This window comes from Enterobacter sp. 22499 (genome assembly GCF_052044815.1).
GTDB lineage: Bacteria > Pseudomonadota > Gammaproteobacteria > Enterobacterales > Enterobacteriaceae > Enterobacter > Enterobacter bugandensis.
The window spans coordinates 1,248,448-1,361,286 of sequence record NZ_JBQENR010000001.1 but is presented as its reverse complement, the minus strand read 5'-3'; the positions used below and the strand labels follow the sequence as shown (position 1 = coordinate 1,361,286).

Sequence of the window (112,839 nt, the reverse complement as noted above, 5' to 3'; positions counted from 1 at the left end):
ATGCGAAGCAAACGTCGTTGGCGATCACCAACAGCAATAAACAAGAACGCTACTTAATTAACGCGTGGATCGAAAATGCCAGCGGGCAAAAGGAAAAAACCTTTGCCGTCACGCCGCCGCTGTTCGTTAGCGAGCCGGACAGCGAAAACACGCTGCGTATTATTTACGCCGGGCCCGCGCTGCCCGCCGATCGCGAATCGCTCTTTTACATGAACGTGAAGGCGATCCCGTCAGTGAACAAAGCGAAAACGGAAAACAATAACGTGCTGCAGCTGGCGATCCTTTCGCGCATCAAGCTGTTTGTGCGCCCGAATAACCTGGCGATGCAGCCGGATGAGGCGCTTTCCCAGCTGCGCTTTGAGCGCGTGGGGAACCATCTCAAAGTCAGCAACGCCTCACCCTATTACATCACTCTGGTCAACCTGAAGCTGGGCGGTCAGACGCTGGAAAACCTGATGGTCGCGCCGAAAAACTCGGCTCAGCAGGTGCTGCCCGCCGGGGCCGGCGGTACGCTCTCCTGGCAGAGCGTGAATGACTACGGCGCCATTACACCGGCGCGCAGCGTCAACCTGTGAGCAGAGTCAGGGCGATGAAAAACCACCAGGGACGTTACTGCCCGGTTGCACTGGCGCTGATGGCCGCGCTCTGGCCGCAGGCTGGCTGGAGCGAAAGCTACTTCAACCCGGCCTTCTTATCCGACGACACCGCCAGCGTGGCGGATTTGTCGCGTTTTGAACAGGGGCACCAGCAGGCACCCGGCATCTATCGCGTGGATATCTGGCGTAACGATGAGTTTATCGGTACCCAGGACGTGCGTTTTGAACAGGCCGAGAACACGCCGCCGGTGGCGGGCGGCCTGTCGCCGTGCATTACGCGCGCGATGCTCGATCGCTTTGGCGTCAACGTTGCCGCATTTCCCGAGCTGGCGAAGGTGCAGGGTGAAACGTGCGTTCCATTGACCACGGCCATTCCCGGCAGCGAAACGGTATTTAACTTTGCTTCACAGCGCCTGAACGTCAGCCTGCCGCAGGTGGCAATGCAAAACAGCGCGCGCGGCTATATTCCGCCTGAACAGTGGGATGAAGGCATTCCCGCCGCGCTGGTGAACTACAGCTTTACGGGCAACCGGGGAAGCGAAGACGACAGCTATTACCTGAACCTGCAGAGCGGGCTGAACTATGGTGCATGGCGTTTACGCAACAACGGCGCATGGCGCTACACGCAAAATAACGGGAAGCGGCGCAGCGAGTGGCAGAATATTGGCACCTGGGCGCAGCGCACCGTTATCCCACTGAAAAGTGAGCTGGTGCTGGGCGACAGCAACACCGGGAATGACGTTTTCGACAGCGTCGGTTTTCGCGGCGGGCGGCTCTATTCGTCTGACAGCATGTACCCCGACAGCCTGCAGGGTTATGCGCCGACCGTACGCGGTATTGCCCGTACGCCTGCCAAAGTGGTGGTTCGCCAGAACGGCTACGTTATCTATCAAAGCTACGTCCAGCCCGGCGCGTTCGCCATTACCGATCTTAACCCGACCTCCTCCAGCGGTGACCTTGACGTCACGGTGGAAGAGAAAGACGGCAGCCAGCAGCGCTACACCGTGCCGTACTCCACCGTGCCGCTCCTGCAGCGTGAAGGGCGCTGGAAATATGACCTCGTGGCGGGGGATTACCGCAGCGGTAACAGCGACCAGGATACACCGTTCTTTGCCCAGGGCACCCTGATTACCGGCCTTGCTAACGGCTTTACGCTCTATGGCGGCACCCAGCTGGCGTCACGCTATACCGCAGTGGCCGTCGGTGCCGGGAAAAACCTCGGTGACTGGGGCGCAGTCTCCGTCGATATCACCCACGCCCGCAGCCAGCTCGCGGACGACAGCAAACATGAAGGGCAATCGCTGCGTTTTCTCTATGCAAAATCGCTGAACGGGTTTGGCACCAACTTCCAGCTGCTGGGCTACCGCTACTCAACGAAGGGGTTTTACACCCTGGACGACGTGGCCTGGCGCTCAATGGAGGGCTACCAGTATGCCGATAGCCAGGACGATAACGATGTGCCGGACGTGCAGAGCTATCACAACCTGACGTGGAATAAAAAAGGCCGCTTCCAGCTCAATATTTCCCAGTCGCTGGGGGATTACGGATCGGTCTATATCTCCGGGAGCGAGCAAACCTACTGGGGGACGGACGAAACGAACCTCTGGTATCAGTTGGGCTACGCGGGGGGCGTGAAGGGGATCAATTACTCCCTGTCATGGTCGTGGAACAAATCCGTCGGGATCGACGGTACCGACCGGATCGCGTCGTTTAACGTCTCCGTACCGTTTAGCCTCTTTACCCGCCAGGGCTATCGCCGGGACAGTGCGATCGATCGCGCCTATGCTACCGCATCCGCCAGCCGAAACAGCGATGGCGACACGAGCTGGCAAACCGGCGTCAGCGGCACGCTGCTTGAGGACCGCAACCTGAACTACAGCGTGACCCAGGGACACGCCAGCACCAACGGCTCAAGCGGAAGCGCCAGCGCCAACTGGCAGGCAACCTACGGCACGCTGGGCGTGGGCTACAACTATTCCCGCGATCAGCACGATCTCAACTGGCAGCTCTCCGGCGGGGTGGTTGGCCATTCAGACGGCGTGACCTTCAGCCAGCCGCTGGGCGATACCAACGTGCTGATTAAGGCGCCGGGGGCATCAGGCGTCAGCGTGGAAAACCAGACCGGCGTGAAGACCGACTGGCGAGGCTACGCGGTCATGCCGTATGCCACCGTCTACCGCTATAACCGCGTGGCGCTGGATACCAATACCATGAGCAACAACACCGACATCGAAAACAACGTGAGCAGCGTGGTGCCGACCAAAGGCGCGCTGGTCCGCGCCAGCTTTGATACCCGCATTGGCGTGCGCGCCCTGCTGACGGTAACGCGCGGCAACCAGCCGGTGCCGTTCGGCGCCGTGGTGCGCGAAACCCAGAGCGGCGTGACCAGCATGGTGGGGGATGACGGGCAAATTTACCTGAGTGGGCTGCCGCTGGAAGGCGAACTGCTGGTCCAGTGGGGTAACGGGGCGCAGTCCCAGTGCCGTGCGCCTTACAGCTTGCCTGAAAAGAGCCTGCAACAGGCGATCACACTTAAGGGGATCCGCTGTGATTAAAATCCATATCTTTGCCTTGTCGCTTCTGGCAATCCTGCCCGCGACAAACGCGTTAGCCACCGTGTGCGTCAATGAAAAGGGCGTGCCGACGGAGGTGCATTACGACCTGACGGATAAATTCAACAGCTCGAATAACCAGGTTGGGCAGGTTGTCACCCTCAGCGAGAAATCGCAGTGGGTGGGGGTAAACGCCGTCTGCCCGAAGGGCACCGTCGGGAATACCACCAAGCGCAGCTACGTGACGGATTACCCGATCACCGGGACCAGCGATGGCTATCAGTATCTGAAGCTTAACGACTATCTGGACGGGGCGATGAAGATCACGGACAGCTATGCTGGCGCGTTTTATCCACCCAAAAGCTATATCCAGATGGGGAGCCATCCGAACGTTTCAAAAAACAAACCGTTTGGCGTGCAGGATTCCAGCCTTATTTTCCGTCTTAAGGTGACCCGACGCTTTATCAATATGGTGGTGATCCCGCGTGCCACCATGTTCCGCGTTTACGTCACTACCACCTCCTCCGATCCGTTGACCACGCCGGTCTACACCATCAGCTACAGCGGAACCATTCAGGTGCCGCAGAGCTGCGCCATCAACGCCGGCAATGTGGTTGAATTTGATTTCGGCGACATTGGCGCCTCCCTGTTCAGCAAGGCGGGCGTGGGTAACAAGCCGGAGGGCGTCTCATCGCAAAGCAAAACCATCGCGATTAAATGCACCAACGTGGAGGCAAACGCTATGCTGACGATGCGCGTCGAGGCTGAAAAGGTCTCCAATAATGTGGTGGTGTCGGATAACCCGGATGTGGGGTTTATCATTGCCAACGAGAGCGGTGCGCCGCTCACGCCTAACAACCTGACGAGTAAAATTCCGTTCCGCCTGGACGACAGCGCGCAGGCGCAGGTGGGGATCCGGGTCTGGCCGGTGAGCGTGACGGGCAACAAGCCAGCGGAAGGGCGCTTTACCTCGCGCGGATATTTGCGTGTGGATTACGACTAAGGAGCAGACATGCGAAACGGGATCCGTTTTATCACCGTGGCGCTCTTTGCGCTTTGCACCCAGGCTCAGGCGGAAACCGCATTGGGCGAAATTAATATTCGGCTCTACGGCAATATTGTCGATTTCACCTGCGTGGCAGAGGGTAACGATAGCGACAAAACGGTCACGCTGGGCACCTGGCCCACGAAGCAGCTCAACACCACGGGGAGCCGCACGCAGCCTATGCCCTTCACGCTGAAGCTGACCGGCTGTCCGCCCGGGGCGGCGTCCATTACGTTCTCGGGCAAGGCCGACGGGAGCAATAGCGGGTTGCTGGCGCTGAATGATGCCAGTACAGCGAGCCACGTCGCCGTCGAGATCAGGGATGCGGATAAAACGCGTCTGGCGCTTCAGCAGGCCAGCCAGCCGGTCACGGTTGATGCACAGGGGAATGCGACCCTGTCATTTTATGCCAATTATATTGCTACGGCCGATAACCCTCAGCCCGGACGGGCTGATGCGGATGCTACCTTCATGATTAATTATAATTAGCACTGACCGCACTCCCTGCAGCTCGGATAAACTGCAGGGAGTGAATTCAGGTTATAGCAGCTCGTGCGCTTTGGCGTAATCTATTAATTCCACGATGCTTTGTACGCCAAGCTTGGAATAAATATTGGATTTGTGCGCACTGATGGTCTTATTGCTCAACAGTAACTGTTCAGCAATCTCCTTATTGGATAATCCATTCGCCAGATAACGTAATACCGTGACCTCGCGATTCGATAATGGCATATCCGCTGCCATCCCTTTTCCCGAACCCATATGGTTTATAAAATTCAGCGTTTCCGACGGGAAAAAAGAATAGCCCATCAAAATCATCTCTACGGCGTTGTAGATCTCACCCAAATCTTTTCGTTTACTGACGAAGCCGTTGGCCCCGGCGCGAATCGCACGACCCGCGTAAAATAACTCTGATTTAGAGGAGAGGAACAGAATCTTGATGTCTTTGTTTAAGTTTCTGATTCTCTTCAGTAAAGTGAAGGCGTCTGTGCCCGTAAGTTCGATGTCAAGGATCACCAAATCGATAGGATGATTACGAATACAGTCAAGAACTTCATGGCTATCGCCAGACTTAAGCTTGACTGTGATATTTTTATTTTTCTGTAGCAGGACCTCTATCGACATTCTGACGATAGGATGTTCGTCCATAATGATAACGGATGCCGGTTTCATTTTTAATGCCTCAGATTGTTAAAAGCGTTATGCAGAGTTTTGTAAAACTCTCGAAATGCCGGAAGGATATAAAGTGCAGATCCCTATACCGTAGTATTTCCCTGGAAAGAGCGAAAGCATCCTTGTTTACGTAATGAAAAGAACAGTGCCTCAGCGCGGTCATCTCATTTGGCTGGTGTTGGCAAAAAGATTTTTCTTATTCAGATTTGGTACGCATCTTATTATACAGAGTAAGTTTTTTCCGAAAACCCTGTAAATTAGTCTCCGCTTATTGGTTTGTATTATCTTCTGGATCTTAATGGCTATGTTTTTAAATTTAGCGGAAATATCCTGTTATCCCATTTACCGCATCTTTTCATCTTTATGTAATAACAAAAAATAACAGATGTCTCTTTATGTTGCGTAATTGTTAATAAAAAAGGCCGTCGATTCGGCGGGCGACCCAGGGTCAAAGAGGCGAAAAAGTGCCCTCGCAAGGTGTCAAACCTTCATCTGAAAGTGCTTAAGGCGCATCAACGTCACGCCATCATCGCGCAGGAGAACATGCTATCCACTTTGCTTTCAGCTCCTGGAGAGTTAAGCGAAGCTGCTTGTTTTTACATCATTATCATCTTATTAACGCCTTCTGCATTCACTTAACGGATGGAGGAAAGTGCTGCCTTTGGTTCATTCTGTGACATTTCACATGGTTCCGAACCATAAATTAGGAATAGTTATAAAATCGAATACATTGTTAAAATTTAACCATTTCATAACATGCGTGGTAAGTAAATTCCTAAAGCGCTTTAGGAAATAAGAAGTTAGTGCGTAAGTTAAAACGTGCAGTCAGAGAGGTTATTAAGAAGGTGTAACAATTCCTGGCGATGGCTCAGCCCCAGCTTAAGCAGGATGCAGCTGAGACGATAGATAATGCGGCTATAGGGGCGATTCTGCAGAAGGGCAATCTGACGCAGCGTCTTACCGCGGGCAAGCTCCTGCAAAATGGGCCATTCATTGCGGGAAAACCAGTCTTTATCGGACCCCTGCGGCGGGCGGGCATCCATCAGGCTGTGTTGAAGCCCTGCCGCGTTCATCTGACGTTCCAGCACGTGAAAAGGCCCCGCCGCTTTGCAGAAGAGACGGGTATCATAATTATCTGCCCGGACCAGTAGCCACGGCGTCAGGAAGGGGGGATACAGGCTATGCCTTCTTAACTGATCCAGCTGATCAATCAGCCCGGTGGAACGGCTTTCTACATCCACCACCAGACGCGCTGAAGGCCATTGTGCCTGAGCGCCGAGCGCATCATCCAGTGAGATATAGTCGCAACAGCTGCTCAGGGGAAACTGCCCATTGAGAAAACCGGTGCGCAGAAAATGATCCTCCGTGACCAGAATGATAAACGGAGCGTCGGTTTTTCGGGGCTGGCTGATGGACTGGCTCAAAAACTCGAGCCGGTCGAAAAAGGGGGGAGCAAAAGGTGAGCGCGTAAATCCCAGTGCATCACTTCCTGTACGCCGCCGCCGGTAACGGCGCACTGTCATTCGCATGGTCTCCCTCCTGGAAATGGCTCTTTAATCCTCCGGCCATGTCCAGGACGGCCAGTAATATCCCTGGCCGAGATCTGCGCCTGCCTGCAGTGCCCAGGTGCGATCGCGTTCAGTCTCAATACCTTCGATGAGCACGCTCCCGGCCAGATGAAAGCAACGTAAAACCAGCTGCCTCAGCGCGGGTGTGGCGCGTAAACGCCAGAATGCGCCCTTATCAATTTTGATGCCGTTCAACGGTAATCGACAAAATAAAAACGGCTGAATGACCGTTTCGTCGATGTCATCCAGCCATATACTGTGCCCCTGTTCCCGGAGTTTCGACAGGTTTTGAATGACGCGCTGCTTCTGTGCGGCAGAGAACGCCATAAAGGCAGAGAGGTCAACAATCTCGATATTCAGCGGCGTGTTTTTCAGATTGATGAGCCGCTGAAAAGACGCTGGCTCTGTCAGAACGGTTATCGGCAGATTAATAAAAAGGTTATTACCATGCGGCGTCTTTTTTAGTGCGGCAAGCTGCGCTTCAAGCAGCGTCATTGACCAGCCTGCCGACTGATGGCGAAAAAAATCCTCGCTGTGCTGCGTTTCGGACAGAATGCTAAGCACCTCCACGCCAACCTGACGCTGAGAGGTGAGGGCGACGACAGGCTCCAGTTTGATGCCGACGATGTCCTGAGAAATAAACTGTAATCGGGGGGGCGTATCGAACGGGTTGTGCGCTGTCACTCCATTGTCCTGTTGTCTGTCAGCCTCCAGGCGGCCGGGAAACCTTGCTCTAGTGTGACGAGCCGACGAGCAGGAAAACAGCAGGCGTTACTTAAATACAACTAAGCCTTTTCGCAGCGCTAAATTTTACGGTGAAACAGTGAGAAATGTTGAGAAAATAGCCGTATTTACAATCGGCTAGCGGTAATTGCCCCCGAAAACGGAAAAGGCATTGACTCACCTGCCATTGACCGTATAATTCTTCGCGTTTCACCACCGCGAAGTTCACTCTTCTCAGTGCGCCCTTAGCTCAGTTGGATAGAGCAACGGCCTTCTAAGCCGTAGGTCGTAGGTTCGAATCCTACAGGGCGTGCCATTTAGAAACAGGCACTTACGCCAGTTTCAAACCAGCCTGATTTTCTCCTTGTGTCGTATTTGCGTCATGGTTGCCAAAATGGCATCAATTTTCCGTGCGTGTTCACTTAAATGGTTCAGCGCAAGGTGAGCATCCCCTTTTATCACGCATTAATTTGAGCAGGATCCTGAAGAGATTTGCGCTTGCCAAAGCATAGATAATGCGTATAGTTCTCATTTGCATTGCAACCAATATATTCTAAGGCCCGTCCACGGGCTATTTTTGCGCGCACTTTCAAACGAGTTAACGATGAACAACACCAAAATGCACAAAACGCTGCTGGCGCTCGCCATTGGCGCGGTTACACATTCCGCCTGGGCGGCAGAGGATAAAAAAGAAGACACCATCGTTGTGCAGTCTGCACCTGCCGGTGACTTTAAACCCGGTGGCGACCAGCTGGTGCCGGCCTTCCTTGACGGGCAGGTGGCGAACGGCGGGCGAATGGGGATGCTCGGCCAGCAGAACGCCATGGACGTGCCGTTCAACATCATCAGCTACACCTCCAAGCTGGTGGAAGATCAGCAGGCAAAAACCATTGCTGACGTAGTCGCCAACGACGCGGGCGTGCAGTTTGTGCAGGGTTACGGCAACAGCGCAGAAACCTTCCGCATTCGCGGCCTGAAGTTTGACGGCGACGACATGACCTTCGGTGGCCTCTCCGGCGTGCTGCCGCGTCAGGTGGTGGATGCCCAGATGGTTGACCGCATTGAGATCTTCAAAGGGGCCAACTCCCTGATGAACGGCGCGGCAAGCTCGGGCGTGGGCGGGATGATTAACCTTGAGCCAAAGCATGCCGGGGAAACGCCGCAGGCGAAAGTGGGCTTGGACTACACCTCGGATTCCCAGATTGGCACCACGCTGGATGCGGGGCGTCGCTTTGGCGATAACGACCAGTTCGGCGCGCGCGTGAACCTCGTGCATCGTGAAGGGGAAACCGGCGTACCGAACGACCGCCGCCGCACCACGCTGCTCTCCACCGGCCTGGACTACAAAGGCGACCGCTTCCGCACCTCGCTGGATCTGGGCTATCAGAAAAAAACCTTCCACGGCAGCCCGACCAGCGTCAACATCTCGGCGGTGGATTTTGTGCCTGAACCGCCGAAAAACGATCGTAACTTCTCGCAGAAGTGGGCCTACAGCGATATCGAAAACGAGTTCGGGATGTGGCGCAGCGAGTATGACATCACTGACAGCTGGACCGCCTATACCGGCCTCGGCGCGCAGCACGCTCATGAAGAGGGGATCTACAGCGCGCCGAAGCTGATGGATAAAAGCGGTAATGCGGTAGTCAGTCGTCTTGATACCAACCGCATCAGCGATTCCGTCAGCGGGATGGCGGGCATTCGCGGTAACTTCACTACCGGCTTCGTATCGCACAAGGTCAACGTTGGCTATTCCGCGATGACCAAAAACGAAAAAATCGCGTGGAAAATGTCGGCGGCGAAGGATAACCCGACCACCAACATCTACCACAACACCGGCGTGGATATGCCGGACAGCACCAACTTAAACGGCTCCGGTGGTAAATACAGCGATCCGCTGACCAGCGGGCGCACCCGCACCCAGGGCTGGCTGCTGAGCGATACCCTGGGCGTGTTTGATGACAAGCTGCTGTTCACCGCAGGCGCGCGCCATCAGAAAGTGGTCGTTCGCGGGTATAACAAAATTACCGGCGCAGAGAACGACGCGGACGGTTTCGACGGCAGCCGTTGGATGCCAACCTACGGCGTGGTTTACAAACCGTGGGAAGAAATTTCCCTCTACGCCAACCACACCGAAGCGCTGCAGCCGGGCAAAACCGCACCTAACACCGCCACCAACTACGGCCAGAGCACTGGCATCGTTCACTCTAAGCAGAGCGAAGTGGGCGTGAAGGCGGACTTCGGGCGCGTGGGCGGCTCTCTGGCGCTGTTTGAGATTAAAATGCCCTCGGCGATCCTCGATGCTAACAATCACTACGGCCTGGACGCTGAACAGCGCAACCGTGGCGTGGAGCTGAACGTCTTCGGCGAGCCGATGCTCGGGATGCGTCTGAACGCCAGCGCCACCTGGCTGCAGGCGGAGCTAACCAAAACCAAAAACGGCGTGAACCAGGGCAACGATGCAATTGGTATTCCGAACTTCTACGCCGTGCTGGGCGCGGAGTACGACATCAAGCCGGTTGACGGCCTGACAGCGACCGCGCGCGTGAACCACTCCGGCACGCAGTATGCCGACCTCGCGAACACCAAAAAGCTCGACAGCTACACCACGCTGGATCTGGGCATGCGCTATCGCTTCGCGGTGAACCACAACGCAAACCAGATGACCGTGCGCGCGGGCATCGACAACGTGACCAATGAGAACTACTGGGCCAGCGTGGACGATTCCGGTACCTACATCACTCAGGGCGAACCGCGTACCTTTAAGGTCTCGGTTGGCTACGAGTTCTAAGCGTTCCACCTCGTTATCCGGGGCACGGATGCCCCCATCCTTCCGTCATCGTGTTATAAAATTGTAATAAAAGCTTCTTACACTGGTCGCCAACTCTTTTACCTCTTGGCCAATGACAGGAAGCCGCTATGGGCAGACCCCTCAAATCCGTTTTTAAAAAAGAACATCGCGACGACATCGCTAACCGCAGCGCAAACCCGGTATTCTCCGAGGTGGCAGAGGTGTTCCTCTCCCGCCGCCGTTTTCTCCAGATGGGGGCCGTTGCGGGGGCCGCCGTATCCTTCCCGTTTCTGATCAAGCCTGAGAACGCCATTGCCGCGGTATCGAAGCCTTCCGCGCTGGCAAAAGCGGTTTCCCTGGGCTTTACTAGCATCGACGTCTCCACCGAAGATACGGTCAGGGTGCCGGAAGGCTATATTGCCCGCCCGTTCTATCGTTGGGGTGACCCGACGGGGATCAAAAACAACATGCCGGCCTTTAAGCCGGACGCCAGCAACACCACGGACGAACAGGCTGTGCAGGCGGGTATGCACCACGACGGCATGGCGTGGTTTAGCCTGCCGCAGGGGGAGCAAAACCCGGAGCATGGCCTGCTGGCGATGAACCATGAATACATCGACAACGGGATGCTGTTTACCGACGGTACGGCGAACTGGAGCCTCGACAAGGCCCGCAAGGGGCAGAACGCGATGGGCGTCTCGGTGGTGGAAGTGAAAAAAGCGGGCAGCGACTGGCAGGTGGTACGTCCGTCTTCATATGCCCGCCGCATCACCGTCAATACGCCGATGCAGCTTACCGGCCCGGCGCGGCATCAGGACTTAATGAAAACCGCCGCCGACCCGCAGGGGGAGCGCGTGCTGGGCACCATGCAAAACTGCGCCAACGGCCACACGCCGTGGGGCACCTATCTCACCTGCGAGGAAAACTGGTCGGATATTTTTGTCAAAAAAGCCGATCTCAATCCGCTGGAAAAACGCTACGGCATCAGCGACAGCGATGAATCCTACCGCTGGAACGAGGTGGACGAGCGGTTCAGCGTCGATAAAACTCCTAACGAACCCAACCGTTTCGGCTGGGTCGTGGAGATCGATCCCTACAACCCCACCTCCACACCGCGCAAGCACACCGCCCTGGGCCGCTTCAAGCATGAGGGGGCAGCCGTCACGCTCGCCGCCGATAACCGCGTGGTGGTCTACATGGGGGACGATCAGAAGTTTGAGTACATCTATAAGTTTGTCTCGGACAAAAAATACGATCCCGCGAACCGTGAAGCCAATATGCAGCTGCTGACCTCCGGCACGCTGTACGTCGCCAGGTTCAACGAGGACGGGAGCGGCGACTGGATGCCGCTAATCTTCGGGCATAATGGCCTGGATAAGAGTAAAGGGTTTGAAAACCAGGGCGATCTGCTGATTAAAACCCGCCTGGCGGCCGACGCGGTGGGGGCGACCAAAATGGATCGCCCCGAATGGATAGCCGTCGATCCGCACGCCAGCGGCAGCGTCTACTGTACGCTCACCAACAACAGCGATCGCGGGAAAGAGGGGAAAGCGCCGGTGGATGCCGCCAACCCGCGCGCCAACAACGTGTTTGGGCATATCATGCACTGGCACGAAGACGGCGCGGACCCTGCTGCCGCGCGCTTTAAGTGGGATATTCTGGTCATGGCCGGACGCACCGACGGCGACGATCCGAAGGCCAAAGGCTCCATGCAGGGCGCGGCATTCGGCAGTCCGGACGGACTCTCTTTCGATCATCAGGGCATCCTGTGGATCCAGACCGACGTCTCCTCCAGCACCATCAATAAGAAAGCGTACGAGGGGATGGGCAATAACCAGATGGTGGCGACCATTCCGGGCACCAACGAGTATCGCCGTTTCCTGACCGGGCCGCGCGGGTGTGAGATCACCGGCATTGCGTTTACGCCGGACAACCGCACGCTGTTTATCAACATTCAGCACCCAGGGGAGGGCGGGGATGATATTACCGACCCGGCCAATCCTCGCGCCGTCTCTAACTGGCCGGACGCCAGCCCGAACGGACGCCCGCGATCGTCGACGGTGGTGATCGTTAAAGCGGACGGCGGAATTATCGGGTCGTGACGTTTATCCGCCGGGCGCACGCGCTGGCCCGGCGTTAAGCTTGCTACCACCAGCATGAAGTGTTAAAACGTGCCCCTTCTAAAAAAGAGACAGGGGTAGGGCGTGAAAGACGCGTCATCCGCTTCAGGCCATGGTCGCGCTGAAGCCTCGTCGGATCAGAATCCGACGCTGCAACGTGGTTTGCAAAATCGACATATTCAGTTAATTGCCCTCGGCGGCGCAATCGGTACCGGGCTGTTTCTCGGCATCGGCCCCGCCATTCAGATGGCCGGCCCGGCGGTTCTGCTGGGTTACGCTATCGCCGGGATTATCGCCTTCCTGATCATGCGCCAGCTCGGCGAGATGGTCGTTGAAGAGCCGGTGTCAGGCTCCTTCGCGCACTTTGCCTATAAATACTGGGGTCCGTTCGCAGGCTTCCTCTCCGGCTGGAACTACTGGGTGATGTTCGTGCTGGTGGGGATGGCGGAGCTGACCGCCGCAGGCATCTACATGCAGTATTGGCTGCCGGACGTGCCCACGTGGATCTGGGCGGCGGCCTTCTTCATCATCATTAACGCCGTTAACCTCGTCAACGTGCGCCTGTATGGTGAAACCGAGTTCTGGTTTGCGCTGATTAAGGTGCTGGCGATTATCGGCATGATCGGCTTTGGCCTGTGGCTGCTGTTCTCCGGCCACGGCGGCGAGCGTGCCACTATCGACAACCTGTGGCAGCACGGCGGCTTTCTGGCGACCGGCTGGAAAGGGCTCATCCTCTCGCTGGCGGTGATTATGTTCTCCTTCGGCGGTCTGGAGCTGATTGGCATTACCGCGGCCGAAGCGCGCGACCCGCACAAAAGCATTCCGAAAGCGGTCAACCAGGTGGTGTACCGTATTCTGCTGTTCTATATCGGCTCGCTGGTGGTGCTGCTGGCGCTCTATCCGTGGGTGGAAGTGAAGTCCGACAGCAGCCCGTTCGTGATGATTTTCCACGATCTCAACAGCAACGTTGTCGCTTCGGCACTGAACTTTGTCATTCTGGTGGCCTCTTTGTCGGTGTACAACAGCGGGGTCTACTCCAACAGCCGTATGCTGTTTGGCCTCTCCGTACAGGGCAACGCACCGAAGTTCCTTACCCGCGTCAGCCGCCGCGGCGTGCCGGTGAATTCGCTATTCCTTTCCGGCGCGATTACGTCTCTGGTAGTGCTAATTAACTACCTGCTGCCGAAACAGGCCTTCGGCCTGTTGATGGCGCTGGTTGTCGCCACGCTGCTGCTGAACTGGATCATGATCTGCCTGGCGCACCTGCGTTTCCGCGCGGCGATGCGCCGTAAGGGACGTGAGACGCAGTTCAAAGCGCTGCTTTATCCGGCGGGGAACTACCTCTGTATCGCGTTCCTGGCGTTGATTCTGGTGCTGATGTGCACCATGGATGAGATGCGACTTTCAGCAATGCTGCTGCCGGTATGGGTGGTGTTCCTGTTTATCGCGTTTAAGCTCTCACGCAAAAAGTAGCCCGTTTTTCTCCCTCTCCCTGTGGGAGAGGGCCGGGGTGAGGGCAACAGACCGCACCAAACCAGTCCGCACCTGCCTTCACGCCCGGTGGCGCTGCGCTTACCGGGCCTACAAAACACTGCTTCATCTTTATCGTGACCCCCCTCCCAAATCTTCTACGATCCACAGGATCTTTATTTTGTAATCGATTACTTTTCATTTAAGTTGTTTTGTAATCGATTACTTTTTCCGGGTGAGGCTTATCATGGTGTCAACTGAAAGTAGTGAAAAGGCGATAACACAGCACCGGCTACTGGTGCCGCGGCTGTCGCTGATGATGTTTCTGCAATTTTTTATCTGGGGTAGCTGGTCGGTCACGCTTGGCCTGGTGATGACCCAGCACAACATGTCTCTGCTGATTGGCGATGCCTTCTCCGCCGGGCCCATCGCCTCGATTCTTTCGCCGTTCGTGCTCGGGATGCTGGTGGACCGCTTCTTCGCCTCGCAGAAGGTGATGGCGGTGATGCACCTCGCGGGCGCGGCGATCCTCTGGTTCGTGCCGGGGGCGCTGATTGCCGAGAACGGCGCGCTGCTGATTGGCCTGCTGTTTGGATACACGCTCTGCTACATGCCGACGCTGGCGCTGACCAACAACATCGCGTTCCATAGCCTGGCGAACGTGGATAAAACCTTCCCGGTGGTGCGCGTGTTCGGCACCATCGGCTGGATCGTGGCAGGCATTTTCATTGGCGTCACCGGCGTGGCGTCCAGCGTTACCATCTTTCAGGTAGCGGCGGCCAGCTCCGTGCTGCTGGCGCTTTACAGCCTGACGCTGCCGCACACGCCTGCGCCCGCGAAAGGCCTGCCGGTGAAGGTGCGGGATCTCTTCTGCGCGGATGCGTTCGCGCTGCTCAAAACCCGCCACTTTTTCGTCTTCTCCGTCTGCGCGATGCTGATCTCCGTCCCGCTCGGCACCTATTACGCCTACACCGCCTCGTATCTGGCGGATGCAGGAATTGCCGACGTCAGCACCGCCATGTCCTTCGGGCAGATGTCCGAGATCTTCTTCATGCTGGTCATTCCGCTGCTGTTCCGCCGTCTGGGCGTGAAGGTCATGCTGCTGATCGGCATGCTGGCGTGGTTCGTGCGCTACGCCATGTTCGCGCTGGGCGTCAGCGAGGAAGGGCGCATTCTGCTGTATCTCGGCATTCTGCTCCACGGCGTCTGCTACGATTTCTTCTTTGTCGTCGGCTTTATCTACACCGACCGGGTGGCAGGCGAAAAGGTGAAAGGCCAGGCGCAGAGCATGATCGTGATGTTCACCTACGGCATCGGCATGCTCCTCGGCTCGCAGATTTCCGGCGCGCTCTATAACCGCCTGGTGGCAGGGCAGGCCGTGCCGCAGGCGTGGGTGACATTCTGGTGGATCCCGGCGGTAGCGGCCGCGGCGATCGCGCTGATTTTCCTTCTCACGTTTAAGTATGACGATGACAAGGCGTAACGTTCAGGAGGTGGTATGAGGACGATGAAAGGACCCGGCATTTTTCTGTCTCAGTTTATTGGCGCAGAAGCGCCGTTTAATTCGCTCGACGGGCTGGCTGAATGGGCGGCAGGTAAAGGTTATAAGGCGGTGCAGATCCCCTGCAACCATCCGCACATCTTTGACGTCGAGAAAGCCGCAGAGAGCCAGGCCTACTGCGATGACATCGCCGCTACGCTGGCCGCGCACGGGCTGGTTATCAGCGAGCTGTCGACCCATCTGGAAGGGCAGCTTGTGGCGGTGAACCCCGCTTACAGCGACGCGTTTGACCACTTCGCGCCCGCGTCCGTGCGCGGTAACGATGCTGCGCGTCGGGCGTGGGCCACGGAGAAGCTGAAGCAGGCGGCGGTAGCCTCGGCAAGATTAGGTCTGAAAGCGCACGCCACCTTCTCCGGCTCGCTGGCGTGGCCGTTTTTCTATCCGTGGCCGCCGCATAACGAGCAGCGTTTTCAGGAAGCGTTCGAGGAGCTGGCAACCCGCTGGCGGCCAATACTGGATACCTTTGGCGAGCAGGGGGTGGACGTCTGCTTTGAGCTGCATCCCGGGGAAGATCTGCACGACGGCGTGACCTTCGAGCGTTTTCTGGCGCTGGTGGATAACCATCCGCGCTGCAACATCCTCTTTGATCCGAGCCATATGCTGCTCCAGCAGATGGACTATCTGGCCTTTATCGACATCTTCCATGCGCGCATCAAGGCGTTCCACGTGAAGGATGCCGAGTTCCGCCCCAGCGGGCGCAGTGGCGTGTACGGCGGCTACCAGCCGTGGATCAACCGCGCCGGTCGCTTCCGTTCGCCCGGCGACGGGCAGATCGACTTTAAGGGCATTTTCAGCAAGCTGACCCAGTACGACTACGACGGCTGGGCAGTGCTGGAGTGGGAGTGCTGCCTGAAGGATGGCGATACCGGGGCGAGTGAAGGCAGCGAATTTATCCGCCGCCATATCATTCCCGTTTCCGGACGGGCGTTTGACGATTTCGCCGCAGGGGGCAGTCATGATTAACGTCGGGATCGTCGGCAGCGGGTTTATTGGCCCGGCACATATCGAGGCGCTCAGGCGCCTCGGGTTTGTTCAGGTGGTCGCGCTGTGCGACGGCTCGCTCGTTAAGGCGCAGGAAAAGGCGCGCCTGCTAAACGTACCGCACGCGTACGGCAGCGTTGAGGAGCTGCTCGCGCACCCTGATTTGCACGTGGTGCACAACTGCACGCCGAACCACCTGCATGCACAGATTAACCGCCAGATCCTGCGCGCGGGCAAGCACGTGTTTTCCGAAAAGCCGTTGTGCATGACGCCTGAGGAGGCGCGCGAGCTGGTGGCGCTGGCGGAGCAGGTGGGCGTGGTGCATGGCGTGAGCTTCGTCTATCGCCAGTTTGCGATGGTGCGTCAGGCGGCGAGCATGCTGCGCGCAAGCAGCCTCGGGCGGATTTTTGCCTCACACGGCAGCTACCTACAGGACTGGATGCTGCTGGAAACCGACTACAACTGGCGGGTGGATGCCGCGCTCGGCGGCGCATCGCGGGCGGTGGCGGATATCGGCTCCCACTGGTGCGACACGGTGCAGTTCGTCACCGGGCGGCGCATTACCGAGGTGATGGCTGATTTATCCATCGTCTGGCCGACGCGCAGGGCCAGCAAGGGCGGGAATCAAACCTTCTCCCATGACGAACAGGCGGAGTATGAAGACAAACCGGTCACGACCGAAGATTTCGGCTCGGTGCTGTTCCGCTTTGACGACGGCAGCAAGGGCTGCTTTAGCGTCTCGCAGGTGAGCGCCGGGCGTAAAAACCGCCTGACCTTTGAGATCAACGGCAGCGAGCTCTCGCTGGCGTGGGACCAGGAGGTGCCGCAGCAGCTGTGGATCGGCCATCGCGCGCAGGCCAACCAGACGCTCACCGACGATCCGGGGCTGATGAACCCTGACGTTGCCGACAGCGCCCATTTCCCTGGCGGGCATATTGAAGGCTGGCCGGATGCCTTCAAAAATATGATGGCGCAGTTCTACCGCGCCGTGCAGGCCGGTGTAATGCCTGAGGCGGCACAGTTTGCCACCTTCCACGATGGCGCAAACGTGATGTATATCATTGATGCCATAGTGAAAAGTCATCAGCAGCAGCGCTGGGTGCGCGTGGAATGCTGACGCATTGCCCGGTTCGCCGGGCAACAAATTTATGGTAGCCTGCACAAAACGCTAACCGCAGGATGTATCGTCGCTATGTCAATTCAGAAAATCGCTCAGCTGGCCGGGGTTTCCGTGGCAACGGTCTCTCGCGTGCTGAATAACAGCGACACCGTGAAGGCGAAAAACCGCGAGCGCGTTCTGCAGGCGATTCAGGAAAGCAACTACCAGCCAAACCTGCTCGCCCGTCAGCTGCGCACCGCCCGCAGCTATATGATCCTGGTGATGGTGTCCAACATCGCCAACCCGTTCTGCGCCGAAGTGGTGAAGGGCATCGAAGCCGAGGCGGAGAAAAACGGCTACCGCATTCTGCTATGCAACTCCGGCTCGGACATCGAGCGCTCCCGCTCGGGCTTGAGCCTGCTCTCCGGCAAAATCGTCGACGGCATTATCACCATGGACGCCTTCTCGAAGCTGCCGGAACTTGCCGCGCTGATTGGTTCTGCACCGTGGGTGCAGTGCGCCGAATACGCCGATGCGGGCGCGGTCTCCTGCGTCGGCATCAATGATGTGGACGCTTCACAGCATGCCGTCAGCCAGCTGGCCGACGGCGGCCGCAAGCGTATCGCGATGATCAACCACGATCTCAGCTACAAATATGCCCGCCTGCGCGAACGCGGCTACAAGAGTGTGCTCCACCTGCGGGATCTGGACTATCAGGCAGTGGAGTATGCCAGCGATCTCAGCTCCGGGGCGGGCATGGCGGCGATGCAAAACCTGTTAAAAGATAATCCGCCGGATGCGGTATTTGCCGTTTCCGATACGCTGGCGGCGGGCGCGCTGCGCGCCATTCAGCAGGCAGGTCTGCGGGTGCCAGAGGATATTGCCGTGGTCGGCTTTGACGGTACGGAGCTGGCGGACATGATTTCACTTACCACCATCGAACAGCCGTCGCGGGATATCGGGCGCAAGGCGGTCAATCTTCTCTTAAACAAAATCGACAACCCGGATGCGCCCACGGAAAGGGTGATGATGGACTGGCGCTTTATTTCCCGCGCCAGCACCTGATTATCTGGCAATAACGCCTGCCAGGGAGCGAATATCGTTCCCGGTCGGCGACTGGTGAATACGCAGGCCAAACTCATCCACTACCGCGAAAATATGGTCGAAGATATCGGCCTGAATATCTTCGTATTCCGCCCAGATTACCGTATTGGTAAAGGCATATATTTCAATCGGCAGCCCGTTGGCATCCGGCGCCAGCTGGCGCACCATCAGCGTCATATCTTTACGAATACGCGGATGGTTACGCAGATATTCATTCAGGTAAGCGCGGAAGGTGCCGATATTGGTCATCTTGCGCAGGTTTAATACCGATTCCCCTTCGCCGTTCTGCTGATTCCACAGGCTAATTTCCTCATGGCGCGCGGCCAGATAAGGCTTCAGCAGTTTCGCCTGAATCAGCTTCTGCTGCTCCTGCTCGTCGAGAAAATGAATGCTGGTGGTATCGATATTCAGGCTGCGCTTGATGCGTCGCCCGCCGGAGGCGGACATCCCACTCCAGTTGATAAAAGCGTCGGAGACCAGCGCCCACGTCGGAATGGTGGTGATGGTGTTATCGAAGTTGCGTACTTTAACGGTCGTCAGGCCGATGTCCGTCACCGTACCATTAGCGCCGTACTTCGGCATCTCCAGCCAGTCGCCGAGCTTGAGCATGTCGTTGGCGGAAAGCTGAATACCCGCCACAAGGCCGAGTATCGGGTCTTTAAACACCAGCATCAGGACGGCGGCCATCGCACCCAGACCGCTGATCAGAATCGCCGGGGACTGGCCGATCAGCAGGGAGATAATCAATATCCCCACCAGGATAGCGCTCACCAGCTTGATGCCCTGGAAGATCCCCTTCAGCGGCAGCTGCGAGGCGGTCGCCATCTTTTGCGACAGATTAAATATCACGTCCAGCAGCGAGAAGAAGGAGAGCAGGGCATACACCATCACCCACAGCTTCGCGCAGGTGGTGAGTATTTCCGCCGCTTCGCTGCCTTTTTGCAACCACAGTACCGCCTGAACGTTGACGATTATCCCCTGCAGGGTAAAGGCCAGACGGTGAAATAATTTATTCTGGGTAATGATTTGCAGCCATAAATGGCTACTGGCCTGCGCGCGTTTCTCGAATGCGCGCAGCACCAGTTTGTGCAAAATAAAATGAACAATGATGGCGGTGAGAAAAATAATACCAAAGATAATCACTAAAGAGGTGGTGTGATTAATTTCAATCCCTAACTCTTCAACCTGAGCAATTAATTCCTGCATAACGTCTCCTGTATTGTTGCAGCCCCATAATGGCGGCTGCGGATCTATTATGCAAATTCACAGGGTTATTTGGCGGCCTCACAGACCTTCACTACCGGCAGGCAGAGACGATGACGCATGCGCAGCGTCGCCAGCGCCAGGATAATCATCAGGCAGGTTTCCACCGCCAGGAAAAGGGTAATCGCCTGCGCGTAATCCCCGTGGTAATGCTGCAGCCCGTGCAGCAAAATCGCCCCGAAAATGGCCGGTCCCAGACCCAGCGCGGCCTGCTGCAGCGTGCTGAGAATGGCGCTTGCGGCCCCTGCGTCGTCAGGCTGGATATCGCGCATCCCGATGCGGTAGAAGCTGTTTACAATCAGCGCCTGACCGTAGCCCACCAGCCCGGTGGCAGGGGCCAGCGTCAGCGCGGTGTTGTTTACGCCCCAAATCCGGAACGTCGCGATGAGCGCCAGCAGGCCGATTATCTGAATTGCCAGACCCGTCAGCAGAATCGTGCTGGTACTGTAGCGGGCAATCAACCGTGGCGCGAACCAGGCAGAGATAAAATAGGTCACGCCCAGGGCGATAAAGCTGTTCCCGGACTGCCACGGCGCCATCCCCAGACCGGTCTGCATGGTCAGCGCCATACAGAACATAAACCCGGACCAGACGCTGAAAAAGAGCAGCGCAATCACGATGCCAAAGCGAACGCTGCGAAGCTGAAGCAGGCGTGGCGGGATCAGCGGATGGGCATTCTCTCGCTCCTTTTTGCGCGCGTTCCGCGCCATCAGCCAGGCCAGCGGAATAATGGCAAGAAGCATAACCTTCAGCGACCACGGCCAGTGCCACTGGGGACCGAGCGCCATCGGGAACAGCAGGCAGCAAAGAATGAGGGCCAGCAGCACGGTGCCTGTCCAGTCAATGCGCGACGGCGTTTCACGGCGGGTTTCCGGCACGTAGCGGCGGCTTAACGCCAGCACCACCAGACAAATCGGCACGTTGATAAAGAAGGCGTTACGCCAGCCCAGCCCGGCGATATCCGCCGACACCAGCCAGCCGCCGCCCATCTGCCCGACGATAAACGCAATCCCGCCAATGCCGCCAAACAGGCTAATGGCTTTCGCGTGGGCGCTACCTTTTAGCGTGACGTGCAGCGTGGCGAGGATCTGCGGCATGATGAGCGCTGCCCCCGCGCCCTGAACGATGCGTGCGGCCAGCAGTTGTTCAATATTTCCCGCCATCCCGCACAGCAGCGAGGCCAGCCCAAAAACTGCCACGCCCCACATAAACAGGCGACGGCGGCCACGGTTATCCCCCAGCTTGCTGCCGAGCGCAAGGCAGACGGCAAAGGCCACGCCGTAGAGAGCGACAATGAGTTCCAGCTCGGTGGCGGTGGCGTGCAGCGAGTGGGTGATGGCGTCCAGCGCCACGTTGGTGATTGAGGTATCAATCATCGGCAGCATCTGGCCGGTTAACAGCAATATCAGGCCTGCGCGACCCGGTGAAACAACTGACGTATTCATGGTAACTCCATTGCGTCATTCATCAGATGGTCGTAGCATCAACCATCTGATAAACGGGTACCAGTTCTTGCTTATACTGGTACTGGCACTACCATGCAGGGGGATTTATGGCCTTGATGTCTGAACCCGTCACCTCACTTCAGGATGACACCCGAAAACAGCTGGGGGCATTTTTACGTGCCCGGCGGGAAAGCCTCGATCCCCAGCGTCTCGGCCTGCCGCGCAGCGGTCGACGGCGCACGCCGGGCCTGCGCCGGGAGGAGGTGGCGATGCTCGCTGACGTGGGCGTGACCTGGTACACCTGGCTTGAGCAGGGCAGGGACGTCAACCCCTCCAGCGCAGTGATGGCCACCATCGCAAAAGCGCTGCAGTGCACCCCGACCGAGGCCCGGCATCTTTTCGTGCTCGCCGGCTTGCCGCCGGGTGAAGCCCCGCAGGCGGTCTGCTGCGAGGGCATCAGCGAAGGCACGCGCCGCCTGCTTGATACCCTGATGCCTAAACCCGCCAGCATTCAGAAGCCCAACTTCGACATCGTCGCGTGGAATGACAGCTTCGGGCACCTGATGGGCGTTGATTTCAATGATATCCCGCCGGAAGACCGCAACTGTATTTACCTGTTCCTTACCCATCCGGCGTGGCGCGCGCGTCTCGGCAGACGCGACGACGTGCTGCCGATTTTCGTCTCCTATTTCCGCGCGGCGATGGCCGAGCACCGGGGCGACCCGCTGTGGGAAGCCAAACTGGCGCGCTTCTTCGCGGTGTCCGAAGAGTTCAAAACCCTGTGGCACCAGCGCAACGACGTGCGCGGCGTAGAGAACCAGCTCAAGCTGTTTACCCATCCAGAACTGGGAGATTTTACGCTGCAGCAGATGTACTGGTACTCCGCGCCACGAAACGGATCGCGGCTGCTGGTGTATCTCCCGGTGGATGAGGCGGGGGAAAGGGCGATGGAATGGCTGGCCGGGCAGGGGAAATAAGTATTTTGCGAGGGGCTTTCAGGGAATCAAAGCGGGTCCGGTTCTTCCTGTTAAAAATGGGTAAGGTGGGACACGAAAAGCTAAATTAGCCTTTAATGCAAATTGCCTTATATGCTAATATCATCAGGGATGAAAGATCGTGTTCAGACTTATCGTTCATGAGGCGGTAAGGGAAGAGATTCTCTTACTGCCTGCTGGGGTGAAGGCGAAGCTGATTCGCCAGCTTGATAAATTGCGTTTAAACCCGACGGCTCTTCGGGAACCTGACAGCAAACCATTGCCGCATGGCCTGTTTGAAATAAGGACCGTTGGGCTGATCCATACCCGAGGTATCTATGTTTACCCGCGGGAAAAGACGATTTTTCTTTTGCGCGTGTTTGTTAAGAAGACGCAAAAAACGCCCTCTGCTGAACTTCGTCTGGCACTGAAGCGACAACAGGAGATGTTGGATGAGCAAGAAGATTATTGACTGGAATGAACTCAGGGCTGAACTGTTAAGCGATTCAGAGGTTCAGGCTTCCTTTGATGCAGAAGAGCGCAAGGAGCGTTTGCGGGAGATGCTGGCGCAATGGCGCAATCATGCTGGCCTGACGCGCGCCCAGGTGGCGGAGCGGATGGGCGTCAGCGCACCAACGGTATCAAGAATGGAAGCGAATATTACCCGGGCAAGTCTCGATACATTAACGCGTTATGCGCTGGTGTGCGGGATCAAGCATCCGCAGATTACGCTCTATTGACGCTTAATCAACTTGCTGAATTTACGCGATTTCTATTGGAAGTTAAGTTGACTATACTTATGCGATGAGAAACAACTAATGTCGCCACTAATGATTGATTCCGCAGAGTTCAGCCAAAAACTTGGGCTTATCTCCCGAAACGTCGAACATACCGAAGCATTTCTGGCGCGGGGTACTGCGGATTTTCATCTGCCGGGGTTCTTGCTGCCTGTCGGATACCGGCTTTTAAAATCGCGTTATGGTGATGAATATCGTCTCGTGACTACCGATGACGGTAAGCCTTATACGGCGTATGCCGTGAAGCTTACATTTCATAAAGAAATTACCTTTCCCCACGGTGCCGCCACGCAGGTGATGGTATGGCGCACCCCGCGCGCCGTCCACCAGCGCGTAATAAGCGGATTACCGCAATTATTTTTCCAGTGGGTGCTCAGCGAATACGACATCGTAGTCTCCGACAGCGAGCAAACGGGGGACGGGCAACGGTTCTGGCTGTGCATGATCGACTGGGCGTTCACAATGAACTATCGCATTAGCGTGGCAGACGGTACAGTGGGAGAAGAATGGACGTTAACGCCCGTAAACTCTTACGCCGAGCTGGAAGAGCGCTGGATTGCCTTTGCCTGGGGAAGCGATCGCGATGTACATCCACACCGCAGGCTGGTTATCAGTAAAACGTAACGGGCCGCGTGCAGCGGCCCGTTTGAATCAGCACTCGGTCACAATCGTGCTCAGCGGCAGACGAGACTTCGGCAGCGTGGCGTTAAAATCTTCCACGCTGTGGTGCCCGACCGGGACCACCACCAGGCTGGTGAAGCCTTTCTCTTTCAGGCCAAACTCTTCATCCAGAATCGCCGCGTCAAAGCCTTCAATCGGCACCGCGTCCAGACCCATCGCGCCCACGCCCAGCAGGAAGTTACCGACGTTCAGGTAAACCTGTTTCGCCATCCACTGGTCGTCATCTTTCAGATCCACACGGTGCATGTCGGCGAAGTAGGTGCGGCCCTTATGGTTCGCGGCTTTGGCTTCCGGCGTGTTGAAACGGCCATCGGCCTCTTCCTGGTCGACAACGCGTTCCAGCCAGGCGTCGTCCATCGCGGTTTTCGCGCAGAACACCACCACGTGAGAGGCGTCCAGCATTTTGCGTTCGTTGAACACGTAAGTGCCCGCGGCGGATTTCGCCACGCGGGCTTTTCCTTCCTCGGTGCTGGCCACAATGAAGTGCCACGGCTGGGAGTTGGTGCTGGACGGGCTGTACTGCAGCAGGGTTTTGATTTTCTCTGCTTCTTCAGCGGTCAGTTTTTTGGTTGGGTCGAACGCCTTGGTAGAGTGGCGTTTCAGGGCGACAGAAATGATATCCATGACTACTCCTGGTAATGAAATTCGCCCGTGCGCGGGCGCGAAAGGAGAGCAGATTACCGCGCGAAGCGGCAAAAGATAAGTGCGATTCGAGCGGTTATACTGTTCGGCACAGACGAACAATCAGGCAGGGCGTATCCATTTCTGGTCTTTTTTCGGCAGCTTATCGACGACCAGGTTCCACGAATCCTCGATCAGGTCGGCGACCAGTTCTGGCGTGATGTCCTCGGTGCCGTAGAGCGAAATCCAGTGTTTTTTATTGAGGTGGTAGCCCGGCTCAACGCCACGGTAAATCTGCTGATTTAACAGGGATTTTTCCGGGTCGGATTTCAGGCTAACGTGGGGGCGTCCGTGCGCGGTGGCCATCAGCATAAAAATTTTCCCGCCCACCTTAAACACGTCGTACTCGGGGCCAAACGGCCAGCAGTGTTCGGTGAAAGGCATCTCCAGCGCGACGCGTTTTGCGTGCGCCTGCAGGGATTTACTGTCCATCGTTATCCTCCTGAGCCAGCCCGCGCCACATGGCTTCGAAACCCAGCGCTTTAAAATCGGTGGCGCGGGACGGATCGCGGGTGGCAAACTCCATGGTGGTTTCCGCCAGCGATAAGAAAAGCGCATCGCCAAACGTTTTGAATTCATCGGACATAAACACCGGGCGCACCGAACGGCGGCATAGCTCGTGAAGTTCCGGAAACATCTCTTTCACCGCCTGTTCCGTTTCAGCGCTTAGCTTTTCACTCACGCCAATCTGGCGGATCGCCGCATGCGCCACGGGGTTACGAATCCCCCAGTCCACGTAGCTGTTCCAGATATTGCGGGTATGCTCTTTAGGAAGCGTGAGGGTGCGATCGAGGTTCGCCAGCATGGTCTGGCAGAGATCCTGCTTGAGGTGCAGGTAAAGGGCATTCAGCAGATCGTCTTTAGTAGCAAAGTAGCGAAACAGCGTGCCTTCAGCGACGCCCGCATTACGGGCAATTAACGCCGTTGAGGCGGCAATACCTGACTGTGCAAATGCCACCGTCGCGGCTTCCAGTAAGGCCTGTTTTTTATCTTCACTCTTCGGACGTGCCACTAAATTTTTCCCCCTTTCAATTATAAAAACCCTGATTGAAACACGTGCTTTGACACGCTGCAACGCGGAATGTCAAAGATCGAAAACGTCTTGACGACTTTATCATCATATCTATAATGAGTGCTTACTCACTCATAATCAAGTTTCCCTCGCGTAAACCATCGGATGGCGCGCGTTTTCGGGTCAGGATATGAAAAAGCCTCTCTTCATCTGCGTGGTGTTCCTCATGATTATTGCTTCAGCTGCGAGTTTACCGTTTGTTCTGAATGCCGGATTTGGCCAGCCGCCGCAGGGTGCGCAGCTCACGGAAGTGGAGGCTTCTCCGCACTATCGCGACGGGAAGTTTCACAACGCGCTCCCGACGCCTGGCTTTACCGGGCAGCAAAACATGCTGGTGGCGTGGTGGCAGTTCCTGACCCGTAAAACCGAAAACGCTCGTCCGGCGCAGCCGCTGCCGCTGGTGAAAACCGATCTGGCGAGCCTGCCTCTGGAGCAGGATACGCTGGTGTGGCTCGGCCACTCCTCGTGGTATATGCAGCTGGCGGGAAAACGCATTCTGATCGACCCGGTCCTCGGCAACTACGCCGCGCCGTTCTCGTTCCTCAATAAAGCGTTTGCGGGAGAGTATCCGTGGCGCGCGGAGAGCATGCCGGAAATCGACCTGCTGATTATCTCGCACGATCACTACGACCATCTGGACTACGCCACCATCCGGGCGCTGCTGCCGAAGGTGAAGCGCGTCGTCACGCCGCTCGGCGTGGGATCCCACCTGCGCTACTGGGGAATGAAGCCTGAAATTATCGACGAACGGGACTGGAACCAGTCGGTGCACATCAGCGATGCGCTGACGGTTCATGTCCTGCCCGCGCGCCACTTCTCGGGGCGCGGCATTAAGCGTGACCAGACCCTGTGGGGCAGCTTCATGTTTGTCACGCGAGAGCAGAAGGTCTACTACAGCGGCGATTCCGGTTATGGCCCGCACTTTAAGGCCATCGGCGAGCAGTTTGGCGAAGTGGATTTAGCCATCATGGAAAATGGCCAGTACGACCAGGACTGGAAGTACATCCACATGCTGCCGGATGAAACGGCGCAGGCCTCGGCGGACCTCAATGCGAAAGCGGTGGTGCCGGGGCATAACGGACGCTTCGTGCTGGCGAAACACACCTGGAACGATCCGCTGATCCAGCTGGCGCGGGCCAGCAAGGACAAAAATTATCGGCTGCTGACGCCGGAGCTGGGTGAGCCGGTCCGGGTGAGCGATAGCACGCAACAATTTCGTGAGTGGTGGGAATAATGTTGAACCAAGAAACAGAGGGGGAGAGCAGCATGACGATTTCCGCTCAGGTCATTGATACGATTGTCGAATGGATCGATGACAACCTACACCAGCCGCTACGCATCGAAGAGATCGCCCGCCACGCGGGTTACTCCAAGTGGCATTTACAGCGGCTGTTTATGCAGTACAAAGGCGAAAGCCTGGGGCGCTACATCCGCGAGCGCAAGCTGCTGCTGGCGGCGCGGGATCTGCGTGAATCTGACGAGCGCGTGTACGAAATCTGCCTGCGCTACGGCTTTGAATCGCAGCAGACCTTTACGCGCATCTTTACCCGCACCTTCCATCAGCCGCCCGGGGCTTACCGAAAAGAGAACCATAGTCGGGCGCATTGAAATTGACGAAACAAAGGCCGGGTAAGGCATCGCTGCTACCCGGCTTTTTTATTGGCCTACGACGCCAGTGAAAACCAGCGGCGCCAGACGAAACGCAGGATGAAGAATTCGATAGCGCCGAGCAGTAAAAACCACACGCAGAACAAAATGGTGTAAAGCTGGTTCAGATCGACCATATGAAAGGTTTGAACCAGCTTCTGCGCCAGCACCAGACCCAGTGATGGCGCGGGTAGCAGTAAGCAAGAGATCAGGGCCATCAATAAAATGCCCCCCGCAGTCAGCAGCGATTCCAACGGGTGTTTCATCGTAATGTTAATCGTCAGTTAAAAATGTCATTGTCCGGCATCCTTTAACGTAAAGCAATATCAACCCGTCGGCCCTTTTTTAATTAAATAATTCCTTCCCCCGAAGAATAATGCGCGGAAGGAGAATAATTTAATCCTGATGATTAAATTAATATCGCGCTATGTAAATAAATGTCTACATCACGAAAATAATTTTACAAACATATAGGTGCTATATCCAATTAACGTCGCAATAACAATGGCTGCGACAATGTATAACGCCAGGCGCCGTCCGCGATAAATACCAAACATGGTTCCCCCTCGTTTAGGATTGGTTTAGAAATATTTTGTAAAAATCAGCTCGTCGAAATAATTTTAATCAATTTTGAATAACCCAGTGGTAAATATATTGCGGTAGATCAATTTTACCCGCAAGACTTTAAAATCAATTTATTTAAGCCAGAAAGGAATTCAGGCTTCTGTTCACCGGATATTGAAGGAAAAATATGATGACCGAAAAAAAATACTCCCCAAACGTGCCGCCTTCCGGCGGGCTGGCATACCAGCAGACCGCAGAGCAGGTGCTTACCCACGTGCAGAGCCAGGCCAGCGGTCTGGATCGTGCAGAGGCGCAGGCGCGTCTGCAAAAAACAGGGCCGAACGCGCTGCCGGAGAAAAAAGGCAAACCCGCCTGGCTGCGTTTTTTGGCCCATTTTAACGATGTGCTGATTTATGTCCTGCTGGCCGCCGCGGTATTAACGGCGGTAATGGGCCACTGGGTTGATACGCTGGTAATTTTGGGCGTGGCGGTCATCAATGCGCTAATTGGCCACATTCAGGAAAGCAACGCGGAAAAATCGCTGAAGAGTATTCGCAATATGCTTTCCAGCGAGGCGCGCGTTATTCGTAACGGCAACCATGAAACCATACCGACGACGGAAATAGTTCCGGGCGATATTATTGTATTGCGCGCGGGGGATCGTATTCCGGCGGATATGCGTTTAATCGAGGCGCATAATTTACGCGTGGAGGAGGCGATTCTGACCGGTGAGTCCACCGTGGTGGATAAACACACGAATCCGCTGAGCGGCGAATTACCGCTGGGCGACCGCACCAATATGGTCTTTTCCGGGACGACCGTGAGCGCAGGCGGCGGCGTCGGCGTGGTCACCGCGACCGGTAAGGATACGGAACTCGGCCACATCAACCAGATGATGGCAGGCATTGAAAAACACCGCACCCCGCTGCTGGTACAGATGGACAAGCTCGGTAAAGCCATCTTCGTCATTATTCTGGCGATGATGGCCGCGCTGTTCGTCTTCAGCCTGATGTTCCGCGAGATCCCGATGGGCGAGCTGCTGCTCTCCCTGATCAGCCTGGCGGTTGCCTCCGTACCGGAAGGTCTGCCGGCGATTATCTCCATCATCCTCTCCCTGGGCGTGCAGGCGATGGCGCGCAAGCGGGCGATTATCCGCAAGCTGCCGACGGTTGAAACCCTGGGCGCGATGACCGTGGTCTGCTCGGATAAAACCGGGACCCTGACCATGAACGAGATGACGGTCAAAGCCGTCATCACCGCCGATGCCTGCTACCGCGTAGACGGCAACAGCTACGAGCCGGTAGGCAATATCTACCTGGAAGGCAGCGACGAGCCGGTCCACATCCAGCCGGGCACCGTCCTGGAGCAGTACCTGCGCACCGTTGACCTGTGCAACGACAGCCAGCTGATTCAGGACGAGCGCGGCCTGTGGGGCATCACCGGCGGGCCAACCGAGGGCGCGCTGAAGGTGCTGGCGGCCAAGGCCCACCTCGAGCCGGTCGTGACCACGCTGGTTAACAAGATCCCGTTCGATTCTCAGTACAAGTACATGAGCACCCACTACCAGATTGGCGGTGAGGAGCAGATTTTGATTACCGGCGCGCCGGACGTCATTTTCGCCCTGTGCAACCAGCAGCAGACGCGTAACGGTGCGCAAGCGTTCAACCGTGCGTACTGGGAAACGGAGATGGAGCGCTATGCGCGTCAGGGGCTGCGCATGGTTGCCGCGGCGTTCAAACCGGCGAACGGCGAGCAGGAGCTGACGCACGACGACTTGAGCCACGGCCTGATCTTCCTCGGCATCGCCGGAATGATGGATCCGCCGCGCCCGGAAGCGATTGATGCGATTAACGCCTGCCAGCAGGCGGGGATCCGCGTCAAGATGATCACCGGCGATCACCCGCAGACGGCGATGAGCATCGGCCAGATGCTGGGGATCACCAACAGCGAGCAGGCGGTTACCGGCTATCAGCTGGAGAAAATGGACGACGCCGAGCTGGCGGAAGCGGCAGTGAAATATGACATCTTCGCCCGTACCAGCCCGGAGCATAAGCTGCGCCTGGTAAAAGCGTTGCAGGATAAAGGTGAAATCGTCGGCATGACCGGTGACGGCGTAAACGATGCCCCGGCGCTGCGCCAGGCGGACGTCGGCATCGCGATGGGCATTAAGGGCACGGAAGTCACCAAAGAGGCGGCGGACATGGTCCTGACGGACGATAACTTCGCCACCATCGCCAGCGCGGTGAAAGAGGGGCGTCGCGTTTACGACAACCTGAAGAAAACCATCCTGTTCATCATGCCGACCAACCTGGCGCAGGGGCTGCTGATCGTGATTGCGCTGCTGGCGGGGAACATCATTCCGCTAACGCCGGTGCTGATTCTGTGGATGAACATGGCGACCTCCGCCACGCTCTCCTTCGGCCTGGCCTTTGAGGCCGCCGAGCGCAACATCATGCGCCGCCCGCCGCGCCAGACCGGGCAGCACGTGATGGATGCCTACGCCGTATGGCGCGTGGCCTTCGTCGGCACCATGATTGCCATCGCCGCCTTTGCGCTTGAAGCCTGGCTGGCCCCGCGCGGGCACAGCGCGGAGTTCATCCGCACCGTGCTGCTGCAGATGCTGGTCTGCGCCCAGTGGGTGTACATGATTAACTGCCGCAACACCGAAGGGTTCTCCCTCAACCGCGGCCTGCTGGCGAACAAAGGGATCTGGCTGGTGACGGGCGTACTGTTCCTGCTCCAGGCGGCGATTATCTACCTGCCGTTTATGCAGATGCTGTTCGGCACCGAAGCGCTGCCGCTGCGCTACTGGTTCGTGACGCTGGCGGTGGCTGGGGGGATGTTCTTCGTCGTCGAAATCGAGAAGCGACTGACCCGCAGGTTCCGTAAGGCTGCATAACGAAAATCTTACCCCTCACCCTAACCCTCGCCCCTTTGGGGAGAGGGCCGGGGTGAGGGGAGAAACAACGCTGAGGTACTCCCATGAAACTTCCACTCCTGTTCGCCCTTCTTGTCAGTACCCTGCAACCCGTCTTCGCCGCCGCGGTCCCCGTTCGCGTCGCCACCGTGGAGCAGACCGCCCACGCCGCCGAGCGCCAGATCCCGGGCCGCATCGAAGCCATTCACACCGTCGAACTGCGCGCACGCACGGAAGGCGTGATAACGAAAATCAACTTCCGCGACGGGCAGTACGTGAAAAAAGGCGACGTGCTGTTCGAGCTGGACGACGCCGAGCCGCGCGCTGCCCTGCGTCTGGCGCAGGCCGAAGTGAGAAGCGCTGAAGCCACGCTGCGTCAGGCGCAGCAGCAGCTTTCCCGCTTCGAAAGCCTGGGCAGCAGCAACGCCATCAGCCGTCACGACGTGGACAACGCCCGCATGCAGCGCGACGTGGCGAGCGCCGCGCTGGAGCAGGCGAAAGCCCGGCTCGACACCCGCAGCGTCACCCTGAATTACACCCGCATCACCTCGCCGATTGACGGTCGCGTGGGCCACAGCCAGTTCCACGTGGGCAGCCTGGTGAATCCTGCCAGCGGCGTGCTGGTGGAGGTGGTGCAGCTCGATCCCATCCGCATCGCCTTTGCGCTGGAAGAGGGAGCGTTTGCCACCAAAGCCGGACAGCACGCGGATATCAGCGCCATGAAGCAGGCCTGGCAGGCGCTGATCGACAGCAACGGCCAGCGCGTCGGCGGGGAACTTACCTCCGTGGACAACCGGATCGACCCGCGCACCGCCAGCGTGATGCTGCGCGCCGAGTTTGCTAACCCGCGCCACCAGCTGCTGCCCGGCGGCAACGTGAACGTCTACCTGCGTCCGGCGAGCGAGCAGCCGGTGCTGACGCTGCCTGCCGCCGCGGTCCAGCAGAACGGCGACGGGTTCTTCGCCTGGGTGGTTAACGCCGACGGCAACGCCGAAAGGCGCCCGCTGAACGTGGCCGGCCAGATCGGCCAGCAGTTTCAGATTGCCTCCGGCGTGAAGCCCGGTGAGCGAGCGATTACCGACGGCGCGCAGCGCGTGCAGCCCGGCGCTGCCGTCCAGATACTCAATTAAGGAGCCATCATGCTGACGTTTTTCATCAAACGCCCGCGCTTCGCGATGGTGATTGCGCTGGTCATCACCCTGCTGGGGGCCATCGCGCTGAGGATTATTCCGGTAGAGCAGTATCCGCAGATCACCCCGCCGGTGGTGAATGTCTCTGCCAGCTGGCCGGGCGCCAGCTCGGCTGACGTGGCGGAGGCCATCGCCACGCCGCTGGAGACGCAGCTTAACGGGGTGGATCATATGCTCTATATGGAGTCCACCAGCTCGGATGAAGGCACCTACAGCCTGAACATCACCTTTGCGGCGGGGACCGATCCGGACCTCGCCGCCATCGACGTGCAAAACCGCGTGGCGCAGGCCGTGGCGCAGCTGCCGACCGAGGCACAGCAAAACGGCGTGCAGGTGCGCAAGCGCGCCACCAACCTGATGATGGGTGTAAGCCTTTACTCACCGAACAACACCCACACGCCGCTGTTCGTTAGTAACTACGCCAGCACCCAGGTGCGCGAGGCGCTGTCGCGTCTGCCGGGCGTGGGGCAGGTGCAGATGTTTGGCGCGCGGGACTACAGCATGCGCATCTGGCTGCGTCCGGACCGCATGAACGCCCTGAACGTGACCACCGATGACGTGGCGCAGGCGCTGCGCGAGCAGAACGTACAGGGGGCGGCGGGCCAGATCGGTACGCCACCGGTATTCAACGGCCAGCAGCAGACGCTGACCATCAACGGGCTGGGGCGCTTAAGCCAGGCCGAAGACTTTGCCGACATCATTATTCGCGCCGGGGAGATGGGCCAGCTGGTGCGCCTGAAGGACGTCGCCACCATCGAGCTCGGCTCGCGCAGCTACAGCTCGGGCGCACAGCTGAACGGGCATGACTCTGCTTACCTTGGCATCTACCCGACGCCGTCCGCCAACGCCCTGCGCGTGGCCGACGCGGTGCGCGCGGAGCTGGAGCGTCTCTCGACGCGCTTCCCGGACGACCTGGTCTACGAGGTAAAATTCGACACCACCACCTTCGTTGCCGCCACCATTAAAGAGATTGGCGTCTCGCTGGCGCTGACCATGCTGGCGGTTGTGGTGGTCGTTTCCCTGTTCCTGCAAAGCTGGCGCGCGACGCTGATTGTCGCCCTCGCCATTCCGGTGTCGCTGGTGGGCACCTTTGCGGTGCTCTACGCGCTCGGCTACTCCGCCAACACGCTGAGCCTGTTCGCCATTATTCTGGCGCTGACCATGGTGGTGGATGATGCCATCGTGGTGGTTGAGAGCGTCGAAACCCTGATGGCGGAAGGGCAGAGCCGCACGGCGGCGACCGCGCTGGCGCTGCGCCAGATCGCCGGGCCGGTGATTGCTACCACGCTGGTGCTGCTGGCGGTGTTTGTGCCGGTGGCGCTCCTGCCGGGAATTGTGGGCGAGCTGTACCGCCAGTTCGCGGTGACGCTCTCCACCGCCGTCACGCTCTCAAGCCTGGTGGCGCTGACCCTGACGCCCGCGCTCTGTGCCATGCTACTGCGCCCGCGTCCGGCGAAGCCTGCCGCCATTTTCCGTGGGTTCAACCGTGGGCTGGACGCCACGCGCACGCTTTACACCCGGATAGTGAGCGTATTCAACCGGCGTCCGTGGCTGGCGCTGCTGGCCACCGCAGGCGCGGCGGCGGTGGTGGCGTTCAGCTTTATGTCGATGCCAAAGGGCTTCCTGCCCCAGGAAGATCAGGGCTACTTCTTCGCCAGCGTCCAGCTGCCGGAGGCGGCCTCGCTGGAGCGCACCGAAGCGGTGATGGCTACCGCGCGCGCGCTGATCGCTAAAAACCCGGCGGTGGAAGACGTCATTCAGGTCTCCGGGTTTAACATCCTCAACGGCACCAGCGCCTCCAACGGCGGGTTTATCTCCATCATGCTGAAGGACTGGAGCGAGCGCCCGCCGCTGGACGAGGTGATGGGCACCCTTCAGCGCCAGCTGCTGGCCCTGCCGGAAGCGACCATCATGACCTTCGCGCCGCCGACGCTGCCGGGGCTGGGCAACGCCTCTGGCTTCGACCTGCGCATTCAGGCGCAGGCGGGGCAGAGCCCGGCGGAGCTGGAGCGCGTCACGCGTGAGGTGCTGGCGAAAGCCAACCAGCATCCGCAGCTGAGCCGCGTGTTCACCACCTGGAGCAGCAACGTGCCGCAGCTGACGCTGACCGTTGACCGCGAGCGTGCGGCCCGCCTCGACGTGCCGGTGTCGCGCATCTTCAGCAGCCTGCAAACCGCCTTCGGCGGTACGCGCGCCGGGGATTTCAGCGTCAACAACCGCGTCTACCACGTGGTGATGCAGAACGAGATGCAGTGGCGCGAGCGCGCGGAGCAAATCAGCGAGCTGTTCGTGCGCAGCAACAGCGGCGAGCGGGTGCGTCTGAGCAACCTCGTCACCATCACGCCGACCGTCGGCGCGCCATTTATTCAGCAGTACAACCAGTTCCCGTCGGTATCGGTAAGCGGTTCGGCAGCGGAAGGGGTAAGCAGCAGCACCGCGATGGCGGCGATGGGCGAAATTCTGGCGCAGAGCCTGCCTGCCGGGTACGACTACGCCTGGAGCGGCATGTCGTATCAGGAGCAGCAGACCGGCAACCAGGCGGTATGGATTGTGCTGGCGGCGGTGGTGATGGCGTGGCTGTTCCTCGTCGCCCAGTACGAGAGCTGGACGCTCCCGGCGAGCGTGATGCTCTCGGTGCTGTTCGCCATCGGCGGGGCGCTGGTCTGGCTGTGGCTGGCGGGCTACGCCAACGACGTGTACGTGCAGATCGGTCTGGTCTTGCTGATCACGTTAGCGGCGAAAAACGCGATTCTTATCGTGGAGTTCGCCCGCGCGCGGCGGATGGACGGGATGGCGATTGTCGATGCCGCGCGGGAAGGGGCATCGCGCCGCTTCCGCGCGGTGATGATGACCGCCGTGTCGTTCATCATCGGCGTCCTGCCGATGATGCTGGCGACCGGGGCGGGTGCCCAGAGCCGCCGCATCATTGGCACCACGGTGTTCAGCGGCATGCTGGTGGCAACCGTGGTAGGGATTGTGTTTATCCCCGCGCTGTTCGTGCTGTTCCAGCGCCTGCGCGAGTGGGGCCACGGCCTTACGGACTCGTCGCCCACAGCTCGCAGTGCTTCTGAACCAGAGAAATAAGCGAGCCGCCGTCGGCGATGAAGTCCCGCATGCGCTGCGCCTCGCTCTTGCCCTGCTTTAACAGCAGGGCAATTTCATTAATTGCGCTCGTTGCGCCGAGCTTCTCGGCCGACGACGCAACCTGCTCCAGCAGCCAGGCGATATCCTCCGCCACGGTTTTGTGCTCGCCGGTATGCACGTCCGTCAGAACCCCCTCCAGCCCGTAGCGACACGCCTGAAAACGGTTAAAGCGGTACAGCAGAAAATCCCGCTCCTGATGCTTATACGGCCGCGTGGTCAGCAGCCAGTGAGACGTGGCCTGGATCAGCCCGGCGATATTAATCGCGTGGCCGAGCGTCAGCGGGGTATCCATCACCCGTACCTCAACGGTGCCAAAGTGCGGGCTGGGGCGAATATCCCAGTGCAGATCTTTAATGCTGTCGATCATGCTGGTAGCGCTCAGGCGGCGGAACAGCCCCTCGAACTCCTGCCAGCTGTTAACCCACGGCATCTGGCCGTTATCCGGGAACCCGGAGAAGATGTTGAGCCGCGACGAGGAGAACTTCGTGTCGGTGCCCTGCATGTACGGCGAGGCGGCCGCCAGGGCGATAAAGTGCGGCACAAAGCGCGACAGGCCGTGCAGGAGGTAAATGGCGTCATCCCCGGTCCGGCAGCCGACGTGCACGTGCTGGCCGAACACCGTTGCCTGCAAAATCAGGTAGCCAAAGCGCTCCAGCGTGACGTTATAGCGCTCGTCGTCGCACACCTCCTGACGCTGCCACTTCTGGAACGGATGCGTCCCGCCGCCGCAGATCTGAATATGCTGCTCCGCCGCCGCGCGCAGGATGCTCTGCTGCATCACCGAGAACTGCGCCGCCGCCTGGTCAATGTTCTGGCACACGCCGGTGGCGATTTCGAGCATGCTTTCGGTGATATCGTGTTTGACTTCACCGCCTTTGATGTCGTCTTTGACGGCGGCGATAAGCGCGGAGGAGTCCTGGCTCAGATCGTAGCCCGGCGGGTTAACCACCTGCAGTTCGAGTTCGATGCCGAGGGTGAACGGTTCAGAGGATTTGAAATCAGGTAAAGGCATGGCGCACTCCGTTGTCTGTTGTGTGTTGAGTATAGACAACGACGTGGCGCTCACTTTTCAGGGTGGTATAACTGTTAGCAGGCTTAGCGAAAAGAGGGGTTAACCATGTCTGAGAATCCAGTGATTGCGCTGATTGGTCCCGGTGCGATTGGCACCACCATTGCCGCGGTGTTGCATGACGCTGGCCGCACGCCGCTACTCTGCGGACGCACCGCGCATCCGGAATTACGCCTGCGTTACGACGAGGGGGAAATTGTGGTGCCCGGTCCGGTATTCACCGATCCGACCGTCATTACTCGCCCCGCAGATCTTGTTTTTGTGGCGGTAAAAACGACGCAAAACGCCGACAGCGCCGGGTGGCTGCGCGCGCTGTGCGATGAAAATACCGTGGTCTGCGCCCTGCAAAACGGCGTAGAGCAGAAGGCGCAGCTTGAGCCTTTGGTCAGTGGCGCAACGGTGCTGCCGTCGGTGGTCTGGTTCCCGGCGCAGCGCGAGCCGGATGCCTCCGTCTGGCTGCGCGCCAAACCGCGCCTGACGCTGCCGGACGTGCACCAGGCGCAGCGGGTGGTCGAAGCGCTTCGTGATACGCGCTGCGCGGTTGAGCTCTCGGAAGATTTCCCCACCGTCGCCTGGCGCAAGCTGCTGCAAAACGCGGTCGCCGGGCTGATGGTGCTGGCCAACCGCCGCGCCGGGATGTTCAGGCGCGAGGATATCAGCGAGCTGGCGCTGGCCTACCTGCGCGAAGGGCTGACCGTCGCCCGCGCTGAAGGGGCGAAGCTGAACGATGACGTGGCGCAGGAGATCCTGGCGAAATTCCAACGCGCGCCCGTGGATTTGGGTACGTCGATTCTCGCCGACCGTCAGGCGGATCGCCCGATGGAGTGGGATATCCGCAACGGCGTCATCCAGCGCTACGGCCGCAGGCACGGCATTGCGGTGCCCATCAGTGATGTGGTGGTGCCGCTGCTGGCGGCGGGGAGCGAGGGGCCGGGGTGAGCCTGGGTCTGGAGTGAGTGAAGGAAAGACCCGGCCGTTGTGCGCCGGGTAGCGTCTCTACTTAGCCTGACGGGCTTTCTCTGCTTTCAACTCTTCCATGGTTGCCTCCAGAATCCAGAGGCACTGAGCACCCTCAACCGTCTCCAGCAGCGCCCGGCGGGTACGCTGATAGAACGCGTCGATTTCTTCGGGGGATTTCTCTAAAGGCGGCGTGCAGACAATATCGCTGCCTACCATGTGCGGCCACTTTCCGGCGTCAATGGCGCGGAGCGCTTTCAACGTTGCGTTCGTGTTTGTTATGAGCGCTGCGGCTAAGGAGTCCTCCAGCTGTTGCGCCTGCTTGACGTCTGCCGTGGCAGCCAGCGTTGGGGCTTGCGCTATCCAGTTTGCATCACCAGAGGCGATTCCATTAAGTGCTGAGGGCCAGTCAGTGCTGGCTGCAATGGCTGGGACGGCGAGCGCACATAGCAGGAGTACGGTAGGGTATTTCATCGCACGACCTCAAGGTCACCGCCGTCACGAAGGATTTTACGTCGCGTTGACAGTGAGAGAATGATGCACCCCTCTGATGCAAACCCGGCTGGACCATACTTGTGGTCACCATGAATGCGGAATTCTGAGCGACCAAAACTCTCTCCGGAGGTTTGCTCAAGGATGATTGTAATTGGTCCTTTTGAATTCGAATGACCCGCGATTTTATATGTCCCGCGAGGCAGTGGCCCCAGTCCCTTTACATGCTGACGGTCCGGGTTGTTTTTATTCGTAAGAGCTCCGGAATATCCGGTTTCAATTAATTTGCCGTCTTTATACATCTTGCCGGTAGACTGCTCATACTTCCATACCATAACGTTCTCCTTATGTCGTTTTGCGATCATTCCAGCTATCAGAATGCATGATGTTACCGTCGACATAGCGCCAGGTAATTTTTTCATACAGCAGTTCTACCAGCTCAAGATGGTTATGTTTCTCATAGTCAGGATCTTTGACGTCAAGCATCATTGGACAGACGCTGAGGATCGTCACTCCCTCCATAATTGTGGAAAAATATTCCACTTCCTGGCCGGCATCGTTGATACGGTAAAACTTTACCTCTGCGGATTTTAGCTTCTGGCCTGTACTGACTGCCTTGTACAAATAGGGGCTGGAGGCGTCGATCTCTTTATCGAAAGAATAAGGGGAATGGACGCGAAGACTTGTTGCTTTGCCGTTATGCTTGTCCGTGGGTTGCATTACGCCGTGGTTCAGTGCGATTAACTCAATACTTCCTTCACGACCATGTATATCGACAGAGCCTTTGATGTCGGCACCACCGTCGTCTTTGAGCCATAAATAAGCGGGAATAGCCATTTGTATAAAACTCCATTTAAGAAAATCCTGAAAAAGCCTTTTGGTTAAGTTGGTTAGGTAACCATGGTGACGCTAGCGCTTATAAAGTGGGTCGTCAATTTTTGTACGATTTGGATATGAAATGATCTGCATTTTCGTTGATATAAATTAAGAAAATGTGGGATCTTACGGTTAGAAACTCGAAAATTTATTAATGTTTAATGCCGTGGTTTTACTTAAGTATTAATTAAGTAAATATTGATTGAAAGTCTAATAAATATTTGGGTTGTTATTAGGTTTATATCTATTTAACGATTTATTGATTGGTTAAAAGCTCATAACGGTTCGTCAGAATACCCGCAAATCCCTAGCGACATGCCTGAAACAGTTAAAGAGGTTAAGCAGAAAATCCTACTTCCGATGCTTATATAGCCGTCTGGTTAGCTGCCAGTGCAGATCTTTTATGCTGTCATTCCTGGCCGACCGTCAGGCGGATCGCCCGATGGAGTGGGATATCCGCAACGGCGTCATCCAGCGCTACGGCCGCAAACACGGCATTGCGGTGCCCATCAGCGACGTGGTGGTGCTGCTGCTGGCGGCGGGGAGCGAGGGGCCGGGCTAACGGCCGCTGTTTTTCCATTCGGCAAAGTAATGGGCGGCCGTGCTGCCCATCGCTTTTCTAAACAAAATGATAAACGCATTCATACCTGAGAGTGGAGGCGGGCCGATAGAGAGGAAGGGAGATGAATATGAATGTCCGCTCTGTGCCAGCAGCAGACGTTGAGGAGAATATTATTTTGATGTGAAATATTTGCGTAATATTTTTTCTAATAGCGAGAAAACGACCGTCACCCTTTTGGGAGTAATCAGCTGGTAAGGTCGATATAAATAAAATTGCCATTTCTCCTGTCGGAGCTCTGGCAGTGGGGGAACAAGTTGGCCGCTTGCTAAGTACTCCCTACAGATAAAATCGCTGGATTGTACAACCGTTTTTCCGGCCAATGCAGCCTGAATTTCGGCGTATGGGTCTGTAGTATAAAACTCAATATGACGAGGGACAAAAGTATTCACTGCGTCACTCATAAACTCAAATGATTTTCCTGTCTCAGGATTAATTAAACCACTAAATGGATAACGCTGTCGAAGATCTTCTAAATCAGTAGGTGCTCCCAGACGCTCAATAAGTTCAGGGGATGCAACCAAAATATGTTCAACTTGTCCGATGTTTTTAATGATAAAGTTTGGATTAGGTTCTCGCCCTACGCGTATACCTATATCGATACGATGCTCAATAGTATCAAGTTTCATCATATCTAAACGCCAGTCAATAAATAAATCAGGATAGGGGCGTAGTGCAGTCAAGAGTTCATACAAGATTTGTTCATGATTTGGAAATCGAAGTAATGTGATGCGAACAATACCTTTCATTTCATTATCATCTTTCGCCATCTGAAATAATTTTTCAGAATCTTCCAGCAGTCGCTTCGCTTGGGGTAAAAATAGTTCGCCGAAACTGGTGAGAAAGATCGAACGAGTATTGCGTTTGAATAAAGGTTCACCAAGTTGTTTCTCCAACTCAGCGACTGTTCGGGTTACTACTGATGGTGAAACCGACAGTTTGATGGCTGCTTCGCGGAAGTTCAAGGTCTCAGAGGCGATGATGAAAAATTTTAGTGCATCAAGTTTGTTCATGATTATTGTGAAATTTGCAATAATGTATTTTGATAATAGCAATTAATTTGCAACTATTCCAGCCATATAATCGAACAATCAAATAAGTAACCTGTCTTACTTTTTATCAGAACTCAAAAGAGTAAATTATGTCAATTCAACCAGTAGAGTTAAACAAAGCCTATCGTTTATTACAGGTCGGGCCAACCACGATGATATCGGCTAAAAATGATGGCATTGAAAATGTCATGGCAGCGGCCTGGGTGGGATTAGTAGGCAATAACAAAGTGATGGCTTTTATAGGTCCACAGGCATTTACTCGCGGGCTTGTAGAAAAAAGCGGATATTACGCTGTCCAGATCCCAGTAGTAAATCAGATGGAAATGGTTTTATATGCTGGAGGCCACAGTTATTCCGACACACCAGATAAAAATAGTAAAATCCCACTATTTTATCAGAAAGAGTTTGATCTGCCTTTAGTTGAAGGTTGCGCTGGCTGGTTAGTATGTAAGGTCATACCCAATGAAGAAAATGAAAAGCAGCACAACTTGTTCTTGGGGGAAATTGTCGGAGCATGGAGTGATGACCGCGTTTTCAGAAATGGGCACTGGATTTTTGATGATGCGCCTGATGAATTACGTACTGTCCATTACGTAGCTGGTGGACAGTTTTATGCCATTGGCAAAGGTACAAAATTTAATTATGGTCCGGGAAAAGACTAATCCTTACTTCTGTATAAATGTAGCCATATAACATGTCTACATAGAGGTAGTAGCAAAAAAAAACAATTAAGATGTCCGCTTTTCGCTCAGAGCGGACTAAACGCACATGCTTCAAGGCAAAGTAAACGAGCCTTCCATGACAATAACGCTTTTCCCTCCCACCCTGACGGATGGTGTTTCTGACGTGCCATCGTAGCCTGAAAACAATATGCTGGCCCGTCCCATATCTACGCCCTGGCTTACACAGAGCGAAAGTTCTTTTTCATTGCGAAGCTGTGCCAACAGGGCAGTAACTGCCGCTGTCGCACTACCTGTTGCTGGATCTTCGGTCATTCGTGGCGTAAACATACGGGCCTGCAAATCACACTGGTTTTCAGGATCAGTTTCCAGCGTATAGGCATAAACAGAAACCGCACCGTCTAGTGGCAGAATGGCCCGGAAACCCTGCAAATTCGGGACACAACTGCGAAGCGCGTTCCGCGTTGCGAGCTCTACAATCAAAAATGGTAAGCCAACTGAGGCAACGAGAGGCATATGTATTTCTGTACGTATATCACTAGTTTCCAGAGACAGGCAGGTGGCCACTTTTTCTGGATTGACCTCGGAGTAGCAGGATAATGCTTCTGGCACCAGAAGCTCTGCTCCTGTGACCATTTTATTTTCTCTAATAATTCTGACTGGCACCAGCCCGGCACCCTCTTCAAAAAGTAACGTTTCAGGCAGCGATATGCCATTGAGTTCAGCCTGGTTTGCCAGGACAAAAGCCGTCCCCACATTGGGATGACCGGCGAAAGGTATTTCACGCGATGGGGTAAAAATCCGTACCCGGGCTGTATTTGATAAATCTTCGGGTGGTAAGACGAAGGTCGTTTCACTGTAGCCAAATTCTAAGGCGAGCAGTTGCATTTGCTCAGTAGTCAGTCCCTTGGCATCCAGAACGACTGCAACCGGGTTGCCGCAAAAAGGTTTATCAGTAAACACATCTGCAATCACATAACGTCTTCTCACCACGACCTCTAATTCCATGTTTTAAAATGAATTCATATTCACGCTTTTAGTTGTTTTCAACATACGTTCACAGGAATGCATAAGCCAATGGTATTTTCCAGAATGAAAAACTTTCATCAAAGGTGAAACACCACAACTTTGGCAGCCATCTTTAAGATTAATAGAATAAGCGCTAACTTCCGCATTTCGCTCATAAGAGACAACCATACTCAAATCTCCCACATTGCAGGAGATTTGAGTATGAACACGTCACCGTGGAATAAAGACCGTATCATAGGCCAAAAAAGACCACTTCAGATATCTCATATCTGGGGGATCCGAATCCGGCTTGAACTGGAAGGTAAAACGCGTGATTTAGCTCTGTTCAATATGGCCTTAGACAGTAAGCTACGAGGCTGCGATCTGGTGAACCTCAAAGTATCTGATGTTGCATATGGTAGCTCGGTTTCAAGCAGAGCAACGGTGCTGCAACAGAAAACCGGTAGCCCTGTGCAATTTGAGATAACCAAAGGGACAAGAGAAGCTGTTGCTGCATTGATAAAGCTTGGCAATTTGCACAGTAAAGACTTCTTGTTTCGGTCTCGGATCGGAACTAACCGGCACATATCAACCCGACAATACAGCCGAATTTTTTATGGGTGGGTAGAAAAGCTTGGTCTCGAAGCTTCGCTTTACAGCACACATTCCATGAGAAGAACAAAACCTTACCTGATATACAAGAAAACCAAGAATCTCCGGGTGATCCAACTTCTGTTGGGCCATATGAAACTGGAAAGCACTGTCCGTTATCTAGGCATCGAAGTCGATGATGCGTTAGAGATCTCTGAATCGATTGAAGTCTAAGGTTGTCAGGGCTGCAACAGCAGCCCTGTGCCAAAAGCAGACGTTGAAAACATTGTAGAATCGAATATTGCTATAAAAGCTAGAAGAATTAATAAGCCGCCAGCAGACGGCTTATGTGTAGAAAGGTAGATTCAGCTGTATTCAACGATATTAAACCCTTCATCAGCAGTTGGTTCTGAGAAATAATGCGTTATGATTTCAAATTGTTGATCTGAGGTCGAAAATTCATGTTCTCCTTCTGCATTACGCACGCGTAAGCGGGATTTACATACGTCATCAGAAACTTTCAGATAGTGCAGCTGATTACTGGCACCTGACTCCATAATAATGCTCATCATCCATTCACGATTTGTTTGTGTGTTTGCCGGAAAATCAAGAACTACTGATAAACCAGCTTTTAGTAGTGACACCAGATGAGGCTTCATGGCATTTCTTAGTCTTAATGAATACTGCACATAATCAGATATGGATTGCATTTCATTAGCAAAGAGGGTAGCCAGCCAGTGATCCTCGCTGACAATTACAGTCCCAGGTGATGATCCTAATTTTGCTGACAACGTGGATTTTCCTGATGCAATTTTTCCACATAACAAGTGCAGGACAGGTTTTTCAGGCGTCGTGACTGCATTTATGTCCATTGTTTACCTCACTGGATTGTTACCGGTAAGGCCCGCCTTACCGGCGGGAAAATGGCGAACGTTATCCCACCTGAATTCGACAGGTGATAATAATGATTGATTCGAATAGCACAAAGTGTGTTTTCATCGACATTCAAGTTAACAGGGTTTGGATGAAAAACCAGCATTTTTTCACTTATACGCTTAATGTCCGCTGTTCGCTCTCAGCGGACCTTCAGCTCAGTTAGATCGTCCGCTCTGTGCCAGAAGCGGACGTTTACGAAAGAGGTCTTTGCTCAAACGCAGCGAATTTTCTCTAATCTAATATCGGATTCGCTAACATTTCCTTTCTCAATCCAGCCCAGCCGCCTATAAAATTCTGCCGCACGACTGTTTTTGTCGGTTTCAAGCCAGGCAACCTCATGATGTTTGAATAATTCCTGCTCTGCGAGTCCAACAAGTCTGCGGCCTAAACCTCGGCCTTCATATTTAGGTAGAACAAATGCCGCAAAAAGGCATGCTTCATCGGGCAAAATCATTGAAAAACCAGTCACTTTTTCATCATCTTCAGCAACCCATGCGCAACGACTTTTTTCAATCATATCGGTGACAACGCTCTCGGTAATTCCCATCCGCTCCATTTCTTCTCGACTGAGATGATTTTCTTTAACCGAAGTCCTGACGTCAAAAATACCCTCTATATCAGAGGGTAGAGCTAATCTTGTCCTTATATTCATCGTATTATTCCATTCATGATACAGTGTAATTTTGATGATTAACCCGCTCATAGCAGATCCACATCGCCGCATTTCACATTAGATCTGTGCCGGGGACGGACGTTGCATTCCTCCGATTATCACCTTAAGAGTTAATGTTCGATTGTGATGAGGGAAAAATACTATGCTACTGGATACGTTAAAAAGACTCGAATGTTTACTTCATGGCAGCAGGCGGAAAGATCGGAAATGGCTTGAACAGATACTCCATGAAAGATTTAGCGAAATAACGCGCTCAGGAGTATTAGTTGATCGTGCACAGACTATTGAAGCCCTTTCGAGGGAAGACTGCGTTCCAGCTATTCTTAGTAGTGATTTCCGGCTTATCATCATTAGAGATAATTTCGCAATATTGCATTACAGAACTGTCCATCCAGATGGTAGTCGTGCATCCCTTCGTTCTTCATGCTGGGAAATCTCTGAGAACGGGCAATGGAAATTGGTATTCCATCAGGGAACACCTGAGGCAGAGAGCATGTAGTCGTCAAATGCAACGTCCGCTCCTCGCTCTTAACGGACATTCAACAAACTACTCTGTACTTTGAGTAAGGCCAAAGTCCTGCTTTTTACCCCAGCAGAACCCCGGCCACCCATCACCCGCCTCAGTGCGCCGTTATATAAGGCTCCTTCACAAACTCCGCCAGCAGCCAGACCATATCATGCAACAGCCCGGTGAGCTCTTTCGCCACGCTCGCAGGTAATGTCCCGCCCATTACTGTCAGCGTTAACGCCACGGCATAATCCACCTGTAGCGCCGTTTCTTGCCAGCATTCTGGCACGCAGGAGGTTATCTTTTCCCCCGCAATGAGCCGTTCCACCAGATACGGTGGAAGTTCTGAGTCACAGCACTCGCGCAGCCGTTTCAGCGCAGCCAGTAGTCGCTCGCATAGCGTGGCAAATGTCACTGCGTCGTAAGTTTCCACCAGTACGCTTACGTAAGCGGCGCAGGCATCGGCCAGTTCGAAGAGATCCGCAGAATCGGAAATTGGGTGGTTGATGAGCTGGTGAACAACGCTTTCCTCAGAAAGCGCGTAGGAAAATTCAGGGGTAGTCGCCATTTAGCATCCTCTTTGTCTAAAAAATGTCATGTTATGCTAACGGGTTCCTACGCCCGGTTACGGTTGTGCCGCAACGCAGGCACTTTACGACCGCGGAGAAGGGATGAAAAGGGATAACCCTGAATTACATAAGGTTGCTTGCAGGTTTGCGAGGCGGCTTCCAGAACGGCATTTCCGGGCACCGCCGCACCATTAATCCTCGCTCAGCATCGCCAGAAACCGCTTCACCGTCCGCGAACGTTCGAAGCGCCGCCAGCAGAGCGCGATATCGGTATAAAGCTCCGGCGAGCGCAGCGCGTGGTAGGTGACATTCGGCGGTGAAATGGCCGCCATGGATTTCGGCACCAGCGCGAACCCGCCGCCGGCGGAGACCATGCTCAGGGAAGAGGAAAGCTGCGACGACTGCAGCGCGCGCTGCACGTTTATTCCGGCCCGCTCGCAGCAGCCGTAAACCCGGTCATACAGACCCGGCGCGACTTCCTGCGGGAACAGCACCACCGGCGTATCCCGCAGTTCCTCCAGCGCCAGATCGTCGCACGTCGCCAGGGGATGATCGCGATGCAGCGCCACCACCATTGGCTCCCGGTCGAGGATTTTTAATTCGAATACCTTGCTGCTTTCGCACGGCAGGCGCACAAAGGCGATATCCAGCTCACCCTCCGCCAGCATCGTGGTCAGCGACGACATGTTGGCTTCCACCTGGTGAACCTGCACTGCCATGTTCTGCACCTGAAACTGGCGGATCAGGGCGAAGATTTTGGGATGAAAGGCATCCGAACTGGTAATGCCAATCGACAGGCTGCCGTTCAGCCCGCGCGCGATGCCCCGGGCTTTCTCCAGCGCGGCGTCGCTCAGTGCCAGGATCTTACAGGCGTCCTCATAGAAGGCTTCTCCCGCCTCGGTCAGCTCCACGCCCCGCGTCAGGCGTCTGAACAGCGGCGTGCCCACTTCCTCCTCAAGCCGTTTGATCTGCTGGCTCAGAGGAGGTTGTGAAATACCCAGCGCGTTGGCCGCCCTGGTGAAGTGTCGCTCGCGTGCTACCGCGACAAAATAGCGCAGATAACGAAGTTCCATATCAAAAACGTCTCAAACCAGCATGGATTCTATATTGGAACTCTCTGCTGAATCGGGTCAACATTTATTTAACCTTTATAAATAAAGTTGAAGAGGACGAGCATGATGATGCATTCATCTGCATGCGACTGTGAGGCGAGTTTATGCGAGACCCTGCGCGGGTTCTCGGCTCAACATCCTGACAGCGTGATCTATCAGACATCGCTAATGAGCGCCCTGCTAAGCGGCGTCTACGAAGGGGAGACCACCATCGCCGACCTGCTGGCACACGGCGATTTTGGCCTCGGCACCTTTAACGAGCTGGACGGCGAAATGATTGCCTTCAGCAGCCAGGTCTACCAGCTGCGCGCCGACGGCAGCGCCCGCGCCGCGAAGCCGGAGCAAAAGACGCCGTTCGCGGTGATGACCTGGTTCCAGCCGCAGTACCGCAAAACCTTCGACGGGCCGGTCAGCCGTCAGCAGATCCACGACGTGATCGACCAGCAGATCCCCTCCGATAACCTGTTCTGCGCGCTGCGCATCGACGGCAACTTCCGTCACGCGCACACCCGCACCGTACCGCGCCAGACGCCACCGTACCGGGCGATGACCGACGTGCTGGACGACCAGCCGGTGTTCCGCTTTAACCAGCGCGAGGGCGTGCTGGTGGGGTTCCGTACCCCGCAGCATATGCAGGGGATAAACGTGGCGGGCTATCACGAACACTTCATCACCGACGACCGACAGGGCGGCGGCCATCTGCTCGACTACCAGCTGGAGAGCGGCGTGCTCACCTTCGGTGAAATTCACAAGCTGATGATCGACCTGCCCGCCGATAGCGCGTTTTTACAGGCCAACCTGCACCCCAGCAACCTTGATGCGGCTATCCGCGCCGTCGAAAACTAACAGGAGAACTACCGTGAACAGTGAGAAACAGTCACGTCAGTGGGCGCACGGCGCCGATATGGTTGTCGGCCAGCTGGAAGCGCAGGGCGTGAAGCAGGTGTTCGGGATCCCGGGGGCAAAAATCGACAAGGTCTTTGATTCCCTGCTGGACTCCTCCATTGAGATCATTCCCGTACGCCACGAGGCCAACGCGGCGTTTATGGCGGCGGCAGTGGGGCGGTTGACCGGCAAAGCCGGGGTGGCGCTGGTCACCTCCGGACCGGGCTGTTCGAACCTGATCACCGGTATTGCCACCGCCAACAGCGAAGGCGACCCGGTGGTAGCGCTGGGCGGGGCGGTGAAGCGGGCAGATAAAGCGAAGCTGGTGCATCAGAGCATGGACACCGTCGCGATGTTCAGCCCGGTGACGAAATACGCCGTAGAAGTGAACTCCCCGGACGCGATTGCCGAGGTGGTGTCCAACGCGTTTCGCGCCGCCGAGCACGGCAGGCCGGGCGGGGCGTTTGTCAGCCTGCCGCAGGATATTGTCGACCAGCCCACCACGGGGGCGATTTTGCCCGCCAGCGGTCCCGCGCTGATGGGGCCGGCACCGGAATCCGCCATTAACGACGTGGCGAAGCTTATTGAAAAGGCTAAAAACCCGGTCATCTTACTCGGCCTGATGGCCAGCCAGCCCGCGAACAGCGCCGCGCTGCGCAAGCTGCTGGAAAAAAGCCGCATTCCGGTCACCAGCACCTATCAGGCCGCCGGGGCGGTGAATCAGGAGCACTTCACCCGCTTTGCCGGACGCGTCGGCCTGTTTAACAACCAGGCGGGCGACCGGCTGCTGCATCTGGCGGATCTGATTATCTGCATCGGCTACAGCCCGGTGGAGTACGAGCCTTCTATGTGGAACAGCGGCGACGCCACGCTGGTGCACATTGACGTGCTGCCCGCCTATGAGGAGCGCAAGTATGTTCCCGATCTGGAGCTGGTGGGGGATATCGCCGCCACGCTGAACCTGCTCGCCAGCCGCATTGAGCACAAGCTTGAACTGAGCCAGCGCGCCTCGGAAATTCTGGTCGATCGCCAGCATCAGCGGGACCTCCTCGACCGCCGCGGCGCATCGCTTAACCAGTTTGCCCTGCATCCGCTTCGCATCGTGCGCGCCATGCAGGACATCGTGAACAACGACGTGACGCTTACCGTCGATATGGGCAGCTTCCACATCTGGATTGCCCGCTACCTCTATAGCTTCCGCGCGCGTCAGGTGATGATCTCCAACGGTCAGCAGACCATGGGCGTGGCGCTGCCGTGGGCGATTGGCGCGTGGCTGGTCAACCCGGGGCGCAAAGTGGTGTCGGTCTCCGGCGACGGCGGCTTTTTGCAGTCGAGCATGGAGCTGGAAACCGCCGTACGCCTCAACGCCAACGTGCTGCACATCATCTGGGTGGATAACGCCTACAACATGGTTGCCATTCAGGAAGAGAAAAAATACCAGCGTCTTTCCGGCGTCGAGTTCGGCCCGGTCGACTTCAAAGCCTATGCCGACGCGTTCGGCGCGAAAGGCTTTGCCGTGGAGAGCGCCGACGCGCTCGAACCGACGCTGCGTGCCGCAATGGATGTCGATGGCCCGGCCGTGGTGGCCCTTCCCGTCGACTACAGCGATAACCCGCTGCTGATGGGCCAGCTCCATCTCAGCCAGATTTTGTGAATCAACATAAGGACAGAGAAATGCAAAAAGTGGCTCTCGTAACCGGCTCAGGCCAGGGGATTGGCAAAGCGATCGCGCTTCGTCTGGTGAAGGATGGTTTTGCCGTCGCTATCGCCGATTACAACGAAGAGACGGCGAAAGCGGTAGCCGATGAAATCACCCGCAGCGGCGGGAAGGCTGTCGCCGTGAAGGTCGACGTCTCTGACCGCGAGCAGGTGTTTGCGGCCGTGGAGAAAGCCCGCACCGAACTGGGCGGCTTCAACGTTATCGTCAACAACGCCGGGGTGGCGCCGTCCACGCCGATCGAATCCATCACGCCGGAGATTGTCGACAAGGTCTACAACATTAACGTGAAAGGGGTGATCTGGGGCATTCAGGCCGCGATTGACGCGTTCCGCAAAGAGGGACACGGCGGCAAAATCATCAACGCCTGCTCACAGGCGGGGCATACCGGCAACCCGGAGCTGGCCGTCTACAGTTCCAGTAAATTTGCGGTGCGCGGCTTAACCCAGACCGCCGCACGGGATCTTGCTCCGCTGGGGATCACCGTTAACGCCTACTGCCCGGGCATCGTTAAAACGCCGATGTGGGCGGAGATCGACCGTCAGGTCTCCGAGGCGGCGGGTAAACCGCTCGGCTACGGGACCGAGACCTTTGCCAAACGCATTACGCTTGGCCGCCTGTCCGAACCGGAAGATGTTGCCGCCTGCGTTTCATATCTTGCCGGGCCAGACTCTGACTATATGACCGGCCAGTCTCTGCTCATCGATGGTGGGATGGTGTTCAACTAAATTCTAATAAGCTCTGACATGAGTTTTCCCCTGCCTCCGTGCAGGGGCTTTTTTTTGTCTCCTCCGCCATTGTGCATTACACTGCGCGCTGCAAAACTTTAGTCATTACGATCTGACAGGCGGTAACAGCGATGAACGGTACAATCACAACGTGGTTTAAAGATAAAGGCTTCGGATTTATCAAAGATGAAAACGGCGACAACCGCTATTTTCATGTGATTAAGGTCGCGAACCCCGATCTGATTAAAAAAGACGCTGCGGTGACCTTCGAGCCAACCACCAACACCAAAGGCCTTTCCGCGTATGCGGTGAAGGTGATCCCCGAAAGTAAGCACCTCTATATTGCAGGCGAGCGCGTGAAGCTCACCTCGATCAAATCCTTCGTGGTATTCAGCGAAGAAGAGCCCGTTGAGACCAAAATCGACAAAGAGAACGCGGTGCTGTCGGTGGGGCTGCTGATGAACAGCATCAAACCAAAATCCGACAAGAAGCCGGGTGAAATGCGCACGGTGAAGAAGCTGGCGATCACCACCTTCCAGAACACGACGATGATCTTTACCGAAGATGAAATCGACATCGACGCGACGGTTAAGCTGCTGAAGTAATTTTATGCCGGGTGGCGGCGATGCCTTGCCCGGCCTGCAAAACTTAACCCATTCTGTGCTCGCCCCGTAACATCGCCTCACGGTCAAACACCTTCTGGATCGCCCCGTGCGCCATAAACGCTGCCCGGTCGGACATATGGGCAATCACGTCCGCGTCGTGGCTCACCAGCAGATAGGTCATCTCATGCTCGGCCTTCAGGCGGTTAAGCAGGTTCAGGATTTCCGCCTGCACCGACATATCCAGCGCCGAGGTCGGTTCATCCAGCAGCAGAAGCTGCGGGCGCAGCAGCAGCGCCCGGGCAATGGCAACGCGCTGGCGCTGGCCGCCGGAAAGCTGGTGCGGGTAGCGCCTGCCCGCGTCGGCGGAAAGTCCCACCTGCTGCAGCGCATCCGCCACCTTTTCCGCAACCTGCGTTTCGCCGTGTAGGCTTAACGGCTCCGACAGGGTGCGCGCAATGGTGTGGTTTGGATGCAGCGAGGCCCACGGATCCTGAAACACCATCTGCACGTTGCGGCGAAGCTTGCCTTCAAAGCGGCGCCCTGGCGTTAACGTTTCCCCCAGCAGGGCAATACCGCCGCGCCACTCGCGCTGTAGCCCTGCCAGCACGCGCAGAAGGGTCGATTTGCCGCAGCCGGATTCGCCAATCAGGCTGAACGTCTCGCCTCTCTCTATGCTAAAGCTGGCGGCAGAGACCGCCGTTTTTTCCCCGAAGGTGACCTGCACCTGGTTAACCTCAACGAGCGCCATCGCTGGCCTCCTTCCACGGCTGCGAACGATCGAGCGTCGGCAGCATCTGTCCATAAGTATGGGCGTCTGGACGACAGGTCCACAGGGTGCGGGTGTACGGATGCGTCGCCTGCGGGAGCCGGCTTGCCGCCATCTCATCGACCTTTTCACCCTGATACATCACCAGCACGCGGTCGCAGTGCTCCGCCACCAGCGGCAGATCGTGGCTGATTAACAGCATCGCCATCTGGCGTTCTTCGCACTGCTGCACCAGCAGCTCGAGGATCTGATTGCGCAGGCGGGCGTCCAGCGCGGAGGTCGGTTCGTCGGCAATCAGCACCTGCGGGTTGTTGATCAGCGCAATCGCAATCATCACCCGCTGGCCCATGCCCCCGGAAAGCTCGCCGGGATAGCGTGACAGCACGTTCTCGTTCAGCCCGACGGCGCGGATGATGTCGTGAATGCGCGCCGCACGCTCCGGGCGCGTCAGGCGCTGATGCAGCGTGAGCGCCTCATCAAGCTGGGCGGCGACGCTTTTCACGGGGTTTAGGGCGTAGCGCGGGTCCTGCAGGACCATCGCAATCCCGTTGCCGCGCAGCGCCTGCCAGCGGCGGGCGTTCAGGGTCAGCAGATCGTTGCCAAGCACGTTAAGCCGGTTCGCGCTCACGATACCGGGTTTACGCACCAGACCCATCAGGGCGCGGGCGGACATCGACTTACCGGAGCCGGATTCTCCCACCAGCGCCAGCCGCTCGTTGCCAAGCCGAAAGCTCAGGTTGTTGACCACGCGCGCGGCGGGGTAGTCGATATTCAGCGCATCGACGATAACGCGGTGTTCAGTCATGCTGTGGCTCCAGTACGTCGCGCAGGCCATCGCCCAGCAGGTTAAACGCCAGGCTGGCAAACAGGATGGCGCCGCCCGGAATGGCGGCAATCCACCACTGGTCGAAAATCACCTGCATGCCGTCGGCAATCATCGCCCCCCATTCGGCCATGGGCGGACGCGCGCCAAGGCCGAGGAAGCCGAGACCGGCGGCGGCCAGAATAATCCCCGCCAGATCCAGCGCCAGCCGCACAATCGCGGACGGCAGGCACAGGGGCAGAATATGGCCGACCAGCAGGCGCAGGCCGCGGATCCCCATCATCTCCGCGGCGGCCAGATAATCGCTGTGGCGCAGACGCTGAATCTCGCTCCGCGCCTGACGCGCGTAGGCGGGCCAGGTGGTTAAGGCCAGCGCCAGCGCGCCGTTGACCAGCCCCGGGCCAAGCATCGCCACAAACGCGAAGGCGAGGATCAGGCGCGGCATCGACATCACCACGTCGGTAAAGCGCATCAGGATACGCTCCACCCAGCCGCCGTAGTAGCCGGACAATATGCCCACCAGCAGCCCGGCGGGCAGGGTAATGACCGTCACCAGGGCCACCAGCCCGAGCGCCGGACGGGTGCCGTAAATCAGGCGCGAGAGCAGATCGCGCCCGTAGCTGTCGGTGCCCAGCCAGTGCTGGGCGCCAGGTGCCTCCAGGCGCGCGGCAGCGTCCTGCCAGTTCGGATCAACCGGCGCCAGCCAGGGCGCGAACAGGGCAATAAACACCAGCAGCGCGAGGCCAGTCAGTCCGCAAACGGCGGCAGGGGAACGGCGCAGGCGGCGTAAGAAGAGATAAAACGGCATCAGCGCACCCTGGGATCGGTCGCCCGCACAAGCAGGTCGGTAAGGTTATTGATCAGCACAAAGCAGACGCCAATCAGCAGCGTACCGCCCATAACCGCGGTCGTGTCTCCGGCGAACAGGGCGGTGGTGAGATAGCGTCCAATGCCCGGCCACGAGAAGACGGTTTCGGTTAATACCGCACCTTCCAGCATGCTGGTATAGGCCAGGGCGATCACCGTCAGCAGGGTGCTGCGAATGTTCGGCAGCACGTGGCGCAGCAGAATGGCCATCTCCCCGGCACCCTTGGCGCGGGCAAGCAGGATGTACTCCTTGTTCATTTCGCTGAGGCAGGCCGAGCGGGTCAGGCGGGTAATGCTTGCCAGCGAGTAATAGGCCAGCATCAGCACCGGCAGCACCAGGTGGCTGATGGCGTTGCGGAATGCCTCGCGATCGCCGGAAAGCCAGGTGTCTATCAGCGCAAAGCCGGTGCGCGGCTCGACGGTGAACTGCCAGATATCGTCCAGCCTGCCGGGGCCTACGCTCCACTGCAGCTTCGCGTAGAACAGGGCCAGCATCAGCAGGCCAAGCCAGAAAATCGGCACCGAGTTGCCGAGAAGGGTGAGCGTTCTGATCGCGACATCGAGCGGCGAACCGGCGTAGCGGGCGCACAGCACTCCCGCCGTCACGCCGAGCACGGACCCAATCATTAACGCCAACGTCGCCAGCTCCAGCGTAGCGGGGAAGGCGTGCAGCAGATCCTGCAGCACCGGCTGCCCGGTGGCGCTGGCGGTGCCTAAATCACCGTGGGCGAGATTTTGCAGATAGTGCCAGAACTGCACGGGTAGGGGACGATCCAGCCCGAGCTGGTGGCGAACCTGATCGTACGTTGACTGGCTGGCGTGATCCCCGACGATCTGCAGCACGCGATCGACCGGGGAAAACGCCGAAAGCGCAAACGTGATGAGCAGCAGCCCGAAGAGCGTCAGCAGCAGGGTCAGCAGACCCTGAAGCACGCGGGTGGAAAGATGCGGCATGGGAAATCGTTATCCAGAAAATATGCACGGACGACCCCCTCTCCCACGGGAGAGGGAGAGGGAGAAGGACAAGGGCTACTTCGTGACGCGATCGTACCAGACCATATCCGCGTTCAGCCCCTGCTGATATCCCTTCACGTTATCGCGCACCGCGATCTGGGTTTTGCCCTGATCGACGAACACGTACGGCGAGCTCTGCTGCAGCTGTTCCTGCATCTTCTTGTACAGATCCAGACGCTTCGCCGGATCCGGTTCGGCAACCGCCGCCAGCGTGGCCTTGTTCAGCTCCGGGATTTTCCAGCCGTTCAGACCGGCCACGGTGCTGGACTTCCCGTCGTTCCACGCGAAGGCGCTGGCGTTTGAGTGCGCATCGAAGTAGTCCGGGATCCACAGACGAATCGCCGCCTGATGCTGCTTAGCGCGCACGCGGGCATAGACCTGGCTCCCGGCGGCAGGCAGCAGATCCACCTTCACGCCACCCTGAGCAAAGCTCGCCTGCATCGACTGGGCAATAGTGATAAACGGCGGCTTGTTCTCCACGTCCAGCGTGAAGTGCGCGTCCTTAATGCCCGCTTTGGCGAGGATTGCCTTCGCTTTTGCCGGATCAAATTTAAACGGATTGTCTTCCAGCGCGCCCGGCAGGCCGACCGGCAGGAAGCTCTGGTGAACAAAATACTGGCCTTTCAGCAGGTTTTTAGTGATGCCGTCATAGTCGACCAGCCAGCGCGACGCTTCCCAGAACGCCGGGTTGTTCAGCAGCGGATTGGCGCTGTTGCCGGTGTTAAACACCAGGTAATTCTGCTCGGCGGACGGAATGCTCAGCACCTTCACGCCCGGCTTGCCGTCCAGAGCGCTAATCTGGTCTGCACCCAGATCGCGCGCGACATCCGCATCCCCCTGCTGGATCAGCAGGCGGCGTGAAGCCGGATCGGGAACGTTTTTAATGATGATGCTTTTGAGCTTCGGCGCGCCGCCGGGAGCGGAATCGTTGGCTTCCAGCACGATGGCCTGATGCGGCTGATAGACGCGCATTTTGAACGCACCGCTGCCCGCCGAGTGCATTTTCAGCCAGGCGTTGCCGAAGTCGTTATCCTTGACGTTTGCGGCGACCTGCTTTTCATCGACGATAGAGGCTATCGGCGTGGAGAGGATATTCAGCGCCACCGAGGGGCTAACGTCCGCCGTCCAGTGAAGCTGGAGGGTATGATCGTCCACCTTTTTCAGCTGGCTGGCGATGTTGCTCGCCTCCCAGCCCAGCACGTTGAGGATAAAGGCCGGGGATTTGTTCAGCATCACGGCGCGGGTATAAGAGAAAATCACGTCTTCCGGGCGCAGCGGGTTGCCGGAGGCGAATTTTGCATCGGGTTTAAGCTTGATGGTCAGGGTTTTTGCTGCCGCATCCGCGTCCCAGCTTTCTGCCAGAACCGGCGTGATTTTTTCCGGATTATCGCGGTCCGGCTGCACCAGACGCTGGTACAGGCTCGGCACGGTCTGGATGCTGGAGAGCTCGTTGGCTTCGGCCGGGTCGAGGCTCACGATGTCATCAAGACCCTGAGCAACTACCAGCGTCGTCGGCGGCGTAGCGGCGTGGGTAGCGCCTGAGAGCGCAGCCAGCATCAGTAACGGCAACAGTTTTTTTGTCATAGCGATCCCTGAGAAGAATATATTGTGATTGTTTTATGCTCCGCTACGTTAGGTCGACTCCACATTTCTTCAAAGTCGAAATTCTGCTTTGCTTATGCCATGCGGATATATCGCATGCGGCCTGGTTATTAACGCCTCTCTTTTCGCCGCCCTTTTAACCTGCTATAACAAAATTCTTACCTTTCAGGGAGTCACCCCCGTGCCCGAAATCAATCAATATGGTCAAACCGTTAACGATCTCGTCCCGGACTGGAAGTGCGCGCAGGTATTAACCCGCACGCCGCTGACCGGGCAGTATTGCCGTCTTGAGCCGCTGGACGCCGGGCGTCACGCGGCGGATCTCTTTGAGGCCTACGCGCTGGGCGACGACAGCGACTGGACGTGGCTTGCCAGCACCCGGCCTGAAAGCGTGGAAGCCACCGCACACTGGGTGTCCGGAAAGGTGATGGATGATGACCTAGTGCCCTTTGCCGTGATGGATTTACGCACTGAAAAGGCGGTCGGACTGGTGAGCTATATGGCGATAGAGCGCTTTCAGGGCTCGGTGGAGATCGGCCACGTCACCTGGTCGCGCAGGATGAAAGGCACCCGCATCGGCACCGAGGCGGTGTGGCTGCTGCTGAAAAACGCCTTTGACCACAAATACCGACGGCTGGAGTGGAAGTGCGATTCGATGAATACCGCATCGCGCAGCGCCGCGGAGCGGCTTGGGTTCGTCTGGGAAGGGCGCTTACGCCAGCGGCTGGTGCGGAAAGGCCGCAACCGCGACAGCGATATGCTTTCTATTATTGATGGCGAATGGCCGCAAAGAGACGCGGAGCTGCGCGCCTGGCTGGCGGCGGCGAATTTTGACGAGGAAGGACGGCAGATAAAGCGGCTTGAGGCGTTTCGGTTATAAGTTTTTATGTAGGGTACAGCACAACCACGCGGCTAATCCGCGGAAATCGCGATTTCAATCAGGTTGGTTTTTCCGGACTGCAGGCCGCGCGTTACCGCTTCGGCGATATCCGCCGCCTCGGTCACCCGGCAGCAGTGGACGCCCATGGCGGTGGCCAGCGACTGAAAATCAATATGCGGGTTCACGAGATCCATCCCGATAAAACGGCCCAGCTGCGTGGAGCTGTAGTCGGCCTGGCTCTTCATAAAGTTTTTCAGGATGTTGTACTCCCTGTTATTCATGACGATAAAGGTGACCGGCAGATTTTCGTGTGCTGCCGTCCATAGTGCCTGCGGCGAGTACAGGGAGGCCCCGTCGCCGATCAGGCAGACCACCGGCTCCCGTCCGCGTCCCAGCGAATGCCCCACGGAGGCAGGCATCCCCCAGCCCAGTCCGCCGCCGCGCATAAAGTAGTAGCGCTGATGCTGCTGGTCAGTGATGAACCGGCGGACATGCCTGGCGGTCGCTATCGCTTCATCAACGATGGTGGTACCCGCCGGAATGGAGCGGATGACCTCCCAGGCTGCGACCATCGGCGAAAGGGCCGGGCGAAGCCGCTCGGCGGCCAGACGTTCTTCCTGCAACTGCCACTCCTTCTCACGTTCGTCGCGGGCCGCCACCAGCAGCTGCTGGTGGGCCAGCGTATTGGCGATCAGGCGCTGCTCAAGCTTCGGCAGCAGTTCGTGCAGGGACAGTTTGATATCCCCCATCAGCGAAAGGCGAGTGGCATAGGTGCGGCCAAGCTCGTGCATATCCGCCGAGAGCTGATACACCGCGCAGGTTGCCGGAATGGCCTCGCCCTCGCTGTACAAAATGGTGATCAGGCTTCTGCCGCCGATGATAAACACGGCGTCATAGGCATTGACGATGCTGGCGATTTCGCTGGCGGTGGTGGGCATATTGCCCCGCCAGAGCGCGTGCTGGGTGGGAAATGGCAAATTCAGCGGCCAGGAGGAGCCGTAGACGTGGGCGCCGAGCGCTTCCGCCAGCTGGACAATTTCCTGCGTCGAGCCGCTGGAGTGCACCTCGTCGCCCGCCACAATCATGATCCTGCCCGGCGCGATCTCGCTGAGCGCCTCCGCCAGCTCGTCCAGCGAGCCCGCAACGGTGTGGTAGTTTACTCTCGACGCCGTCTGTATCCCGGCGTCGCTCAGCTCTTCCATCACGTTCATCGGCAGGGAGAGCAGCACCGGGCCGCCAGGAGGATAGCTGGCAGCGTGAAACGCGCGGCGCACCAGCACCGGGAGCTGGTCGGCGCTGGTGACCTCCTGCGCCCACTTCATGACTGGAGAGCCGATGGAAACAATATCATCATACAGAAGCGGGTCGCGGACGTAGTGTCGCGTATCCTGCTGTCCAACGGTCACCACCAGCGGGGTTTTCATAATCCGCGAATTAATGAGATTCCCCATGCCGTGCCCCAGGCCGCTGGCGGTATGCAAATTGATAAAGCCCGTTTTGCCGGAGGCTTTCGCATAGCCGTCGGCAATCGCCACCACGGTGCTCTCCTGAAGCGCCAGAATATAGTGAATATTTTCATGGCGAAGCAGGGCATCAATGAGCGGAAGTTCGGTGGTGCCGGGGTTGCCAAAAATATATTCCACGCCTTCACTCTCCAGCACTTCAAGAAGAATATCGGCACCCGTTCGCATATTGAGATCTGATAAGGACGTTAATGATTTAATCATAATGACACCTCATTCAGCATTATTTAACGCAGGCTAAAATTCTTCCTGCGTTGGACGCACAACAATTTCATTAATATCAACGTCGCCAGGCTGTTCTATGGCAAATAAAACCGCGCGGGCAACTGCGTCAGCCGGAATAGCCTGCTTATAAAACTCATGGAGAAATTTTTTGCTGTCTTCGTCAGAGCTGCCGAATTGCAGTTCGCTTTCGACGGCGCCGGGCGAAATTAGCGTCGTGCGGATAGTTTTACCTGCCTCCTGACGTAAGCCTTCGCTCAGCGCGCGGACGGCGAATTTCGTGGCGCTATACACCACGCCGCCAGGGGCCAGCACCTTGATGCCCGCAACGGAGGCAACGTTAATAAAATGCCCGCTGCCCTGACGCTGGAACACCGGGAGCGCGGCAGCGATGCCGTACAGCACGCCCTTCAGATTGGTATCAATCATCTTGTCCCATTCGTCGGTTTTCAGCTCGCTGAGGGGGGCGATAGCCATAAAGCCCGCGTTATTGATCACCACATCCACGCGCTGGTATGCGGCAACGGCAGCGTCAATGGCGCGCTGCACCTCTTCCTGACGGGTCACGTCGGCCTTTACGGCAATCGCCTTGCCGCCCTGCTGAATAATCTGATCCACCAGGGCATTAATTCTGTCCAGACGGCGCGCCACCAGCACCAGCGAAAACGCGTTATTCGCTAAATGGAGGGCAATGGCCTGACCAATACCGCTGCTGGCACCGGTGATGACAACAACTTTATTTGCACTAATATTCATGATCTTATCTCGCTATTGAGTGATGCAAAAAATAAAAGGCAGAGAAGAATTAATGAATAATGATAAATTCATTAATGCGATTTTTGATATATTGTGTATCGGGAATAAAATGATGTTCGTTTAAAACTTAATGGAGTACGCAAGCGTCTGTCAATGTCGTTTTTTAATAATTAAATTAATTGCAGGCCTAATATTTAATTCTTATAGGTAACCGAGAATATTATATAAATAAAAGGGGGGAACGATAGCGGCCCTGCAAACAGGGCCTGAGGATTACAGTTTGCCACTGTAAAGCACCGGACCTGTGGGGAGGCCGGTAGGCGATCCGCCCTCTGGTTCAAGGCTTATGGCTATCGTGGCGTCAGCAGGGAGTGTTGCGTTCCTGAGGGTGACGCGTGTGGGGATGTCGTTATGCAGCAGCCCCATGGATACCGGCGCCTGCCCGCCTGGGATCAGCCAAAGCTGCAGGCTGTGTTGCGCGGCGACAGCTGTCGGTCGAAGCGGGGCAATGCTCAGGTGCTGGCGGCTGGCGTCCGCGCTGACGACCCACTGCCCGTGCTGTTGGGCATCGTTGAGTACCATCAGCGGAGCGAGTTCCGGGGCTCGGGTGGCATACCAGGCAACGACCGTCAGGGCGGCGAGTGAGGCCGCAACCATCCAGCCGAGATAAGGCCGACTTTGGCGTAAAGGCTTTTTGGGCGGCAGGTCGAGGGCGATTCTTTTCCACACCGTCTCGGGTGGAGGGACGGGCACAAGATGACTATCCAGCGTGCTGAACATGTCCTGCCAGTACGCCACGCGGGCGGCCAGAGCCGGTTCACGGAGGACCCTTTTCTGGAACTGAAGCCGCGCTCCTCCCCGCAGCGTGCCGAGGGCATACTCTGCTGCCAGCATGTCGTCGCGTTTTTCTGCGTCATTCATAACCCCACGCACTCCCGAAGATGATCCATTGCCCGACGTATCCAGCTTTTCACCGAGCCTACAGGCTGCTGGAGCCAGTCGGCAATGTCGCTGTGAGACATTCCCTGATAGTAGGCGAGCGTAATGCTCTGGCGCTGCTCGCTGCTCAAATGTTCGAGACAATGCCTGAGCCGCTCTGCCTGCGCATCGTCGTGCCAGTTATTCTGCTCATCGTTTTCGCCGGGCAAAAGCGCTTCGTTATACGGCGACTCGCGGTCGGCAGCGCGGGTTTGCCCGCTGCGCAGCCAGTCAATACAGCGATTGCGAACAATATGCGTAAGCCAGGTCATTGGGGAGCTCAGTGCAGCGTTGTAGGTTTCGGCTTTACTCCAGACGGTGATAAAACAGTCGTGAAGGATCTCTTCTGCCCACGCGCGGTCGCGCAGCATGCGCAGCGCGACGGCAAACAGGTGTGGCGATGTGAGTCGATAGAGTTGTTCAAATGCGCGGCGATCGCCGTTTGCGACCGCCTGCATTAATTTCTGCTGCTGTTCTGCCAGCGCGTTATCCATGTTTTTCCCGGAAGGTAACGTCACACTTCCGAAGTATAGACAACTACTTAGGCATCAGGACGGTATCAATCACATCGATCACGCCATTTTTTTGATGAACGTCATAGGTGCTAATGTTCGCCACATTGCCTTTACCGTCCTTAAGCTGAATGTTGTGCGGGCCGTTGCTCATGATCCACAGCGGCTGACCGTTAACGGTCTTCAGCTCCGCGTGTCCGCCGCCCTGTTTAATTTTCTGCTCCAGCGCCTTCATATCGTAATTACCGGCGACCACGTGATAGGTGAGGATGCTGGTGAGCGTGGCTTTGTTTTCGGGTTTGACCAGGTTCTCGACCGTGCCGGCAGGCAATTTCGCAAACGCCGCATTGGTCGGCGCAAATACGGTGAAGGGCCCTTTGCTCTGAAGCGTATCCACCAGTCCAGCCGCTTTGACGGCGGCCACCAGCGTGGTGTGATCTTTCGAGTTCACGGCGTTTTCAACGATATTTTTGCTCGGGAACATTTCGGCTCCGCCTACCATCACGGAGCCTGACGTCATGGCGGCTGATGTGCCTGCACAGAAGAGTAAAGCGCTGGTGACGAGTGCAACACGGGTTAGCTTTTTCATCATCTTTCCTCGGTTTAGGGAGCAAAGGGATTGCTCACATATGCATATACGAGGGGAGGGGGTGAACTGGATGCAGGAAAATAAAAATAAATTTTGGGTGGGAAGCCCTCTCCCGTATGGAAGAGGGCCAGGGGGAGGGGAAATATCCTCAGCGTCTGACCGGCGCCCCGTTGGCCACGTAATACGCCGCCGTGCTCTTCGCCAGCGGCTCGCGCCCGCGAATCGCATCAGCAATTTTCTCACCGATCATAATCGTGGTGGCGTTCAGGTTGCCGGTAATAATCTGCGGCATGATCGACGCATCCACCACGCGTAATCCTTCCAGCCCGTGAACGCGGCCTTCACCGTCAACCACCGCCATCTCGTCATAGCCCATCTTGCAGGTGCCGCACGGGTGGAAGGCGGTTTCGGCATGGTTACGCACAAACTCGTCCAGCTGTTCGTCGGTCTGGCATTCGACGCCCGGGCTGATTTCACGACCGCGGTATTTGTCCAGCGCCGGCTGGTGCATGATCTCGCGGGTGATGCGGATCGCGTCGCGGAACTCCTGCCAGTCCTGCTCGTGGGACATATAGTTGAACAGGATCGCCGGATGCTGGTGCGGATCGCGCGACTGAATGCGCACGTGTCCACGGCTCGGGGAGCGCATGGAGCCGACGTGGCACTGGAAGCCGTGTTCCTTCACCGCGTTTGAGCCGTTGTAGTTAATCGCTACCGGCAGGAAGTGGTACTGAATGTTCGGCCACTCAAACTCCTCGCGGCTGCGGATAAATCCGCCTGCTTCGAAGTGGTTGCTCGCACCCACGCCGGTGCCGCCAAACAGCCACTCCGCGCCAATCTTCGGCTGGTTCCACCACTGCAGGGCAGGGTAGAGGGAAACCGGCTCCTTACATTCATACTGGAGGTACATCTCCAGATGATCCTGCAAGTTTTCTCCCACGCCGGGCAGATCGTGCACCAGCGGGATATCGAACTGCTTCAGCAATTCAGCATTGCCCACGCCGGAACGCTGGAGGATCTGCGGTGACGCAATGGCGCCTGCGCACAGGAGGACTTCTTTATTCGCCGTCGCTTTTGACGGAATGGTGCTCTCGCCTTCCAGCCACTCAACGCCCACCGCGCGCTTGCCCTCAAAGAGGATGCGATCGGTCATGGCGTGGGTGCGGATGGTCAGGTTAGGACGTGGTTTTGCCTGGTCCAGATAGCCGCGCGCGGTGCTGGCGCGTCGGCCCTGCGGCGTGACCGTGCGGTCCATCGGGCCGAAACCTTCCTGCTGGTAGCCGTTGAGATCGTCGGTGCGCGGATAGCCCGCCTGCACGCCTGCTTCCACCATTGCTTCAAACAGCGGGTTTACGCCCGGCTTAGAGGTGGTGACGCTCACCGGACCGTCGCCGCCGTGGTAGTCGTTCGGCCCCACGTCGCGGGTCTCTGCCTTGCGGTAGTAGGGCAGGCAGTTGAGGTAGCTCCAGTGCTCCAGGCCCGGCTCTTTCGCCCAGTTGTCCAGATCCATCGCGTTACCGCGGATGTAGCACATGCCGTTGATCAGCGACGAGCCGCCCAGCCCTTTACCCCGTCCGCACTCCATGCGGCGGTTGTTCATGAAAGGCTCTGGCTCGGTTTCATACGCCCAGTTGTAGCGCTTGCCCTGCAGCGGGAAGGCCAGCGCGGCAGGCATCTGGGTGCGGAAATCAAAGCGGTAGTCCGGCCCGCCCGCCTCAAGCAGCAGGACGGTGGTGTTCGGATCTTCAGTCAGTCGTGTAGCCAGTACGTTGCCGGCAGAGCCGGCCCCGATAATGATGTAGTCAAATTGCAAATAAACCTCCCGGTTAAAATATGGACTGGAATTTACCCATCTCAACCTGGATGGACTTCACCTGGGTGTAGCTCTGAAGCGTCATCACGCCGTTCTCGCGGCCAATGCCGGAGTGCTTGTAGCCGCCAACCGGCATCTCCGCGGCGGATTCACCCCAGGTGTTGATCCAGCAGATGCCCGCTTCGAGCTGATGAATGGCGCCGTGCGCGCGGTTCAGGTCGGCGGTGACGATGCCCGCCGCCAGACCGTAGTCGGTGTCGTTGGCGCGGCGAATGGCTTCTTCATCGCTTTCATAGGTAAGGATGGACATCACCGGGCCGAAGATCTCTTCGCGCACGATGGTCATCTCGTCGGTGCAGTCGGTGAACACGGTCGGGGCCACCCACGCGCCGTTATCAAAGCCGTCGCCCTTCAGCACGTCGCCGCCGCACAGCACGCGCGCGCCTTCTTCTTTGCCTTTGGCGATGTAGCGCATCACGCTGTCGCGGTGCGGGAAGCTGACCATCGGGCCAAAGTTGGTGCTTTCATCGAACAGATCGCCTGCGCGGATGCGGCCCACGCGCTCAACGATTTTCTGCTCAAACGCGGCCTTAGATTTTGCAGGCACGAACACGCGGGTGCCGTTGGTGCACACCTGGCCGGAGCTGAAGAAGTTGGCCATCATGGCGATGTCTGCGGCGAGATCCAGATCCGCATCGTCAAACACAATCAGCGGGGATTTGCCGCCCAGTTCCATCGTCACCTCCTTCAGGGACGAGGCCGCGGCGTTCGCCATCACCTTTTTGCCGCTGGCGACGCCGCCGGTGAAGGAGACTTTGGCAATGCCCGGATGCTCGGTCAGGTACTGGCCGGTTTCCGCGCCCACGCCCGGCAGGACGTTAAACACGCCGTCCGGCAGGCCCGCCTCGGTGTAGATTTCCGCCAGCTTCAGGGCGGTGAGCGGGGTGACCTCGCTCGGCTTGAAGATCATCGCGTTGCCCGCCGCCAGCGCCGGGGCGGATTTCCACAGGGCGATCTGGATCGGGTAGTTCCACGCGCCGATGCCCGCCACCACGCCCAGCGGTTCGCGGCGGGTGTAGACGAATGAGGTGTCGCGCAGCGGGATCTGGCTGCCTTCCAGCGCCGGGATCAGCCCCGCGTAGTACTCCAGCACGTCCGCGCCGGTGACGATGTCGACGGTCGAGGTTTCAGAAAACGCTTTACCGGTGTCGAGGGTCTCCAGCTTCGCCAGCGCGTCGTTGCGCTCGCGCAGGATATCGACGGCGCGACGCAGGATGCGCGAGCGCTCCATGGCGGTCATCGCCGCCCAGATTTTTTGCCCGCGCTTTGCGCTCTCTACGGCGCGGTCCACGTCTTCGCGCCCGGCGGTTTGCACGCTCGCCAGAACTTCACCGTTTGCCGGGTTGATGGTCTCGAAGGTGCGACCGCTGGTGGCGGATGTATAACCACCATTGATATAAAGCTGCTGTTCTGCCATTCGGGACATGCTTCCTCCTCGGTTATTCGGTCGGTAAATGCTGGCTGATAAAGTGGCTGGTGAGCGATTGTGCGAGGGTTTTGTCCAGCGGTTTGCCGCTTAGCGCGGCGCGCAGCCACAGCCCGTCAATCAGCGCGGCGAGCCCGTAGCCCGCCTCTTCAGCCTGTTCACGCGGCAGCTCGCGGCGGAACTCGTACACCAGGTTTGAGAGCAACCGGCGGCTGCTGACCTGCTGCAAACGGTAGAGCATCGGTTGATGCATGCTGCTCGCCCAGAAGGCCAGCCAGGCCTTCATCGCCGCGCCGCTGACCTGGGTTTCATCAAAATTGCCGCCGACAATCGCCTGCAAACGCTGCTCCGCGCTGCCGTTCGGCAGGGCGCGTAAGCGGCTTAATACCGCATCGCGCAGCTGGCCGGTGATGTCGCGCATGGTCGCTTCCAGCAGGCCGTTTTTATCTTTGAAATAGTGGCTGATGATCCCCGTGGACACGCCCGCCCGACGGGCGATCTGCGCGATGGTTGCGTCATGCATTCCCACTTCATTAATTGCTTCCAGCGTGGCGTCGATAAGCTGCCTGCGCCGGATCGGCTGCATCCCCACTTTGGGCATTTTTGCCACTCCATTCATCAGCGTTGGTAATCTATTAAAGCGGTTTTTGATTGGACGTTCAATATAAAATGTGTCTTAATTGTTGCGATTTTGGATTTCAATAGTTACAAAAACAGTGGGGATACTGGATGACAGACCTTTCACAAGACAGAGAAAAAGACAAAATCAACCCGGTCGTTTTTTATACTTCCGCCGGGCTGATTTTGTTGTTTTCCCTGACGACCATTTTCTTTAACGATTTTTCTGCCGAGTGGATTGGCCGCACCCTGAACTGGGTGTCGAAGACCTTCGGCTGGTACTACCTGCTGGCGGCGACGCTCTATATCGTCTTCGTGGTCTGCATTGCCTGCTCGCGCTTCGGCTCGGTGAAGCTCGGGCCAGAGCAGTCCAAGCCCGAGTTCAGCCTGCTGAGCTGGGCGGCGATGCTGTTTGCCGCGGGCATCGGCATCGATCTGATGTTCTTCTCGGTAGCCGAGCCGGTCACGCAGTATATGCAGCCCCCGGAAGGGGCAGGGCAGACGATGGAGGCCGCACGCCAGGCGATGGTCTGGACGCTGTTCCACTACGGCCTGACGGGCTGGTCGATGTACGCCCTGATGGGGATGGCGCTCGGATACTTTAGCTATCGTTATAATTTGCCTCTCACCATCCGCTCCGCACTGTACCCGATTTTCGGGAAAAGAATTAACGGCCCGATTGGCCACAGCGTCGATATTGCGGCGGTAATTGGCACCATCTTCGGCATCGCGACGACGCTCGGCATTGGCGTGGTGCAGCTCAACTACGGGCTGAGCGTGCTGTTTGATATCCCGGATTCGATGGCGGCGAAAGCGGCGCTGATTGCGCTCTCGGTGATTATCGCCACCATTTCGGTGACCTCCGGCGTGGATAAGGGGATCCGCGTGCTCTCTGAGCTGAACGTGGCGCTGGCCCTGGGCCTGATACTGTTCGTGCTGTTTATGGGCGACACGTCGTTCTTGCTCAACGCCCTGGTGCTGAACGTGGGCGACTACGTGAACCGCTTCATGGGCATGACGCTGAACAGCTTCGCCTTTGACCGCCCGGTGGAGTGGATGAACAACTGGACCCTGTTCTTCTGGGCGTGGTGGGTCGCATGGTCGCCATTTGTTGGCCTTTTCCTGGCGCGTATTTCGCGCGGGCGCACCATTCGTCAGTTTGTGATGGGCACCCTGATCATCCCGTTCACCTTTACCCTGCTGTGGCTGTCGATTTTCGGCAACAGCGCGCTGCACGAGATCATCCACGGCAACGCAACCTTTGCCCAGGAAGCGATGGCGCACCCGGAGCGCGGATTCTACAGCCTGCTGGCGCAGTATCCGGCGTTTACCTTTAGCGCCTCCGTGGCGACCATCACCGGCCTGCTGTTTTACGTCACCTCGGCGGATTCCGGCGCGCTGGTGCTGGGGAACTTCACCTCGAAGCTGAAGGACATCAACAGCGATGCGCCGAACTGGCTGCGCATCTTCTGGTCGGTCGCCATCGGCCTGCTGACGCTCGGCATGCTGATGACCAACGGCATTTCGGCGTTGCAGAACACCACGGTGATTATGGGGCTGCCGTTCAGCTTTGTGATCTTCTTCGTGATGGCCGGGCTGTATAAATCGCTCAAGGTGGAAGACTATCGACGCGTCAGCGCCAGCCGCGACACCGCGCCGCGGCCAATGGGCGCTCAGGACAGGCTGAGCTGGAAGAAACGCCTGTCGCGCCTGATGAACTACCCGGGCACGCGCTACACCAAACAGATGATGGAGACGATCTGCTTCCCGGCGATGGAAGAGGTGGCGCAGGAGCTGAGGCTGCGCGGCGCCTACGTGGAGCTGAAAAACCTGCCGCCGGAAGAGGGCGAAACCCTGGGGCATCTGGATCTGCTGGTGCACATGGGCGACGAGCAGAACTTTGTCTATCAGATCTGGCCGCAGCAGTACTCGGTACCTGGCTTTACCTACCGGGCGCGCAGCGGGAAATCAACCTACTACCGGCTGGAGACGTTCCTGCTGGAAGGTAGCCAGGGGAATGACCTGATGGATTACAGCAAGGAGCAGGTGATTACGGACATTCTGGACCAGTATGAACGGCACCTGAACTTTATCCACCTGCACCGGGAAGCGCCGGGGAATAGCGTGATGTTCCCGGATGTCTAAACGGATTCTTAAAATACCTTTAGGCTGTATATAAATACAGTTATTTGGCGCAGCATTACTCAAGGAAGAGTAACCATGCAGCATGAGCCTGGTGTTGAAGTATTCGGGCTTTTGCTGCGTTTAGGGAAGGAACTATGGATGAGTCATGCGATAGAGTTTATCGAAACATCACTCTTTACCTGACAGATTAAAAGCATTGCTACGGATGATGAATTAAAGGATCTGCAAAAGGAACTTATTGCGTGGCCTGATAAAGGTGACCTGATCCAGCAGACGGGTGGTTTACGTAAAATAAGGATGGCGGCAGCCTCAAAGGGAAAGAGAGGGAGTATCAGAGTGATTTACTTTCTGGCCACGGAGGAGGTGATCTATTTCATTATGGCCTATCCAAAATGCATAAAGGACAGCCTGACAGAGGCAGAGAAAGCAGAACTTAAAAAGCTGACTTCCATTCTGAAAAATACTGCTTCCAGTGCCGTAAATGAGAGGTGTACTATGTACCCTAATCAGGCAGGTGGAGGCTAATAATGAGTATTTTTAATGAATTAAAATCTTCGCTTGAAGAGGCCGTTGAGATCCATAACGGAAGAAAAGCCGCTTCCCGAGTAACCCGCTATGAAGTTGCTGATGTGCGTGCCATCAGAGAGCAGCTCAATATCACGCAAAGCGAAATGGCGAAGGCGCTTGGCACGAGCGTCGATACGATAAAGAGCTGGGAGTCCAAACGCCGCAATCCAACCGGGCTGGCGGCGAAGGTACTTAATGTGATTCGGGAGAATCCTGCATTTTACAAGGCACTTGCCGGGCTGTGAGTCGCCCTTATGCCGGGTGGCGCTGCGCTTACCCGGCCTTCACAACTGCTTTTCCGTAGACCTGATAAGCGAAGCGCCGTCAGGCCCGCCCTTCATTGACATAACTTTAATGATAACTATTTTCATTTAAATATAGCCTGTGCTATACCTTATAGCACAGGCTAATTTTGCTTTGAATTTCACCACCTCAGGAGACTTCTGCGATGCACCCACGGCAAGGATTAAAGCGTCTGTTGCTCGGCGCGCTGCTCACGGCTACGACCAGCACGGGCGCGCTGGCGGCTGAAAAGTTCCAGGTCATCACCACCTTTACCGTCATCGCGGATATGGCGAAAAACGTGGCGGGGGATGCCGCGGAAGTCACCTCCATCACAAAACCGGGCGCTGAAATCCACGAGTACCAGCCGACGCCGGGGGATATCAAGCGCGCGCAAAAGGCGCAGCTGATCCTTGCGAACGGCATGAACCTGGAGCTGTGGTTCCAGCGTTTTTATCAGCATCTGAACGGCGTGCCGGAGGTGATTGTCACCCAGGGCATCACCCCGATGGGCATCAGCGAGGGGCCGTACGACGGCAAGCCTAACCCGCACGCGTGGATGTCGCCGGACAACGCGCTGATTTACGTTGATAACATCCGCGACGCGCTGGTGAAGTACGACCCGGTGAATGCGCAGGTCTACCAACGTAACGCTGAAGCCTACAAGCAGAAGATCGTCGCGACACTTGAACCGCTGCGCAAGCAGGTGGCGGAGATCCCGGAAGACAAACGCTGGATGGTGACCAGCGAGGGCGCCTTCTCCTATCTTGCGCAGGATCTGGGCATGAAGGAACTTTACCTGTGGCCGATCAACGCCGATCGGCAGGGGACGCCGCAGCAGGTGCGCAAGGTGATCGATCTGGTGAAGAAACACCGCATCCCGGCGGTATTCAGCGAAAGCACGGTCTCCGATAAGCCGGCGCGTCAGGTGGCGCGGGAAACCGGCGCCCACTACGGCGGCGTGCTGTACGTTGACTCCCTGAGTGCGGAAAACGGCCCGGTGCCGACCTATATCGATCTGCTGAACGTCACCACCCGCACGCTGGTGCAGGGCATTCGCGACGGCATGAAGGAGTGACCATGCAGAAGGGGATTGTCGTCACGGACGTGACCGTGACCTACCGCAACGGCCACACGGCGCTGCGCAATGCGTCGTTCAGCGTGCCCGGCGGATCGATTGCCGCGCTGGTGGGGGTGAACGGCTCCGGCAAGTCCACGCTGTTTAAGGCGGTGATGGGCTTTGTGCGGGCGGCGAGCGGCACTATCACCCTCCATGGGCTGCCGCCTCACCGGGCGCTGCGCCAGAACCTGGTCGCCTACGTGCCGCAGTCGGAAGAGGTCGACTGGTCGTTTCCGGTTCTGGTCGAGGACGTGGTGATGATGGGGCGCTACGGGCATATGGGGTTTCTGCGGCGGCCTAAAGCGCAGGATCGGCAGATCGTGACCGACGCCCTGAAGCGCGTGGATATGCTCGAGCTGCGCCATCGACAGATTGGCGAGCTCTCCGGCGGGCAAAAGAAGCGCGTCTTCCTGGCGCGGGCGATTGCCCAGCAGGGCGAGGTGATCCTGCTCGACGAGCCGTTTACCGGCGTGGACGTTAAAACCGAAGCCAGAATCATCAGCCTGCTGCGCGAGTTGCGCGACGAGGGCAAAACCATGCTGGTCTCGACCCACAATTTGGGCTCGGTCACGGAGTTTTGCGATTACACGGTGATGGTCAAAGGCACCGTGCTGGCGAGCGGTCCGACGGAAACCACCTTCACCGCCGAAAACCTTGAGCGCGCCTTCAGCGGCGTGCTGCGCCACGTGGTACTCAGCGGCTCGGAAGATCGCATCATTACCGACGATGAGCGACCCTTCGTGACGCACCGGCAGGAGGCTAAATGAACGCGCTTCTCGAACCCTTCAGCTATGAGTACATGCTCAACGCGATGTGGGTCTCGGCGATGGTGGGTGGGCTGTGTGCGTTTCTCTCCTGCTACCTGATGCTCAAAGGCTGGTCGCTAATCGGCGATGCGCTCTCGCACTCCATCGTGCCGGGCGTAGCGGGGGCTTACATGCTCGGACTGCCGTTCTCGCTGGGGGCGTTTTTATCGGGCGGGCTGGCGGCGGGCAGCATGCTGTTTCTCAACCAGCGCAGCCGCCTGAAGGAGGACGCCATTATCGGGCTGATCTTCTCCTCTTTTTTCGGGCTGGGGCTGTTTATGGTCTCGCTCAACCCAACCTCGGTGAATATTCAGACCATCGTGCTCGGCAATATTCTGGCTATCGCTCCGGAGGATATCGTCCAGTTGGCGATTATCGGCGTGGTGTCGATGGTTATCCTGCTGTTCAAATGGAAAGATCTGATGGTGACCTTTTTTGATGAGAACCACGCCCGCGCGATCGGCCTGCGCCCGGAGCGCCTGAAGATCCTGTTCTTCACGCTGCTGGCGGTCTCTACCGTGGCGGCGCTGCAAACCGTCGGCGCGTTTCTGGTGATCTGTCTGGTGGTCACACCCGGCGCGACCGCGTGGCTGCTGACCGACCGCTTCCCGCGTCTGCTGATGATTGCCGTCGCCATTGGCAGCCTCACCAGCTTCCTCGGCGCGTGGGCCAGCTATTATCTGGACGGCGCCACCGGCGGCATTATTGTGGTCGCCCAGACGCTGCTGTTCCTGCTGGCGTTTGTCTTTGCGCCGAAGCACGGGCTGCTCGCCAGCCGTCGTCGCGCGAAGGAGGCACACCCATGATGGCGCTGCTCCTTGAACCCTTCCAGTTTGCGTTCATGAACAACGCGCTGCTGATTTCACTTCTGGTAGCCGTGCCCTGCGCGCTGCTGTCGGTTTTTCTGGTGCTGAAAGGCTGGGCGCTGATGGGCGACGCCATGAGCCACGCGGTGTTTCCCGGCGTGGTGCTGGCGTGGGTGATGGGCCTGCCGCTGGCGCTGGGCGCGTTCGTTGCCGGTCTGTTTTGCGCGGTTGCCACCGGCTACCTCAAGGACAATAGCCGGATCAAGCAGGATACGGTGATGGGGATCGTCTTTTCCGGGATGTTTGGCGCGGGGCTGATCCTCTATATCGCCGTTAAACCTGAGGTGCATCTCGACCACATTCTGTTCGGCGATATGCTGGGCATTAACGGGATGGACATTCTGCAAAGCGGTCTCGTCGCGGGGCTGATTGCGCTGGTGATTGGCCTGAAATGGCGCGATTTCCTGCTGTTCTGCTTTGACTATCAGCAGGCGCAGGCGAGCGGCCTGCGCGCCCGCTGGCTGCACTATGGCTTACTGTGCATGGTGTCGCTGACCATCGTGGCGACGCTGAAGGCGGTGGGGATTATTCTGTCGATTTCGCTGCTGATTGCCCCCGGCGCGGTGGCGGTGCTGATCGCCCGACGCTTTCACATGGCGCTGCTGGTGGCAGTGGCGGTATCAATACTGGTGTCGGTCAGCGGCGTGTATGCCTCGTTTTATCTCGACAGTGCGCCCGCGCCGACCATAGTGGTCCTGTTCGCGGTGGTGTTTATCGTGACGTTTGTGATGACCAGCGTGAAGGCGCGTCGGCAGGAACGTGTGACAGCAGGGTGATCGCCTGCTCGCCGCGCAGTTGCCAGTGCAGGGTGAAGGCGGTGCCTTCGTTAAAGCCTGACAGTTGACGGGTCAATGCCAGCGTGAGCGTGTTATCGTCGAGCAGGGTGACGCGCGCGCTGTCAAACCCCATGTAAGCCTGCACCTGCGGAAAGAGGGCCTTAAACAGGCTCTCTTTGGCGCTGAAAACCAGCGTCAGGGCGAGGGCGAACGGGTAACCCGAGCGGGAAAGCACACGCTCTTCCTTGGCATCTATAATGCCATCTTTGATTTCCCTTGCTTCATTTTCGGCGAGGATCGCTTCACTATCGATACCGATAAGCGCAGGGTATGGCGCGACGACAGCCATCGCCTCCGTGCCGCTGTGGGTGATGCTGCCGGAAATTCCGTCCGGCCAGAGCGGTTCCCCGCTGGGGCCGATGGCGGGAACGGTGTGGTCAGGCAAGGCGTGCGCGGCGGCGATGCGTCCTGCCAGATGGTCAGCCTTGCGTTTACGTCCGGCGTCAGCGAGCTGGGCGCGATGGGGGAGCCAGAGGAGATCGGCGTCGGTGAAGGTGGCGGGGTCGAAGGTGATGCGGTGGAGGGTGAGGCCGGCGAGAGAAAATGTGCTGTGGGCGGTGTGCATGGTTTTTCCCTCTGAATTGTGCGGACTGATGCCCTCACCCCAACCCTCTCCCACAGGGAGAGGGGGAGGTCACTGCCTGTATCAGAATCTTGTGTTTACGCTCATGTACCAGGTGCGACCCGGTTCATTATACGTATACGCACCCGCACCGTACATATACGCGCCGGTTGTCGCGTTCCCCGTGGTCTGGGCATTACCCGCGCGCCACTGGCGCTTGTCGAAGACGTTGTCCACGCCGCCGGTCAGGCTGACGTTTTTCGTCACGTCCCAGGTGGCGCTCAGGCCAACGATGCTGTACGGGCTGACCTCGTCTTTCTCAGACCCGGTCACCGGCTGGCCTTTATAGTTATACTTCTTCGGCTGCTGCTTGCCGTACCAGGTGAAGGTCGACTGCAATGACACATCCTGGTGCACCTGCCAGCTCAGGGTTGAGTTCAGCGTGTACTCCGGAATGATCGACAGACGGTCGCCGGTCTCCTTGTTCTTGCTCTGCAGCATATAGGTAATGTTGTTGGTCCAGTTGATGGTGTCGCTGACCGGCACGTTCAGGGAGCCTTCCAGACCTTCTACCACCGCCTTCGGCACGTTTTCCCACTGGTAGATATCGGTGGTGACTTTACCGGTGGAGGTCTGGCCAATCGGCGCGTAGCCGGCTTCAATCTTGTTGCGGTAGTCGTTGCGGAACCAGGTCACGCCCGCCAGCCAGCCGTCGCGTTTCCACTCCAGGCCAATCTCTTTGTTGATGCTGGTTTCCGCTTTCAGATCGTCGTTACCCATCATGTAGCAGCCCACGCCGTCGGAACTGGCGTAGCAGCCCTGGCCTTTACTGTACAACAGGTAGTTCGGGTTGGTCTGGTACAGGCTTGGCGCTTTGTAGGCGCGCGCGATCCCCATCTTCAGGGTGAAGTCATCCCCCAGACCCTGCGACAGGTTCAGGGACGGGCTCCAGTTATTGCCCACGATGGTGTGGTGATCGAAGCGCAGGGCAGGGGTCAGCATGGTGCTGTCGGTCAGCTCCATGTTGTTCTCAGCGAACAGAGAGAAGATCTCCGCTGACGTGTACGGGCTACGGTCTTCGCTCATGCCCGGGATGGTGCCACCCTGCTGGGTTTGCGAGAAGGAGGTCGAATCCTTCATGCGCTGCTGGTTCCACTCGGTGCCGAGCGTCAGGTTCTGGTTCACAATGAAATCAATCGGCAGGTTGATTTCGCTGTGCAGCATCACGTCGGCCAGGTCGGTATCGGTGAATTTATTGCTGTTGAACAGGCCTTCCGTACCGCCCGCCAGCCCTTCGCCCAGGCGGGAGTTGCGGGTGTGTTCGTACTGCGCCCAGTTGCTGGTGCTAATACCGTTGTCCCAGCCGCCGTTCCAGGTCACGGCGAAGTTCTGGCGATAAATACGGTTCGTCTCTTTGCCGTAGTTCTTCTTCACCAGCGCGTTGTCGTTGTTGGTGTTTTGCGTGTCACCCGCATAGAGGTTGTTCTGGCGGCTGTAGCCCGCTTCAAACTCCAGCGACTGCATCGGCGCGAAGTCCCAGCGCACCACGCCGTTGATGTCTTTGTTCTCTACACCCTCGCGGCCCGCGGGCAGGGTGTTGGCGTAGGCTCCGGTACGCTCAGACTGGTGGCCCTGGTTGATGTCCCACGCGTCGGCCTGGGTCTTATCCAGGTTACCGAACATGCGGAAGCTGAAGTCGCCGCCCAGCGGGCCGCTCAGGCTGAAGTTGGTGCGTTTGGTGGAACCTTCATCCTTGTGTTCAGGCGCATTCAGGTAGGTGTTCCAGGAGCCGTGCCACTGGTCGTCGAACTTTTTGGTGATGATGTTCACCACGCCGCCCGCCGCGCCGTTGCCGTAGCGTGCAGCGGCCGGGCCTCGAATGACCTCGATGCGCTCGATCATCTCCGGCGGTACCCAGCCGGTATCGCCGCGGGTGTCACGCTCGCCGCGCCAGCCCAGGCGGATGGAGTTGCGGCTGGTGACGGGCTTGCCGTCGATCAGGATCAGGGTGTTTTCCGGGCCCATGCCGCGAATATCGATCTGACGGTTGTTCCCGCGCTGGCCGCTGGTGGAGTTCCCGGTCAGGTTAACGCCCGGCATGGTGCGGATGATTTCCGCCACGTCCCGCGCGGGCGGGTTTTTGCGGATCTCATCGGCGGTGATGGTCGACACGCCAGGCGCCTGCAAATTCTGCTCGGCGGCGGTGATCACCATCGTGTCTTCGTGCTGCGCAGAGGCGGCGTTGTCGTCTGCCATGGCGGGCAGCGCGACGCCATAAATCCCTAAATTGACCAGCAAGGCCAGAGAGTGAATCTTCTTATTCATTGTACGTCCCGCTTTTATGGTTATTTATGAACGCGCTTCCCACAGCGCGGGCAATACGCTATTGCAAATGCAAATAGTTATCAATAATATTATCAATAAAATTTGCTCTGAAACAAAAAATATTGCTAAACATGGGGTTATAAGGGTGACGGCGTTAACAACCGGAAGTGAAGCGTGGTGGCAGTCGAAAAACGGGCCGGAATGGCAACGTCATGAGGAAAACTATCGCGTCACATTCTGGTGGCGGGACCCGGCAGGAACCCAGCAGACCTCAACGGTTAAACGCGTCTGGCTCTACGTTACCGGCGTGACCGACCACCATCAGAATGCCCGCCCGCAATCGCTTGAACGCATTCCCGATACCGACGTTTGGCAGTGGCAGGGGGAGTTCAGCCCCGAATGGCGCGGCAGCTACTGTTTTATCCCCTCCGATAACGAAAACGATTTTGCCGATGCAGTATTTGAAGGCGAGCAGCCGGACCGCATGGCGCTGCGCGAAGGCTGGCGCAAGCTGCTGCCTCACGCGGTTTCAGACCCGCTGAATCCGCAGAGCTGGCGCGGCGGGCGCGGGCACGCCGTCTCGGCGCTGGAAATGCCGGAGGCGCCCGTACAGCCGGGCTGGAACCATCATGATACGCCTTACAAAAAGCCTGTCTGCATTGAGTGGCACAGCGCGCGCCTGAAGAACCGTCGCCGCGTGTGGATTTTTACCACCGGGGATGAAAGCCCCGAGCGCCCGCTGGCGGTGCTGCTCGACGGGCAGTTCTGGGCCGAAAGCATGCCGGTCTGGCCTGCGCTGGCGTCGCTCACCGCCGAGCGCAACCTGCCGCCTGCGGTCTATGTCTTAATCGATGTTATTAATATGGAGCACCGTAACCGCGAGCTACCGTGCAATCCCGACTTCTGGCTGGCGGTGCAGGAAGAACTTCTCCCCCTTGTCCAACAACGCTCGCCGTTTAGCGACCGCGCCGACCGTACGGTGGTCGCAGGGCAAAGCTTTGGCGGTCTCTCCTCCCTTTATGCCGCACTGCACTGGCCGCAGCGTTTTGGCTGCGTGCTCAGCCAGTCCGGCTCCTACTGGTGGCCGCACCGCGGCGGGCAGCAGGACGGGCTGGTCATTGAACAACTCAAAGCGGGTGAAAAAACCGCTCGCGGGCTGCGCATCGTCCTTGAGGCCGGGCGCAACGAGCCGCTTATCTTGCGCGCAAACCAGGCGATCCTCGCCGAACTACACACTCAGCAACCGGTTATCTGGCGTCAGGTTGACGGCGGACACGATGCGCTTTGCTGGCGCGGTGGGCTGACGCAGGGGCTGATGACCCTCTGGCAGCCGCTCATTCAATAACGGAGTCTGTATGGAATTCAGCAATCCTTTCGATAATCCGCAGGGACAGTTCGCCATTTTGCAAAATGACCAGGGGCAGTACAGCCTGTGGCCGCAGCAGTGCGAATTGCCCGCGGGCTGGCGCGTGGTCTGCGAGCCGCACTCTCAGGAGGCGTGCCAGCAGTGGCTGGCGCAACGCTGGCAGATGCTTGAGCCGTCCTCTTTTGCGGGGGAGCGCGCATGAACCGTCTCCCTCTCGTCGCCGCCCAGCCGGGTATCTGGATGGCAGAGCAGCTTTCCTCGCTGCCAAACGCCTGGAGCGTGGCCCACTACACCGAGCTGAAAGGGAATATCGACGCGCCGCTGTTGGCTAACGCCATCGCCGAGGGCATGATGCAGGCCGATACCCTGCGCACGCGTTTCGCTGAAGATAACGGCGAGGTCTGGCAGTGGGTCGATGAGACCCTGATCCTGCCGGAGCCGTCCATCGTTCGCGTTGATTCTCACGACGCCGCCGTGGCGCTGATGGAGGCCGATCTCAGCCAGGATCTGCGCGTGGACAGTGGTCAGCCGCTCGCTTTCCATCAGCTGATTCAGGTCGGTGACCACCGCTGGTACTGGTATCAGCGCTATCACCATCTGGTGGTGGATGGCTTCAGTTTCCCGGCGATTACCCGCCAGATCGCCGGGATTTACGCTGCCTGGAAGAAAGGGGAACCCACCCCAGCCTCACCGTTTACTCCGTTCGCCGAGGTCGTTGACGAGTATCAGCGCTATCGCGACAGCGAGGCCTGGCAGCGCGACGGTGCTTTCTGGGCCGGGCAGCGCAAACAGCTTCCTCCTCCGGTCTCGCTCTCCTCCGCGCCGCTGCCGGGACGCGCCGCCACTACCGACATCCTGCGCCTGAAAATTGCAATGGACGCTCGCGCCTTTAGCCAGCTGGCGCAGGCAGCCGGGCAGGCACAGCGCACCGATCTGGCGCTTGCGCTGGTGGCGCTGTGGCTGGGCCGCCTCACCGGACGGCTGGACTACGCCGCCGGGTTTATCTTTATGCGCCGCATGGGATCCGCCGCGCTGACCGCAACCGGCCCGGTGCTTAACGTCCTGCCGCTGGCGGTGAATATTAATCCGCTTGAGAGCCTGCCGGAACTGGCGCTGCGCCTGGCGAACCAGCTGAAAAAGATGCGCCGACATCAGCGCTACGACGCCGAGCAGATCGTGCGCGACAGCGGGCGGGCCGCAGGGGACGAACCCTTGTTTGGGCCGGTGCTGAACGTGAAGGTATTTGATTATCAGCTGGATATCGACGGCGTGGAGGCCATCACCCACACGCTGGCGACCGGCCCGGTGAACGATCTCGAGCTGGCGCTGTTCCCGGACGAGCAGGGCGGATTAAGCATTGAGATCCTCGCCAACAGGCAGCGTTACGACGACGCGACGCTGAAGCGCCACGTTTCGCGCCTGAACGCGATGCTGGCGCAGTTTGCCGCGAACCCGGACCTGCGCTGTGGCGACGTGGAAACCGTATCCGAGCAGGAATACGCCCGGCTGGCGCGCATCAACGATACCGGCCTGGCGCTGCCCTCCACCACGCTGGCGGATCTGGTGGCGGAGCAGGCGAGCAAAACGCCGGACGCTCCCGCGCTGGCGGATGCCCATATTGAGCTGAACTACCGCCAGATGCGCGAGCAGGTGGTCGCGCTGGCAAACCTGCTGCGCGTGCGCGGCGTGAAGCCGGGCGACAGCGTGGCGGTGGCGCTTCCGCGCTCGGTGTTCCTGACCCTGGCGCTGCACGGGATTGTTGAAGCCGGCGCCGCCTGGCTGCCGCTGGATACCGGCTACCCGGACGATCGTCTGCGGATGATGCTGGAGGACGCGAAACCGTCGCTTCTCATTACCACCGACGCGCAGCTTCCGCGCTTTAACGATCTGCCGATACCTTCAATTAGTTACAACATGCTATTGCCAACCACAGGCGCTGAACCTCTGCGTCTGGCGAAGCCGGAGCAGACCGCGTACATCATCTTTACCTCAGGTTCAACGGGACGCCCGAAAGGGGTGATGGTGGGGCATACCGCCATCGTTAACCGCCTGAAGTGGATGCAGGATCATTATCCACTTGCGGCGCATGACGTCGTGGCGCAGAAAACGCCGTGCAGCTTTGACGTGTCGGTGTGGGAGTTCTGGTGGCCGTTTATCGCCGGGGCAAAGCTGGTGATGGCCGAGCCGGACGCGCACCGCGATCCGCAGGCGATGCAGAGCTTCTTCGCAGAATATGGCGTAACCACCACCCACTTCGTGCCCTCGATGCTGGCGGCATTTGTTGCCTCGCTGACGCCGGAAAACGTCGACTGTTGCAGGACGCTGAAGCAGGTGTTCTGTAGCGGCGAGGCGCTGCCAACGGCGCTGTGCCGCGAGTGGGAGCAGCTCACTCATGTACCGCTGCACAACCTCTACGGCCCAACCGAAGCGGCGGTGGACGTGAGCTGGTATCCGGCGTACGGCCCGGAGCTGGCGGCGGTGGAGGGCAACAGCGTGCCGATCGGCTTCCCGGTGTGGAATACGGGGCTGCGCATTCTGGACGCGATGATGCGCCCGGTGCCGTTCGGCGTGGCGGGCGATCTGTATCTCACCGGCATTCAGCTGGCACAGGGGTATCTGGGACGGCCCGACCTCACCGCCAGCCGCTTTATTGCCGATCCGTTTGCCCCAGGCGAGCGGATGTATCGCACCGGAGACGTCGCCCGCTGGCTGGACAACGGGGCGGTGGAATATCTGGGCCGCAGCGATGACCAGCTGAAAATCCGCGGTCAGCGCATTGAGCTGGGAGAAATCGACCGGGCGATGCTGTCATTGCCTGACGTGGCCCAGGCCGTGGCGCATGCGTGCGTGTTTAATCAGGCTGCGGCAACGGGCGGCGATGCCCGCCAGCTGGTGGGGTACGTGGTTTCTGAATCCGGTTTACCGCTGGATCGCGACGCGCTGCTGGACTCGCTCAGGGCACAGCTGCCGCCGCATATGGTGCCAGTGGTGCTGCTGCAAATCAGCGCGCTGCCGCTAAGCGCCAACGGCAAGCTGGATCGTAAGGCGCTGCCGCTGCCGGAGCTGACCGGCAAAACCTCCGGTCGCGCACCCGAGACGCAAACCGAAGCCGCCGTGGCGCAGGCGTTTTCTGCGCTGCTGGGCTGCGAAGTGAACGATATCGATGCCGACTTCTTTGCCCTTGGCGGCCACTCGCTGCTGGCGATGCGCCTCGCGGCTCAGCTCGGCCGTGCGTTCAGCCGCAAGGTCACGCCGGGGCAGATTATGGTCGCCTCGACGGTCGGCAAGCTCAGCGCGTTGCTGGACTCGCAGATGAGCGACGAACAGGCGCAGCGTCTGGGGTATGAAACCCTTTTGCCGCTGCGTGAAAGCAACGGCCCGACGCTGTTCTGCTTCCATCCGGCTTCCGGCTTTGCCTGGCAGTTCAGCGTCCTGGCGCGTTACCTCAGCCCGCGCTGGTCCATCGTCGGCATTCAGTCGCCGCGGCCAAACGGCCCGATGCAGCAGTGCGCGGATCTCGATGGGGTGATCGAACATCACCTGAACACGCTGCGGGAGCGGCAGCCGCAGGGGCCGTATTACCTGTTCGGCTATTCGCTCGGCGGCACGCTGGCGCAGGGCATTGCGGCGCGCCTGCGCCAGCAGGGCGAAGCGGTGGCGTTCCTCGGCCTGCTGGATACCTGGCCGCCGGAAAGCCAGAACTGGGCGGAGAAAGAGGCAAACGGCCTTGACCCGGAAGTGCTGGCGGAGATCGAGCGCGAGCGTCAGGCGTTTATCGCCGCTCAGCAGGGACAGGGCTCCAGCGAATTGTTTAATACTATTGAAGGCAACTACGCGGACGCGGTGCGGTTGCTCACCACCGCGCACAGTTCACGCTTTGACGGTAAGGCGACGCTGTTTGTTGCCGAACGTACCCGAACGATGGATCCGCATACGGCCTGGGCGCCGTGGGTGGGCGAGCTGGAGGTCTACAGCCAGGACTGCGCCCACGTGGATATCATTTCACCGCAGGCGTTTGAAAAGATTGGGCCGGTACTGAAGGAAATTTTAGCATAGTGCAAATGCCCGGTGGCGCTGCGCTTACCGGGCCTACGGGAGCTGAATGTAGGCCGGGTAAGGCGTAGCCGCCACCCGGCTATTACCGCCGACCTAACGGCACCACCAGCGGCGTACCCGCCACCGGATCGTCAATAATCATGCAGCGCATGCCGTAGATCCGCGCGATCAGCTCTGGCGTCACAATCTCCTTCGGCGCGCCCTGCGCCACAATCTCGCCGTCGCGCAGCGCAATCAGATGCGTGGCGTAGCGGCACGCCTGGTTTAAATCATGCAGTACCGCCGCCAGGGTATACCCCTGCGTGCGGTTCAGCTCGCTCAGCAGTTCCAGCAGGTCAATCTGATGGCTGATGTCCAGCCAGGTCGTCGGCTCGTCCAGCAGCATAATGGCGGTCTCCTGCGCCAGCACCATCGCGATCCACGCCCGCTGTCGCTGTCCGCCAGAGAGGGTATCCACGCTTTGCTGAGCCAGATCGGTGATGCCCGTTGCCTCCATCGCGCGCTTCACGGCCTCGTCGTCCTCTTTGCGCCAGCGGGTAAACAGCGGCTGGTGTGGGTAGCGCCCGCGCGAGACCAGCTCCTGCACCGTGATATCTCCCGGCGTGGTGGCGTTTTGCGCCAGCAGCCCGATGCGCCTGGCCACCTCTTTGCTGGCGAAGCGCTGGATCTGCTCCCCGTCGAGGAATACGCTGCCCTCTGTCGGCGACATCAGGCGGCTCAGGGTGCGCAGCAGGGTTGATTTGCCGCAGCCGTTCGGACCGATAATCGCGGTGAAGTGGCCGTCCGGAATGGCGACGGTTAAATCACGGGCAATGATTTTTTTGCCATAGCCGAGGGTCAAGTTTTCGCCGCGCAAGCGGGTTGTTGAATCTGTCATTTCTTGCGTGACTCCTGAACGAGCAAGACGATGAGGTAAATCCCGCCGAGGCTGACGGTCACCACGCCCACCGGAAGTTGATAAGGCATAAACAGCTGCTGGGCGCAGAGATCGGCGGCCAGCAGCAGCATCGCACCGCACAGGGCAGCCTGGGTCAAGCCCCAGCGCGCGGTGCCGCTAAGACGCCGCGCGATGTGCGGCGCGACAAGGGCAATAAACGAGATCGGCCCGGCGATGGCGGTGGAGGCGGCGGTCAGCAGTACCGCCACCAGCATCAGCATCAGACGCGAGCGCTCAACGCTCACGCCCAGCGCGCAGGCGCTGTCGTCGCCCATCTCCAGCAGGCGCATCCGGCGTACCAGCAGCAGGGCGCCGAAAAACATCAGCAAAATCAGCGGCGCGGCGGGCCAGGTTTTGCCCCACGTCAGGCCATTAAGTGAGCCGGCGTACCACAGCCCGGCGGAGAGCGCGGTTTCCAGAGACGCCTGCAACAAAAGCCAGGTGTTAAACGCCATCAGCATCGCGCGGATGCCGATCCCGATAATGATCAGCCGGAAGGTGTCAATGCCGTTGCGCCAGGCCAGGGCCCAGATAAGCAGCGAGGTCAGAATGCCGCCCGCCATCGCCGTAAAGGTAATGGCCGTCAGATGCTGCCCGAACAGCACCATCGCCACCAGCACGCCGCTCCACGCGCCGGTATTCAGGCCCATCACGTCCGGGCTGCCGAGGGGGTTACGCATCAGCGACTGGAAAATCGCGCCGCTGACGCCGAGCGCCGCGCCCACCAGGATCGCCATCGCCACGCGCGGCAGTCGCCATTCGGTGACCACCATGGTGATGTTACGCGGCGCGCTGCCGGTGAGGGCGTGAAAGACTTGCGCGAAATCAAGCGTTACGGCACCGCTTTGCAGGCTCCAGACCGCCAGCAGAGTAATGGCGATAGCCAGCAGGAAGATGCTGGTGAGTAAACGACGGGAAGGAGCCATCATGCGCTACCTCCGCGTCTGCGACGTACCAGGAAGATCAGCACCGGCGCGCCGATAAACGCGCTCACCACCGAGACGCGCAGCTCGCCGGGCACCAGCAGGCGGCCCAGCACGTCGGCAAACAGCAGCAGGGCAGGAGTGGCCAGCAGCGTGACCGGCAGCGACCAGCGGTGGTCCGACCCCACCAGCCAGCGCGCCATGTGCGGCATCATCAGGCCGATAAAGGCGATCGGACCGACCACGGCGGTTGCGCTACCGCTCAGCACGGTGATAGCGAGCAGGCCAGTCAGCTGCGTGCGCGCCACGCGGTTGCCGAGGGCGGTCGCGGTGTCGCTGCCGAGGCTCAGGCTGTTCAGCGACCGGCTTAAACACAGCGCCACGACGGCGGCGATAATGACCGGGATTGCCACCACGTTTAAGGTTTCAAGGGTGCGGATATCCAGCGAACCGGCCTGCCAGAAGCGCAGCTGGTCATACACGTCCGGGTTGAGCAGGGCGATGCCGCTGGACAAGCCTTCCAGCACCGCCGCGAGCGCTACGCCCGCAAGCGTCAGGCGAACCGGGCTCAGCTGCCCGCCGCCCTGACTGCCGGTAAACGCGACCACCAGCGAGGCGGCCAGCGCGCCGCAGAAGGCCATCACCAGCTGTTCAGAGGGCGACGTTAACCCGAACAGCGCTGCGCCGAGCACGATGGCAAAGCTGGCGCCGGAGTTGACGCCAAGAATGCCGGGGTCCGCCAGCGGGTTACGGGTAAGGGTTTGCATCAGGGCACCCGCAAGGCCAAGCGCGCCACCGGCCAGCAGTCCGGCAAGAGTGCGGGGCAGGCGGGCGTCGAGCACGATGGTGCAGTCGGCGCTCTGACAGGTGCCGGAGAGCGCATCAACGATAACGTAGGCGGGTAGCGGCTTCGCGCCGACCAGCAGGCTGAGTGCAATCGCAAGGATTAGCAGTAGCAATAATACGGGCACGGCAATGGCGCGCACCGCAGAAGAGGAAAACGACATAGCAACATCCATGATTTGATAATGATAGTGATTATCGTTATCTATCTTATTTGGCTATGTTAGCATGTGCGCCCATGGAATGGGTAGAAATAGACTCAAGGCTTTGTCATGAATCAAAAATCCTGGCTGCTTAACCTCAGCCTGTTGAAAACGCACCCGGCGTATCGCGCCGTTTTTATCGCTCGCTTTATCTCCATTTTGTCCCTCGGCCTGCTCGGCGTCGCCGTGCCGGTACAGATCCAGACCATGACGCACTCCAGTTGGCTGGTGGGGCTATCCGTCACCTTAACCGGCGGGGCGATGTTTATCGGGCTGATGGTCGGCGGCGTGCTGGCGGATCGCTACGAGCGTAAGAAGCTGATCCTGCTGGCGCGCGGCACCTGCGGGGTGGGCTTTATCGGGCTGTGTTTGAACGCGATGCTGCCGGAGCCGTCGCTGTTGGCGATTTATGCCCTTGGTTTGTGGGACGGTTTTTTCGCCTCGCTCGGCGTGACGGCGCTGCTGGCGGCGACGCCCGCGCTGGTGGGGCGCGAGAACCTGATGCAGGCGGGGGCGATCACCATGCTCACGGTACGCCTCGGCTCGGTGATTTCGCCGATGGTGGGCGGCCTGCTGCTGGCAACGGGCAACGTGGCCTGGAACTACGGCCTTGCCGCGGCGGGCACCTTTATCACCACCCTGACGCTGCTGCGTCTGCCGCTCCTGCCCCCGCCACCGCAGCCGCGCGAACACCCGCTTAAATCGCTGATGGCCGCGATTCGTTTTCTGTTCAGTAACCCGCTGATTGGCGGCATTGCGCTGCTCGGCGGCCTGCTGACGATGGCGAGCGCCGTGCGCGTGCTTTACCCGGCGCTGGCGGGCGAGTGGCAGATGAGCGCCTCAGAGATTGGCGTGCTGTACGCCGCCATTCCGCTCGGTGCGGCCTGCGGGGCGCTGACCAGCGGTAACCTGGCCCAAAGTGCGCGTCCGGGCTTGATTATGCTGGTGGCGACGCTGGCCTCGTTTATCGCCATCGGCTTCTTCAGCCTGATGCCGGTCTGGGCGCTGGGGGTGATGTGTCTGGTGATTTTCGGCTGGCTGAGTGCGGTCAGCTCACTTTTACAGTACACCCTGATCCAGACCCAGACGCCGGAAGGAATGCTGGGGCGTATCAACGGCCTGTGGACCGCGCAGAACGTGACGGGCGATGCAATTGGCGCGGCGATCCTCGGCGGGCTGGGGGCGATAATGACCCCGGTGGCGTCGGCGAGCAGCAGCGGGTTTGTGTTAGCGATGGTTGGCGCGATCTTACTGGTGGTGCTGGTGGAATTGCGGCGGTTCAGGCAGGAGGTCGTGTTGAACGACGGTGCGGCCTGATGCCCTCACCCCGGCCCTCTCCCGCGGGGAGAGGGAGGGAAAATGCCTACTTAAACAACTCACTCAATCTGTCTAACACCAGCATCGCGCTGTAATAATCCAGGCGGAACGTCTCCGTTCCCAGCGCCCAGACGCGCTTGTTTTTCACCGACGGTAAATGCGCCAGCAGCGGGTTGGCGTAAATCGCATTCACGTCTTTCTCGTCGCCGGCAAACACGAACAGCCCTTCGCCGTTCAGCCCTGTCGCCAGATTTTCTCCACCCAGCTGAATAATGTCGTGACGCTTGCCCTGGCTTTTTGAGGTGTGCAGCCCATCGGGTAACGCCGCCAGCGTAAAGCCCAACTGGTGTAACAGCTTGCCCTGCGCCGATTCTGTCGTCCACAGGTTCGCCGTGTGCGCAGCGGCGGTGTAGACGATGGCATTCACCGGCTGCGGCGGCAGTTTCATCTGCTGTTTCACCTGCGCGAGCTGTTTATCGAACGCGGCGATGCGTTCAGCGGCCTGTTTCTCGTGCCCGGTCATCGTGCCCAGCTGGGTCAGCAGTTCCTGCCAGCTTTTGTCGTCGTAATTGATGATAAGCGTCGGGGCGATGGCGGAGAGCTGATCGTACAGCGCCAGCGCGGAATCCCCGCCGGTGGCGCTGATTAGAATCAGGTCCGGCATCTGGGCGGCCACTGCTTCGGCGCTCGGCTCGCCGATGTACAGCCGTGCAACCTTACGCTGTTTTGCAATATCCCCCCACTGGCGCAGGAAACCCTGCGCGTCCGCCACGCGGTTGTTCGGCGTGGTTGCGCCGCTGGCAATGACCGGCGCGTCAATCGCCAGCAGGGAGCCGGTTAAGGTCACGCTGGTAGAAACAATGCGCGTCGGTTTGCTCTCAAGCGTATGCACGCCGCGGCTGTCGTTGACCTGGCGCGGCCAGTCGGCGGCGGCGGCTGAGGTTAGTCCTAAAACAAAAAGTCCTGTCAGAAGAAGGGCATTGCGGCAAACGGCAGCGATTTTCACAGAGCGGCATCCTGTTTTTATTGAAGATAATGCTTCTCATTTTCATGGTTGCCGGGAAGGGATGCAAGCGTTTGTCGCAGAAGTTAATGGCCCGACGGTTGACAGCGGGGCGCTGTGGGATTAGGTTAGCCGACGAAAATATAAATGATAATCATTATTGCTTCTTTTATCATTTTGAGGAGGATGATATGGACACGTCCCTGGCTGAGGAAGTTCAGCACACCACGACCACGCTGCAATCAGACAGCTTTTTCTTTATGTCGCCTTACCGCAGTTTTACCACCTCAGGCTGTTTTGCCCGATTCTCTGAACCTGCCGTCGGCGGCGACGATCCGGCGGGGCAGTTCCAGCAGAAATTAGCCCAGGCTTTCCGGGATGCGAAAGCCAGCGGCATCGCCCATCCCGTTATGGTAGGGGCCATCCCGTTCGATACCCGCAAGCCGTCTTCGCTGTTTATTCCGCAACGCTGGGAGACGTTTTCCCGCCCCGTGCGTCAGCAGTCCGCACGCTATTTCTCCGGCGCGCAGGCGCTGAAGGTGGAACAGCGCACCGAGATCCCCGCTCAGCCCGTTTTTGAAGAGATGGTCGCGCGCGCCGCGTCGCTCACCGCCACGCCGCAGGTGAATAAGGTAGTGCTGTCGCGCCTGATTGATATCGCCACCGACAAAAAAATGGACAGCGGCGCGCTGATGGAGCGTCTGATCGCTCAGAACCCGGCGAGCTTCAACTTCCACGTGCCGCTGGAAGACGGCGGCGTGCTGCTCGGCGCCAGCCCGGAACTGCTGCTGCGCAAAGAGGGCAGGCACTTTAGCTCGCTGCCGCTGGCAGGCTCCGCGCGCCGCCAGCCGGACGACGTGCTGGATCGCGAGGCGGGCAATAAGCTGCTGGCCTCCGAAAAGGACCGCCACGAACACGACCTGGTGACCCAGGCGATGAAGGCCATTCTGGCGCCGCGCAGCCATCACCTGAGCATGCCGTCTTCCCCGCAGCTCATCACCACGCCGACGCTGTGGCATCTGGCGACGCCGGTTGAAGGTGACGCGCGCGAGAACGAAAACGCCCTGACGCTGGCCTGCCTGCTGCACCCGACCCCGGCCCTGAGCGGCTTCCCGCATCAGGCGGCTAAAGAACTGATTGCCGAGCTGGAGCCGTTTGACCGCGAGCTGTTCGGCGGCATCGTTGGCTGGTGCGACAGCGAAGGCAACGGCGAGTGGGTGGTGACCATCCGCTGCGCGCGTCTTCGCGAAAATACCGTTCGCCTGTTTGCCGGCGCGGGCATTGTGCCTGCTTCCTCCCCGGTGGGCGAGTGGCGTGAGACGGGCGTGAAGCTCTCCACCATGCTTAACGTGTTTGGTTTGCACTAAGGATTACCCATGACCATCCCTTTTACCCGCTGGCCTGAGGATTTTGCCCGCCGCTACCGTGAAAAAGGCTACTGGCAGGATCTGCCGCTGACCCACATCCTGACGGACCATGCGCAAAGCGATGCGGTGGCGATTATCGATGGCGAACGGCGCATCACCTACCGCGCGTTTAATGAGGCGGTGACGAATCTGGCGTCCGCCCTCCAGGCGCAGGGGCTGCACCGCGGCGAGACCGCGCTGGTGCAGCTCGGCAACGTGGCCGAGTTTTACATCACCTTTTTCGCGCTGCTGCAGATCGGCGTCGCGCCGGTTAACGCGCTCTTTAGCCATCAGCGCAGCGAGCTGAACGCCTACGCCGCCCAGATCAAACCCGCCGTGCTGATCGCCGATCGCGAACATGCCCTGTTCGCGGGGGATGATTTTCTCAATACCTTTGTGAATGAACACCGCTCGGTTCGCGCCGTGCTGCTGCGCGGCGATAAGGGTGAACAAGCGCTGGAAGCGGCGATTGCGCGCCCGGCGGACAACTTCATCCCGAACCCGACGCCCGCAGACGAGGTGGCGTTCTTCCAGCTCTCCGGCGGCAGCACCGGCACGCCGAAGCTGATCCCGCGTACGCACAACGACTACGACTACAGCATCCGCCGCAGCAATGAAATCTGCGGCATCACTGCGCACACCCGCTATCTGAACGCGCTTCCCGCGGCGCATAACTACGCCATGAGCTCGCCGGGATCGTTAGGCGTATTCACGGCGGGCGGCTGCGTGGTGCTGGCGAACGATCCGAGCGCCACGCTCTGCTTTCCGCTGATTGAGCAGCATCAGATCAACGTGACGTCGCTGGTCCCTCCGGCGGTGAGCCTCTGGCTGCAGGCGATTGCCGACGGCGCGGGGAACGCGCAGCTGAAATCCCTCAAGCTGCTCCAGGTGGGCGGCGCACGCCTCTCCGCCACGCTCGCGGCGCGTATTCCGGCGGAAATCGGCTGCCAGCTGCAACAGGTATTCGGCATGGCGGAAGGGCTGGTGAACTACACCGCCCTCGACGACGCACCGGAACGCATCATCAACACCCAGGGCCGCCCAATGTGTCCGGACGACGAGGTGTGGGTGGCGGACGAGGACGGCAACCCGCTCCCGCGCGGGGAAGTCGGACGTTTGATGACGCGCGGCCCGTACACCTTCCGCGGCTATTTCAACAGCCCGGAGCACAACGCCAGCGCCTTTGATGCCAACGGTTTCTACTGCTCCGGCGATCTGATCGCCATCGATGAGCAGGGCTACATCACCGTGCAGGGGCGCGAGAAAGATCAGATCAACCGCGGTGGCGAAAAGATTGCCGCCGAAGAGATCGAAAACCTGCTGCTGCGCCACGAAGCGGTGATCCACGCCGCGCTGGTGAGCATGGAGGACAGCCTGCTAGGCGAAAAAAGCTGTGCGTATCTGGTGGTGAAACAGCCCCTGCGTGCGGTTGAGGTGCGTCGCTTCCTGCGCGAGCAGGGCGTTGCCGAATTTAAGCTGCCGGACCGCGTGGAGAGCGTGGATGCGCTTCCGCTCACGCCGGTCGGCAAAGTTGATAAGAAACAGTTGCGCCTGTGGCTTGCTGAACGCGCCCGGGGCTGAGGAACATAGAATGGCCATTCCAAAATTAACCGCTTACGCGCTGCCAACCGCTGCAGAGCTGCCGACCAACAAGGTGAACTGGGCGTTTGAGCCGGAGCGCGCCGCGCTGCTGATCCACGATATGCAGGAGTATTTCCTGAACTTCTGGGGCGAAAATAGCGACATGATGCAGCAGGTGGTGGCGAACATCGCTAAACTGCGCGCGTACTGCAAAGAACACAATATCCCGGTGTACTACACCGCGCAGCCGAAAGAGCAGAGCGATGAAGACCGCGCCCTGCTGAACGACATGTGGGGGCCGGGCCTGACCCGCTCGCCGGAGCAGCAGCGTATCGTGGCTGAACTGACGCCGGACGAAGCGGACACCGTGCTGGTGAAGTGGCGCTACAGCGCGTTTCACCGCTCACCGCTGGAGCAGATGCTGAAAGAGACCGGCCGCAACCAGCTGCTGATTACCGGCGTGTATGCCCACATCGGCTGCATGACTACCGCCACAGATGCCTTTATGCGCGACATCAAGCCGTTCTTTATCGCCGACGCGCTGGCGGACTTCACCCGCGACGAGCACCTGATGTCGCTGAAATACGTGGCAGGACGTTCGGGCCGCGTGGTGATGACCGACGAGCTGCTGCCGTCCGTTCCGGCAACGAAAGCCGCGCTGCGCGAGCTGATCCTGCCGCTGCTGGACGAGTCCGACGAGCCGATGGATGACGAAAACCTGATCGACTACGGTCTGGACTCGGTGCGCATGATGGCGCTGGCCGCCCGCTGGCGGAAGGTGCACGGCGACATCGACTTCGTGATGCTGGCGAAAAATCCGACCCTTGACGCCTGGTGGGCGCTGCTCTCCCGTGAGGTGAAGTGATGGCGGGGTTTGATTTTACCGGTAAAACGGTTTGGGTAACGGGCGCGGGTAAAGGTATTGGCTATGCGACCGCGCTGGCCTTTGTGGAGGCGGGCGCGCGGGTGACCGGGTTCGATCTGGCCTTCCTGCAGGACGATTATCCGTTTGCCACCGAAACGCTGGACGTGGCGGACGCGGCGCAGGTGGGCGACGTCTGCGGGCGTTTACTCGGCACCCTTGCGCGCCTCGACGTGCTGGTTAACGCGGCGGGCATTCTGCGCATGGGCGCGACGGACGAGCTTTCGCAGGAAGACTGGCAGCAGACCTTTGCGGTTAACGTCGGCGGCGCGTTTAACCTGTTTCAGCAGACGATGGGCCAGTTCCGCCGTCAGCAGGGCGGAGCGATAGTGACCGTGGCCTCCGACGCGGCGCACACCCCGCGCATCGGGATGAGCGCCTACGGCGCGTCGAAGGCGGCGCTGAAAAGCCTGGCGCTGACCGTCGGGCTGGAGCTGGCGGGCAGCGGCGTGCGCTGTAACCTGGTGTCGCCCGGCTCAACGGATACCGACATGCAGCGCACCCTGTGGAAAAGCGACGATGCGGAGCAGCAGCGCATTCGCGGCTTTGGCGAGCAGTTCAAGCTCGGCATTCCGCTCGGCAAAATCGCCCGTCCGCGGGAAATTGCCGCCACCGTGCTGTTCCTTGCGTCCGATGCCGCCAGCCATATTACCCTGCAGGATATCGTGGTGGACGGCGGCTCCACACTGGGGGTGTAATGATCTGGAAACGTCATTTATCGCTTGAAGACCTGAACGCCACCAGCGTGAACACCCTGGTGGCGCACCTGGGCATCGTCTATACCCGCCTCGGGGACGACACGCTGGAAGCGGAGATGCCGGTGGATGCCCGTACCCATCAGCCGTTTGGCCTGCTGCACGGCGGGGCGTCGGCGGCGCTGGCGGAAACGCTGGGCTCAATGGCCGGTTTTCTGATGACCCGCGACGGGCAGAGCGTGGTCGGCACTGAGCTGAACGCCACGCACCACCGCGCGGTCTCTCACGGTAAGGTGCGCGGCGTGTGTCAGCCGCTACATCTGGGGCGTTCGAGCCAGAGCTGGGAGATCGTGGTATTCGACGAGCAGGGGCGGCGGTGCTGCACCTGTCGGTTGAGCACGATGGTGCTGGGGTAGGCCATTCAGCTGAAAGTGATCGGCTTAACACTGTGGTGTAAATCTCTGGTTTGACCACGCATTATTGCGTTTCAAAGTTGTTAAATTTTATCCGTTGTTCTAGAAACAAAATGTAACATCTCACTGTTTCACAACAACGGACAACAACTATGAACAACTCAGGGAAATACCTTACGTGGGCGGTGCTCTCCGTTGTGGGAGCCTTTGCCCTGGGCTATATCGCCCTCAACCGGGGGGAGCAGATCAATGCGCTCTGGATCGTCGTCGCCTCCGTCTGCATTTATCTCATTGCGTACCGTTTTTATGGCCGCTATATCGCAAAGACGGTACTGGGCGTAGACGGCACACGCATGACGCCTGCCGTGCGCCACAACGACGGGCTGGACTACGTGCCGACTGATAAAAAAGTGCTGTTCGGTCACCATTTCGCGGCGATTGCCGGTGCAGGCCCGCTGGTGGGGCCGGTGCTGGCGGCGCAGATGGGCTACCTGCCGGGGATGATCTGGATCCTCGCGGGGGTGGTGCTGGCGGGCGCGGTGCAGGACTTTATGGTGCTGTTCGTCTCCACCCGTCGCGACGGCCGTTCTCTGGGTGAGCTGGTGAAAGAGGAGATGGGGGCAACCGCCGGGGTGATTGCGCTGGTGGCGACCTTTATGATCATGGTGATCATCCTCGCGGTGCTGGCGATGATCGTGGTGAAAGCGCTGACCCACAGCCCGTGGGGAACCTACACGGTCGCCTTTACCATTCCGCTGGCGTTGTTTATGGGGATTTACATTCGCTACCTGCGCCCGGGGCGCATCGGTGAAGTCTCTGTCATTGGCCTGGTGTTCCTGGTATTTGCGATTATCTCCGGCGGCTGGGTGGCGGAAAGCCCGACCTGGGCACCATTCTTCGACTTTACCGGCGTGCAGCTGACCTGGATGCTGGTGGGCTACGGCTTTGTGGCGGCAGTGCTGCCGGTGTGGCTGCTGCTGGCCCCGCGCGATTATCTCTCAACCTTCCTGAAAATCGGCACCATCGTCGGGCTGGCCATCGGCATTCTGATTATGCGCCCGACCCTGACCATGCCGGCGTTGACCAAATTCATCGACGGTACCGGCCCGGTCTGGACTGGTAACCTGTTCCCGTTCCTGTTTATTACCATCGCCTGCGGTGCGGTGTCGGGCTTCCACGCGCTGATTGCCTCCGGGACCACGCCGAAGATGCTGGCCAACGAGAATCAGGCCTGCCTGATTGGCTACGGCGGCATGCTGATGGAGTCCTTCGTGGCGATTATGGCGCTGGTCTCCGCCTGCATTATTGATCCGGGCGTTTACTTCGCGATGAACAGCCCGATGGCGGTACTGGCCCCGGCTGGCGCCGTTGACGTGGTAGCGTCCGCCGCGCAGGTGGTGAGCGGCTGGGGTTTTGCCATTACCCCGGAAACGCTGACGCATATCGCTAATGAGGTGGGCGAGCAGTCAATTATCTCCCGCGCGGGCGGGGCGCCGACGCTGGCGGTGGGCATGGCCTACATTCTCCACGGCGCGCTGGGCGGGCTGATGGACGTGTCGTTCTGGTATCACTTCGCCATTCTGTTCGAGGCGCTGTTTATTTTGACGGCGGTGGATGCGGGTACGCGTGCGGCGCGCTTTATGCTCCAGGATCTGCTGGGGGTGATCTCCCCGAACCTGAAGCGGACCGATTCGCTCCCGGCTAACCTGCTGGCGACGGCGCTGTGCGTGCTGGCGTGGGGCTACTTCCTGCATCAGGGCGTGGTCGATCCGCTGGGCGGGATCAACACCTTGTGGCCGCTGTTTGGTATCGCCAACCAGATGCTGGCGGGCATGGCGCTGATGCTCTGCGCGGTGGTGCTGTTCAAGATGAAGCGCCAGCGTTACGCGTGGGTGGCGCTGGTGCCAACCGCCTGGCTGCTAATCTGTACCCTGACGGCGGGCTGGCAAAAAGCCTTCAGCCCGGACAATAAGGTGGGCTTCCTGGCGATCGCCAACAAGTTTCAGGCGATGATCGACAGCGGTAAGATCCCGGCGCAGTACACCGAGTCACAGCTGTCGCAGCTGGTGTTCAACAACCGTCTGGATGCCGGGCTGACCATCTTCTTTATGGTGGTGGTTGTGGTGCTGGCGTTGTATTCTCTGAAAACCGCGCTGGCGGCGCTGAAGGTCGACACGCCGACGGCGAAAGAGACGCCGTACGAGCCGATGCCTGAAAACCTGGACGAGATTGTGACCCAGGCGAAAGGGGCGCATTAACCTGTGTGCCGGGTGGCGCTAGCGCTTACCCGGCCTACATTTCCAGTGAGACCAGAATGATGTTCGATACCCTCTCTAAAGCAGGTAAGTACCTGGGCCAGGCCGCCAAAATGATGATTGGCGTGCCGGATTACGATAACTACGTCGAGCATATGCGCGTCAACCACCCGGACCAGACGCCAATGACCTACGAAGAGTTTTTCCGCGACCGCCAGGACGCCCGTTACGGCGGCAAGGGCGGGGCGAAGTGCTGCTAACCCTCTTTCGGTAAATAGAGGCTGATTTGCTCCTGCTTGCAGCCATAAATTGCCGCCAGCTTTTCGCGTGTGCGCTTTTGCGGACGGGAGTCCAGCGCTTCCAGCTGTGATACGGCGGACTGGCTGATGCCGAGTTTTTCCGCCACTTCCTGCTGCGACATGCCGCGCAGAATGCGCCATGCGGCCTGCAGGCTGACGTTCTCGCTATGCATGACGTCGCACACTTCACCCGGTAAACCTACGTTATCGTAGATATCTGATTCGTAAGGGATGTCTTCCCAGTCGTTTTCATCATCGTCATCATACTCAAGCATGGCTAAACGCATGCGGAAATATTCATCGTAGGGAATGACAACATACTGTTTTTTTCCTTCTTCATCCTTGATGAACTGAATAGTCATATTCCGTATGCTCCTCATGAAGGTAGGTGGTGGTTGTCCGGCGTTTTACCGCCACTACGTAACAGGTATCACCCGGCGGGTCTCCGAAGGTGTAAATGACCCTGTAATCACCTAATCGCAACCTGTAGTGGTTTTAGGGAGAAGATAATTTCTTGATATCCGCGACAGGTGATGTTTTATCATCCATCTTCTCCAGCCTGAATTTAATGCGGTTCTGATATCGCGTATCGATTTTAGAAAATTGCTTCTCTGCTGTTTTTGACCACACGATCTTCATCCGTACCTCCACTGTACGCCCACACAAATTATAAGGAAATAATAAGACTATTAGATAAATTCCGAATTTCTTATGGGGTACTGTAGAGCGGAAAAAAAGCGCAGGTAAGAGGCAAAACGCAAACCGTCGAGGCGGCTCGAAAAGGCCTCTGCCGGGCGACAGAGGCTTGCAGGAATATTGCGATCAGGCGTTCAAACCGCCGTCCACGTCCAGACCGGTGCCTGAGATCTGCCCGGCTGCCGGGCTGGCGAGGAAGGTGACCGCCGCCGCGACGTCTTCCGGCTGGCCGTAATGGCCCAGGGCAATAAGCTGACGCTGTGAGTCAGCCTGTTCACCGTCCTCCGGGTTCATATCGCTGTTGGTCGGGCCGGGGTGCACCAGATTAACGGTAATACCGCGCGGGCCAAGATCGCGGGCCAGACCGCGGGTGAGGGAGTTCAGTGCAGATTTGGTCATTGAGTAGACGGCAATCCCCGGCTGTGCCACGCGGTTCGCCAGACAGCTGCCGATGTTGATGATGCGCCCGCCGTCGGACATGTGCACCAGCGCTTCCTGAATGGCGATCACCACGCCGCGGATGTTGACGTTGATGAGGGCGTCGATGTCCGCCAGCGTCATGGACTCCAGCGGGCCGCCGCGCGCGATACCGGCGTTATTGACCAGGATGTCCAGCCCGCCGAGAGAGCGTGCCGCATGGGTGACGGCATCCTGAATCGCCTGCGCGCTAGCGCTGTCGGCCTGAATGGCCTCGCCGTGCCGCCCCAGCGCCTTAATTTCCTCGGCGACCGCCTGGGCTTTATCGGCGGATTTTTCATAGGTGATAACCACATCGGCACCGGCGCGCGCCAGCGACAGGGCAATCGCACGACCCAGCCCGCGGCTGGCGCCGGTAACCAGCGCCTTTTTACCTGTTAAATCGATCTGCATGATGACCTCGTTACGAGAGTGGTGAGAACCATCATTAGGTATAGCCCGTCGGCGCAATTAACGGCGGAAGGATTCTACTTTCTCAAACGCGGCGCGCAGAGCCTCAGGCGTTAACGTCACCGGCAGATAGTGAATCGACTCCACCGGGCGCAGAGTGTGGGCGATGACCTTATCCAGCTCGTCGCGGTTATTGATGTCGACGTCCAGCTCGCGAAGCGTGGTCGGCAGGTTAAAGCGCCGGTATGCCGCCACCAGCTGCGCCAGCACGTCGTCCTGGCCGAGCAGGGCGCTCTGCACCAGAATGCCGTAGGCCACCTTGGTGCCGTGCAGGTATTTTTCTGTCTGCGGCAGCACGGTCAAGCCGTTGTGCACCGCGTGCGCCGCCGCCACGCGGGTGTAGCGTTCGCCCAGGCCACCCACCATCCCGCCGCCGGCAATAATGGCGTCCACCACGTCCCGAAACGCCTGCGTCAGCTCGCCGCGCAGCTGGTCGGCAAGCGCTTGCTCACTGTGTTCCAGCAGCACGTCGCGGATCGCCAGCGCGCCGTTAAGGCCAAGGCGCACGGTCAGCGGCAGGATTTCCGGCTGTGGGGCGAGAACCACCGCTTCGTACCACTTCGCCAGCGTATCGCCGATGCCCGCCAGCAAATATTCCGCCGGGGCGTTCAGAACGATCCGCGGCTCCACCAGCACCAGAAAGTTAGCGTCGTCAAAAATCTCAAACTGCAGCGCCTGACCGGCATCGTTGTACCAGACGGAGAGCGGCGTCCACGCTGCGCAGGTGGCGGCGATGGTGGGAATGCCCACGAACGGCACGCCTAAGCGGCGCGCCACGGCCTTGACGGTGTCCATCACCGCGCCGCCGCCCACGCCAATCACCACGCTGGCTTCGCTTCCCGCTTCGTTCACCAGCCGGGTGACGTCGCGCTCGCTGCAGTGGCCTTTAAACAGCAGGTGCTTCGCCCCCGGCGCGTTAAAGCTCTCCGGCAGGAACGGGCGCGCGCCCTCTATTGCGCGCTCGCCGTAAATCCATACCGCATGGGAAAGCTGTTCCGGGGTAAAGAAGTCATTCAGATGCGCAAGGCTTCCGGAATGGGAGAAGTAGTTCGCCGGGCCGGGCACGACGCGGATGTCGGTGTTGCTCATGGTGTTGTCCTTTTTTCGCAAGCGCTAACCCGATGTTATGTCTGGACATCCGGATGGCTAATAATATTTCGCTTTATCTTATGCCTTTTCCGTCGTTGTCAGTCAACCGGAGCTGTGAAAAATTCGATAAATCAGAAGAGTTATGAAGGATTTACGCGGATGGTTTCCAGTCGTCTTGAAATGCGCGGTATCAGCCTGGCCTTTTCCGGCTTTCAGGCACTGACGCGCGTGGACTTCACGCTGAACGGTGGGTCGGTGCATGCGCTGACGGGCGCCAACGGTGCGGGGAAATCAACGCTGATGGCGGTGCTGTGCGGGACGCACGACCACTATGAAGGCGAAATCTCCATTAACAACCAGCCGGTAAACATTCGCGAGCCGCTGGACGCCAAACGGCTGGGCATCCACCTCGTGCAGCAGGAGGTGGACGTGGCGCTGATCCCCGGGCTGAGCATTGCGGAGAACATCATGCTCGACCAGCTGGCGCAGCCGGGGCACCGCTACCGCTGGCGCACCGTTCGTCAGCAGGCGCGGCAGGCGCTGGCGCAGCTCGACGTTACGCTGGACGTTCGCCGCTCCATCGACGGCTGTTCGCTGGCCGAAAAGCAGCAGATTTTGCTGGCACGCGCTTTGTCCCACCACTGCCGCTTTTTGATTCTTGACGAGCCCACCGCGCCGCTGGACGCGCACGAGAGCGAGCGTCTGTTTGCGGTGGTAAGACGTCTGCAACAGCAGGGCATCGGCGTGGTGTTTATCTCCCACCGCATTCACGAGCTAAAAGCTATCTGCGACACCCTGACGGTGCTGCGCGACGGCAAGCTGATTGAGTCCGGCCCGATGGCCGATCTCAGCGGTGAAGAAATTGTTGAGAAGATGCTCGGCCACGTGCTGAGCGATATCTACCCGCCCGCGCGACCGCCGCACGGCGACGAAACGCTGTTGCGAGTGGAAGGACTGCACGACGACGCGCTGCTGAAGGATATCTCCCTGCACCTGCGTAAAGGCGAAATCCTCGGCATTGCCGGGCTGGCGGGGGCGGGGAAAACCGAACTCTGCAAGGCGCTGTTTGGCGCCAGCAAAAGCCGCGTGGCGCGCGGTGAGCTGAATCATCAATCCTGGCAGCCGCGCGATCCGGCAGACTCGGTGCTGCGCGGCCTGGCGCTGGTGCCGGAGGAGCGGCGCAAGGAGGGCATTTTTATCGACGAGCCGGTGAGCATGAACCTTGCCGTGTGCGCCGATAACAGCTTCTCGCGCTGGAGCCTGTTTGGTCATCGTCAGGCGTGGCGCTGGGCGGAAGAAGTCATTGCCCGCGTCGGCGTGCGCGCTCGCGGACCTGGGCAGGTGCTGCGCCGTCTCTCCGGCGGCAACCAGCAGAAGGTAGCCATCGGCAAGTGGCTGCGTAATGACGCCAGCGTGCTGATTTTCGACGAGCCGACCAAAGGCGTGGACGTGAAGGCCAAAACCGATCTGTTCCAGCTGATTGACGGCCTGGCGCGCGAGGGCAAAGGGGTGATTTACGCCTCCGGCGAGTTCGCCGAGCTGGTGGGACTGTGCGACCGCATCTGCGTCCTGTGGGACGGGCGCATCGTGGCGGAAATCGCCGGGGAAGAGGCCCGTGAAGAGACACTACTTTATTATTCAACCGGAGGAACGGCGTCGTGAGCAAGGCCCTTTCAGTGACCGCGGCGGCGTCTGGCCGTCAGCAACTTTTTGATTTTCTCTATAAATGGGGCATGTTGCTCACCGTCGTCGCGCTGGTGGCCGTCTTTGGCCTGGCGTCGGACAGCTTCCTCGACCCGAACAACATCATCAACATTCTGCGCTCGATTGCCATCGTGACGGTGATTGCCGTTGGCGTGTCGATTTCGCTGACCGTCGGCGGGTTCGATCTCTCCGTGGGCTCCACGGCGTCGCTGGCGAACGCGCTGGTCATTTCGCTTTTCGTCTGGCACGGCTTCGGCACCACCGAGTCGATTGTAATCACTCTCGCGCTCTGCACGCTGGTCGGCCTGTTTAACGCTTTCCTGATCGTCATCCTGCGTATTCCGGACATGCTCGCGACGCTCGCCAGCCTGTTTGTCATCCAGGGCGTGGCAATGACCTACAGCTACGGCGGGTCGATTACCGAGAACATGGTGCTGCCGAGCGGCGACATGGCGGAAGGGACCATTCCGGCGGCGTTCAGCCTGCTGGGGCAGGTGCCGACCATCGTCATCATCATGCTGGCGGTGACCCTTCTGGCGCAGCTGGGGCTGTCGCTGACCACTCACGGACGCCGGATGTACGCCATTGGCGGCAACCCGGAAGCGGCGCGCCTCTCGGGCATTCGCACCACGCGCTACAAGGTGGCGGCCTACGTGATTGCCTCGCTGCTGGCGGGGCTGGGCGGCATTCTGCTGGCCTCCCGCATCGGGTCGTCGCAGGTCAATGCGGGCGGCGGCTATCTGATGGATGCGGTGGCCGCGGCGTGGATTGGCTTCTCGCTGGCCGGGTCCGGCAAGCCGAACGCGCTTGGCACGCTGGTGGGGGCGGTGATCCTCGGCGTGCTGTCGAACGGGCTGGTGATGCTCTCCGTGCCGTATTACGCCATGGACATAATAAAAGGGCTGGTGCTCGCGGTGGCACTGGCGATTACCTACATACAAAAACGCTGACAACACAACGGGATAAAAAATGAAAAAGATTGCGCTCTCTTTGGTGGCACTGGGGTTACTCACTTCTCTGCCGGGATTCGCGGCCACGCCCGCGCCGGTTCCGGCCGCCATTGCGAACCACGAAGGACCGATCCGCATCGCGGTGATCCGTAACCTCGGCTCGGACGACAACACCACGCAGTTTGTTGCCGGGGCCATTCAGGAAGGGAAAAAGCTCGGCTTTAAGGTCAGCACCTTTTTGAGCCACGGGGATGACGCTAAATTCCAGGACTTCGTTAACCAGGCCATCAGCCAGAAATATGACGGGATCATCCTGTCGCAGGGCCGCGATCCGTACTCCACCGCGCTGGTGAAGAAGGCGGTGGATGCCGGGATCAAGGTCGCCGTTTTTGATACCGCCGTTAACGGCGAGATCCCGGGCGTGACCGTCACCCAGCAGGACGACGCCTCCCTGACGAATCTCTCCTTCGGCCAACTGGCGAAAGATTTCAACGGCAAGGCGAATATCGTCAAGCTGTGGGTAGCGGGCTTCCCGCCGATGGAGCGCCGTCAGGCAGCCTATAAAGAATTGCAAAAGCAGTACCCGGAGATTAAAGAGCTGGAGTCCATCGGCGCGGTCTCTTCTGACGTGCAGGGCGACACCGCCAACAAGGTGGGTGCGATCCTGGCGAAATACCCGAAAGGCAAAATCGACGCCATCTGGGGGACCTGGGACGCCTTCAGCCAGGGGGCGTATAAAGCGCTGAAGGAGAATGGACGCACCGAGATCAAGCTCTACAGCATTGACATCTCCAACCAGGATTTACAGCTGATGCGCGAGCCGGGTAGCCCGTGGGCAGTGAGCGTGGCGGTGGATCCGAAGCTGATTGGTGCGACTAACGTGCGCCTGATCGCCAACAAGATTGCCGGGGAAGCCACGCCTGCCACTTACGACTTCAAAGCCGCTGCGATCCCGCAGGCGCTGCTGACCGCGCAGCCGGGGGCGGTGAACGTAGCGTCCCTGGGCAAAATCATTCCGGGCTGGGGCCAGACGGAAGATTTTATCGCGCCGTGGTTTGCGACGCTGGAAGCGAAAAATAAATGAGCATCCTCCCCACGCCAGAATACAGCCGCAATATGCGGCTGATCGGCCATAGCGATCAGGGCGGTCGCCCGGACGGCGTGCAGCTGATGGTGCACCGCGGTTTCGCCTATATCGGCCATATGGTGTCGCAGGGCTTTTCGATAGTAGACGTGCGCGACCCGAAAAACCCGAAACCCGCGGGCTATGTGCCTGCGCCGCCGGGCACCTGGAACGTGCACCTCCAGGCGCATGACGACCTGCTGCTGGTGATCAACGCCCGGGATCTGTTTGCCGATGCCCGCTTCGCCGACGAGAAGGTCTACTATACCCGTCAGGTAGGAGAGATCGTCAGCGACGTGCAGGACAGGGGCTGGAGCGCCGGGCTTCGCGTTTTTGATATCTCCACGCCGGACGCGCCGCGCGAAATTGGCTTTCTCTCGCTGAGCGGCATCGGCATTCACCGCATCTGGTACGTCGGTGGCCGCTGGGCGTACGTGTCGGCGCTGATCGACGGTTTTACCGACTACATCTTTCTGACGATCGACCTGGCCGACCCGCGTAAGCCTGAGGTGGCAGGGCGCTGGTGGCTGCCGGGCATGAACCAGGCCGAAGGCGAACAGCCGAACTGGCCGGAAGGGAAACGCTACGCGCTGCACCACGCGATTATTGCCGGCGATACGGCGTACGGCAGTTGGCGCGACGGCGGCTTAACGCTGCTTGACGTGAAGGATCGTACCCAGCCTAAGCTTATTAGCCACCGTAACTGGAGTCCGCCGTTTGGCGGTGGGACGCACACCGCGCTACCGCTGCCGGACCGGGATCTGCTGGTGGTGCTGGACGAAGCGGTGCTCGATAACCAGGAAGACGGCGAGAAGCTGATCTGGCTGTTTGATATCCGCGAGCCGTCGAACCCGGTGAGCATCTCGACCTTCCCGCAGCCGAATGAAATCGACTACGTGGCGAAAGGGGCGCATTTTGGGCCGCACAACCTGCACGAGAACCGGCCGGGGAGCTTTGTCAGCTCAACGCTGATTTTTGCCACCTATCAGAATGCTGGCGTGCGCGCGTATGACATCTCCAATCCGTATCGCCCGGTAGAAACCGGTGCGCTGGTGCCCGCGGCACCGGAGAGGATGATGGACACGCGCCCGAATCGCCCGCAGGTGATCCAGTCCTGTGACGTGTTTGTGGATGCGCAGGGAATTATTTACAGCACGGACTATAACGGCGGGCTGTCGGTGATTGAGTATCTGGGGTGAGTGCGGTTTGATGCCCTCACCCACAGGGAGAGGGAGAAAATCAACTGTACTGCCGCACCCGCGCCACCAGATCTTCCGCGCTGTCGATACGGTCGGCAATCACAATGAGCGCCTTGCCGAGCGTTATCGCGTGGCGCAGGCACTCGTGGCGCATGGCCTCGTCCTGAATGGTGTCGATATCCGCGACGTGGGAAAGCCCGACGCTGCGGCGAATGAGTTCGGTGCCGCAGAAGCCGATGGCGTCATGCCAGACCTTTTTCAGGAACGCGGAGGCATAGCCTGGCGCGCTGAGCGCGGCGTCGCGGGCTTTCTCGTTTGCCAGCGCATGGAAGCGTTCCGCGAAGGTGTTCCACAGCTCCTGAATATCGGTCAGGCGCTGCTCGCGCGCGGCGGCGGCATCGCGAATGCCCAGATGGCCCGGCAGGCCGCAGAAGTTGAGCAGCAGGTTACCGATGGCGGTGCCGACGTCAAAGCCAATCGGCCCGAAATAGCCGAACTCGGCGTCGATGGCCTTCAGGCTACCGTCGGCCACAAAAATCGAGCCGCTGTGAATATCCCCGTGCAGCAGCGCTTCGGCATGCGAGAAGAAGCGGTGCTTCAGGGAGGCCACGGCAATTTTTAGCGGGGCGTCGTCGCGCAGGGCGGTGACGTCATTTTCCAGCTCGGCAGGGTAGTTATTGCGCTCATGAACCTGGTACGGATCGTTGAAGAACAGATCTTCTGTGATCTCACACATCTCCGGGTTGATGAATTTCGCCACCTGCGCTTTTTTCGCGTGCGGGTGCAGATAGAAATCGCTGGTGTGGAACAGCGCGTGCGCGAGGTATTCGCCCAGCTGGCGCGCCGCCTGCGGGTAGTAAATGTTGTTGATCAGCTCGCCGCGCCAGATGCGATGGCTGGAGAGATCTTCCATCACCATCACCGCCAGTTCCGGGTCAAAGTGGTGGATTTTCACGGTGTGCTGCGGGCTGTGCTGGTAATGCTCGACCAGGGTTTGCGCCTCGAGGCGGGCGCGATCCAGCGTCAGCGGCCAGGACTCGCCGACGCAACGCACGTAGGGCAGCGCCTGTTTGACGATGATGCGGCTGACGCCCGCGCTGTCGTAAATTTTAAAAACCAGATTGAGGTTGCCGTCGCCCACTTCCTGCGCCTCTACCAGCGATGACGGATCGTCAAGCCCACCAAACTGCCTGGCATACTCCACAGCGTCCTGAGCGGTAAAGGTACGGTATTGCGACATGGCCTGCTCCTCACGAGTTAACTAATTAAGACATGTAGACGTCTATACATCTGGATTTCATCCTGACACAATGTGCTACAACAACGCAACAGGGAATTAACGACATGCAGACATTACAGACGACCAGCCTGCGGGTGGCGGATAATCAGCTCTTTATTCTCGACCAGCAGGCGCTTCCGCAGGAGAAACGCTGGCTGGATGCCTCGACGGTGGAGGCGCTGGTTGGGCATATCCACGCTCTGCGTGTGCGTGGCGCACCGTTGATTGGTCTCTCTGCAAGCCTGCTGCTGGCGCTGCTGGCGGAAAACGGCAAAAGCCGCGATGAGCTGGCGGTGGCGCTGGAAACGCTTCGCGCATCCCGCCCGACGGCGGTAAACCTGATGAACAACCTCGACCGCATGAAGCTTGCGCTGTGGGAAGAGGATTTCGTTCCGGCGCTGGTGGCTGAGGCGCTGCGCCTGATTGACGAAGACAAACGGCTTTGCGACGCGATTGCAAAAGCGGGCAGCGCGCTGGTGAAGCCCGGCAGCCGTCTGCTGACCCACTGCAACACCGGCGGGCTGGCAACCGCGGGCGTCGGTACGGCGCTTGGCGTGATTGCCCGCGCGCATCAGGAAGGCAACGTCAGCAGCGTCTGGGTGGATGAAACCCGTCCGCTGTTGCAGGGCGGCAGGCTGACCGCATGGGAGCTGGGCGAGCTGGGGGTGCCGTATCAGTTGATTACCGACTCCATGGCCGCCAGCCTGATGGCGAAAGGGCAGGTGGACGCCGTGTGGGTAGGGGCCGATCGCATCGCCGCCAACGGTGATGTGGCGAACAAGATCGGCACTTATTCGCTGGCGGTGCTGGCGAAATTCCACGGCATTCCGTTCTACGTCGCCGCCCCACAAACGACCCTCGACCCGGCCTGCCCGAACGGGGATGCGATCCCCATCGAGCAGCGCGCCGCCAGCGAAGTGACGGGCGTTGCCGGAAGCTTTGGCGCGGTGCAGTGGGCGCCGGAAGACGCGCAGGTCTATAACCCGGCGTTTGACGTCACGCCCGCCTCGCTGATTAGCGGCTGGGTGCTGGATACGGGTGTGGTCACGCCGGATGAGGTGGCGGAAGGGAAATTTGCCTGAGTCCGGCTATCCTTTAAGGGGGTTCCCTGAGAGGACAACATTGTGACGCTCGATCCTGAAACAGACTTAAAACTGGAGCGCGTGGTGGACGCACCGCGCGACCTGCTCTGGCTCTGCTGGACCACGCCCGAGCACATCAAAAACTTCTTCATTCCTGCTCCGCACAAGGTGACCGAATGCGACCTCGACCTGCGCGTGGGCGGGCGGTTCAACACCGTGTTTGAGGTGGACGGGCAGCGGATGGATAACCGGGGTGTCTTCCTGGAAATCGACCCGGGGAAAAAACTGGTGTTTACCGACGGCTATACCGAAGGCTGGAAACCGGCCGAGAAGCCGTTTATGACGGCAATTTTGTTGCTGGAAGACGTCGGGGACGGGAAAACCCGCTATACGGCGATAGCGCGCCATCCGACGAAGGAAATCCGCGAGCAGCATGAACAGATGGGCTTCCACGAAGGGTGGGGGATTGTGCTGGATCAGCTGGTGGGGTATGTGAAAGGGCTTAACGCTTAGTGCGCGCTGGTGCCCTCACCCCGACCCTCTCCCACGGGGAGAGGGAGAAAAGATCAGGCCAGGCGTGGATACGCATCCGCGATCGCATCGCCCGTAAACTGGGCAACCCAGCCTTCCGGATTGTCGAAAATACGAATGGCGGTAAAGTTCGGCTCTGAGCCCATATCAAACCAGTGCGGCGTGCCTGCGGGCACGGAGATCAGGTCGTTTTTCTCGCACAGCACCTGATAAACCTCATCGCCAATGTGCAGGCAGAACAGCCCCGCACCTTCCACAAAAAAACGCACTTCGTCTTCGCCGTGGGTGTGCTCGTTCAGGAACTTCGCGCGCAGCGCCTCTTTCTGCGGATTGTCGGCGCGCAGGCTGATGACATCCCAGCTCTGATAGCCTTTCTCTGCCACCAGCTTGTCGATCGCATGTTGATACGCTTCGATCACGGCTTCGGGGGCAGGATCCTGTCCTAAATCACGGTCTGCCGCCCAGCGCTCAAAGCGCACGCCTTTAGCGTTCAGCTGTTGAGCGATTTCGGCGGCGTCGGTGCTGTGCCACAGAAGCTTACTGGCGTCTTTATCGGAATAAATGGTCAATGCGCTCATGAAGGGATCTGCTCCGGATTAATCTCGTCAAACTGGTGGATTTGATGGTGATGGCTCGCGCCGTCATCTTCACCGCGAATCAGTTGCAGGGTGCGAAAACCCGCCTGTTCAGCCGCGTCCAGCTCCTGGTGAATATCCGAAAGGAACAGGATCTGCGACGGGGCGATGCCCGTGTGTGCCGCAATGTTCTGGTAAGACTGCACCTCGCGCTTGGCGCCGATGTGGGTATCAAAATAGCCGCTGAACAGATGAGTAATATCACCTTCGTCGCTGTAGCCAAATAACAGTTTCTGCGCAGCAACGGAGCCAGAGGAATAAACATAGAGATCAATTCCTTGCGCCTTCCATTTTTCCAGCGCGGGCAGAACGTCAGGGTACAGGTGGCCGGTAAAGTCACCGTTGATGTAGCCCTCCTGCCAGATGATGCCTTGCAGGGCTTTGAGCGCCGTCGATTTGCGGTCTTCATCCATAAAGCTAAACAGCACGTTGATGAGATCGCCGACGCCGGCATGCGGATCGCTGATTTCATCGCGCAGGTTGTCCAGAATCGATTTGACCGGCTCGGCGTACTGCTGGGCGGTCACGAAGGCCGCCAGCCGCTCACGCGCGTAGGGGAACAAAACATCATGGACAAAACGAATATCGCTGGTGGTTCCTTCAATATCCGTCACAATCGCGCGAATCATACTCTCTCCAGTTGTCGTAAACGCATTTCGCATTCAAATAAGAATTCTAAACCTTCCAGATGACGGCGGGCTTCGGCCACGTCGCGTCCCCAGCAGGTTAAGCCATGGCCGCGCAGAAGAAAACCATAATTAAGCGGACGCTCCTGGGCGTAATGGGCGATGCGCGAGGCGAGGGCGTCGATGTCCTGGTCGTTATCAAACACCGGGATGGCGACGGTATCCAGATGGGTAGTCTGCCCGGTAAGCGATTTCTGCATCTCGAAACCGCTGATATTCAGTTCGGCTTCTTTGACCAGACGCGACAGCACCGTGGCGTTAACGGTATGAACGTGCAGGACGGCGTTAGCCTCCGGGAACAGGCGATAGATAAGGGTGTGTAGCCCGGTCTCCGCCGACGGTTTTCGACCGGACGGCGCCCGGTTGGTGGCGATCTCAACCTGTAGAAAATCGTCGGTGGTCAGGCTGCCTTTGTCCTTGCCGGATTCGCTGAGCCAGCAGAGGTGCTCGTCCTGACGCACCGACATATTACCGCCGGTGGCGGGTGCCCAGCCTTTGGCGCCTATCCAGCGGCAGGCGTCGACCAGGTGTGTGAGCAGCAGGTTGTCTGTCATTTCCTTTTACCCTCTCGGCCAGGAATATTGATATGGTTTAGACGTCTAAGCGTCTTGATTGCCAAAGACTAACATCGTGTTATAGTGGCAGCAACATAAGTATTACAAGCAGGCACGACAACATGAGCAATAACGTATTGATCCCGCAGAGTAAACTTCCTAATCTCGGTACCACCATCTTTACGCAGATGAGCGCCCTGGCGCAGCAGCACAATGCCATTAACCTCTCGCAGGGGTTCCCCGATTTCGATGGTCCGAAATATTTGCAGGAACGTCTGACGCACCACGTGGCGCAGGGGGCGAATCAGTATGCGCCGATGATCGGCGTGCAGGCGCTGCGGGAAGCCATTGCCGACAAAACGGCGGCGCTGTATGGCTATCACCCCGATGCAAACAGCGATATCACGGTGACGGCAGGGGCGACCGAAGCGCTGTACGCGGCCATCACCGCGCTGGTGCGCGCGGGGGATGAAGTCATCTGCTTTGACCCAAGCTACGACAGCTATGCGCCTGCGGTTGAACTCTCCGGTGGCGTGGTGAAGCGCGTGGCGCTCCAGCCGCCGCATTTCCGCCCGGACTGGCAGGCGTTCGCCGCGCTGCTGAGTGATAAAACGCGCCTGGTGATCCTGAATACCCCGCACAACCCGTCGGCGACGGTGTGGCAAAAGGCCGATTTTGCCGCGCTGTGGCAGGCTATCGCCGAGCGGGAAATTTACGTCCTGAGCGATGAAGTCTACGAGCACATCTGCTTTGCGGAGGAAGGGCACGCCAGCGTGCTGGCCCATCCACAGCTTCGCGAGCGCGCGGTTGCGGTGTCGTCATTTGGAAAAACCTACCATATGACCGGCTGGAAGGTAGGTTACTGCGTGGCCCCAGCGGCCATCAGCGCGGAGCTGCGCAAGGTGCACCAGTACCTGACCTTTGCGGTCAACACGCCTGCCCAGCTGGCGCTGGCGGACATGCTGCGCAGCGAACCGCAGCACTATCGCGAGCTGCCGGATTTTTACCGCGCGCGTCGGGATATGTTTGTAAATGCGCTGAGCAAAAGCCGTCTGGAAATTCTGCCGTGTGAAGGGACATACTTCCTGCTGGCGGACTACAGCGCGATTTCCGATCTGGACGACGTCAGCTTTTGCCGGTGGCTGACGGAGGAGGTGGGCGTGGCGGCTATTCCGCTGTCGGTGTTCTGCGCCGATCCCTTCCCGCATAAGCTGATTCGCCTGTGCTTTGCGAAACAGGAATCGACGCTGCTGGCGGCGGCGGAGCGTCTGGCGACGCTCTGACTATTTCACCGTCCAGGCTTCGGAATAGCGACGGTCTGCAAACAGCTCCAGCAGGCCGTTGATCTGCTTCAGGCGCAGCACCTCGTCGCTGTCCATCCCCAGTTCCTTACCAATTTTCTCATCGTTCCAGCCAAGCTGGGCCAGCTCCCGGACGATGTCGGACATGGCGTTGATCTGGTGGCGTCCCCGCGCACGGTTGTGGCGGATGGTGGCGGCCATCCGGTCAAGCTTTTGCTGGCGATCTTTGCGCAGGCAGGTGACGGGCAAATAGCCCCGAAGCTGGCGCTTCAGCGCGGCCCTGCTTTTACCGATTTCGTGACGATGGAAGCCGTCGACAATTTCGTAATGCGCTGGCTCGCTTTCCGTCACCACGATGGGCTGCGTAAACCCGTCGAGCTCTAGCGATTGACTCAGCAGACGCTTTTCCGGCGGCGCCACGTTATTTGGGTTGTAGTCGTTGGCAACGATAGCGTCCTGCTTTATCCACAGCACGCAGTCGACGGGCTGGTCGCTGAACGGGCTGAGATGATGCATGGCCTGGCGAAAAGCATTGATGGCATCTATACGTTGCTCGTCGGTGAGCGTCTGCAAATAGGTTTCCAGTTCGGTAATCAGTCGTTGCTGCATAAGATCCCCCACTCATTGCGTTTTGATTTCATCCGTTCGCTATAGCGCTGATAGTGCTTTGGTTTGTTCGGGCTAAAGGAGAGGGCCCGACACCAGTAATCGTTGTTGAGCAGAACCTTGCATATTCGCCGCCAGGACGGGATATCCTTTGAGCCGATATCACCCTCCTGCGTATCGGGAAGATCGGACATCCCGCGCTTCTGATACCAGTGCAGGTACACCGCGACTTTATTGCGATAATGTTCAGCCGTCTGTTGCGGCATGCTGTCGAGGAGCAGCATGGCGTACTCTTGCCAGCTGAGGTGGTCGGGCTTGAGGATCTTTCTGTGACCGTAGAAGTGGTTGTCGTGCCCCGCGTAAATTCCGCCGCTGCGCACACCGCTGACGCGTGCGCACATGGCGGCCCAGCGTTCAGGTTCAACGACATGATAGAGCCATAAACCCTGTCGCTGCTCCGGGCCAAAGGGTTCACAGATGCGCATGTAGCGCGGTGGCACGCCGGCCTGGTACATCAGATTGTAGAGGGGGTTATAGGCGCAGCCCGTTTTGGCAAACCAGGTCCAGATGTCGGCGGTTTTCCAGTCGTAGAGAGGATAGATATACCAGGCATGACCGCCGGGCGCGACGGTTGTCCAGGGTTTGTCGTCGGAAAAGCGCTGCTTTCGCGCACAGGCGATTGCCAGGAAGCGGTTATAGGATTCGTCGGCGCGGATGCCCACCATCACTGCGGCGGGGCGCCTTCGCGCATACCATTCGGCAAAGTCCTTGACGAAGGCCTCGAAGGTCATTCCCTGCTGATAAAAAGTACTGGTGATGGCATCAGGCGGAGGCTGTCTGACCCAACTTATGCCGGGTTCCCAGCACTGCCATTCCGGCTGGTACTGAGAGAGGGCATTTTGCGTGGTGATCGGCAGCGCCACCCACCAGAACTGATTGATGACGTCACGATATTGGGTCCTCATGTTCTCAATATGCTCAATGGTGCAGGAGAACTGTGCTTCCCAGTCCAGAAAGAGGACATCTATTTTTCTGTTCAGCTGCCGCGCCCGTTGCGCAGCAAGATGAAGCATCACCGTTGAATCTTTTCCGCCAGAAAATGAGACGCACACGCGGGTAAAATTTTGCAGCGTCCAGTTTATGCGTTCTGAAGCAGCCTCCAGAACGTTTTCCTGAAGAGGGTATTTATAGATAGACATGATGAGTCGCATCCTGCGTATGGAATACCGTTAATGCTATTAAACTGCCATCATGTTATTATATGTTTTCATTCTCAACTAATTATTTTACGCCTTCACTCTATTCTTGCTGGAAATACCTTCGCGATGACGCGTCCATTCTATTGAGCCAACTTATGCAATTTTTCAATAAAGCTGGCGAATACGCTGCTGTTTAACGACGCGCGGTTGTAGACCATATAGATTTGCGCTTCGGGCAATTTGAAGGGCGCGGCTACGGACTTTAATTTTAAAGCGTGTTTATAGGTTTCAAAAATGGAAAGAGGAATATAGCCGACTAAATCAGACATGCTGATCATAGAGAGGAGCGAACTGAGAGAGTCCGAACGGAACGCGATGTTTCTCTCCGGGAACGCTTCGTTGGCTCGAACCTGATACTCCTTCACGCCCGTATTCGTGCTTTGATACATCGTGAATTTCTCATTGTATAACTGCTCGGCGGAGACTTCTGTACCAATTCTCGGATGGTCTTCGCGGCAGATCATCACGGTGGGAATGGTGGTGAAATGCGAGCAGACAACGGACCGGTTATTCACGGGCGCAACGGTAAAAATGAGATCGGCTTTACGGTAGGCCAGTAAATCCTCTGCTGACTCCGCAGAGACAAGCATATCGCGTTGTTCTACCTCACAATTCTCTTGAGACATTAACAGTTGAATGGGGTCGAGAAGATAGCCTGGCGTCACCATCTGAGAACAATAAATGACAAAATTTTTCTTGATGTCGGTGTGGTGCATCAGGTTGATGGTCTGCTCAATCTGATTGAGGTTTTGCTCAAGATGCAGGTGCAGGTTAGTTCCGACGGTCGTGGGGGTGATCCCCTTGCCGGAACGGATAAACAGCGGATCGTTAAGCTGGCCACGCAGGCGTTGCAAAGACTGACTGACGGCTGAAGGGGTAATGTAAAGCGTTTCAGCGGCCTTGCTGATGCTAAGATGTTGATAGATACACTCAAAAATGACCAGTAAATTAAGGTCGAATTTTTTAAGGTCATAAAGATTTGCCATGTGTCATCCTGTTTGCCGTGAGTCTGTTGTTAACATATTGATGATAACTATAGATTAAAGCTAACCATTTACAATCCTTGTGGTTAACTAACTTAAAGTGTTATTTAAGTTATCTTAATATATCACGCCATCGGATTATTGAAATAGAATTACATGTGAGATTAAGATAATTTTATCTTTGAATGGGCTGGGTTCAATTTAATAAATGTTGACATTTATATATTGCCGTAAATTGATTACGTAAAGTTAATTTACGAGCGTAATGTATTTCTCTCAGTCAAAACCTATCACAGCCATAGGCAGGAACGCGCTTTTGATGGATTGCTCTCGATTGGTGCTGGTGGTGTAATCAACCTGCTGTTACGACCTTGATACAAGGTATGTAGAGCGCAACGCAACGCCAGCCTCGGCTGGCACTGAATGTACCTGCGGGGAATTCAGGTATCAGGGCCGCCCGTTGAGGCGGCCTTTATACTTTCTGGAGTACCGCAGCAGGTTCACCTTGCTGTCTTGTTGAAGTTGTAAGGTTTGGCTGATTGATTTGATAAAGCATACGCATTAGCCCCGATGAGCAAAGTTGGTTACCTTAGCTTTCAACGAAAACACGGAGGAAGTACAGATGTCTTTGATTAACACTAAAATTAAACCTTTCAAAAACCAGGCGTTCAAAAACGGTGAGTTCATTGAAGTAACCGAGAAAGATACCGAAGGTCGCTGGAGCGTCTTCTTCTTCTATCCGGCTGACTTCACCTTCGTTTGCCCGACCGAACTGGGCGACGTGGCTGACCATTACGACGAACTGCAGAAGCTGGGCGTAGACGTTTACTCTGTGTCTACCGATACCCACTTCACCCACAAAGCGTGGCACAGCAGCTCTGAAACCATCGCGAAAATCAAATACGCGATGATCGGCGACCCGACTGGCGCCCTGACCCGTAACTTCGACAACATGCGTGAAGATGAAGGCCTGGCCGACCGTGCAACCTTCGTGGTTGACCCGCAGGGCATTATCCAGGCTATCGAAGTTACCGCTGAAGGTATCGGCCGTGATGCTTCTGACCTGCTGCGTAAAGTGAAAGCGGCTCAGTACGTGGCTTCTCACCCAGGTGAAGTGTGCCCGGCTAAATGGAAAGAAGGCGAAGCGACCCTGGCTCCATCCCTGGACCTGGTCGGTAAAATCTAAGTTTTCACCATCCGGCAATCAATGGGCGCCCCCGCGCCCATTTCATTCCAGCACCATGATGCAAGTTGCATTCAGGCCGCCCGCAAAGGCAGCTTGCATGATGACGTCTTAAGAGAGGGAAGAACTATGCTCGACACCAATATGAAAACCCAACTCAAGGCCTACCTTGAGAAACTGACAAAACCCGTTGAGCTGATTGCCACGCTGGACGACAGCGCGAAATCGGCAGAAATCAAAGAGCTGCTGGCAGAGATCGCTGAACTGTCTCCGAAAGTGACCTTCAAAGAAGACAATTCGCTTGCGGTTCGTAAACCCTCTTTCCTGATTACTAACCCGGGCTCGGACAAGGGACCGCGTTTTGCCGGCTCTCCGCTGGGGCATGAATTTACCTCACTGGTGCTGGCGCTGCTGTGGACCGGCGGTCATCCGTCAAAAGAAGCGCAGGGGCTGCTGGAGCAGATCCGCGATATCGACGGTGATTTTGAATTTGAAACCTATTATTCGCTCTCCTGCCACAACTGTCCGGACGTGGTGCAGGCGCTGAACCTGATGTCGGTTCTGAACCCGCGCATCAAGCATACGGCGATTGACGGCGGTACGTTCCAGAATGAGATCACCGATCGCAACGTGATGGGTGTTCCGGCGGTGTATCTGAACGGTCAGGAGTTCGGCCAGGGCCGCATGACGCTGACGGAAATCGTCGCGAAAGTGGATACCGGCGCGGAAAAACGCGCGGCGGAAGAGCTGAACAAACGCGATGCGTACGATGTGCTGATTGTCGGTTCCGGCCCTGCGGGCGCTGCGGCAGCGGTTTACTCTGCACGTAAAGGTATTCGTACCGGTCTTATGGGCGAACGCTTTGGCGGACAGGTGCTGGATACCGTGGACATTGAAAACTACATTTCCGTACCAAAAACCGAAGGTCAGAAGCTGGCCGGTGCGCTGAAGGCTCATGTCAGCGATTACGAGGTAGATGTGATCGACAGCCAGAGCGCCAGCAAGCTGATTCCGGCGGCGGTGGAAGGGGGCTTACACCAGATTGAAACCGCCTCTGGCGCGGTGCTGAAAGCTCGCAGCGTGATCGTTGCCACCGGGGCAAAATGGCGCAACATGAATGTTCCGGGCGAAGATCAATACCGTACCAAAGGCGTGACCTATTGCCCGCACTGTGACGGCCCGCTGTTTAAAGGCAAACGGGTGGCGGTGATCGGCGGCGGTAACTCCGGCGTGGAAGCGGCTATCGACCTGGCGGGGATTGTTGAACACGTGACGCTGCTGGAGTTCGCACCTGAGATGAAGGCCGACCAGGTGCTGCAGGATAAAGTTCGCAGCCTGAAAAACGTCGACATCGTGCTGAACGCGCAGACCACGGAAGTGAAGGGCGACGGCAGCAAAGTGACCGGTCTGGAGTACCGTGACCGCGTAAGCGGCGATGTTCACAGCGTGCAGCTTTCGGGGATCTTCGTACAAATTGGCCTGCTACCGAACACCACCTGGCTGGAAGGCGCGATTGAGCGCAACCGCATGGGCGAGATTATCATCGATGCGAAATGTGAAACCAGCGTGAAGGGCGTGTTTGCCGCGGGCGACTGCACCACCGTGCCGTACAAGCAGATCATCATCGCGACTGGCGAAGGTGCAAAAGCGTCCCTGAGCGCGTTTGACTACCTGATCCGCACCAAAACCGCATAATAAAAGAAAGTAAGACATACCTGCAGTAGCCACCTCTTTATGAGGTGGCTTTTTTTTTAGATTTTTTTACCCTCAATTATACTCGTTATTAACCCCTTCATGCGTTAATTACCTGCTTCGATCAAAGAAAATAATAAGCCTGCTGATAATATCTTGTCGTTTTTATAGCGATAAATATTTATATTTAATATGAATGACAAAGATACATCCACTTCTTCAATATATGAGGCGTTAACCCCATTTGAAATAAAGGGATTGATGTTTCGTGATTTCTTTAACGCGGCGGACATGGCATCGCGATGCGCTTCGTTACATCCTTTATTCCCGGAAAGTGAAACCTGGCAGCAGGATGAGGCGTTAGAGGTTGAGTATGATTTCAACGCCCTGTTTGTCGGCCCTGCAACGCTATTGGCGCCGCCTTATGCCTCGGTGTATCTGGACGAAGAGCCTCTGCTGATGGGCGCTACAACGCTGAGCGTACGCGAATTCCTGCGCAGCATCGGGCTTTTTGTGACCGGGGAAAATAGCGTTCCCGACGATCACGTCAGCTATGAAATGGAGCTGGTGGTGATGCTCTCCGCGCATGCCAGACATTCGCCGCAATATCATGACGCACTCGCCCGCTTTGTGCAGGGGCATCTTGAATTATGGCTCCCCGCATTTATTGCAAAAATAAAGGATTGCGCGAAAACAACCGCAATTAAATGTCTCGCGTTGCAGATGACTAATTGGTTTGATGAATTAAAGACGAGAGTAATATTATGAGTATTGATAAAGGGCAGCTAAACCGGCGCTCCTTTTTAAAAGGACTGATTGCGCTGGGTACCGTTGCCGCATTACCCGGCGGACTATTATCATCCCGATGTGCCATGGCACAGCCCCCCATTCCGTTTAACCCAAAAACCTACAAAATTTTCCGTAACGCTTGCCCGCGTAACTGCTACGACA

The 112,839-nt window shown here is 58.2% G+C and carries 106 protein-coding genes, 1 tRNA gene and 3 pseudogenes (2 of these 110 cut by a window edge); 60 read left to right on the top strand and 50 right to left on the bottom strand.

All coding sequences use genetic code 11. From position 1 onward, the window contains the following. The 4 genes in view from fimC to sfmF are tightly spaced (at most 14 nt apart) and all read left to right on the top strand, a layout consistent with a single transcriptional unit that may run on beyond the window. Positions 1-575, top strand: the 3' portion of a protein-coding gene (gene fimC / locus ACTJI7_RS06685; protein ID WP_028012228.1) for a type 1 fimbria chaperone FimC. The gene continues 118 nt to the left of window position 1, outside the view; the window shows 575 of its 693 coding nt (coding positions 119-693); its start codon lies beyond the left edge, outside the window; its stop codon occupies positions 573-575. Positions 576-589: 14 nt separating this feature from the next. Beyond that, a complete protein-coding gene (locus ACTJI7_RS06680) occupies positions 590-3,151 on the top strand; it encodes a fimbrial biogenesis usher protein (protein WP_041911034.1) in 2,562 nt (853 codons plus the stop codon). Then, positions 3,144-4,151 carry a type 1 fimbria D-mannose specific adhesin FimH gene (gene fimH, locus ACTJI7_RS06675; RefSeq protein ID WP_063154773.1) on the top strand — a complete coding sequence of 336 codons (1,008 nt, stop codon included), beginning with the start codon at positions 3,144-3,146 and terminating at the stop codon, positions 4,149-4,151. Before ACTJI7_RS06680 ends, fimH begins: the two co-directional genes overlap by 8 nt. Positions 4,152-4,160: 9 nt before the next feature. After that, positions 4,161-4,682 (top strand): fimbria assembly protein, encoded by a 522-nt coding sequence (gene sfmF / locus ACTJI7_RS06670; RefSeq protein ID WP_028012231.1) that lies wholly within the window; start codon positions 4,161-4,163, stop codon positions 4,680-4,682. Between the two features lie 51 nt (positions 4,683-4,733). Here sfmF and fimZ read toward each other — a convergent pair whose 3' ends face one another. The 3 genes from fimZ to ACTJI7_RS06655 form a co-directional block, all read right to left on the bottom strand. Next, positions 4,734-5,366 (bottom strand): fimbria biosynthesis transcriptional regulator FimZ, encoded by a 633-nt coding sequence (gene fimZ / locus ACTJI7_RS06665; protein ID WP_063154772.1) that lies wholly within the window; start codon positions 5,364-5,366, stop codon positions 4,734-4,736. 812 nt (positions 5,367-6,178) lie between these two features. Beyond that, positions 6,179-6,895 (bottom strand): helix-turn-helix transcriptional regulator, encoded by a 717-nt coding sequence (locus ACTJI7_RS06660; RefSeq protein WP_028012233.1) that lies wholly within the window; start codon positions 6,893-6,895, stop codon positions 6,179-6,181. A 24-nt stretch (positions 6,896-6,919) separates the two neighbouring features. After that, positions 6,920-7,618: an EAL domain-containing protein gene (locus ACTJI7_RS06655; protein WP_063154771.1), complete on the bottom strand. Its 699-nt coding sequence runs from the start codon at positions 7,616-7,618 to the stop codon at positions 6,920-6,922. 278 nt (positions 7,619-7,896) lie between these two features. Between ACTJI7_RS06655 and ACTJI7_RS06650 the strand changes: the two genes are divergently transcribed. Continuing rightward, positions 7,897-7,973: transfer RNA gene (locus ACTJI7_RS06650), tRNA-Arg, on the top strand. A 15-nt stretch (positions 7,974-7,988) separates the two neighbouring features. Here the strand turns inward: ACTJI7_RS06650 and ACTJI7_RS06645 are convergent. Continuing rightward, a pseudogene (locus ACTJI7_RS06645) lies at positions 7,989-8,107 on the bottom strand (hypothetical protein); the annotation flags it as partial. Positions 8,108-8,261: 154 nt separating this feature from the next. Between ACTJI7_RS06645 and ACTJI7_RS06640 the strand changes: the two are divergent. The 7 genes from ACTJI7_RS06640 to ACTJI7_RS06610 all read left to right on the top strand — a co-directional run bounded on the left by ACTJI7_RS06640 (position 8,262) and on the right by ACTJI7_RS06610 (position 18,741). Next, entirely contained in the window at positions 8,262-10,445 is a 2,184-nt protein-coding gene (locus ACTJI7_RS06640; RefSeq protein WP_063154770.1) for a TonB-dependent receptor, read from the top strand. 128 nt (positions 10,446-10,573) lie between these two features. Beyond that, on the top strand, positions 10,574-12,547 hold the full coding sequence (locus ACTJI7_RS06635) for a PhoX family protein (protein ID WP_063154769.1): 1,974 nt from the start codon (positions 10,574-10,576) through the stop codon (positions 12,545-12,547). 102 nt (positions 12,548-12,649) lie between these two features. Further along, on the top strand, positions 12,650-14,038 hold the full coding sequence (pheP, locus tag ACTJI7_RS06630) for a phenylalanine transporter (RefSeq protein ID WP_047367642.1): 1,389 nt from the start codon (positions 12,650-12,652) through the stop codon (positions 14,036-14,038). A 244-nt stretch (positions 14,039-14,282) separates the two neighbouring features. Next, positions 14,283-15,518 carry an MFS transporter gene (locus ACTJI7_RS06625; RefSeq protein WP_192971450.1) on the top strand — a complete coding sequence of 412 codons (1,236 nt, stop codon included), beginning with the start codon at positions 14,283-14,285 and terminating at the stop codon, positions 15,516-15,518. A gap of 15 nt (positions 15,519-15,533) precedes the next feature. After that, positions 15,534-16,559: a sugar phosphate isomerase/epimerase family protein gene (locus tag ACTJI7_RS06620; protein ID WP_048956980.1), complete on the top strand. Its 1,026-nt coding sequence runs from the start codon at positions 15,534-15,536 to the stop codon at positions 16,557-16,559. After that, positions 16,552-17,694, top strand: coding sequence for a Gfo/Idh/MocA family protein (locus ACTJI7_RS06615; RefSeq protein WP_440669918.1), 1,143 nt, complete (start codon positions 16,552-16,554; stop codon positions 17,692-17,694). Before ACTJI7_RS06620 ends, ACTJI7_RS06615 begins: the two co-directional genes overlap by 8 nt. Before the next feature lie 75 nt (positions 17,695-17,769). Further along, positions 17,770-18,741, top strand: a complete 972-nt coding sequence (locus ACTJI7_RS06610) for a LacI family DNA-binding transcriptional regulator (protein WP_047367645.1) — start codon at positions 17,770-17,772, stop codon at positions 18,739-18,741. Here the strand turns inward: ACTJI7_RS06610 and ACTJI7_RS06605 are convergent, their stop codons facing one another. Both ACTJI7_RS06605 and ACTJI7_RS06600 read right to left on the bottom strand, forming a co-directional pair. Continuing rightward, the gene (locus ACTJI7_RS06605; RefSeq protein WP_041911005.1) at positions 18,742-19,986 is read right to left on the bottom strand and encodes a mechanosensitive ion channel family protein; all 1,245 of its coding nucleotides are present in this window, start codon (positions 19,984-19,986) and stop codon (positions 18,742-18,744) included. A 65-nt stretch (positions 19,987-20,051) separates the two neighbouring features. Further along, positions 20,052-21,488, bottom strand: coding sequence for an MFS transporter (locus ACTJI7_RS06600; protein ID WP_126345077.1), 1,437 nt, complete (start codon positions 21,486-21,488; stop codon positions 20,052-20,054). Positions 21,489-21,595: 107 nt separating this feature from the next. On the opposite strand from ACTJI7_RS06600, the gene ACTJI7_RS06595 reads away from it, so the two are divergent. From ACTJI7_RS06595 to ACTJI7_RS06580, 4 genes are all read left to right on the top strand, one after another. After that, entirely contained in the window at positions 21,596-22,465 is an 870-nt protein-coding gene (locus ACTJI7_RS06595; protein WP_440669916.1) for a helix-turn-helix transcriptional regulator, read from the top strand. Between the two features lie 139 nt (positions 22,466-22,604). Next, the gene (locus ACTJI7_RS06590) at positions 22,605-22,934 is read left to right on the top strand and encodes a type II toxin-antitoxin system RelE/ParE family toxin (RefSeq protein WP_088205198.1); all 330 of its coding nucleotides are present in this window, start codon (positions 22,605-22,607) and stop codon (positions 22,932-22,934) included. Next, positions 22,915-23,202 (top strand): helix-turn-helix domain-containing protein, encoded by a 288-nt coding sequence (locus ACTJI7_RS06585; RefSeq protein WP_126345076.1) that lies wholly within the window; start codon positions 22,915-22,917, stop codon positions 23,200-23,202. Before ACTJI7_RS06590 ends, ACTJI7_RS06585 begins: the two co-directional genes overlap by 20 nt. Before the next feature lie 78 nt (positions 23,203-23,280). Then, a complete protein-coding gene (locus ACTJI7_RS06580; RefSeq protein ID WP_063154762.1) occupies positions 23,281-23,883 on the top strand; it encodes a hypothetical protein in 603 nt (200 codons plus the stop codon). A 27-nt stretch (positions 23,884-23,910) separates the two neighbouring features. On the opposite strand, the gene nfsB is transcribed toward ACTJI7_RS06580, so the two are convergent. From nfsB to ACTJI7_RS06565, 3 genes are all read right to left on the bottom strand, one after another. Further along, the gene (nfsB, locus tag ACTJI7_RS06575) at positions 23,911-24,564 is read right to left on the bottom strand and encodes an oxygen-insensitive NAD(P)H nitroreductase (RefSeq protein WP_047367650.1); all 654 of its coding nucleotides are present in this window, start codon (positions 24,562-24,564) and stop codon (positions 23,911-23,913) included. Between the two features lie 120 nt (positions 24,565-24,684). Then, entirely contained in the window at positions 24,685-25,053 is a 369-nt protein-coding gene (locus tag ACTJI7_RS06570) for an MmcQ/YjbR family DNA-binding protein (protein ID WP_028012250.1), read from the bottom strand. Further along, positions 25,043-25,633, bottom strand: a complete 591-nt coding sequence (locus ACTJI7_RS06565; RefSeq protein ID WP_028012251.1) for a TetR/AcrR family transcriptional regulator — start codon at positions 25,631-25,633, stop codon at positions 25,043-25,045. The genes ACTJI7_RS06570 and ACTJI7_RS06565 overlap by 11 nt, the downstream gene beginning before the upstream one ends. Positions 25,634-25,823: 190 nt before the next feature. Here ACTJI7_RS06565 and ACTJI7_RS06560 point away from each other — a divergent pair, with 190 nt between their 5' ends. Both ACTJI7_RS06560 and ACTJI7_RS06555 read left to right on the top strand, forming a co-directional pair. Then, a complete protein-coding gene (locus ACTJI7_RS06560) occupies positions 25,824-26,927 on the top strand; it encodes a RomA family MBL fold metallo-hydrolase (RefSeq protein WP_047362673.1) in 1,104 nt (367 codons plus the stop codon). 32 nt (positions 26,928-26,959) lie between these two features. Beyond that, on the top strand, positions 26,960-27,301 hold the full coding sequence (locus ACTJI7_RS06555) for a RamA family antibiotic efflux transcriptional regulator (RefSeq protein ID WP_028012253.1): 342 nt from the start codon (positions 26,960-26,962) through the stop codon (positions 27,299-27,301). A gap of 56 nt (positions 27,302-27,357) precedes the next feature. Here ACTJI7_RS06555 and ACTJI7_RS06550 read toward each other — a convergent pair whose 3' ends face one another. Beyond that, entirely contained in the window at positions 27,358-27,606 is a 249-nt protein-coding gene (locus tag ACTJI7_RS06550) for a DUF1158 domain-containing protein (RefSeq protein WP_041910998.1), read from the bottom strand. A gap of 488 nt (positions 27,607-28,094) precedes the next feature. On the opposite strand from ACTJI7_RS06550, the gene ACTJI7_RS06545 reads away from it, so the two are divergent. From ACTJI7_RS06545 to ACTJI7_RS06535, 3 genes are all read left to right on the top strand, one after another. Further along, complete coding sequence (locus tag ACTJI7_RS06545; RefSeq protein ID WP_440670051.1) at positions 28,095-30,803, top strand: cation-transporting P-type ATPase; 2,709 nt, start codon at positions 28,095-28,097, stop codon at positions 30,801-30,803. A gap of 83 nt (positions 30,804-30,886) precedes the next feature. Beyond that, the gene (locus ACTJI7_RS06540; protein WP_047367653.1) at positions 30,887-31,951 is read left to right on the top strand and encodes an efflux RND transporter periplasmic adaptor subunit; all 1,065 of its coding nucleotides are present in this window, start codon (positions 30,887-30,889) and stop codon (positions 31,949-31,951) included. Positions 31,952-31,960: 9 nt separating this feature from the next. Continuing rightward, positions 31,961-35,095, top strand: a complete 3,135-nt coding sequence (locus ACTJI7_RS06535) for an efflux RND transporter permease subunit (protein WP_440669911.1) — start codon at positions 31,961-31,963, stop codon at positions 35,093-35,095. On the opposite strand, the gene ACTJI7_RS06530 is transcribed toward ACTJI7_RS06535, so the two are convergent. Further along, entirely contained in the window at positions 35,046-36,167 is a 1,122-nt protein-coding gene (locus ACTJI7_RS06530) for a YbdK family carboxylate-amine ligase (RefSeq protein WP_248223178.1), read from the bottom strand. The genes ACTJI7_RS06535 and ACTJI7_RS06530 overlap by 50 nt on opposite strands. A 105-nt stretch (positions 36,168-36,272) precedes the next feature. On the opposite strand from ACTJI7_RS06530, the gene ACTJI7_RS06525 reads away from it, so the two are divergent. Further along, positions 36,273-37,163 (top strand): oxidoreductase, encoded by an 891-nt coding sequence (locus ACTJI7_RS06525; RefSeq protein WP_248223176.1) that lies wholly within the window; start codon positions 36,273-36,275, stop codon positions 37,161-37,163. Positions 37,164-37,220: 57 nt separating this feature from the next. On the opposite strand, the gene ACTJI7_RS06520 is transcribed toward ACTJI7_RS06525, so the two are convergent. The 3 genes from ACTJI7_RS06520 to ACTJI7_RS06510 are packed head-to-tail and all read right to left on the bottom strand — an operon-like array spanning position 37,221 to position 38,510. Further along, positions 37,221-37,655 carry a hypothetical protein gene (locus ACTJI7_RS06520; RefSeq protein WP_048959767.1) on the bottom strand — a complete coding sequence of 145 codons (435 nt, stop codon included), beginning with the start codon at positions 37,653-37,655 and terminating at the stop codon, positions 37,221-37,223. Continuing rightward, the gene (locus tag ACTJI7_RS06515) at positions 37,652-38,008 is read right to left on the bottom strand and encodes a tlde1 domain-containing protein (protein WP_045325586.1); all 357 of its coding nucleotides are present in this window, start codon (positions 38,006-38,008) and stop codon (positions 37,652-37,654) included. The genes ACTJI7_RS06520 and ACTJI7_RS06515 overlap by 4 nt, the downstream gene beginning before the upstream one ends. 10 nt (positions 38,009-38,018) lie before the next feature. After that, positions 38,019-38,510, bottom strand: coding sequence for an Hcp family type VI secretion system effector (locus tag ACTJI7_RS06510; protein ID WP_048959769.1), 492 nt, complete (start codon positions 38,508-38,510; stop codon positions 38,019-38,021). 448 nt (positions 38,511-38,958) lie between these two features. Here ACTJI7_RS06510 and ACTJI7_RS06505 point away from each other — a divergent pair. After that, positions 38,959-39,111: pseudogene (locus tag ACTJI7_RS06505) on the top strand (ketopantoate reductase C-terminal domain-containing protein); the annotation flags it as partial. A 170-nt stretch (positions 39,112-39,281) separates the two neighbouring features. On the opposite strand, the gene ACTJI7_RS06500 reads toward ACTJI7_RS06505, so the two are convergent. After that, positions 39,282-40,181 carry a LysR family transcriptional regulator gene (locus ACTJI7_RS06500; RefSeq protein ID WP_028012259.1) on the bottom strand — a complete coding sequence of 300 codons (900 nt, stop codon included), beginning with the start codon at positions 40,179-40,181 and terminating at the stop codon, positions 39,282-39,284. 128 nt (positions 40,182-40,309) lie between these two features. Here ACTJI7_RS06500 and ACTJI7_RS06495 point away from each other — a divergent pair, with 128 nt between their 5' ends. Next, complete coding sequence (locus tag ACTJI7_RS06495; RefSeq protein ID WP_028012260.1) at positions 40,310-40,882, top strand: flavin reductase family protein; 573 nt, start codon at positions 40,310-40,312, stop codon at positions 40,880-40,882. A gap of 111 nt (positions 40,883-40,993) precedes the next feature. Here ACTJI7_RS06495 and ACTJI7_RS06490 read toward each other — a convergent pair whose 3' ends face one another. Then, on the bottom strand, positions 40,994-41,890 hold the full coding sequence (locus ACTJI7_RS06490; protein WP_047367772.1) for a PhzF family phenazine biosynthesis protein: 897 nt from the start codon (positions 41,888-41,890) through the stop codon (positions 40,994-40,996). A gap of 240 nt (positions 41,891-42,130) precedes the next feature. Here ACTJI7_RS06490 and ACTJI7_RS06485 point away from each other — a divergent pair, with 240 nt between their 5' ends. Continuing rightward, entirely contained in the window at positions 42,131-42,733 is a 603-nt protein-coding gene (locus ACTJI7_RS06485) for a site-specific integrase (protein ID WP_048958852.1), read from the top strand. Positions 42,734-42,864: 131 nt separating this feature from the next. Here the strand turns inward: ACTJI7_RS06485 and ACTJI7_RS06480 are convergent, their stop codons facing one another. Both ACTJI7_RS06480 and ACTJI7_RS06475 read right to left on the bottom strand, forming a co-directional pair. Then, positions 42,865-43,371, bottom strand: coding sequence for an AAA family ATPase (locus ACTJI7_RS06480; RefSeq protein ID WP_047364322.1), 507 nt, complete (start codon positions 43,369-43,371; stop codon positions 42,865-42,867). Between the two features lie 275 nt (positions 43,372-43,646). Beyond that, positions 43,647-44,087: a GNAT family N-acetyltransferase gene (locus ACTJI7_RS06475; protein WP_047364355.1), complete on the bottom strand. Its 441-nt coding sequence runs from the start codon at positions 44,085-44,087 to the stop codon at positions 43,647-43,649. Positions 44,088-44,250: 163 nt separating this feature from the next. Here ACTJI7_RS06475 and ACTJI7_RS06470 point away from each other — a divergent pair, with 163 nt between their 5' ends. Then, positions 44,251-44,607, top strand: coding sequence for a nuclear transport factor 2 family protein (locus ACTJI7_RS06470; protein ID WP_072059941.1), 357 nt, complete (start codon positions 44,251-44,253; stop codon positions 44,605-44,607). A 121-nt stretch (positions 44,608-44,728) separates the two neighbouring features. On the opposite strand, the gene ACTJI7_RS06465 is transcribed toward ACTJI7_RS06470, so the two are convergent. Next, entirely contained in the window at positions 44,729-45,184 is a 456-nt protein-coding gene (locus ACTJI7_RS06465) for a hypothetical protein (RefSeq protein ID WP_126345071.1), read from the bottom strand. Between the two features lie 192 nt (positions 45,185-45,376). Next, positions 45,377-46,258: a LysR family transcriptional regulator gene (locus ACTJI7_RS06460; RefSeq protein WP_192978775.1), complete on the bottom strand. Its 882-nt coding sequence runs from the start codon at positions 46,256-46,258 to the stop codon at positions 45,377-45,379. Between the two features lie 105 nt (positions 46,259-46,363). Here ACTJI7_RS06460 and budA point away from each other — a divergent pair, with 105 nt between their 5' ends. From budA to ACTJI7_RS06440, 4 genes are all read left to right on the top strand, one after another. Beyond that, the gene (budA, locus tag ACTJI7_RS06455; protein WP_028012263.1) at positions 46,364-47,143 is read left to right on the top strand and encodes an acetolactate decarboxylase; all 780 of its coding nucleotides are present in this window, start codon (positions 46,364-46,366) and stop codon (positions 47,141-47,143) included. Positions 47,144-47,156: 13 nt separating this feature from the next. Next, the gene (alsS, locus tag ACTJI7_RS06450; protein WP_440669905.1) at positions 47,157-48,836 is read left to right on the top strand and encodes an acetolactate synthase AlsS; all 1,680 of its coding nucleotides are present in this window, start codon (positions 47,157-47,159) and stop codon (positions 48,834-48,836) included. Between the two features lie 20 nt (positions 48,837-48,856). Then, complete coding sequence (locus tag ACTJI7_RS06445) at positions 48,857-49,627, top strand: (S)-acetoin forming diacetyl reductase (protein WP_045631532.1); 771 nt, start codon at positions 48,857-48,859, stop codon at positions 49,625-49,627. Between the two features lie 131 nt (positions 49,628-49,758). Continuing rightward, a complete protein-coding gene (locus tag ACTJI7_RS06440) occupies positions 49,759-50,232 on the top strand; it encodes a cold-shock protein (protein WP_045260739.1) in 474 nt (157 codons plus the stop codon). A 43-nt stretch (positions 50,233-50,275) separates the two neighbouring features. Here ACTJI7_RS06440 and ACTJI7_RS06435 read toward each other — a convergent pair whose 3' ends face one another. The 5 genes from ACTJI7_RS06435 to ACTJI7_RS06415 all read right to left on the bottom strand — a co-directional run bounded on the left by ACTJI7_RS06435 (position 50,276) and on the right by ACTJI7_RS06415 (position 55,286). After that, positions 50,276-50,980 (bottom strand): ABC transporter ATP-binding protein, encoded by a 705-nt coding sequence (locus ACTJI7_RS06435; RefSeq protein WP_126326955.1) that lies wholly within the window; start codon positions 50,978-50,980, stop codon positions 50,276-50,278. After that, positions 50,967-51,803, bottom strand: coding sequence for an ABC transporter ATP-binding protein (locus ACTJI7_RS06430; RefSeq protein WP_136486433.1), 837 nt, complete (start codon positions 51,801-51,803; stop codon positions 50,967-50,969). The genes ACTJI7_RS06435 and ACTJI7_RS06430 overlap by 14 nt, the downstream gene beginning before the upstream one ends. Beyond that, on the bottom strand, positions 51,796-52,629 hold the full coding sequence (locus tag ACTJI7_RS06425) for an ABC transporter permease (protein WP_049138756.1): 834 nt from the start codon (positions 52,627-52,629) through the stop codon (positions 51,796-51,798). Before ACTJI7_RS06425 ends, ACTJI7_RS06430 begins: the two co-directional genes overlap by 8 nt. Continuing rightward, a complete protein-coding gene (locus tag ACTJI7_RS06420) occupies positions 52,629-53,642 on the bottom strand; it encodes an ABC transporter permease (RefSeq protein ID WP_440669901.1) in 1,014 nt (337 codons plus the stop codon). The genes ACTJI7_RS06425 and ACTJI7_RS06420 overlap by 1 nt, the downstream gene beginning before the upstream one ends. Positions 53,643-53,717: 75 nt before the next feature. Then, positions 53,718-55,286: an ABC transporter substrate-binding protein gene (locus ACTJI7_RS06415; RefSeq protein WP_028012270.1), complete on the bottom strand. Its 1,569-nt coding sequence runs from the start codon at positions 55,284-55,286 to the stop codon at positions 53,718-53,720. A gap of 199 nt (positions 55,287-55,485) precedes the next feature. On the opposite strand from ACTJI7_RS06415, the gene ACTJI7_RS06410 reads away from it, so the two are divergent. Beyond that, positions 55,486-56,184 carry a GNAT family N-acetyltransferase gene (locus ACTJI7_RS06410; protein ID WP_028012271.1) on the top strand — a complete coding sequence of 233 codons (699 nt, stop codon included), beginning with the start codon at positions 55,486-55,488 and terminating at the stop codon, positions 56,182-56,184. Positions 56,185-56,216: 32 nt separating this feature from the next. Here ACTJI7_RS06410 and ACTJI7_RS06405 read toward each other — a convergent pair whose 3' ends face one another. The 8 genes from ACTJI7_RS06405 to betI all read right to left on the bottom strand — a co-directional run bounded on the left by ACTJI7_RS06405 (position 56,217) and on the right by betI (position 64,664). Further along, positions 56,217-57,911: a thiamine pyrophosphate-binding protein gene (locus ACTJI7_RS06405; protein ID WP_395274868.1), complete on the bottom strand. Its 1,695-nt coding sequence runs from the start codon at positions 57,909-57,911 to the stop codon at positions 56,217-56,219. Between the two features lie 33 nt (positions 57,912-57,944). Further along, a complete protein-coding gene (locus ACTJI7_RS06400; protein ID WP_047367684.1) occupies positions 57,945-58,685 on the bottom strand; it encodes an SDR family oxidoreductase in 741 nt (246 codons plus the stop codon). A 273-nt stretch (positions 58,686-58,958) separates the two neighbouring features. Continuing rightward, positions 58,959-59,606 carry an anti-sigma factor gene (locus ACTJI7_RS06395; RefSeq protein WP_028012274.1) on the bottom strand — a complete coding sequence of 216 codons (648 nt, stop codon included), beginning with the start codon at positions 59,604-59,606 and terminating at the stop codon, positions 58,959-58,961. Beyond that, the gene (locus ACTJI7_RS06390) at positions 59,603-60,157 is read right to left on the bottom strand and encodes an RNA polymerase sigma factor (RefSeq protein ID WP_048998929.1); all 555 of its coding nucleotides are present in this window, start codon (positions 60,155-60,157) and stop codon (positions 59,603-59,605) included. The genes ACTJI7_RS06395 and ACTJI7_RS06390 overlap by 4 nt, the downstream gene beginning before the upstream one ends. A gap of 43 nt (positions 60,158-60,200) precedes the next feature. Next, positions 60,201-60,764: a fasciclin domain-containing protein gene (locus ACTJI7_RS06385; RefSeq protein WP_049138747.1), complete on the bottom strand. Its 564-nt coding sequence runs from the start codon at positions 60,762-60,764 to the stop codon at positions 60,201-60,203. 148 nt (positions 60,765-60,912) lie between these two features. Next, positions 60,913-62,577 carry a choline dehydrogenase gene (betA, locus tag ACTJI7_RS06380; protein ID WP_100170634.1) on the bottom strand — a complete coding sequence of 555 codons (1,665 nt, stop codon included), beginning with the start codon at positions 62,575-62,577 and terminating at the stop codon, positions 60,913-60,915. A gap of 13 nt (positions 62,578-62,590) precedes the next feature. Then, the gene (gene betB, locus ACTJI7_RS06375) at positions 62,591-64,063 is read right to left on the bottom strand and encodes a betaine-aldehyde dehydrogenase (RefSeq protein WP_302230894.1); all 1,473 of its coding nucleotides are present in this window, start codon (positions 64,061-64,063) and stop codon (positions 62,591-62,593) included. Between the two features lie 13 nt (positions 64,064-64,076). Next, positions 64,077-64,664: a transcriptional regulator BetI gene (betI, locus tag ACTJI7_RS06370; RefSeq protein WP_023334836.1), complete on the bottom strand. Its 588-nt coding sequence runs from the start codon at positions 64,662-64,664 to the stop codon at positions 64,077-64,079. 128 nt (positions 64,665-64,792) lie between these two features. Between betI and betT the strand changes: the two genes are divergently transcribed. The 7 genes from betT (at position 64,793) to ACTJI7_RS06335 (ending at position 71,243) form a co-directional block, all read left to right on the top strand. Next, on the top strand, positions 64,793-66,826 hold the full coding sequence (gene betT, locus ACTJI7_RS06365) for a choline BCCT transporter BetT (protein ID WP_126300341.1): 2,034 nt from the start codon (positions 64,793-64,795) through the stop codon (positions 66,824-66,826). Positions 66,827-67,012: 186 nt separating this feature from the next. Continuing rightward, positions 67,013-67,351, top strand: coding sequence for a type II toxin-antitoxin system RelE/ParE family toxin (locus ACTJI7_RS06360; protein WP_440670048.1), 339 nt, complete (start codon positions 67,013-67,015; stop codon positions 67,349-67,351). 2 nt (positions 67,352-67,353) lie between these two features. Continuing rightward, a complete protein-coding gene (gene nadS, locus ACTJI7_RS06355) occupies positions 67,354-67,638 on the top strand; it encodes a NadS family protein (protein WP_041910964.1) in 285 nt (94 codons plus the stop codon). A 203-nt stretch (positions 67,639-67,841) separates the two neighbouring features. Beyond that, positions 67,842-68,753: a metal ABC transporter substrate-binding protein gene (locus ACTJI7_RS06350; protein WP_192978771.1), complete on the top strand. Its 912-nt coding sequence runs from the start codon at positions 67,842-67,844 to the stop codon at positions 68,751-68,753. Between the two features lie 2 nt (positions 68,754-68,755). After that, a complete protein-coding gene (locus ACTJI7_RS06345) occupies positions 68,756-69,562 on the top strand; it encodes a manganese/iron ABC transporter ATP-binding protein (protein ID WP_028012282.1) in 807 nt (268 codons plus the stop codon). Further along, positions 69,559-70,407 (top strand): iron/manganese ABC transporter permease subunit SitC, encoded by an 849-nt coding sequence (gene sitC / locus ACTJI7_RS06340; RefSeq protein WP_048998924.1) that lies wholly within the window; start codon positions 69,559-69,561, stop codon positions 70,405-70,407. The genes ACTJI7_RS06345 and sitC overlap by 4 nt, the downstream gene beginning before the upstream one ends. Beyond that, on the top strand, positions 70,404-71,243 hold the full coding sequence (locus tag ACTJI7_RS06335; protein ID WP_063154741.1) for a metal ABC transporter permease: 840 nt from the start codon (positions 70,404-70,406) through the stop codon (positions 71,241-71,243). The genes sitC and ACTJI7_RS06335 overlap by 4 nt, the downstream gene beginning before the upstream one ends. Here ACTJI7_RS06335 and entD read toward each other — a convergent pair. Then, on the bottom strand, positions 71,179-71,868 hold the full coding sequence (gene entD, locus ACTJI7_RS06330; protein WP_063154740.1) for an enterobactin synthase subunit EntD: 690 nt from the start codon (positions 71,866-71,868) through the stop codon (positions 71,179-71,181). The genes ACTJI7_RS06335 and entD overlap by 65 nt on opposite strands. A gap of 81 nt (positions 71,869-71,949) precedes the next feature. Next, the gene (locus tag ACTJI7_RS06325) at positions 71,950-74,190 is read right to left on the bottom strand and encodes a TonB-dependent siderophore receptor (RefSeq protein ID WP_192978765.1); all 2,241 of its coding nucleotides are present in this window, start codon (positions 74,188-74,190) and stop codon (positions 71,950-71,952) included. Between the two features lie 145 nt (positions 74,191-74,335). On the opposite strand from ACTJI7_RS06325, the gene fes reads away from it, so the two are divergent. Genes fes through entF form a run of 3 tightly spaced genes read left to right on the top strand, consistent with a single transcriptional unit; the run spans position 74,336 to position 79,612 of the window. Next, positions 74,336-75,535, top strand: a complete 1,200-nt coding sequence (gene fes / locus ACTJI7_RS06320; protein WP_063154738.1) for an enterochelin esterase — start codon at positions 74,336-74,338, stop codon at positions 75,533-75,535. A gap of 10 nt (positions 75,536-75,545) precedes the next feature. Continuing rightward, on the top strand, positions 75,546-75,758 hold the full coding sequence (locus ACTJI7_RS06315) for an MbtH family protein (protein ID WP_063154737.1): 213 nt from the start codon (positions 75,546-75,548) through the stop codon (positions 75,756-75,758). Then, on the top strand, positions 75,755-79,612 hold the full coding sequence (gene entF, locus ACTJI7_RS06310; RefSeq protein ID WP_063154736.1) for an enterobactin non-ribosomal peptide synthetase EntF: 3,858 nt from the start codon (positions 75,755-75,757) through the stop codon (positions 79,610-79,612). The genes ACTJI7_RS06315 and entF overlap by 4 nt, the downstream gene beginning before the upstream one ends. A gap of 82 nt (positions 79,613-79,694) precedes the next feature. On the opposite strand, the gene fepC is transcribed toward entF, so the two are convergent. The 3 genes from fepC to fepD are packed head-to-tail and all read right to left on the bottom strand — an operon-like array spanning position 79,695 to position 82,479. After that, a complete protein-coding gene (fepC, locus tag ACTJI7_RS06305; protein WP_028012291.1) occupies positions 79,695-80,489 on the bottom strand; it encodes an iron-enterobactin ABC transporter ATP-binding protein in 795 nt (264 codons plus the stop codon). Beyond that, entirely contained in the window at positions 80,486-81,475 is a 990-nt protein-coding gene (gene fepG, locus ACTJI7_RS06300; protein ID WP_074147951.1) for an iron-enterobactin ABC transporter permease, read from the bottom strand. The genes fepC and fepG overlap by 4 nt, the downstream gene beginning before the upstream one ends. Next, complete coding sequence (fepD, locus tag ACTJI7_RS06295) at positions 81,475-82,479, bottom strand: Fe(3+)-siderophore ABC transporter permease (RefSeq protein ID WP_063154734.1); 1,005 nt, start codon at positions 82,477-82,479, stop codon at positions 81,475-81,477. The genes fepG and fepD overlap by 1 nt, the downstream gene beginning before the upstream one ends. Before the next feature lie 108 nt (positions 82,480-82,587). Here fepD and entS point away from each other — a divergent pair, with 108 nt between their 5' ends. Further along, positions 82,588-83,835 carry an enterobactin transporter EntS gene (gene entS / locus ACTJI7_RS06290; protein ID WP_063154733.1) on the top strand — a complete coding sequence of 416 codons (1,248 nt, stop codon included), beginning with the start codon at positions 82,588-82,590 and terminating at the stop codon, positions 83,833-83,835. A 46-nt stretch (positions 83,836-83,881) separates the two neighbouring features. Here the strand turns inward: entS and fepB are convergent, their stop codons facing one another. Then, positions 83,882-84,841 (bottom strand): Fe2+-enterobactin ABC transporter substrate-binding protein, encoded by a 960-nt coding sequence (fepB, locus tag ACTJI7_RS06285; RefSeq protein ID WP_440669891.1) that lies wholly within the window; start codon positions 84,839-84,841, stop codon positions 83,882-83,884. A gap of 188 nt (positions 84,842-85,029) precedes the next feature. On the opposite strand from fepB, the gene entC reads away from it, so the two are divergent. The 7 genes from entC (at position 85,030) to ACTJI7_RS06250 (ending at position 92,370) form a co-directional block, all read left to right on the top strand. Next, complete coding sequence (entC, locus tag ACTJI7_RS06280; RefSeq protein ID WP_440669889.1) at positions 85,030-86,205, top strand: isochorismate synthase EntC; 1,176 nt, start codon at positions 85,030-85,032, stop codon at positions 86,203-86,205. A 9-nt stretch (positions 86,206-86,214) separates the two neighbouring features. Further along, positions 86,215-87,825, top strand: coding sequence for a (2,3-dihydroxybenzoyl)adenylate synthase EntE (gene entE, locus ACTJI7_RS06275; protein WP_440669887.1), 1,611 nt, complete (start codon positions 86,215-86,217; stop codon positions 87,823-87,825). A 10-nt stretch (positions 87,826-87,835) separates the two neighbouring features. Next, entirely contained in the window at positions 87,836-88,690 is an 855-nt protein-coding gene (locus tag ACTJI7_RS06270) for an isochorismatase (RefSeq protein ID WP_063154729.1), read from the top strand. Continuing rightward, positions 88,690-89,445 carry a 2,3-dihydro-2,3-dihydroxybenzoate dehydrogenase EntA gene (gene entA / locus ACTJI7_RS06265; RefSeq protein ID WP_063154728.1) on the top strand — a complete coding sequence of 252 codons (756 nt, stop codon included), beginning with the start codon at positions 88,690-88,692 and terminating at the stop codon, positions 89,443-89,445. Before ACTJI7_RS06270 ends, entA begins: the two co-directional genes overlap by 1 nt. Beyond that, positions 89,445-89,858, top strand: coding sequence for a proofreading thioesterase EntH (gene entH / locus ACTJI7_RS06260; protein ID WP_063154727.1), 414 nt, complete (start codon positions 89,445-89,447; stop codon positions 89,856-89,858). The genes entA and entH overlap by 1 nt, the downstream gene beginning before the upstream one ends. Positions 89,859-90,007: 149 nt before the next feature. Then, positions 90,008-92,113, top strand: coding sequence for a pyruvate/proton symporter CstA (gene cstA / locus ACTJI7_RS06255; RefSeq protein ID WP_440669884.1), 2,106 nt, complete (start codon positions 90,008-90,010; stop codon positions 92,111-92,113). A gap of 59 nt (positions 92,114-92,172) precedes the next feature. Continuing rightward, positions 92,173-92,370, top strand: coding sequence for a YbdD/YjiX family protein (locus ACTJI7_RS06250; protein WP_006809671.1), 198 nt, complete (start codon positions 92,173-92,175; stop codon positions 92,368-92,370). Here the strand turns inward: ACTJI7_RS06250 and ACTJI7_RS06245 are convergent. The 4 genes and pseudogenes from ACTJI7_RS06245 to ACTJI7_RS06230 all read right to left on the bottom strand — a co-directional run bounded on the left by ACTJI7_RS06245 (position 92,367) and on the right by ACTJI7_RS06230 (position 95,121). Continuing rightward, on the bottom strand, positions 92,367-92,771 hold the full coding sequence (locus ACTJI7_RS06245) for a helix-turn-helix domain-containing protein (protein WP_028012302.1): 405 nt from the start codon (positions 92,769-92,771) through the stop codon (positions 92,367-92,369). The two genes, ACTJI7_RS06250 and ACTJI7_RS06245, sit on opposite strands and share 4 nt — an antisense overlap. After that, positions 92,746-93,048, bottom strand: a pseudogene (locus tag ACTJI7_RS06240) (type II toxin-antitoxin system RelE family toxin). Before ACTJI7_RS06240 ends, ACTJI7_RS06245 begins: the two are co-directional and overlap by 26 nt. A 183-nt stretch (positions 93,049-93,231) precedes the next feature. Then, positions 93,232-93,975, bottom strand: a complete 744-nt coding sequence (locus ACTJI7_RS06235; RefSeq protein WP_048961273.1) for an SDR family NAD(P)-dependent oxidoreductase — start codon at positions 93,973-93,975, stop codon at positions 93,232-93,234. 57 nt (positions 93,976-94,032) lie between these two features. Further along, on the bottom strand, positions 94,033-95,121 hold the full coding sequence (locus ACTJI7_RS06230) for an oxidoreductase (protein ID WP_440669881.1): 1,089 nt from the start codon (positions 95,119-95,121) through the stop codon (positions 94,033-94,035). A 159-nt stretch (positions 95,122-95,280) separates the two neighbouring features. Between ACTJI7_RS06230 and ACTJI7_RS06225 the strand changes: the two genes are divergently transcribed. The 4 genes from ACTJI7_RS06225 to ACTJI7_RS06210 are packed head-to-tail and all read left to right on the top strand — an operon-like array spanning position 95,281 to position 100,097. Next, a complete protein-coding gene (locus tag ACTJI7_RS06225; protein ID WP_224066380.1) occupies positions 95,281-96,783 on the top strand; it encodes a sugar ABC transporter ATP-binding protein in 1,503 nt (500 codons plus the stop codon). Beyond that, positions 96,780-97,775, top strand: coding sequence for an ABC transporter permease (locus ACTJI7_RS06220; protein WP_045261034.1), 996 nt, complete (start codon positions 96,780-96,782; stop codon positions 97,773-97,775). Before ACTJI7_RS06225 ends, ACTJI7_RS06220 begins: the two co-directional genes overlap by 4 nt. Before the next feature lie 19 nt (positions 97,776-97,794). Further along, a complete protein-coding gene (locus tag ACTJI7_RS06215) occupies positions 97,795-98,859 on the top strand; it encodes a sugar ABC transporter substrate-binding protein (RefSeq protein ID WP_440669878.1) in 1,065 nt (354 codons plus the stop codon). Continuing rightward, positions 98,856-100,097 carry an LVIVD repeat-containing protein gene (locus ACTJI7_RS06210; RefSeq protein WP_422711794.1) on the top strand — a complete coding sequence of 414 codons (1,242 nt, stop codon included), beginning with the start codon at positions 98,856-98,858 and terminating at the stop codon, positions 100,095-100,097. The genes ACTJI7_RS06215 and ACTJI7_RS06210 overlap by 4 nt, the downstream gene beginning before the upstream one ends. A gap of 40 nt (positions 100,098-100,137) precedes the next feature. On the opposite strand, the gene mtnK is transcribed toward ACTJI7_RS06210, so the two are convergent. Then, positions 100,138-101,337 carry an S-methyl-5-thioribose kinase gene (gene mtnK, locus ACTJI7_RS06205; RefSeq protein ID WP_440669876.1) on the bottom strand — a complete coding sequence of 400 codons (1,200 nt, stop codon included), beginning with the start codon at positions 101,335-101,337 and terminating at the stop codon, positions 100,138-100,140. Positions 101,338-101,441: 104 nt separating this feature from the next. Between mtnK and mtnA the strand changes: the two genes are divergently transcribed. Both mtnA and ACTJI7_RS06195 read left to right on the top strand, forming a co-directional pair. Then, positions 101,442-102,458: an S-methyl-5-thioribose-1-phosphate isomerase gene (mtnA, locus tag ACTJI7_RS06200; RefSeq protein ID WP_048961268.1), complete on the top strand. Its 1,017-nt coding sequence runs from the start codon at positions 101,442-101,444 to the stop codon at positions 102,456-102,458. Positions 102,459-102,500: 42 nt separating this feature from the next. Continuing rightward, a complete protein-coding gene (locus ACTJI7_RS06195; protein ID WP_126327304.1) occupies positions 102,501-102,971 on the top strand; it encodes an SRPBCC family protein in 471 nt (156 codons plus the stop codon). A gap of 53 nt (positions 102,972-103,024) precedes the next feature. On the opposite strand, the gene ACTJI7_RS06190 is transcribed toward ACTJI7_RS06195, so the two are convergent. From ACTJI7_RS06190 to ACTJI7_RS06180, 3 genes are read right to left on the bottom strand one after another with little or no spacing between them, the layout of a single operon-like run. Beyond that, on the bottom strand, positions 103,025-103,567 hold the full coding sequence (locus ACTJI7_RS06190; RefSeq protein WP_126327305.1) for a 1,2-dihydroxy-3-keto-5-methylthiopentene dioxygenase: 543 nt from the start codon (positions 103,565-103,567) through the stop codon (positions 103,025-103,027). Continuing rightward, positions 103,564-104,253, bottom strand: coding sequence for an acireductone synthase (mtnC, locus tag ACTJI7_RS06185; protein ID WP_126345046.1), 690 nt, complete (start codon positions 104,251-104,253; stop codon positions 103,564-103,566). Before mtnC ends, ACTJI7_RS06190 begins: the two co-directional genes overlap by 4 nt. Further along, complete coding sequence (locus ACTJI7_RS06180) at positions 104,250-104,864, bottom strand: methylthioribulose 1-phosphate dehydratase (protein WP_048961266.1); 615 nt, start codon at positions 104,862-104,864, stop codon at positions 104,250-104,252. Before ACTJI7_RS06180 ends, mtnC begins: the two co-directional genes overlap by 4 nt. 122 nt (positions 104,865-104,986) lie before the next feature. Between ACTJI7_RS06180 and ACTJI7_RS06175 the strand changes: the two genes are divergently transcribed. Further along, positions 104,987-106,147 (top strand): pyridoxal phosphate-dependent aminotransferase, encoded by a 1,161-nt coding sequence (locus ACTJI7_RS06175; protein WP_440669872.1) that lies wholly within the window; start codon positions 104,987-104,989, stop codon positions 106,145-106,147. Here the strand turns inward: ACTJI7_RS06175 and ACTJI7_RS06170 are convergent, their stop codons facing one another. The 3 genes from ACTJI7_RS06170 to citR all read right to left on the bottom strand — a co-directional run bounded on the left by ACTJI7_RS06170 (position 106,148) and on the right by citR (position 109,016). Next, positions 106,148-106,774: an IbrB-like domain-containing protein gene (locus ACTJI7_RS06170; protein ID WP_028012316.1), complete on the bottom strand. Its 627-nt coding sequence runs from the start codon at positions 106,772-106,774 to the stop codon at positions 106,148-106,150. Beyond that, a complete protein-coding gene (locus ACTJI7_RS06165) occupies positions 106,759-107,970 on the bottom strand; it encodes a phosphoadenosine phosphosulfate reductase (protein ID WP_440669870.1) in 1,212 nt (403 codons plus the stop codon). The genes ACTJI7_RS06170 and ACTJI7_RS06165 overlap by 16 nt, the downstream gene beginning before the upstream one ends. 140 nt (positions 107,971-108,110) lie before the next feature. Next, a complete protein-coding gene (citR, locus tag ACTJI7_RS06160) occupies positions 108,111-109,016 on the bottom strand; it encodes a DNA-binding transcriptional repressor CitR (protein WP_049138709.1) in 906 nt (301 codons plus the stop codon). Between the two features lie 619 nt (positions 109,017-109,635). Here citR and ahpC point away from each other — a divergent pair. From ahpC to ACTJI7_RS06140, 4 genes are all read left to right on the top strand, one after another. Continuing rightward, positions 109,636-110,199 (top strand): alkyl hydroperoxide reductase subunit C, encoded by a 564-nt coding sequence (gene ahpC, locus ACTJI7_RS06155; protein ID WP_008501015.1) that lies wholly within the window; start codon positions 109,636-109,638, stop codon positions 110,197-110,199. A gap of 126 nt (positions 110,200-110,325) precedes the next feature. Then, positions 110,326-111,891: an alkyl hydroperoxide reductase subunit F gene (gene ahpF / locus ACTJI7_RS06150; protein ID WP_439216852.1), complete on the top strand. Its 1,566-nt coding sequence runs from the start codon at positions 110,326-110,328 to the stop codon at positions 111,889-111,891. 258 nt (positions 111,892-112,149) lie between these two features. Next, the gene (locus tag ACTJI7_RS06145) at positions 112,150-112,656 is read left to right on the top strand and encodes a TorD/DmsD family molecular chaperone (protein WP_048999857.1); all 507 of its coding nucleotides are present in this window, start codon (positions 112,150-112,152) and stop codon (positions 112,654-112,656) included. Further along, positions 112,653-112,839: the start of a molybdopterin-dependent oxidoreductase gene (locus tag ACTJI7_RS06140; RefSeq protein ID WP_440669867.1), read on the top strand. It continues 2,090 nt past the right edge of the window; the window shows 187 of its 2,277 coding nt (coding positions 1-187); the start codon lies at positions 112,653-112,655; the stop codon falls past the right edge of the window. The genes ACTJI7_RS06145 and ACTJI7_RS06140 overlap by 4 nt, the downstream gene beginning before the upstream one ends.

Bases quoted from the DNA above. Each gene is read 5' to 3' on its own strand.
- ACTJI7_RS06680 (WP_041911034.1), top strand. From the start codon at position 590: ATGAAAAACCACCAGGGACGTTACTGCCCGGTTGCACTGGCGCTGATG.
- sfmF (WP_028012231.1), top strand. From the start codon at position 4,161: ATGCGAAACGGGATCCGTTTTATCACCGTGGCGCTCTTTGCGCTTTGC.
- fimZ (WP_063154772.1), bottom strand. From the start codon at position 5,366: ATGAAACCGGCATCCGTTATCATTATGGACGAACATCCTATCGTCAGA.
- ACTJI7_RS06660 (WP_028012233.1), bottom strand. From the start codon at position 6,895: ATGCGAATGACAGTGCGCCGTTACCGGCGGCGGCGTACAGGAAGTGAT.
- ACTJI7_RS06640 (WP_063154770.1), top strand. From the start codon at position 8,262: ATGAACAACACCAAAATGCACAAAACGCTGCTGGCGCTCGCCATTGGC.
- ACTJI7_RS06635 (WP_063154769.1), top strand. From the start codon at position 10,574: ATGGGCAGACCCCTCAAATCCGTTTTTAAAAAAGAACATCGCGACGAC.
- ACTJI7_RS06625 (WP_192971450.1), top strand. From the start codon at position 14,283: ATGGTGTCAACTGAAAGTAGTGAAAAGGCGATAACACAGCACCGGCTA.
- ACTJI7_RS06620 (WP_048956980.1), top strand. From the start codon at position 15,534: ATGAGGACGATGAAAGGACCCGGCATTTTTCTGTCTCAGTTTATTGGC.
- ACTJI7_RS06615 (WP_440669918.1), top strand. From the start codon at position 16,552: ATGATTAACGTCGGGATCGTCGGCAGCGGGTTTATTGGCCCGGCACAT.
- ACTJI7_RS06610 (WP_047367645.1), top strand. From the start codon at position 17,770: ATGTCAATTCAGAAAATCGCTCAGCTGGCCGGGGTTTCCGTGGCAACG.
- ACTJI7_RS06605 (WP_041911005.1), bottom strand. From the start codon at position 19,986: ATGCAGGAATTAATTGCTCAGGTTGAAGAGTTAGGGATTGAAATTAAT.
- ACTJI7_RS06600 (WP_126345077.1), bottom strand. From the start codon at position 21,488: ATGAATACGTCAGTTGTTTCACCGGGTCGCGCAGGCCTGATATTGCTG.
- ACTJI7_RS06595 (WP_440669916.1), top strand. From the start codon at position 21,596: ATGGCCTTGATGTCTGAACCCGTCACCTCACTTCAGGATGACACCCGA.
- ACTJI7_RS06585 (WP_126345076.1), top strand. From the start codon at position 22,915: ATGAGCAAGAAGATTATTGACTGGAATGAACTCAGGGCTGAACTGTTA.
- ACTJI7_RS06580 (WP_063154762.1), top strand. From the start codon at position 23,281: ATGTCGCCACTAATGATTGATTCCGCAGAGTTCAGCCAAAAACTTGGG.
- nfsB (WP_047367650.1), bottom strand. From the start codon at position 24,564: ATGGATATCATTTCTGTCGCCCTGAAACGCCACTCTACCAAGGCGTTC.
- ACTJI7_RS06570 (WP_028012250.1), bottom strand. From the start codon at position 25,053: ATGGACAGTAAATCCCTGCAGGCGCACGCAAAACGCGTCGCGCTGGAG.
- ACTJI7_RS06560 (WP_047362673.1), top strand. From the start codon at position 25,824: ATGAAAAAGCCTCTCTTCATCTGCGTGGTGTTCCTCATGATTATTGCT.
- ACTJI7_RS06555 (WP_028012253.1), top strand. From the start codon at position 26,960: ATGACGATTTCCGCTCAGGTCATTGATACGATTGTCGAATGGATCGAT.
- ACTJI7_RS06550 (WP_041910998.1), bottom strand. From the start codon at position 27,606: ATGAAACACCCGTTGGAATCGCTGCTGACTGCGGGGGGCATTTTATTG.
- ACTJI7_RS06545 (WP_440670051.1), top strand. From the start codon at position 28,095: ATGACCGAAAAAAAATACTCCCCAAACGTGCCGCCTTCCGGCGGGCTG.
- ACTJI7_RS06540 (WP_047367653.1), top strand. From the start codon at position 30,887: ATGAAACTTCCACTCCTGTTCGCCCTTCTTGTCAGTACCCTGCAACCC.
- ACTJI7_RS06535 (WP_440669911.1), top strand. From the start codon at position 31,961: ATGCTGACGTTTTTCATCAAACGCCCGCGCTTCGCGATGGTGATTGCG.
- ACTJI7_RS06530 (WP_248223178.1), bottom strand. From the start codon at position 36,167: ATGCCTTTACCTGATTTCAAATCCTCTGAACCGTTCACCCTCGGCATC.
- ACTJI7_RS06525 (WP_248223176.1), top strand. From the start codon at position 36,273: ATGTCTGAGAATCCAGTGATTGCGCTGATTGGTCCCGGTGCGATTGGC.
- ACTJI7_RS06520 (WP_048959767.1), bottom strand. From the start codon at position 37,655: ATGAAATACCCTACCGTACTCCTGCTATGTGCGCTCGCCGTCCCAGCC.
- ACTJI7_RS06515 (WP_045325586.1), bottom strand. From the start codon at position 38,008: ATGGTATGGAAGTATGAGCAGTCTACCGGCAAGATGTATAAAGACGGC.
- ACTJI7_RS06510 (WP_048959769.1), bottom strand. From the start codon at position 38,510: ATGGCTATTCCCGCTTATTTATGGCTCAAAGACGACGGTGGTGCCGAC.
- ACTJI7_RS06500 (WP_028012259.1), bottom strand. From the start codon at position 40,181: ATGAACAAACTTGATGCACTAAAATTTTTCATCATCGCCTCTGAGACC.
- ACTJI7_RS06495 (WP_028012260.1), top strand. From the start codon at position 40,310: ATGTCAATTCAACCAGTAGAGTTAAACAAAGCCTATCGTTTATTACAG.
- ACTJI7_RS06485 (WP_048958852.1), top strand. From the start codon at position 42,131: ATGAACACGTCACCGTGGAATAAAGACCGTATCATAGGCCAAAAAAGA.
- ACTJI7_RS06480 (WP_047364322.1), bottom strand. From the start codon at position 43,371: ATGGACATAAATGCAGTCACGACGCCTGAAAAACCTGTCCTGCACTTG.
- ACTJI7_RS06475 (WP_047364355.1), bottom strand. From the start codon at position 44,087: ATGAATATAAGGACAAGATTAGCTCTACCCTCTGATATAGAGGGTATT.
- ACTJI7_RS06470 (WP_072059941.1), top strand. From the start codon at position 44,251: ATGCTACTGGATACGTTAAAAAGACTCGAATGTTTACTTCATGGCAGC.
- ACTJI7_RS06465 (WP_126345071.1), bottom strand. From the start codon at position 45,184: ATGGCGACTACCCCTGAATTTTCCTACGCGCTTTCTGAGGAAAGCGTT.
- ACTJI7_RS06460 (WP_192978775.1), bottom strand. From the start codon at position 46,258: ATGGAACTTCGTTATCTGCGCTATTTTGTCGCGGTAGCACGCGAGCGA.
- budA (WP_028012263.1), top strand. From the start codon at position 46,364: ATGATGCATTCATCTGCATGCGACTGTGAGGCGAGTTTATGCGAGACC.
- ACTJI7_RS06445 (WP_045631532.1), top strand. From the start codon at position 48,857: ATGCAAAAAGTGGCTCTCGTAACCGGCTCAGGCCAGGGGATTGGCAAA.
- ACTJI7_RS06440 (WP_045260739.1), top strand. From the start codon at position 49,759: ATGAACGGTACAATCACAACGTGGTTTAAAGATAAAGGCTTCGGATTT.
- ACTJI7_RS06435 (WP_126326955.1), bottom strand. From the start codon at position 50,980: ATGGCGCTCGTTGAGGTTAACCAGGTGCAGGTCACCTTCGGGGAAAAA.
- ACTJI7_RS06430 (WP_136486433.1), bottom strand. From the start codon at position 51,803: ATGACTGAACACCGCGTTATCGTCGATGCGCTGAATATCGACTACCCC.
- ACTJI7_RS06425 (WP_049138756.1), bottom strand. From the start codon at position 52,629: ATGCCGTTTTATCTCTTCTTACGCCGCCTGCGCCGTTCCCCTGCCGCC.
- ACTJI7_RS06420 (WP_440669901.1), bottom strand. From the start codon at position 53,642: ATGCCGCATCTTTCCACCCGCGTGCTTCAGGGTCTGCTGACCCTGCTG.
- ACTJI7_RS06415 (WP_028012270.1), bottom strand. From the start codon at position 55,286: ATGACAAAAAAACTGTTGCCGTTACTGATGCTGGCTGCGCTCTCAGGC.
- ACTJI7_RS06405 (WP_395274868.1), bottom strand. From the start codon at position 57,911: ATGATTAAATCATTAACGTCCTTATCAGATCTCAATATGCGAACGGGT.
- ACTJI7_RS06400 (WP_047367684.1), bottom strand. From the start codon at position 58,685: ATGAATATTAGTGCAAATAAAGTTGTTGTCATCACCGGTGCCAGCAGC.
- ACTJI7_RS06395 (WP_028012274.1), bottom strand. From the start codon at position 59,606: ATGAATGACGCAGAAAAACGCGACGACATGCTGGCAGCAGAGTATGCC.
- ACTJI7_RS06390 (WP_048998929.1), bottom strand. From the start codon at position 60,157: ATGGATAACGCGCTGGCAGAACAGCAGCAGAAATTAATGCAGGCGGTC.
- ACTJI7_RS06385 (WP_049138747.1), bottom strand. From the start codon at position 60,764: ATGAAAAAGCTAACCCGTGTTGCACTCGTCACCAGCGCTTTACTCTTC.
- betB (WP_302230894.1), bottom strand. From the start codon at position 64,063: ATGTCCCGAATGGCAGAACAGCAGCTTTATATCAATGGTGGTTATACA.
- betI (WP_023334836.1), bottom strand. From the start codon at position 64,664: ATGCCCAAAGTGGGGATGCAGCCGATCCGGCGCAGGCAGCTTATCGAC.
- betT (WP_126300341.1), top strand. From the start codon at position 64,793: ATGACAGACCTTTCACAAGACAGAGAAAAAGACAAAATCAACCCGGTC.
- nadS (WP_041910964.1), top strand. From the start codon at position 67,354: ATGAGTATTTTTAATGAATTAAAATCTTCGCTTGAAGAGGCCGTTGAG.
- ACTJI7_RS06350 (WP_192978771.1), top strand. From the start codon at position 67,842: ATGCACCCACGGCAAGGATTAAAGCGTCTGTTGCTCGGCGCGCTGCTC.
- ACTJI7_RS06345 (WP_028012282.1), top strand. From the start codon at position 68,756: ATGCAGAAGGGGATTGTCGTCACGGACGTGACCGTGACCTACCGCAAC.
- sitC (WP_048998924.1), top strand. From the start codon at position 69,559: ATGAACGCGCTTCTCGAACCCTTCAGCTATGAGTACATGCTCAACGCG.
- ACTJI7_RS06335 (WP_063154741.1), top strand. From the start codon at position 70,404: ATGATGGCGCTGCTCCTTGAACCCTTCCAGTTTGCGTTCATGAACAAC.
- entD (WP_063154740.1), bottom strand. From the start codon at position 71,868: ATGCACACCGCCCACAGCACATTTTCTCTCGCCGGCCTCACCCTCCAC.
- ACTJI7_RS06325 (WP_192978765.1), bottom strand. From the start codon at position 74,190: ATGAATAAGAAGATTCACTCTCTGGCCTTGCTGGTCAATTTAGGGATT.
- ACTJI7_RS06315 (WP_063154737.1), top strand. From the start codon at position 75,546: ATGGAATTCAGCAATCCTTTCGATAATCCGCAGGGACAGTTCGCCATT.
- entF (WP_063154736.1), top strand. From the start codon at position 75,755: ATGAACCGTCTCCCTCTCGTCGCCGCCCAGCCGGGTATCTGGATGGCA.
- fepC (WP_028012291.1), bottom strand. From the start codon at position 80,489: ATGACAGATTCAACAACCCGCTTGCGCGGCGAAAACTTGACCCTCGGC.
- fepG (WP_074147951.1), bottom strand. From the start codon at position 81,475: ATGGCTCCTTCCCGTCGTTTACTCACCAGCATCTTCCTGCTGGCTATC.
- fepD (WP_063154734.1), bottom strand. From the start codon at position 82,479: ATGTCGTTTTCCTCTTCTGCGGTGCGCGCCATTGCCGTGCCCGTATTA.
- entS (WP_063154733.1), top strand. From the start codon at position 82,588: ATGAATCAAAAATCCTGGCTGCTTAACCTCAGCCTGTTGAAAACGCAC.
- entC (WP_440669889.1), top strand. From the start codon at position 85,030: ATGGACACGTCCCTGGCTGAGGAAGTTCAGCACACCACGACCACGCTG.
- entE (WP_440669887.1), top strand. From the start codon at position 86,215: ATGACCATCCCTTTTACCCGCTGGCCTGAGGATTTTGCCCGCCGCTAC.
- ACTJI7_RS06270 (WP_063154729.1), top strand. From the start codon at position 87,836: ATGGCCATTCCAAAATTAACCGCTTACGCGCTGCCAACCGCTGCAGAG.
- entA (WP_063154728.1), top strand. From the start codon at position 88,690: ATGGCGGGGTTTGATTTTACCGGTAAAACGGTTTGGGTAACGGGCGCG.
- entH (WP_063154727.1), top strand. From the start codon at position 89,445: ATGATCTGGAAACGTCATTTATCGCTTGAAGACCTGAACGCCACCAGC.
- cstA (WP_440669884.1), top strand. From the start codon at position 90,008: ATGAACAACTCAGGGAAATACCTTACGTGGGCGGTGCTCTCCGTTGTG.
- ACTJI7_RS06250 (WP_006809671.1), top strand. From the start codon at position 92,173: ATGTTCGATACCCTCTCTAAAGCAGGTAAGTACCTGGGCCAGGCCGCC.
- ACTJI7_RS06245 (WP_028012302.1), bottom strand. From the start codon at position 92,771: ATGACTATTCAGTTCATCAAGGATGAAGAAGGAAAAAAACAGTATGTT.
- ACTJI7_RS06235 (WP_048961273.1), bottom strand. From the start codon at position 93,975: ATGCAGATCGATTTAACAGGTAAAAAGGCGCTGGTTACCGGCGCCAGC.
- ACTJI7_RS06230 (WP_440669881.1), bottom strand. From the start codon at position 95,121: ATGAGCAACACCGACATCCGCGTCGTGCCCGGCCCGGCGAACTACTTC.
- ACTJI7_RS06225 (WP_224066380.1), top strand. From the start codon at position 95,281: ATGGTTTCCAGTCGTCTTGAAATGCGCGGTATCAGCCTGGCCTTTTCC.
- ACTJI7_RS06215 (WP_440669878.1), top strand. From the start codon at position 97,795: ATGAAAAAGATTGCGCTCTCTTTGGTGGCACTGGGGTTACTCACTTCT.
- ACTJI7_RS06210 (WP_422711794.1), top strand. From the start codon at position 98,856: ATGAGCATCCTCCCCACGCCAGAATACAGCCGCAATATGCGGCTGATC.
- mtnK (WP_440669876.1), bottom strand. From the start codon at position 101,337: ATGTCGCAATACCGTACCTTTACCGCTCAGGACGCTGTGGAGTATGCC.
- mtnA (WP_048961268.1), top strand. From the start codon at position 101,442: ATGCAGACATTACAGACGACCAGCCTGCGGGTGGCGGATAATCAGCTC.
- ACTJI7_RS06190 (WP_126327305.1), bottom strand. From the start codon at position 103,567: ATGAGCGCATTGACCATTTATTCCGATAAAGACGCCAGTAAGCTTCTG.
- mtnC (WP_126345046.1), bottom strand. From the start codon at position 104,253: ATGATTCGCGCGATTGTGACGGATATTGAAGGAACCACCAGCGATATT.
- ACTJI7_RS06180 (WP_048961266.1), bottom strand. From the start codon at position 104,864: ATGACAGACAACCTGCTGCTCACACACCTGGTCGACGCCTGCCGCTGG.
- ACTJI7_RS06175 (WP_440669872.1), top strand. From the start codon at position 104,987: ATGAGCAATAACGTATTGATCCCGCAGAGTAAACTTCCTAATCTCGGT.
- ACTJI7_RS06170 (WP_028012316.1), bottom strand. From the start codon at position 106,774: ATGCAGCAACGACTGATTACCGAACTGGAAACCTATTTGCAGACGCTC.
- ACTJI7_RS06165 (WP_440669870.1), bottom strand. From the start codon at position 107,970: ATGTCTATCTATAAATACCCTCTTCAGGAAAACGTTCTGGAGGCTGCT.
- citR (WP_049138709.1), bottom strand. From the start codon at position 109,016: ATGGCAAATCTTTATGACCTTAAAAAATTCGACCTTAATTTACTGGTC.
- ahpC (WP_008501015.1), top strand. From the start codon at position 109,636: ATGTCTTTGATTAACACTAAAATTAAACCTTTCAAAAACCAGGCGTTC.
- ahpF (WP_439216852.1), top strand. From the start codon at position 110,326: ATGCTCGACACCAATATGAAAACCCAACTCAAGGCCTACCTTGAGAAA.
- ACTJI7_RS06145 (WP_048999857.1), top strand. From the start codon at position 112,150: ATGTTTCGTGATTTCTTTAACGCGGCGGACATGGCATCGCGATGCGCT.